The organism is Blautia sp. MB18-30 (genome assembly GCF_023669475.1).
Classification (GTDB): Bacteria; Bacillota; Clostridia; order Lachnospirales; family Lachnospiraceae; genus Blautia_A; species Blautia_A fusiformis.
Genome location: NZ_JAMOYY010000014.1, coordinates 1 through 91,346 on the forward strand (window position 1 = coordinate 1; position 91,346 = coordinate 91,346).

108 protein-coding genes, 2 tRNA genes and 2 pseudogenes are annotated in these 91,346 nt (G+C 42.4%); 95 read left to right on the top strand and 17 right to left on the bottom strand.

Translation table 11 applies throughout. The features are described 5' to 3' along the window. Window positions 1-200 precede the first annotated feature (200 nt). The 3 genes from NCY57_RS08145 to NCY57_RS08155 all read left to right on the top strand — a co-directional run bounded on the left by NCY57_RS08145 (window position 201) and on the right by NCY57_RS08155 (window position 2,812). Complete coding sequence (locus NCY57_RS08145; RefSeq protein WP_059086380.1) at window positions 201-956, top strand: fibronectin type III domain-containing protein; 756 nt, start codon at window positions 201-203, stop codon at window positions 954-956. Between the two features lie 209 nt (window positions 957-1,165). Beyond that, window positions 1,166-1,969 carry a leucine-rich repeat domain-containing protein gene (locus NCY57_RS08150; protein ID WP_059086379.1) on the top strand — a complete coding sequence of 268 codons (804 nt, stop codon included), beginning with the start codon at window positions 1,166-1,168 and terminating at the stop codon, window positions 1,967-1,969. A 216-nt stretch (window positions 1,970-2,185) separates the two neighbouring features. Further along, window positions 2,186-2,812: a hypothetical protein gene (locus NCY57_RS08155; RefSeq protein ID WP_059086378.1), complete on the top strand. Its 627-nt coding sequence runs from the start codon at window positions 2,186-2,188 to the stop codon at window positions 2,810-2,812. 118 nt (window positions 2,813-2,930) lie between these two features. On the opposite strand, the pseudogene NCY57_RS08160 reads toward NCY57_RS08155, so the two are convergent. After that, a pseudogene (locus tag NCY57_RS08160) lies at window positions 2,931-3,317 on the bottom strand (ATP-binding protein); the annotation flags it as partial. A 583-nt stretch (window positions 3,318-3,900) separates the two neighbouring features. Here NCY57_RS08160 and NCY57_RS08165 point away from each other — a divergent pair. The 23 genes from NCY57_RS08165 to NCY57_RS08275 all read left to right on the top strand — a co-directional run bounded on the left by NCY57_RS08165 (window position 3,901) and on the right by NCY57_RS08275 (window position 27,989). Next, a complete protein-coding gene (locus NCY57_RS08165) occupies window positions 3,901-5,214 on the top strand; it encodes a hypothetical protein (RefSeq protein ID WP_059086376.1) in 1,314 nt (437 codons plus the stop codon). A 35-nt stretch (window positions 5,215-5,249) separates the two neighbouring features. Then, window positions 5,250-6,611, top strand: coding sequence for a hypothetical protein (locus NCY57_RS08170; protein ID WP_059086375.1), 1,362 nt, complete (start codon window positions 5,250-5,252; stop codon window positions 6,609-6,611). Window position 6,612: 1 nt separating this feature from the next. Next, window positions 6,613-6,969: a hypothetical protein gene (locus NCY57_RS08175; RefSeq protein ID WP_059086374.1), complete on the top strand. Its 357-nt coding sequence runs from the start codon at window positions 6,613-6,615 to the stop codon at window positions 6,967-6,969. A gap of 15 nt (window positions 6,970-6,984) precedes the next feature. Further along, window positions 6,985-8,586 (top strand): WG repeat-containing protein, encoded by a 1,602-nt coding sequence (locus NCY57_RS08180; RefSeq protein WP_059086373.1) that lies wholly within the window; start codon window positions 6,985-6,987, stop codon window positions 8,584-8,586. 351 nt (window positions 8,587-8,937) lie between these two features. Next, window positions 8,938-10,287 carry a phosphopyruvate hydratase gene (gene eno, locus NCY57_RS08185; protein WP_022426540.1) on the top strand — a complete coding sequence of 450 codons (1,350 nt, stop codon included), beginning with the start codon at window positions 8,938-8,940 and terminating at the stop codon, window positions 10,285-10,287. Window positions 10,288-10,357: 70 nt separating this feature from the next. Continuing rightward, window positions 10,358-10,591, top strand: a complete 234-nt coding sequence (gene secG, locus NCY57_RS08190; RefSeq protein ID WP_021652956.1) for a preprotein translocase subunit SecG — start codon at window positions 10,358-10,360, stop codon at window positions 10,589-10,591. A 155-nt stretch (window positions 10,592-10,746) separates the two neighbouring features. After that, entirely contained in the window at window positions 10,747-13,038 is a 2,292-nt protein-coding gene (gene rnr / locus NCY57_RS08195) for a ribonuclease R (protein WP_173722712.1), read from the top strand. Window positions 13,039-13,049: 11 nt separating this feature from the next. Then, window positions 13,050-13,520 (top strand): SsrA-binding protein SmpB, encoded by a 471-nt coding sequence (gene smpB / locus NCY57_RS08200; RefSeq protein WP_021652954.1) that lies wholly within the window; start codon window positions 13,050-13,052, stop codon window positions 13,518-13,520. Between the two features lie 54 nt (window positions 13,521-13,574). Next, window positions 13,575-14,066 carry an acyl-CoA thioesterase gene (locus tag NCY57_RS08205; protein WP_021652953.1) on the top strand — a complete coding sequence of 164 codons (492 nt, stop codon included), beginning with the start codon at window positions 13,575-13,577 and terminating at the stop codon, window positions 14,064-14,066. A 150-nt stretch (window positions 14,067-14,216) separates the two neighbouring features. Continuing rightward, entirely contained in the window at window positions 14,217-15,245 is a 1,029-nt protein-coding gene (locus NCY57_RS08210) for a hypothetical protein (RefSeq protein WP_250789600.1), read from the top strand. A gap of 14 nt (window positions 15,246-15,259) precedes the next feature. After that, window positions 15,260-15,955 (top strand): UMP kinase, encoded by a 696-nt coding sequence (gene pyrH, locus NCY57_RS08215; protein ID WP_021976283.1) that lies wholly within the window; start codon window positions 15,260-15,262, stop codon window positions 15,953-15,955. 43 nt (window positions 15,956-15,998) lie between these two features. Further along, complete coding sequence (frr, locus tag NCY57_RS08220; RefSeq protein WP_015526785.1) at window positions 15,999-16,550, top strand: ribosome recycling factor; 552 nt, start codon at window positions 15,999-16,001, stop codon at window positions 16,548-16,550. A 66-nt stretch (window positions 16,551-16,616) separates the two neighbouring features. Next, complete coding sequence (locus NCY57_RS08225; RefSeq protein ID WP_250789601.1) at window positions 16,617-17,324, top strand: isoprenyl transferase; 708 nt, start codon at window positions 16,617-16,619, stop codon at window positions 17,322-17,324. Window positions 17,325-17,327: 3 nt separating this feature from the next. Beyond that, the gene (locus NCY57_RS08230; protein ID WP_148448899.1) at window positions 17,328-18,122 is read left to right on the top strand and encodes a phosphatidate cytidylyltransferase; all 795 of its coding nucleotides are present in this window, start codon (window positions 17,328-17,330) and stop codon (window positions 18,120-18,122) included. Window positions 18,123-18,133: 11 nt separating this feature from the next. After that, on the top strand, window positions 18,134-19,276 hold the full coding sequence (dxr, locus tag NCY57_RS08235; protein ID WP_250789602.1) for a 1-deoxy-D-xylulose-5-phosphate reductoisomerase: 1,143 nt from the start codon (window positions 18,134-18,136) through the stop codon (window positions 19,274-19,276). Window positions 19,277-19,286: 10 nt separating this feature from the next. Beyond that, window positions 19,287-20,564, top strand: a complete 1,278-nt coding sequence (gene rseP / locus NCY57_RS08240; protein WP_288162033.1) for an RIP metalloprotease RseP — start codon at window positions 19,287-19,289, stop codon at window positions 20,562-20,564. A 241-nt stretch (window positions 20,565-20,805) separates the two neighbouring features. Next, window positions 20,806-21,795 carry a LacI family DNA-binding transcriptional regulator gene (locus NCY57_RS08245; RefSeq protein ID WP_021652946.1) on the top strand — a complete coding sequence of 330 codons (990 nt, stop codon included), beginning with the start codon at window positions 20,806-20,808 and terminating at the stop codon, window positions 21,793-21,795. Window position 21,796: 1 nt separating this feature from the next. Beyond that, on the top strand, window positions 21,797-22,636 hold the full coding sequence (locus tag NCY57_RS08250) for a carbohydrate ABC transporter permease (RefSeq protein ID WP_021652945.1): 840 nt from the start codon (window positions 21,797-21,799) through the stop codon (window positions 22,634-22,636). Window positions 22,637-22,676: 40 nt separating this feature from the next. Further along, window positions 22,677-23,939: an ABC transporter substrate-binding protein gene (locus NCY57_RS08255; RefSeq protein ID WP_173733691.1), complete on the top strand. Its 1,263-nt coding sequence runs from the start codon at window positions 22,677-22,679 to the stop codon at window positions 23,937-23,939. Window positions 23,940-24,029: 90 nt separating this feature from the next. Beyond that, complete coding sequence (locus tag NCY57_RS08260) at window positions 24,030-24,902, top strand: carbohydrate ABC transporter permease (protein ID WP_110103627.1); 873 nt, start codon at window positions 24,030-24,032, stop codon at window positions 24,900-24,902. Between the two features lie 26 nt (window positions 24,903-24,928). Next, on the top strand, window positions 24,929-26,296 hold the full coding sequence (locus NCY57_RS08265; protein WP_173733692.1) for a family 4 glycosyl hydrolase: 1,368 nt from the start codon (window positions 24,929-24,931) through the stop codon (window positions 26,294-26,296). 1 nt (window position 26,297) lies between these two features. Further along, the gene (locus NCY57_RS08270) at window positions 26,298-27,209 is read left to right on the top strand and encodes a carbohydrate kinase family protein (protein ID WP_021652941.1); all 912 of its coding nucleotides are present in this window, start codon (window positions 26,298-26,300) and stop codon (window positions 27,207-27,209) included. Between the two features lie 138 nt (window positions 27,210-27,347). Further along, a complete protein-coding gene (locus NCY57_RS08275; RefSeq protein WP_330605146.1) occupies window positions 27,348-27,989 on the top strand; it encodes a carboxypeptidase-like regulatory domain-containing protein in 642 nt (213 codons plus the stop codon). 21 nt (window positions 27,990-28,010) lie between these two features. Here the strand turns inward: NCY57_RS08275 and NCY57_RS08280 are convergent, their stop codons facing one another. From NCY57_RS08280 to NCY57_RS08315, 8 genes are all read right to left on the bottom strand, one after another. Beyond that, the gene (locus tag NCY57_RS08280; RefSeq protein ID WP_250789603.1) at window positions 28,011-29,630 is read right to left on the bottom strand and encodes a recombinase family protein; all 1,620 of its coding nucleotides are present in this window, start codon (window positions 29,628-29,630) and stop codon (window positions 28,011-28,013) included. A 137-nt stretch (window positions 29,631-29,767) separates the two neighbouring features. Further along, window positions 29,768-29,992, bottom strand: coding sequence for a hypothetical protein (locus tag NCY57_RS08285; RefSeq protein WP_173739674.1), 225 nt, complete (start codon window positions 29,990-29,992; stop codon window positions 29,768-29,770). Continuing rightward, on the bottom strand, window positions 29,976-30,446 hold the full coding sequence (locus NCY57_RS08290; RefSeq protein ID WP_173739675.1) for a helix-turn-helix domain-containing protein: 471 nt from the start codon (window positions 30,444-30,446) through the stop codon (window positions 29,976-29,978). Before NCY57_RS08290 ends, NCY57_RS08285 begins: the two co-directional genes overlap by 17 nt. Beyond that, on the bottom strand, window positions 30,447-30,854 hold the full coding sequence (locus NCY57_RS08295) for a hypothetical protein (protein WP_173739676.1): 408 nt from the start codon (window positions 30,852-30,854) through the stop codon (window positions 30,447-30,449). A gap of 91 nt (window positions 30,855-30,945) precedes the next feature. Then, window positions 30,946-31,413 carry an ImmA/IrrE family metallo-endopeptidase gene (locus NCY57_RS08300; RefSeq protein WP_173739677.1) on the bottom strand — a complete coding sequence of 156 codons (468 nt, stop codon included), beginning with the start codon at window positions 31,411-31,413 and terminating at the stop codon, window positions 30,946-30,948. Window positions 31,414-31,432: 19 nt separating this feature from the next. Next, window positions 31,433-31,732: a DUF2442 domain-containing protein gene (locus tag NCY57_RS08305; protein WP_173739678.1), complete on the bottom strand. Its 300-nt coding sequence runs from the start codon at window positions 31,730-31,732 to the stop codon at window positions 31,433-31,435. A 13-nt stretch (window positions 31,733-31,745) separates the two neighbouring features. Continuing rightward, on the bottom strand, window positions 31,746-32,012 hold the full coding sequence (locus NCY57_RS08310) for a DUF4160 domain-containing protein (RefSeq protein ID WP_173739679.1): 267 nt from the start codon (window positions 32,010-32,012) through the stop codon (window positions 31,746-31,748). A 15-nt stretch (window positions 32,013-32,027) separates the two neighbouring features. Further along, window positions 32,028-32,516 (bottom strand): helix-turn-helix domain-containing protein, encoded by a 489-nt coding sequence (locus tag NCY57_RS08315; RefSeq protein ID WP_173739680.1) that lies wholly within the window; start codon window positions 32,514-32,516, stop codon window positions 32,028-32,030. A 144-nt stretch (window positions 32,517-32,660) separates the two neighbouring features. Between NCY57_RS08315 and NCY57_RS08320 the strand changes: the two genes are divergently transcribed. Both NCY57_RS08320 and NCY57_RS08325 read left to right on the top strand, forming a co-directional pair. Further along, window positions 32,661-32,855: a helix-turn-helix transcriptional regulator gene (locus NCY57_RS08320; protein ID WP_173739681.1), complete on the top strand. Its 195-nt coding sequence runs from the start codon at window positions 32,661-32,663 to the stop codon at window positions 32,853-32,855. A 347-nt stretch (window positions 32,856-33,202) separates the two neighbouring features. After that, on the top strand, window positions 33,203-33,433 hold the full coding sequence (locus NCY57_RS08325; protein ID WP_173739682.1) for a hypothetical protein: 231 nt from the start codon (window positions 33,203-33,205) through the stop codon (window positions 33,431-33,433). Here the strand turns inward: NCY57_RS08325 and NCY57_RS08330 are convergent. Beyond that, window positions 33,400-33,831: a hypothetical protein gene (locus NCY57_RS08330; protein ID WP_173739683.1), complete on the bottom strand. Its 432-nt coding sequence runs from the start codon at window positions 33,829-33,831 to the stop codon at window positions 33,400-33,402. The two genes, NCY57_RS08325 and NCY57_RS08330, sit on opposite strands and share 34 nt — an antisense overlap. A gap of 145 nt (window positions 33,832-33,976) precedes the next feature. Between NCY57_RS08330 and NCY57_RS08335 the strand changes: the two genes are divergently transcribed. Both NCY57_RS08335 and NCY57_RS08340 read left to right on the top strand, forming a co-directional pair. After that, the gene (locus NCY57_RS08335) at window positions 33,977-34,156 is read left to right on the top strand and encodes a hypothetical protein (protein WP_173739684.1); all 180 of its coding nucleotides are present in this window, start codon (window positions 33,977-33,979) and stop codon (window positions 34,154-34,156) included. Between the two features lie 207 nt (window positions 34,157-34,363). Continuing rightward, complete coding sequence (locus NCY57_RS08340; RefSeq protein ID WP_173739685.1) at window positions 34,364-34,540, top strand: hypothetical protein; 177 nt, start codon at window positions 34,364-34,366, stop codon at window positions 34,538-34,540. Here the strand turns inward: NCY57_RS08340 and NCY57_RS08345 are convergent. Further along, window positions 34,535-34,918 (bottom strand): DUF2513 domain-containing protein, encoded by a 384-nt coding sequence (locus NCY57_RS08345; RefSeq protein ID WP_144092863.1) that lies wholly within the window; start codon window positions 34,916-34,918, stop codon window positions 34,535-34,537. The two genes, NCY57_RS08340 and NCY57_RS08345, sit on opposite strands and share 6 nt — an antisense overlap. Window positions 34,919-35,028: 110 nt before the next feature. Between NCY57_RS08345 and NCY57_RS08350 the strand changes: the two genes are divergently transcribed. Beyond that, the gene (locus NCY57_RS08350; protein WP_173739686.1) at window positions 35,029-35,358 is read left to right on the top strand and encodes a hypothetical protein; all 330 of its coding nucleotides are present in this window, start codon (window positions 35,029-35,031) and stop codon (window positions 35,356-35,358) included. Here NCY57_RS08350 and NCY57_RS08355 read toward each other — a convergent pair. Continuing rightward, complete coding sequence (locus NCY57_RS08355) at window positions 35,344-35,529, bottom strand: hypothetical protein (protein ID WP_173739687.1); 186 nt, start codon at window positions 35,527-35,529, stop codon at window positions 35,344-35,346. The two genes, NCY57_RS08350 and NCY57_RS08355, sit on opposite strands and share 15 nt — an antisense overlap. Before the next feature lie 126 nt (window positions 35,530-35,655). Between NCY57_RS08355 and NCY57_RS08360 the strand changes: the two genes are divergently transcribed. Then, complete coding sequence (locus NCY57_RS08360) at window positions 35,656-35,853, top strand: hypothetical protein (RefSeq protein ID WP_092070855.1); 198 nt, start codon at window positions 35,656-35,658, stop codon at window positions 35,851-35,853. On the opposite strand, the gene NCY57_RS08365 is transcribed toward NCY57_RS08360, so the two are convergent. Continuing rightward, window positions 35,843-35,992: a hypothetical protein gene (locus NCY57_RS08365; protein WP_173739688.1), complete on the bottom strand. Its 150-nt coding sequence runs from the start codon at window positions 35,990-35,992 to the stop codon at window positions 35,843-35,845. The genes NCY57_RS08360 and NCY57_RS08365 overlap by 11 nt on opposite strands. Before the next feature lie 162 nt (window positions 35,993-36,154). Here NCY57_RS08365 and NCY57_RS08370 point away from each other — a divergent pair, with 162 nt between their 5' ends. The 54 genes and pseudogenes from NCY57_RS08370 to NCY57_RS08635 all read left to right on the top strand — a co-directional run bounded on the left by NCY57_RS08370 (window position 36,155) and on the right by NCY57_RS08635 (window position 76,043). Next, window positions 36,155-36,310 (top strand): hypothetical protein, encoded by a 156-nt coding sequence (locus NCY57_RS08370; RefSeq protein WP_173739689.1) that lies wholly within the window; start codon window positions 36,155-36,157, stop codon window positions 36,308-36,310. Between the two features lie 15 nt (window positions 36,311-36,325). After that, a complete protein-coding gene (locus tag NCY57_RS08375) occupies window positions 36,326-36,532 on the top strand; it encodes a hypothetical protein (RefSeq protein ID WP_118625593.1) in 207 nt (68 codons plus the stop codon). A gap of 48 nt (window positions 36,533-36,580) precedes the next feature. Further along, window positions 36,581-36,799: a hypothetical protein gene (locus tag NCY57_RS08380; protein ID WP_173739690.1), complete on the top strand. Its 219-nt coding sequence runs from the start codon at window positions 36,581-36,583 to the stop codon at window positions 36,797-36,799. A gap of 110 nt (window positions 36,800-36,909) precedes the next feature. Further along, window positions 36,910-37,761, top strand: coding sequence for a rolling circle replication-associated protein (locus NCY57_RS08385; protein ID WP_173739691.1), 852 nt, complete (start codon window positions 36,910-36,912; stop codon window positions 37,759-37,761). 1 nt (window position 37,762) lies between these two features. Continuing rightward, on the top strand, window positions 37,763-38,275 hold the full coding sequence (locus tag NCY57_RS08390; RefSeq protein ID WP_173739692.1) for a hypothetical protein: 513 nt from the start codon (window positions 37,763-37,765) through the stop codon (window positions 38,273-38,275). Window positions 38,276-38,325: 50 nt separating this feature from the next. Continuing rightward, window positions 38,326-38,730, top strand: coding sequence for a hypothetical protein (locus NCY57_RS08395; RefSeq protein ID WP_173739693.1), 405 nt, complete (start codon window positions 38,326-38,328; stop codon window positions 38,728-38,730). Window positions 38,731-38,740: 10 nt separating this feature from the next. Then, window positions 38,741-39,523, top strand: a complete 783-nt coding sequence (locus NCY57_RS08400; protein WP_119239948.1) for a ParA family protein — start codon at window positions 38,741-38,743, stop codon at window positions 39,521-39,523. Beyond that, a complete protein-coding gene (locus tag NCY57_RS08405; RefSeq protein WP_173739694.1) occupies window positions 39,510-41,195 on the top strand; it encodes a ParB/RepB/Spo0J family partition protein in 1,686 nt (561 codons plus the stop codon). Before NCY57_RS08400 ends, NCY57_RS08405 begins: the two co-directional genes overlap by 14 nt. Window positions 41,196-41,295: 100 nt before the next feature. Continuing rightward, window positions 41,296-41,697: a hypothetical protein gene (locus NCY57_RS08410; RefSeq protein WP_173739695.1), complete on the top strand. Its 402-nt coding sequence runs from the start codon at window positions 41,296-41,298 to the stop codon at window positions 41,695-41,697. Further along, entirely contained in the window at window positions 41,672-41,941 is a 270-nt protein-coding gene (locus tag NCY57_RS08415; protein ID WP_173739696.1) for a hypothetical protein, read from the top strand. The genes NCY57_RS08410 and NCY57_RS08415 overlap by 26 nt, the downstream gene beginning before the upstream one ends. Before the next feature lie 222 nt (window positions 41,942-42,163). Next, window positions 42,164-42,499 (top strand): hypothetical protein, encoded by a 336-nt coding sequence (locus tag NCY57_RS08420; protein ID WP_173739697.1) that lies wholly within the window; start codon window positions 42,164-42,166, stop codon window positions 42,497-42,499. A 255-nt stretch (window positions 42,500-42,754) separates the two neighbouring features. Beyond that, the gene (locus NCY57_RS08425) at window positions 42,755-43,009 is read left to right on the top strand and encodes an alanine racemase (protein ID WP_173739698.1); all 255 of its coding nucleotides are present in this window, start codon (window positions 42,755-42,757) and stop codon (window positions 43,007-43,009) included. Then, window positions 42,993-43,289, top strand: a complete 297-nt coding sequence (locus NCY57_RS08430) for a hypothetical protein (protein WP_173739699.1) — start codon at window positions 42,993-42,995, stop codon at window positions 43,287-43,289. Before NCY57_RS08425 ends, NCY57_RS08430 begins: the two co-directional genes overlap by 17 nt. Further along, complete coding sequence (locus NCY57_RS08435) at window positions 43,286-43,474, top strand: hypothetical protein (protein ID WP_092070821.1); 189 nt, start codon at window positions 43,286-43,288, stop codon at window positions 43,472-43,474. Before NCY57_RS08430 ends, NCY57_RS08435 begins: the two co-directional genes overlap by 4 nt. 2 nt (window positions 43,475-43,476) lie before the next feature. Next, window positions 43,477-43,662, top strand: a complete 186-nt coding sequence (locus NCY57_RS08440) for a hypothetical protein (protein WP_173739700.1) — start codon at window positions 43,477-43,479, stop codon at window positions 43,660-43,662. Beyond that, entirely contained in the window at window positions 43,652-44,575 is a 924-nt protein-coding gene (locus tag NCY57_RS08445) for an SPFH domain-containing protein (protein ID WP_173739701.1), read from the top strand. The genes NCY57_RS08440 and NCY57_RS08445 overlap by 11 nt, the downstream gene beginning before the upstream one ends. Window positions 44,576-44,642: 67 nt before the next feature. Continuing rightward, window positions 44,643-45,059, top strand: coding sequence for a hypothetical protein (locus NCY57_RS08450; RefSeq protein WP_092070814.1), 417 nt, complete (start codon window positions 44,643-44,645; stop codon window positions 45,057-45,059). 106 nt (window positions 45,060-45,165) lie between these two features. Continuing rightward, window positions 45,166-45,252: transfer RNA gene (locus NCY57_RS08455), tRNA-OTHER, on the top strand. A gap of 182 nt (window positions 45,253-45,434) precedes the next feature. Further along, entirely contained in the window at window positions 45,435-45,746 is a 312-nt protein-coding gene (locus NCY57_RS08460) for a helix-turn-helix domain-containing protein (RefSeq protein WP_242872579.1), read from the top strand. 15 nt (window positions 45,747-45,761) lie between these two features. Next, the gene (locus NCY57_RS08465; protein WP_092070811.1) at window positions 45,762-46,316 is read left to right on the top strand and encodes an ImmA/IrrE family metallo-endopeptidase; all 555 of its coding nucleotides are present in this window, start codon (window positions 45,762-45,764) and stop codon (window positions 46,314-46,316) included. A 190-nt stretch (window positions 46,317-46,506) separates the two neighbouring features. Beyond that, the gene (locus NCY57_RS16800) at window positions 46,507-46,635 is read left to right on the top strand and encodes a hypothetical protein (protein WP_255363765.1); all 129 of its coding nucleotides are present in this window, start codon (window positions 46,507-46,509) and stop codon (window positions 46,633-46,635) included. 215 nt (window positions 46,636-46,850) lie between these two features. Next, window positions 46,851-47,084, top strand: coding sequence for a hypothetical protein (locus NCY57_RS08470; protein ID WP_092070808.1), 234 nt, complete (start codon window positions 46,851-46,853; stop codon window positions 47,082-47,084). A gap of 220 nt (window positions 47,085-47,304) precedes the next feature. Continuing rightward, complete coding sequence (gene terS / locus NCY57_RS08475; RefSeq protein WP_092070805.1) at window positions 47,305-48,078, top strand: phage terminase small subunit; 774 nt, start codon at window positions 47,305-47,307, stop codon at window positions 48,076-48,078. A 34-nt stretch (window positions 48,079-48,112) separates the two neighbouring features. Then, window positions 48,113-49,699: a PBSX family phage terminase large subunit gene (locus NCY57_RS08480; protein ID WP_420314163.1), complete on the top strand. Its 1,587-nt coding sequence runs from the start codon at window positions 48,113-48,115 to the stop codon at window positions 49,697-49,699. 348 nt (window positions 49,700-50,047) lie between these two features. Continuing rightward, the gene (locus NCY57_RS08485; RefSeq protein WP_173739703.1) at window positions 50,048-50,275 is read left to right on the top strand and encodes a hypothetical protein; all 228 of its coding nucleotides are present in this window, start codon (window positions 50,048-50,050) and stop codon (window positions 50,273-50,275) included. Next, on the top strand, window positions 50,275-50,892 hold the full coding sequence (locus NCY57_RS08490) for an HNH endonuclease signature motif containing protein (protein WP_173739704.1): 618 nt from the start codon (window positions 50,275-50,277) through the stop codon (window positions 50,890-50,892). Before NCY57_RS08485 ends, NCY57_RS08490 begins: the two co-directional genes overlap by 1 nt. A 141-nt stretch (window positions 50,893-51,033) precedes the next feature. Then, window positions 51,034-52,455, top strand: coding sequence for a phage portal protein (locus tag NCY57_RS08495; RefSeq protein WP_250789604.1), 1,422 nt, complete (start codon window positions 51,034-51,036; stop codon window positions 52,453-52,455). Next, a complete protein-coding gene (locus NCY57_RS08500; protein WP_173739706.1) occupies window positions 52,448-54,013 on the top strand; it encodes a minor capsid protein in 1,566 nt (521 codons plus the stop codon). Before NCY57_RS08495 ends, NCY57_RS08500 begins: the two co-directional genes overlap by 8 nt. A 7-nt stretch (window positions 54,014-54,020) precedes the next feature. Continuing rightward, complete coding sequence (locus NCY57_RS08505; RefSeq protein ID WP_227588774.1) at window positions 54,021-54,278, top strand: hypothetical protein; 258 nt, start codon at window positions 54,021-54,023, stop codon at window positions 54,276-54,278. Between the two features lie 64 nt (window positions 54,279-54,342). Beyond that, window positions 54,343-54,840 (top strand): DUF2829 domain-containing protein, encoded by a 498-nt coding sequence (locus tag NCY57_RS08510; RefSeq protein WP_092070789.1) that lies wholly within the window; start codon window positions 54,343-54,345, stop codon window positions 54,838-54,840. A 3-nt stretch (window positions 54,841-54,843) separates the two neighbouring features. Next, window positions 54,844-55,107 carry a DUF6275 family protein gene (locus tag NCY57_RS08515; protein WP_092070786.1) on the top strand — a complete coding sequence of 88 codons (264 nt, stop codon included), beginning with the start codon at window positions 54,844-54,846 and terminating at the stop codon, window positions 55,105-55,107. Window positions 55,108-55,140: 33 nt separating this feature from the next. Further along, a complete protein-coding gene (locus tag NCY57_RS08520) occupies window positions 55,141-55,305 on the top strand; it encodes a hypothetical protein (RefSeq protein ID WP_173739707.1) in 165 nt (54 codons plus the stop codon). Between the two features lie 142 nt (window positions 55,306-55,447). Next, entirely contained in the window at window positions 55,448-56,080 is a 633-nt protein-coding gene (locus NCY57_RS08525; RefSeq protein WP_092070783.1) for a DUF4355 domain-containing protein, read from the top strand. A 17-nt stretch (window positions 56,081-56,097) separates the two neighbouring features. Further along, window positions 56,098-57,030 carry a hypothetical protein gene (locus NCY57_RS08530; RefSeq protein ID WP_092070780.1) on the top strand — a complete coding sequence of 311 codons (933 nt, stop codon included), beginning with the start codon at window positions 56,098-56,100 and terminating at the stop codon, window positions 57,028-57,030. Continuing rightward, complete coding sequence (locus NCY57_RS08535) at window positions 57,027-57,266, top strand: Rho termination factor N-terminal domain-containing protein (protein WP_092070777.1); 240 nt, start codon at window positions 57,027-57,029, stop codon at window positions 57,264-57,266. The genes NCY57_RS08530 and NCY57_RS08535 overlap by 4 nt, the downstream gene beginning before the upstream one ends. Window positions 57,267-57,270: 4 nt before the next feature. Beyond that, window positions 57,271-57,600, top strand: a complete 330-nt coding sequence (locus tag NCY57_RS08540) for a phage head-tail connector protein (RefSeq protein WP_092070774.1) — start codon at window positions 57,271-57,273, stop codon at window positions 57,598-57,600. Beyond that, window positions 57,575-57,949, top strand: a complete 375-nt coding sequence (locus NCY57_RS08545; RefSeq protein ID WP_092070772.1) for a hypothetical protein — start codon at window positions 57,575-57,577, stop codon at window positions 57,947-57,949. The genes NCY57_RS08540 and NCY57_RS08545 overlap by 26 nt, the downstream gene beginning before the upstream one ends. Then, the gene (locus NCY57_RS08550; RefSeq protein WP_092070770.1) at window positions 57,946-58,455 is read left to right on the top strand and encodes an HK97-gp10 family putative phage morphogenesis protein; all 510 of its coding nucleotides are present in this window, start codon (window positions 57,946-57,948) and stop codon (window positions 58,453-58,455) included. Before NCY57_RS08545 ends, NCY57_RS08550 begins: the two co-directional genes overlap by 4 nt. After that, window positions 58,452-58,820, top strand: a complete 369-nt coding sequence (locus NCY57_RS08555; RefSeq protein ID WP_092070768.1) for a hypothetical protein — start codon at window positions 58,452-58,454, stop codon at window positions 58,818-58,820. Before NCY57_RS08550 ends, NCY57_RS08555 begins: the two co-directional genes overlap by 4 nt. 12 nt (window positions 58,821-58,832) lie before the next feature. Beyond that, entirely contained in the window at window positions 58,833-59,255 is a 423-nt protein-coding gene (locus NCY57_RS08560) for a phage tail protein (RefSeq protein ID WP_092070766.1), read from the top strand. A gap of 13 nt (window positions 59,256-59,268) precedes the next feature. Continuing rightward, window positions 59,269-59,718 carry a DUF6096 family protein gene (locus NCY57_RS08565; protein ID WP_092070764.1) on the top strand — a complete coding sequence of 150 codons (450 nt, stop codon included), beginning with the start codon at window positions 59,269-59,271 and terminating at the stop codon, window positions 59,716-59,718. Beyond that, window positions 59,718-60,080 carry a hypothetical protein gene (locus tag NCY57_RS08570; protein ID WP_092070763.1) on the top strand — a complete coding sequence of 121 codons (363 nt, stop codon included), beginning with the start codon at window positions 59,718-59,720 and terminating at the stop codon, window positions 60,078-60,080. The genes NCY57_RS08565 and NCY57_RS08570 overlap by 1 nt, the downstream gene beginning before the upstream one ends. A 30-nt stretch (window positions 60,081-60,110) precedes the next feature. Continuing rightward, window positions 60,111-63,671 carry a hypothetical protein gene (locus tag NCY57_RS08575; RefSeq protein WP_173739708.1) on the top strand — a complete coding sequence of 1,187 codons (3,561 nt, stop codon included), beginning with the start codon at window positions 60,111-60,113 and terminating at the stop codon, window positions 63,669-63,671. A gap of 12 nt (window positions 63,672-63,683) precedes the next feature. Further along, window positions 63,684-64,049, top strand: a complete 366-nt coding sequence (locus NCY57_RS08580; protein WP_092070759.1) for a hypothetical protein — start codon at window positions 63,684-63,686, stop codon at window positions 64,047-64,049. 13 nt (window positions 64,050-64,062) lie between these two features. Beyond that, on the top strand, window positions 64,063-64,455 hold the full coding sequence (locus tag NCY57_RS08585) for a hypothetical protein (RefSeq protein WP_092070757.1): 393 nt from the start codon (window positions 64,063-64,065) through the stop codon (window positions 64,453-64,455). Between the two features lie 12 nt (window positions 64,456-64,467). Beyond that, window positions 64,468-69,354 carry a collagen-like triple helix repeat-containing protein gene (locus NCY57_RS08590; RefSeq protein ID WP_250789605.1) on the top strand — a complete coding sequence of 1,629 codons (4,887 nt, stop codon included), beginning with the start codon at window positions 64,468-64,470 and terminating at the stop codon, window positions 69,352-69,354. A 16-nt stretch (window positions 69,355-69,370) separates the two neighbouring features. Continuing rightward, window positions 69,371-69,670 (top strand): hypothetical protein, encoded by a 300-nt coding sequence (locus tag NCY57_RS08595; protein WP_092070750.1) that lies wholly within the window; start codon window positions 69,371-69,373, stop codon window positions 69,668-69,670. Between the two features lie 109 nt (window positions 69,671-69,779). Beyond that, entirely contained in the window at window positions 69,780-70,082 is a 303-nt protein-coding gene (locus NCY57_RS08600; RefSeq protein WP_092070745.1) for a hypothetical protein, read from the top strand. A 2-nt stretch (window positions 70,083-70,084) separates the two neighbouring features. Next, on the top strand, window positions 70,085-70,417 hold the full coding sequence (locus NCY57_RS08605) for a ribonuclease (RefSeq protein WP_092070742.1): 333 nt from the start codon (window positions 70,085-70,087) through the stop codon (window positions 70,415-70,417). 21 nt (window positions 70,418-70,438) lie between these two features. Next, window positions 70,439-71,872, top strand: coding sequence for an N-acetylmuramoyl-L-alanine amidase (locus NCY57_RS16935; RefSeq protein ID WP_092070739.1), 1,434 nt, complete (start codon window positions 70,439-70,441; stop codon window positions 71,870-71,872). A gap of 65 nt (window positions 71,873-71,937) precedes the next feature. Further along, window positions 71,938-72,582: pseudogene (locus tag NCY57_RS08620) on the top strand (peptidoglycan-binding protein); the annotation flags it as partial. Window positions 72,583-72,804: 222 nt separating this feature from the next. Further along, a complete protein-coding gene (locus tag NCY57_RS08625; protein WP_015526780.1) occupies window positions 72,805-73,863 on the top strand; it encodes an FUSC family protein in 1,059 nt (352 codons plus the stop codon). Between the two features lie 84 nt (window positions 73,864-73,947). Beyond that, window positions 73,948-75,216 (top strand): M18 family aminopeptidase, encoded by a 1,269-nt coding sequence (locus tag NCY57_RS08630; protein ID WP_173739709.1) that lies wholly within the window; start codon window positions 73,948-73,950, stop codon window positions 75,214-75,216. Window positions 75,217-75,233: 17 nt separating this feature from the next. Further along, window positions 75,234-76,043 carry a Cof-type HAD-IIB family hydrolase gene (locus NCY57_RS08635; protein WP_250789606.1) on the top strand — a complete coding sequence of 270 codons (810 nt, stop codon included), beginning with the start codon at window positions 75,234-75,236 and terminating at the stop codon, window positions 76,041-76,043. Between the two features lie 182 nt (window positions 76,044-76,225). On the opposite strand, the gene NCY57_RS08640 is transcribed toward NCY57_RS08635, so the two are convergent. Continuing rightward, window positions 76,226-77,170: an AEC family transporter gene (locus NCY57_RS08640; protein ID WP_118609079.1), complete on the bottom strand. Its 945-nt coding sequence runs from the start codon at window positions 77,168-77,170 to the stop codon at window positions 76,226-76,228. A gap of 153 nt (window positions 77,171-77,323) precedes the next feature. On the opposite strand from NCY57_RS08640, the gene NCY57_RS08645 reads away from it, so the two are divergent. The 3 genes from NCY57_RS08645 (at window position 77,324) to ilvC (ending at window position 80,142) form a co-directional block, all read left to right on the top strand. Then, a complete protein-coding gene (locus tag NCY57_RS08645) occupies window positions 77,324-78,364 on the top strand; it encodes a tyrosine-protein phosphatase (protein WP_015526775.1) in 1,041 nt (346 codons plus the stop codon). 164 nt (window positions 78,365-78,528) lie between these two features. Next, a complete protein-coding gene (ilvN, locus tag NCY57_RS08650; protein WP_173739710.1) occupies window positions 78,529-79,026 on the top strand; it encodes an acetolactate synthase small subunit in 498 nt (165 codons plus the stop codon). Between the two features lie 96 nt (window positions 79,027-79,122). Then, on the top strand, window positions 79,123-80,142 hold the full coding sequence (ilvC, locus tag NCY57_RS08655; protein ID WP_015526773.1) for a ketol-acid reductoisomerase: 1,020 nt from the start codon (window positions 79,123-79,125) through the stop codon (window positions 80,140-80,142). Window positions 80,143-80,305: 163 nt separating this feature from the next. Here the strand turns inward: ilvC and NCY57_RS08660 are convergent, their stop codons facing one another. The 3 genes from NCY57_RS08660 to NCY57_RS08670 all read right to left on the bottom strand — a co-directional run bounded on the left by NCY57_RS08660 (window position 80,306) and on the right by NCY57_RS08670 (window position 81,937). Continuing rightward, window positions 80,306-81,202: a LysR family transcriptional regulator gene (locus NCY57_RS08660; RefSeq protein WP_173739711.1), complete on the bottom strand. Its 897-nt coding sequence runs from the start codon at window positions 81,200-81,202 to the stop codon at window positions 80,306-80,308. An 86-nt stretch (window positions 81,203-81,288) separates the two neighbouring features. Beyond that, a tRNA-Pro gene (locus NCY57_RS08665) sits at window positions 81,289-81,362 on the bottom strand. Window positions 81,363-81,496: 134 nt separating this feature from the next. After that, entirely contained in the window at window positions 81,497-81,937 is a 441-nt protein-coding gene (locus NCY57_RS08670) for a hypothetical protein (RefSeq protein WP_021652930.1), read from the bottom strand. 796 nt (window positions 81,938-82,733) lie between these two features. Between NCY57_RS08670 and NCY57_RS08675 the strand changes: the two genes are divergently transcribed. The 6 genes from NCY57_RS08675 to NCY57_RS08700 all read left to right on the top strand — a co-directional run bounded on the left by NCY57_RS08675 (window position 82,734) and on the right by NCY57_RS08700 (window position 91,276). Next, the gene (locus NCY57_RS08675) at window positions 82,734-83,939 is read left to right on the top strand and encodes a zinc ribbon domain-containing protein (protein WP_173739712.1); all 1,206 of its coding nucleotides are present in this window, start codon (window positions 82,734-82,736) and stop codon (window positions 83,937-83,939) included. A 209-nt stretch (window positions 83,940-84,148) separates the two neighbouring features. Beyond that, complete coding sequence (locus NCY57_RS08680) at window positions 84,149-87,226, top strand: fucose pyrophosphorylase domain-containing protein (protein WP_173739713.1); 3,078 nt, start codon at window positions 84,149-84,151, stop codon at window positions 87,224-87,226. A gap of 64 nt (window positions 87,227-87,290) precedes the next feature. Beyond that, a complete protein-coding gene (locus NCY57_RS08685; protein ID WP_173739714.1) occupies window positions 87,291-88,571 on the top strand; it encodes a glycosyltransferase family 4 protein in 1,281 nt (426 codons plus the stop codon). A gap of 15 nt (window positions 88,572-88,586) precedes the next feature. After that, complete coding sequence (locus NCY57_RS08690; RefSeq protein WP_173739715.1) at window positions 88,587-89,171, top strand: acyltransferase; 585 nt, start codon at window positions 88,587-88,589, stop codon at window positions 89,169-89,171. After that, window positions 89,168-90,271 (top strand): glycosyltransferase family 4 protein, encoded by a 1,104-nt coding sequence (locus NCY57_RS08695; protein ID WP_173739716.1) that lies wholly within the window; start codon window positions 89,168-89,170, stop codon window positions 90,269-90,271. The genes NCY57_RS08690 and NCY57_RS08695 overlap by 4 nt, the downstream gene beginning before the upstream one ends. Before the next feature lie 6 nt (window positions 90,272-90,277). After that, complete coding sequence (locus tag NCY57_RS08700) at window positions 90,278-91,276, top strand: Stealth CR1 domain-containing protein (protein WP_173733700.1); 999 nt, start codon at window positions 90,278-90,280, stop codon at window positions 91,274-91,276. Window positions 91,277-91,346: the final 70 nt, after the last annotated feature.

Sequence of the window (91,346 nt, forward strand, 5' to 3'; positions counted from 1 at the left end):
ATTATGTACTTTACTATGTCTGTTTATGCAAATGACTAAAAAAAAGAAAAAAGTATGGTAAAATTAAAGTTACAAAAATTTAGGGGAGGGGAATGAGAAAATGGATAAAATAAAAAGATGTTTGCAATGTGGAAGAGGTGTCTCAGATTCTGTGGACAATGTGGTAAGAGAGTAAATTGAGAAAAGGAAGGAGCGATTTTATGTATTCAAGGATGAAAAGAAAATGTAGTTTTATTGTACTAGTAGTAATGGTAGTTAGTCTGCTTATGGTTTCTGGAACGCCGGTACATGCTGACAGTTACAGCTGGATGGAGAGTGCAAAGAAGGTAAAAATCAATAGTACGATCAAAGGAGTGGCACGGAATAATCAGCCCCCGACTCTCATGGATCCATGGGATAGCTATGAAGAGTACTTTTATTTTAAGGCCCCGGTAAAAATGAATATCACTATTACAGTAACTATGAAAGGAACCCAAGGTGTTTCAATGTCGTTATATAATAGCAGAGGAAATTATATGAGGGATAGTAACGATTGGTTATATAACAGATCTAAAAATCAGAATAGTACAATTCTGCGGAGTACTTGTAATGCAGGAGAATATTATATTCGTCTAACGGAACTTTATAATTCTAATTCAGAAAAACATCCGTATTCATTAACAGTCCAGGGAAAACTTTTAAATTCTGCAAAGATAACTAAAATACGAAAAGTTTCTTCCACAAAAGCTAAAATAATATGGAAAAATCTTGGAAATGTTACGGGATATGAGTTATTTAGAAAGAATTATGGAGGCAGTTATAAGAAGGTTGCAACAATAACGAGAAGGAGAAATTATTACATAGATAAAGGATTGAAACGCAGAAAGAACTATTATTATATTGTTCGTGCTTACAAAACAATTGATGGTAAAAAGGTATACAGTAATAATTCTGCAGTAACAAGGATTAAAATGTAGATACTTTAACCGAATCAAGTAAGCTCACTGTTTCAATTGCGAAAATAAATAAGCAGTGGGCGGAGACTTGCTTGTATCAGGAGGAGGGCAGGCTCCTTCTGATAAACTGCGAGGCAGTTATCCGGTTATGAACAAGTAGCGAAGCGGATTGCGAATATCCGTTTGACTAGAAATGAGAGAGAAAATATAAGAAAAATCAAGAGCTTTTGTTGGATGTTTTTTTACTTTCAATAGTTATTTCAACAAATAAGACAGAAGCAGCAGTACAGGATACTAATGAAGGTACATTGAATGTTCAATGGGAAGATGAAAACTTTGGTGAGTCAATTTGCAATGCTTTGAAAAAAGAAGAAGTCACATATGCAGATATTGAAGGAATAACAGGCATCAGTATCGATTCGCAGTATGTAGTGAAGTTGGATTGGAAAGATAAGACAGAAGAATACGTTTACAATTCAGGGAATGATATGTGTGAAATACTTGCATTGCAGGAATTTTCTACATTAGAGGATTTAAAGAAATTTCCTTATCTTCGTGAATTATGTCTGAATGAATGCATAGTTGATGATAATACTGCATTAGGAGAATTGACTAAATTAGAAAACCTGAAGTTGGATGGATATTCCATAGATTCCCTTGATCGTTTGAAAAATCTGACTGCATTAAAAAGTCTGATCATTCAGGGTGCGGAGTTCGAAGATTTACAGGCATTAAAAGAACTGACTAATATGGAAGAACTAAGGCTGCCTAATAATAATATCAAAAACATCGATGCTTTGGAGAAAATGACAAACCTGGAAGAACTCATATTATACGGGAATCAAATAAAGAATATATCTGCACTCAGAAAACTCTGCAAACTTAGGGTGTTAAAACTGGAAGGGAATCTGATAGAAGACGTAGAACCATTAATGAATTTAAAAAATCTTGAGAAATTAAGCTTAGGGGATAATCCAGTTAAAAATGTACAACTTCTTGAAAATCTTACGGGAACGGATATAGATTTGGAGTGAATGTAGAAAAAGAAGGAGATTATGTGGATTTGAGTACAGATAAAACACCACACTATGGAGTTGTAACAAGAGTAATTGATTCGAATAGTTTTGAAACCATAGAGTGTAATATATTTGGAGCTCCTTGCAAAATTATTGCAATGACACGCCGGAAATCCGATGAGAGAGGTATAGTTCGTTCTACGAAAACAAGATGATGATTAAGGGAGGGATATGATGAGAAAGATTAAAAAGTATTTTATTATAATATTACTAAGTATATTCACTTTAACAACTGTAGAAACTTCATCACTGAATTTTAGTGCATATATCGTTCAGGCAAAGGTTTCTTCTTCGACGAAGAGAAAAGCTCAAGAGGCATATCGAAAATTTCTGACGCAAAGGAGATACAGATATTTTACATTATGGGATATTGATAAAGATGGCTTGAAAGAACTTCTTGTTACCGATGGAAGAGAGCGAGTTGGAAATTCACCGATCAAAGCATATGCATATACTTATACACGGGGAAAACTGAGATATGCAGGTGAGATTGGGAGTCCTATGTCAGGAATAAGCTATAATTGTATAACAAAGCGTTTGCATGCATCTTGGGGTGGATGTGGAAATGTTGAATATTGGTATTATACCTTGACAAAGAATAAAAAAGTAAAACAGGTAATATGCGGTGCGTATGTAAATGGAGTAAAAAATGGAAATGTACAATACAAATGTTTATATAACAAGAAAAAAATTTCATTAAAAAAATGGAAACAGATAACAGATAAATGGATTAAACAAACAAGCACTTTGAAATATTATAGAAATACTACAAGTAACAGAAAAAAACATATGAAAATGTAAAAGTAATAATCACAGTAAAATAGGGAAGAGGTGCAAATTACGCTCAAACGGAATGCCAGTTCCGCTACTGCGGAACGGCTATTCCATTTTTAACGGTACGAAGTACCGCTAGATGATATCATTCTGTTTCACGCATATTTATACCGTTCATCTCCAGACGATATGTATGATGTTTATCTGTGATTCGTGTAAGGCACGCATCAGCGTAGGTATTATCAGCAAACATATCAAACCATGTACTGACTGGAAACTGTGAGATGACTACAGTTGATTTTCTTCTATCCCTGGTGTCAAGGATTTCAAAAAGATCCCGGCATTTATCAAGATTGAGATCCATAAGGCCAAAATCATCGATCACAAGAAGATCCAGCTTGGTCAGCTTATTCAGGTAATCCAGATTTGTGGATTTGATACGTGCCTGTTCCATTTCGCTCATAAGAGTGTTCACTTTTATATACTTTACACTCTTAGACTGCTTCATTGCAGTTACACAAAAAGTATTGATTGAAACAATCTCAAACCCTCAGCAGAACTGGGGAGACTCGTGGACACAAGGAGCGATAAATGTAGTATCAAATTAGAATGTGGGTCTAGCAAACCACATAAAAGACAACGGAGGTATCCATGGATAATCAAAGTTTAGCACATAGTAGGTATAATTGTACGTACCATATAAGAAGTGATGCCTTTATTGTTAGTAGAAGCAATACAGGCAACTACAAAAGTCTTGTGGATATCAATGCCACAGCAGATTTTGTACACGATTTTTAAAGTCATAGGGATTCCTTTCGGAACCGTGAGGTTCAGAGAATTATAGGGAGTAACGGCATTGACTGAACGCCTAAGCCATAAACGAGATTGTTTATACAAAGATAAGATTACGTGTTCAAAGTCACACTTATTTGTGCTTGAAAAGGCGGACTACACATATAAAAATACGGTCATCCGGCAAGCCGGACAGCCCACTCACCTCCCCGTGATTTACAGTATACCGAGATCCCTATAAGAAGAATTATAAAGAAAAAAACTCAGGAAAACATTTTCATAACGTTTTTTGTCTGAGTGAAGCGAAAGGAATGGATATAAATATGAAAAGAATAGTACAAATATGTTTGATAATGACAGGAATTTTTTTGGGAGTTTTTAATGTTTATGGATCTTCGACGTATCAGATTCTAAAAGATCAACAAATCGAATTTACGGATATTCTGGTAGAGGGAGATAGTTTAGTTCTGGTAAGAAATGAAAAAAATGGTTTTTCATCAGAAGGAATATATTTAGGTGTGTATAACTGTGTTGAGAGAATGTGGACTGTAGAATATCAGGCCTATGATGAATATTTGAAATCATCCTATTATGCAGGAGATGGAATATTCGCTTTGTCGGATGGAGAGACCACTACGTTATTAAATACTAAGACGCAGAAATTTTTGAAATTGGATATAAATGTTAATTTTAATGATCTTCATTTTTATAATGGATGTGCGGTGAGCGGAGCCAGAGAATCCTATGGAGATCAATTGTATGGAATTTATGAAATCGACGAAGATGGAAATTACCAAAATACCGGTATTACTGATTTTATTACCGAGGATAAAATATTGAGCCCGGATGATTTTGAGTTTGTATATGCGGATGGAAAGCAGGTTGTTTATATTTATGATGGGGAAGAGTTTTATATATATGATGTTGTTGCTGCAGAAGTTTACGACATTTACCATCCGGATTATGCTGATAAGTTCTGGCATGGGTGGACTGATACATTAAAAGTAAGTATATGTGGAGAAAAATATCTCGTTCTTTTAAATATGGAAGGTACTGATGGACAAAATTATTATGCGGTTATGGATTTTTATGGAAGTATGATTACGGAGGCAACGAAATGCGATTTGGCAATAGCAACGGAAAAAGGAAACATTGTAGTAAAAAATGGTAATGAATTAAATGAGATTGAGCTTGCTAAATTGGAGACACCAGAAAAACAGTCGTTAAATTTGATGCCTTTATTGGAAACAAACTGTTCTTGGAGAAATGAGCAAACGGCTGGAATGGATATTCAGGGAAATACTTATGGAAATGCAATAGAGTATTCTTTTGTCACTGATCCGTTTGGTACAGAAGAATACAGTACGTGCGATGCGTGGTATTTAGGGGAAAATTATTCAAGACTTACGGGAACCTGGTATTTTCCTGCAGATCAGATTCAAGATGGATTTGCACATATAAGATTAATAGGCGATGGAAATGTAATATATGATAATTCAGAGTTAAATGCAGATAATTGTCGGATCGATTTTGATATAGATGTAAGCGGAATCAGAGAGCTTAGTTTTGAATATAACGGGATTTGTGATATGACGGATATTTTGTTTGGCATGTCTGATGCTAAATTATGTAGTTGAGAGATTTTTAAATAAATGATAAAGGGGAAGAGAAAATGACAAAAGTTAAAAGGTGTTCACAATGTGGAAAAGAAGTGTCTCAAGGTGGTTCGTTTTGTCCGTTCTGTGGAAACATTATAAATGAGAATGTGAAGAGTGAAAGTAGAGAATCAGCTATATATGGGTTAGATGATGATACTCAAAAGAAATATCAAACTGATATAAATAAAAAATTACAAAAACAAAAACATCTGGAATATCAAAAAGAAAATTTATTAAAAAAGAAAAAGAGTTTGGGACTGAAAATTGATAATTACAGCAAGATTATACAAAAAGAGATTCCGAGTTGTGAACGAAATAAAACGGCACCGAATATGCCAGTTATAAAAATTGAGAATTCTAAAATGGACGTCAAATGGTATATAGCAGCATGTATTGCTGTTTTGGAATTTATTTCAGGATTCATGCCATGGGTGAGTTTATATTATGCGGATCTGTTTCAAGGTCAAACAATAAGTTGCGCAGGTATTTTTGATCTATTGAACGATATTTCAAAATTTGAAGATTGGACGAACTCAACACCAGAAGTGTTAAGAGTATTTGTATTTATTATTATGTTTGGTTTTGTAATGCTGTTTATTAATGGCTATTTTATAGCACAGGTCTTACAAAAAAGGGAATCTGAGGTAAGTGGAACGATAGCAGGTATCAGCGGAATTGTAGTATCAGTGGCTATCTTATTGTATAAAATTAGTATGGAAGAAGATGACTGGAGATGGATTTCAATTAATACGCAGGTTGGCGTTTGGCTGATGTTGCTTGCAGGAATCGCTTTGATTTGTGTGATTGTATTTTATAAAAGTGATACAGAAGCAGAGACAAAGAATAAATCAAACTTCGAATTTGAAGTGATGAATTATGATCCAGTTCTGCCGGTTCGAATGAAAACTCTTAAAATCAGAAAAGAAAATGATAAATTAATACTTGAATTGACGTATGCGGAATTTGAATGGGCAGGTATTGAGGAATTTATAGTAGATATTCAGTTAGTAAGATACGATGGCACTGTTAATACGTTTGTCCAAAATGCACTATTTGAGAAAAAAGGACAAAATTTCGCAAGATTCCAATTGCAGGATGCGGGATATGATCTGGATGGCATTGCAAGTGCAAGAGTAAACATTTTAGTTTATAACATATATAAAAGTCAGAAGAAACATGTGGAAAAAGGAAGTGGCTTTTCAGCATACAGTGATTATTCTGTTGATGAACTGCGTAGTGCAAGATTCGCGAATTCGAATATGGTGATGTGTATGGAAAAAAATATCGGGAAAAACCATCAGTGCTGCTGTGGACAGGTGTATTCCAATAAAAATAATAAATGCCCGCTTTGCGGAAAGGAAAGAAGGGATAAGTAGTATGAATGATACAGAATATAGAGAAAGATGCAGAGAGTTAGAAAAAAATATACATATGTTAGAATCTGAAGTCAATGTATTAAACAATGAATGTGAAAAGTTGTTGGATTTAAAAGAAAAGAGTCGAAATAGTCTGCAGATGTCTTCTTGTGGGAATAATCCGATATTTGTGGAAAAAGCACAAGTTAATATGGAGAAAGAAATTCCAACAATAGGTAAATCTCAAGACAAAAAAACAGAAGATAAATCTGAAATTTCACAAGACAAAAAAACGCAGATAAATCAATTCTGCCCGTATTGTGGAGCAGTAGTAAAAGGAATGCAATTCTGTGGACAATGTGGAAAAAGAGTAAACTGAGATAGAGAGGTGCGTATGAAGAAATGTCCGAAGTGTGGGAAAGAAAATATAGATGAGGCAAGATTTTGTACATGGTGCAGAGCAGAGTTGCCGGTGATATCAGAGAAAAAGAAAAATGATCTGGGAAGAATAATAGCAATCGTAATACTTATATCAGTTATTTGTGCATGTCTGGCCGGAGTATTTATGCTTTTTAAAGATAAAAACTCTGGGAAAGATCAAGGTGAAGCAATAGCACAGAAAGAAGAAAATAGACAAGTGGATAAAGACATATCTGCTGAAAAGAAGAGTTCTGGTGTATATGTGGCTCCTTTTATGAATAATGAAGGAAAGTGGGGCTATATAAACACAGATGGAGATGTAGTTATTGAATGTAAATATGATTCAGCATATGAATTTGATCAGGATGGATATGCGGTAGTTGGAATGCAGACAGATTCAGATGCAAGTGAATATTATACGATTTATGGATTGGTAAATACAGAGGGAGAAGAGATTATTCCTTTAGACTATAGCTATATTAACAGTTCAATTGGTTCTACTTGTGATAATTATGGATATAGAACTATAACCAGACTTCCGTATCCATTTGATTATGATGAGCAATATTCAGGAGTTATGGATAAGAATGGAAACATTATGATGTCTCCAGAGTATAGCAGTATATATAATATAGGTGATTCTGGATATTTTATTGCTTGTGAGTCTGAAACGGGAATGTATGGAATTATAGATGAAAATTACGAGTGGATTTGTGAAGCAGAATATTCAGATATTTATAAAGTGTGGGAGGATTCTACTGATAATTTAGTGAAAGTAAATGGAGAGTATCTGCTGATAGCAGAGTATGATTTTCAGGAAGGGCATGGTGCTGAGATTATAAATGAATATGGAGAAACTATTGTGCCAATGGAATATTATGATATAAATTCACAATGTGGAATGAATCGTTTAGTTGTTGAAAATTCTGAAGGATATTATGGCGCTATAGATTTGGAAGGTAATCTGGAAGTACCATGTCAATATGATGAATTAGGGAATTTTTCGTATGATAATGAGACCTATGCAATGAAAGATAATGCTGTTTTTATAGTAGACATTTATGGAAATGAGCGTTTTCTTACAAATGCAGATGAGTGTTGGCAGATGGATTCAAATCTTTATGAAGTAGGGATTAATGAGAACTGGAATGTTATTGATTCAAATGGTGAATATCTGTTTTCAGAAACTCATGATAATCATGAAGTAAATGAGAAGTATATTGCTGGCAATAACGAAGAGAAAAAACATGGTATGTTGATCTTAAAGTCAGGCGAGGTAGTTAACACAGAATATCAGAAATATATGCTTTCATATACAGTGCCGGATATAGTGGGAGTTTATGATGGGGCAAATTACGGAATGCTTGGTTCGAATGGAGAATTAATAGTCCCATGTAGCTATGATAGTTGTGAAATATCTGAAGATGGTGCATATATTACTGCTGACAGACAGAAGGATGAGTATGGAAATTATACAGAATGTACTTTGTTTGATAGCAATGGTAATAAAATAGAAACTTTTGATACGGGAATTTATAATGTAGGTGTTTTTCGGAAAATTTCAAACGCTGCATAAGTGAGTTAATAGAAATAAGAGAAGAAGTTTGAAACAAATAAGTAGAGGACAGCCAAAGAATAAAGGGCATGACAAATAAACCATCGTAAGAGGTGGTTTTGAAAAGTAAATATGGACACAACAACCTAAGTCAGTACCACCAGCAAAGCTGGTGGTACTGACTTTGTCCTGTGCTTTTTTATAGTAAGCATTTACCGTATACGTAAATTAGTGTAATATCCTCGTCCTTATCAACAGAACACGTATAGACCCAACCCTTTTCGGACAAGCTACCCTCATAAACATAAGAAAAAAATCAGAAAGTGCAGGAGATCATAAACAGTATTATTATTTTCAAGGAGGGAAAAACTTATGCTACGTTATCTGCCTGTTCGAAAAGTTCATGCAAGACAGGTCCTTGATTCCAGGGGGAATCCTACGGTGGAAGCGGAAGTGACTGTGGGTGAAGGAATCGTGGGGATTAACGGATACACAGGAAGAGCCATGGTGCCGTCCGGAGCATCCACAGGTAAATTTGAGGCTGTGGAGCTGCGGGACGGAAACCGGGAGGAATATCTGGGCCAGAGTGTGAAAAAAGCAGTGGAAAATATCAATACACGTCTGGCAGATGCCATTATCGGAGAGAATGCCCTGAACCAGGCATGGATCGATCATCTTCTGATCGAAACCGACGGAACGGAGAACAAAAGCAGCGCAGGAGCCAATGCCACGCTGGCAGTATCTCTGGCAGCAGCCCGTGCAGCAGCCGGGGCCCTTCGGCTTCCTCTTTATCAGTATCTGGGCGGCTGTCATACCCTGCAGCTCCCTGTGCCGATGATGAATATTTTAAACGGGGGAAAGCATGCGGACAATACGGTAGATCTTCAGGAGTTTATGATCATGCCAACAGGAGCTTGCTGTCTGGAAAAGGGTATCCGCATGTGTGCGGAAGTCTACCAGCACTTAAAGCTTCTTCTCCGGGAAAAAGGACTCTCCACAGCGGTTGGAGATGAAGGCGGCTTTGCTCCGGATCTTTCTGATTCGGAGGAAGTGCTTACCCTGATCGTTCATGCCATAGAAAAAGCAGGATATAAGCCAGGAGAGGAGATCACTATTGCCATTGATGCAGCCTCCAGCGAGCTTTATGATGAGGAAAAGGGTGTGTATTTTTTCCCTGGGGAGAGCCGCATGAAAGGAGAAAAGATCTACCGGGATGCCGGTGAGATGACAGAGTATTATGAAAAACTGGTGGAAAAATTTCCCATTGTTTCCATTGAAGACGGTCTCTGGGAGGATGACTGGGAAGGCTGGAAATATCTGACGGAACACCTGGGAAAAAAGATCCAGCTGGTAGGCGACGATCTGTTTGTCACCAATATCAAACGGCTGCACTGTGGCATCGGACTTGATGTTGCCAATGCTATCCTTATTAAAGTAAACCAGATCGGAACTCTCACGGAAACTCTGGATGCGGTGGAGATGGCTCAGCATGCCGGGTATCGTGCAGTGATCTCTCACAGATCCGGGGAAACAGAGGATTCCTTTATCGCAGATCTGGCAGTTGCCTGTGGGGCAGGACAGATCAAAACAGGCGCACCCTGCCGTTCGGACCGGAACGCCAAGTATAACCAGCTTCTGCGGATCCACGAACAGCTCGGAGCTCTTGGAAGATATAAAGATCCTTTTGCAAAAAAATCTCAGAAAAAGCCCTGCATAAAATAAACGGAAAATGGTTGAAATCCCGGTTTAGCTATGGTAAAATAACCTCTAGTTGATTAGGAGGTGTAACCGCGTGAACATTTTGAAGATTATTCTGACTGTAATTTATGCAATAGATTGTATCGCTCTGACTGTTGTCGTACTGATGCAGGAGGGCAAGCAGCAGGGTCTTGGCTCTATCGCCGGAGTAGCTGATACTTACTGGGGTAAGAATAAGGGCCGTTCCATGGAAGGTGGTCTTGTAAGAGGTACCATTATCATGGGAGTTATTTTCTTTGTACTGTCAATCGTACTGAACATTATCTGATCTGCCAGGGGCAGAACAGAAGTTGGTAACACTCTTGCTGCGTTAGCATGCAGAAGAAACTCGGATGGGGACTTCTTTTGTTAATCAGCAGGAGTGTTTTTGCGTTGATACAGGGGCACGGGTGAGCCTTCCTCCGGAATGATAACAGGGTAAAAATGAAATATAAATATGAAACAGGAGAAAATGTGAAAAGATCGAAAAATTTTGAAAAAAGAAAAAAGTTTATAATGGAGCTTCTGGGAGATCCGCTGTATAAGCCCATGCGCCTGCGTGAGATCGCATCTCTTCTTCAGCTGGATAAGAGTGAGAAAAAAGAGCTTTTTGACGTGCTGGACGAGCTTTGCGCCCAGGGCAAGGCTGAAGTAGATAATAAAGGAAGATACAGCAAGGTTTCCGGCAAGCGCAGAGACAGACGAAAGAATAAAGAAGCTCTGAAGGCAGAAAAGCCGGAGCGTGGCCGTAAGGGAAGAGAATGCAGAGAGAAGAATCATGAGGAATATCGTTTCTCCGAGAAGGACGGAACCATCATGGAGGGAACTTTTATTGGCCATTACAAGGGCTTTGGCTTTGTGGAAGTGGAGGGTCAGGAACAGGATATTTTTATTCCGGAAAATGACACGGGAAGCGCCATGCATCAGGATAAGGTGCAGATCCTTGTACGGAACGGACATAAAGAGGGAAAACGTCAGGAAGGCGTTGTGCTGAAGGTTCTGGAAAGGGGAATGCCTTCGATCGTGGGAACATACCAGAGCAGCCGTGATTATGGCTTTGTGATCAGTGATAACCCCAAATTTTCCAAAGATATCTTTATTTCCAGAAAAAACTCCATGGGAGCAAAGGACGGAGACAAGGTAGTTGCAGAGATCACAGATTACGGCTCCAGAAACCGGAAGCCGGAAGGAAAGATCACGGAGGTGCTGGGAAACTTACGTTCACCTGGAACAGATATCCTTGCTATTGTGAAGAGCTTTAACATACCAAGTGTATTTCCTGACAAAGTACTTCGTCAGGCTGACCGTGTGCCGGATCATGTACAGGAAGCGGATCTGGATGGAAGACTGGATCTCAGAAATCTTGTTACAGTTACCATTGACGGTGAGGATGCAAAGGATCTGGATGATGCCATTTCCCTGACAAAGGAGGATGGAATCTACCATCTGGGTGTGCACATCGCAGACGTGAGCAACTATGTTCAGGGCGGCAGTGCCCTTGACAGAGAGGCACTGAAGCGCGGAACCTCCGTCTATCTTGCAGACCGTGTCATTCCCATGCTCCCGGAGCGGCTTTCCAACGGTATCTGTTCTCTGAACCAGGGACAGGACCGTCTGACCTTAAGCTGTCTGATGGATGTTAATGAAAAAGGAAAGGTGATTTCCCATAAGATTGCAGAAACCGTGATCCGTGTAGATGAGCGTATGTGTTACACAGATGTGAAAAATATTCTGGAGGATACCGACGAGGTGGCGAAGAAACGCTATGAAGCTCTGATCCCCATGTTTTTCCTGATGAAAGAGCTTTCCGGGATCCTGCGCAGCCGCCGTCATACAAGAGGTTCCATTGATTTTGATTTTCCGGAGAGTAAGATCATCCTGAATGCGGCAGGAAGAGCTATTGATGTGCAGCCCTATGAGGCCAATGTGGCAACCAGGATCATTGAGGATTTTATGCTTCTTGCCAATGAAACTGTGGCACAGGAATACTGCACCGGAGATTATCCCTTTGTATACAGAACGCATGAAAATCCAGATCCGGAAAAGATTGAAAGTCTTCTGATGCTTCTTCATAATGAAGGAGTCAACATACAGAAATCCGGACAGGAGATCACGCCTGGTGAGATCCAGGAGATCCTGGAAAGTATTGAGGGAATGCCCAATGAGGCACAGATCAGCCGCCTGACCTTGCGTACCATGAAACAGGCAAAATATACTACGGAATGCAGCGGACATTTCGGACTTGCAGCGAAGTATTACTGCCACTTTACTTCTCCGATCCGAAGATATCCGGATCTTCAGATCCACAGGATCATCCATGACCGTCTGAGAGGCAGACTGGTAAGGGAAGGACGTACCGAGCATTACAAGGAGATCCTGGATGAAGTAGCACGCCAGTCCAGTGTGTGCGAACGGCGTGCAGACGAAGCAGAAAGAGAATCCGATAAGCTGAAGAAAGCAGAGTATATGTCCTATCATCTCGGAGAGGAGTATGAGGGGATCATCTCCGGCGTTACAGGATGGGGACTTTATGTGGAGCTTCCGAATACCGTGGAAGGACTGATCCATATCAATACATTACGAGATGACTATTATGTATTTGACCAGGATGCATATGAACTGCGGGGAGACATGACAGGAAAGATCTTCCGTCTTGGGCAGAAGGTCCGTGTCCGTGTGGCAGATGCGGATAAAATGCTGAAAACCGTGGATTTTGTCCTGGCTGAGGAAGACTGAGGGAGCGCGAAATGGCAAAAAAAACAGGAATGAAACTGATCGCAAATAATAAAAAGGCTTTTCATGATTATTTTATCGAGGATACTTATGAGGCCGGGATCGCACTTGCAGGAACCGAGGTGAAATCCTTACGTTCCGGTAAATGCAGCATCAAGGAGGCCTTTGTCCGTGTGGAAAACGGAGAAGTTTATGTATATGGAATGCATATCACTCCTTATGAGAAAGGAAACATTTTTAACAAAGATCCTCTTCGTGTGCGTAAGCTTTTGCTGCATCGCTACGAGATCAATAAGATCGAAGCTAAATTAAAGGAAAAAGGATTGACTTTGGTACCACTGAAGGTTTATTTCAAGGACAGCCTGGTAAAAATAGAGATTGGCATGGCACGTGGTAAAAAGCTTTATGACAAGCGCCAGGATATTGCAAAGAAGGATCAGAGAAGAGAAGCGGAGCGAGACTTTAAAGTAAAAAATCTTTATTGATCGGCTGGTTTCAACTGAAAAAGTAAAAGTATGATAAAATGCGGGGAATGAGAAATGACAGAGGTACAGGAAAGACGTAAAAAAACGGTAGAAGCATCGATGACGGAGCAGGTTCATCTGATCATGCAGCAGCATCTGAACGGAGGCGGAAGACTTTTTGGCGGAGCACTGATGCAGTGGCTGGATGAGGTTGCCGGAGTGGTAGCTATGCGTCATGCGGAGACATATCGGGTGGTAACTGCGGCAGTGGACAATCTTCAGTTCAAGCATGCGATCTATGAGGGAGAGATCGTAGTACTTAAGGGATATGTGACTTATGTGGGAAGAACTTCCATGGAGGTCGAGATCGATACGTATGTGGAACAGCCGGATGGCATGCGTCATACTGTAAACCGGGCATTTTTTGTGATGGTGGCTGTAGATGAAGACCAGAAACCGATCCAGGTGCCGGAACTGATCATTACCACAGAAGCGGAAAAAGCCCGGAATGAAGCTGCGAAAATGCGCCGTGATATGCGCAGACAGCGAAGGGAAAACGGGTTCTGACCTCAGCTGTTCCAATTTTTGACATAGTTTAAAATATCTAAAGATTCTGTGAAATTCAGAACGGTCAGGTTGACAAGAAAGTGATACTCTGTAATAATAGAAAAGGAAAACCTGACAGCGAATAGGACCATTTTATATGGAGGAGATATAATGAAAAAACGTTATTTGATTCTTGCCGGAATTCTTGCAGCGAGCATGCTTGCAGCCGGTTGCGGAAAGAAGAACTCTGTGGCACCGGAGCAGAAGGTGGAGGCAACGGCAACCCCGACGGTAACGGAAGCTGCGAAAACGGATGTGGTGGAGATGCAGACCTCTACGGATGAAACAGCAAATATCAAGAACGTAATGGGAACCAAGAGTGAGACCACTACCAGTATTGTATTTACCAATAAGATGAATTCCACGATTTCTGCAATTTATGTCCGTCCTACCAGAGATGATGGCGATGACAGTGATGAGACCTGGGGAAGCGATCTTGTAAATGGTAAATTCACACTGGCTTCCAACGACAAGGTTGTTTATTATATGGAGAAGAGCCAGAAGGACGATAACGGAGATACAGCAACAAGCTTTGATGTAAGGATCACATTTACTGACGAAGAGCAGAATGAATGTTTCTTCCGCCAGCTGCCGCTTCTGACGATCTCACAGCTGAGCCTGTGCATGGATGGTGAGGGTGAAGACGGAATCCCATATGCTACATATCTGGCGAGCGGAAGCACTAAGGAGGTGTCTACCCTGAAGGATGTAAAGGCAAGGCTTGGCATTGAGGATGACAGTGAAAGTGACAGTGACAGTACAGATTCTTCAGACAGTACGGCTGTGACTCCGACTCCGGAGAGTTCTGATGATAATGGAGACAGTACAGACAGCAGTTCGTCCGGCAGTTCGGACTCCACATCCACACCGGATCCAACATCTGCACCAGCTTCCTCTGATTCTTCCGATGCACCGGATCCTACGGAAGCACCATCCGGCGAGGATGATCCGGCATCTGTAGCAGCAAGATATATCGGTCAGTCCATGTCTGAGCTTGAGAATGCATGCGGCAGCCCAAATGGCAGTGATTATGAGGACGAGCCGGAGTCCGGTAAGACAGGTTATTATTATTATGATACGTTTACGGTATCCACAACTTTTGACAATGACGGCAATGAAGTTGTATCCGGCGTATGGTAAAGGAGAATAAACATATGAAAAGAGTGTTACTGAAATTAAGCGGAGAGGCTCTTGCAGGAGAGCAGAAGAGAGGCTTTGATGAAGCAACTGTTACAGAGGTTGCCAAACAGATCAAGACGATCGTGGATGAAGGACTTCAGGTTGGTATCGTGATCGGAGGTGGAAACTTCTGGAGAGGACGTACCAGCGGAGCCATGGACAGAAGCAAGGCGGATCAGATCGGCATGCTTGCTACTATCATGAACTGTATCTATGTGTCTGACATCTGCAGATATGTGGGACTTAAGACAGAGGTGTTTACCCCGTTTGTATGTGGTGCATTTACCACACTTTATTCCAAGGATGCTGTAGAAGAGAGCTTCGCAGAAGGAAAGGTTGTATTCTTTGCAGGTGGTACCGGCCATCCGTATTTCTCTACAGATACAGCTACTGTACTTCGTGCTGTTGAGATCGGCGCAGATGCCATTCTTCTTGCCAAGGCTGTTGACGGAATCTATGACAGTGATCCGAAGGTAAATCCGGATGCCAAGAAGTATGATGAGATTTCCATCGATGAAGTAGTTGCAAAGAAGCTGGCAGCTATGGATCTTACCGCTTCCATCATGTGTATGGAGCAGAAGATGCCGATGCTGGTATTCGGTCTTGATGAAAAGGACAGCATCGTCAATACCGTACATGGCAAGTTCTCCGGAACAAAGGTAACCGTGTGATCAAAAGGGAATAATAAAAAAACCATACAGGGAGATATGTGAAATGGATGAGAGAATTCAGGTATACGAAACAAAAATGGGAAAAACACTGAATGCTTTGGAGAGTGAGCTGACAACCATCAGAGCCGGCCGTGCAAACCCGCATATTCTTGACAAACTTACCGTAGATTATTATGGAGCACCGACTCCGCTCCAGCAGGTTGCAAACATTTCTGTACCGGAGGCACGTATGATCCAGATCCAGCCGTGGGAATCCAGCATGATCAAAGCGATCGAGAAAGCGATCCTTTGCTCTGATCTGGGATTAAACCCGAGCAACGATGGAAAAATGATCCGTCTTGTTTTCCCGGAGCTTACCGAGGAACGTCGTAAAGAGCTGGTGAAGGACGTTAAGAAAAAAGGCGAGGGTGCCAAGGTTGCAGTAAGAAATATCCGTCGTGATGCCAACGATGCATTTAAGAAACTTGCAAAACAGGATGTTTCTGAGGATGAGATCAAAGAGCTTGAGGATCAGATCCAGAAACTTACAGATAAGTACATCAAGGAAGTTGACAAGGCGATCGAGAACAAGTCTAAAGAGATTCTGACTGTATAATTGTAAGAAATACGAGGATAGAGAGGGCTTCTTTGAAGAAGCTCTCTTTCTGTATGGAGGAGATTTATGAACGTACCAAATCATATCGCGATCATTCTGGACGGAAACGGACGTTGGGCAAAGGAACGAGGAATGCCGAGAACCTACGGACATGTAAAGGGATGCGCCAATCTTGAAAACATTTGTTATGATATCAAAGACCTTGGGGTGAAATATCTTACGGTTTACGCTTTTTCCACAGAAAACTGGAAACGCTCCAGAGAAGAAGTGGAAGCACTGATGAAACTGTTCCGCGGTTATCTTAAGAAATGTATCAAGATTTCCAAGAAAAATAATATGAAGATGAAAGTCATCGGAGATGTTACTGCCTTTGCACCGGATATCCAGCAGAGTGTCCGGGAACTGGAGGAATATTCCAAAGATTTTGACGGTATTTATTTTCAGCTGGCATTAAATTACGGAAGCCGTGATGAGATCCGCCGTGGAATGCAGAGGATGGCACAGGATGTAAAAGACGGAAAGGTTAAGCCGGATGGCATTACAGAAGATACGATTGAGAGCTATCTGGATACTGCAGGTGTACCGGATCCGGATCTTTTGATCCGCACAAGCGGTGAGCAGCGGCTTTCCAATTTCCTGCTTTGGCAGCTTGCCTATTCCGAGTTTTATTTTACACCGGTTGCGTGGCCGGATTTCAATAAAGAAGAGCTGATCAAAGCCATCGAGAAATATAATCAGAGAGACAGACGTTACGGTGGCGTCAAGGAGGAGTAGATCATGTTTAAGACAAGACTGATAAGTGGTATCATCCTTGTCATCATTGCCCTGGCAACCATTATTTCCGGCAGCTGGATCCTGTTTTTTACACTTCTGGTTGTTTCACTGATCGGAATGAGAGAGCTTTACAAGGTAATGAAGGTAAGTGATGAGCACATTACTGTGCTGGAACTTGTGGGATATCTTGGAGCAGTGCTTTATTATATTGCTATGAAATTTGATTTTGGAAGTTATGGAACAATGGCGATCATCATCAGTATGATCCTGATTCTGTTTGTCTATGTATTCGGTTATCCGAAATACCGTGCGGAACAAGTGATGGCAGCATTTTTTGGAGTGATATATGTTGCGGTGATGCTTTCCTTTATCTATCTTACCAGAAGCCTCCCGGACGGAAAATTCCTGGTATGGCTGATCTTCTTATGCTCCTGGGGCTGTGATACCTGCGCTTACTGTGTGGGAATGCTCATCGGCAAACATAAGATGGCGCCGGTTTTAAGCCCGAAGAAATCCATCGAGGGAGCTGTAGGCGGCGTTGTGGGAGCGGCACTTCTTGGAGTGATCTATGCAGCGGCCACACAGGGAAAAATGGCGGAGTATGCCCTGATTTGTGCAGTTGGAGCCCTGATCTCCATGGTAGGTGATCTGGCAGCATCTGCGATCAAGAGAAATCAGAACATTAAGGACTATGGTAAGCTGATCCCGGGCCACGGAGGAATTCTGGACCGTTTTGACAGCGTGATTATCACAGCTCCTGTTATTTACTATCTTGCAAAAACGATTCTTGGAATTTAGGAGATATTGAAATGAAGAATATTGCAATCTTAGGTTCTACCGGTTCCATCGGAACTCAGACACTGGATGTGGCAAGAAAAAATGAAGATCTTCGTGTTGTTGCGGTCAGTGCGGGAAAAAGTGTGGAGAAACTGGAAGAACAGATCCGGGAGTTTCATCCACTTCTGGCTGCAGTCTGGGATGAAAAGGCAGCCCGGGACCTGAAAACACGTATTGCGGATACGGACACAAAGGTAGTCAGCGGAATGGAAGGACTTCTGGAACTTGCGTCCATGCCGGAATCCGATATCCTTGTCACTGCGATCGTGGGAATGATCGGGATTCGCCCTACCATGGAGGGAATCCGTGCCGGAAAGGACATCGCCCTAGCGAATAAGGAAACCCTTGTCACAGCCGGTCATCTGATCATGCCAATGGCAAAGGAATACGGCGTATCCATCCTCCCGGTTGACAGTGAACACAGTGCCATTTTCCAGGCTATCCATGGAGAAGAAAACGAAGAGATCCATAAACTTCTGATCACGGCATCCGGCGGACCATTCCGCGGACGTACCACAGAAGAACTTCGAAATGTTACGGTTGCGGATACTCTGAAACATCCAAACTGGGTAATGGGACGGAAGATCACCGTAGATTCCGCGACCCTGGTAAACAAAGGTCTGGAAGTTATAGAGGCCAAGTGGCTGTTTGACATGGACCTGGATCATATTCAGGTGGTGGTACAGCCACAAAGTATCATTCATTCCATGGTGGAATTTAAAGACGGCGCGATCATGGCACAGCTTGGAACTCCGGATATGAGACTTCCGATCCAGTACGCTCTGTACTATCCACACAGACGTTATCTGGATGGAGACCGTCTTGATTTCACGAAACTTCGTGAGATCACATTTGAGGTTCCGGATATGGAGACATTCCGCGGACTTCCTATGGCAATCCAGGCATCCCGGGAAGGGGGAAGTATGCCGACTGTCTTTAATGCGGCCAATGAGCTTGCAGTAAAGAAATTCCTGGAAGAAAAGATTGGCTTTCTGGATATTTATGAGATTATTGCACAGTCTATGGAAAGACATAAAAAAATCGCACATCCGGATCTGGATGAGATCCTTTCTGTAGAGCAGGATACTTATCAGTGGATCGAAAGCAGGTGGTAAATTGAGATTTGTGATTGCTGTAATTATTTTCAGTGTTGTGATACTGATCCATGAGCTGGGACATTTTCTTCTGGCAAAAAAGAACCATATCGAGGTATTGGAATTTTCTCTTGGTATGGGACCCAGGATCATAAGTACGGTAAAGGGCGGCACACGTTATTCCGTGAAACTGTTTCCTCTTGGAGGTTCCTGCGCCATGGCCGGAGAGGATGCGGAAGATGACAGTCCGGGAACCTTTAATTCGGCTCCTGTGTGGGGCAGGATCGCAGTGGTTGCTGCAGGTCCGGTATTTAATTTTCTGCTGGCATTTGTTTTGTCTGTGATCATTGTAGGCTGTATGGGCTATGATCCGGCAACCGTATTAGAAGTAACCCAAAATTCTGCTGCGGAAAAGGCCGGATTGAAAAAGGGCGATGTGATCACGGAATATCAGGGCTACCATATTGATCTGGGGAAAGATCTTTATGTATATTCGTATCTCAACGAACTGAAAGAGGGAGATACCATCCGGCTGAAAGTAAAACGTGATGGAAAGGAACAGGAGATTTCCTATAAACCAGATGTAAATGTGCGGTATCTTCTTGGCTTTAACCGTTCCGATGTAAATTCCATGACAGTGGAATCACTGATCAAGGGAATGCCACTGGAAGAGGCAGGTCTGGAAGCCGGCGATGTGATCACGAAGATCAATGGTGTGGAGGTCCCGGATGGAAATGCATATGAAAAATACATCGAGGAGCATCCGTTATCCAAGGAACCTGTGACGATCACCTATGAGCGTAACGGACTGGAATATGAGGCAGAGATAACACCAAGGGAATACAGAACACCGGTTTCCGGTTTCGGATATAACACATACAGTGAAAAGACTTCCGGCTTTAATGTTCTGAAATATGGTGCTGTGGAAGTGAAATACATGATCCGTACTACGATCTTAAGCCTGAAAGAGCTTGTGACCGGTCACCTTGGAATGAAAGACTTAAGTGGTCCTGTGGGTATTGCGGATGCCATTGGCGACACTTACGAACAGTCCAAGAGTGAGGGAACGCTGATGATCTGGATGAATTTGTTGAATATGGCAGTTCTTCTTTCTGCAAACCTGGGAGTGATGAACCTTCTTCCTCTTCCTGCGCTGGATGGAGGAAGGCTGGTATTTCTGGTGGCAGAAGCGATCCGGAGAAAACCGGTAAACCGTCAGGTAGAAGGCATGATCCATTTTGCAGGGCTGATGCTTTTGATGGCGTTGATGGTTATCGTTATGTATAATGATATTCTGAAGATATTCTGATGAGGATTATGAAGTAAAGATATATAAAAGATGGAATGGTCAGGAAGATGTCCGGATTGTTCCATCTTTTTTTAATGAAACATATGAAACCAAGATGAAACACATGAAACAAGATTGACATTCTATTTGTAACTTTGTACAATCAAAAATGTAGATAGCGATATTAAATCGTGCAAAATACTAAAAGAAATAAGGAATAAATCTCAAATAATAAGAAAAAATCACATAAGGAGATGAGACAATGGCAGGTACAATCAGAAAGGTTGCACAAATGGCACATGTGTCTCCAGCAACTGTTTCAAGATATTTTTCAGGACAGAATGTAGTGAGTGATGAATTATCCAGAAGAATTGAGGAGGCAGCTAATACGGTTGGTTATGTGCCAAATCATCCAACACGTAAGTCAGATGGTGTGATCGTAGTTCTGATTCCTAATCTGGAATTTGGATATTTCAGTGAATCCATAAAGGAGATTATCCGGCAGATGCCAAAATACAAATGTAGAGTGATATTTCTTCCTACATTTCCGGGAGATGATAGTTATAAGAGTATCCTGAAGGAATTGTATGTGATGGGAGTTATTTATCTGGAGGAGGAGATTGACCGTGAGGTGATACGATATATCCGGGCAAAGAATATCAAAGTGGTTATGCTGGGAGGCGCAGCTTTTGACAGCAGATGCGATATGGTACACATTAACGATATGATGGCTGCTTACGAGGGAATGAAATATCTTCTTGAAATGGGACACAGGGAGATACTGATTCTGACTGATCTTTCTACAAGCATCAGTTCAGGATTCCAGCGGTTAGTTGGCTGTAAGAAGGCAATGGAGGAATATGGACTTATGTTCAGTGATGACATGGCAGAATACGGTCAGCTTACCTTCGAAAAAGGCTATCGATCTATGAACAGTGCATTGCGAAAGAAAAAGAAGTTCACTGCAGTGTTTGCTTTTTCCGATGAGACTGCGGTAGGAGCAATTACAGCGCTAAATGAACATGGTTTGAAGGTTCCGGAAGATGTATCCGTTTTGGGATTTGATGGATTAAGTATATCAGAGCGGGTGGTTCCTAAACTTACTACGATTTATCAGCCACTGGATAAGATGGTGGAATGGACTCTTGAGATTTTGTGTAACAAAAGTAGAAACAGAGAAGAAAATATAGAGTATACACTACCCTATAAATTATTGGAAAGAGGAACTGTACTCAGAAGGGAGGAAATATAAAATGGGGGGGAAGAGCTTTAAAGATATTCTTTGGAAAATATTTAGATTTGTTTTCCTGGGATTTATGGCACTGATTTCAGTAGGACCATTAGTATGGATCGTGATGTCATCCTTTAAATCCAATAAGGAGATCCTATCATCTGCATTTGCACTGCCTACATCATTAAGCTTTAATGGGTATAAGGCTGCATTGGATTTGGCTCCAATTTTTAAGTTTTATGGAAACAGTGTTGTGATTTCTTTCACAAGTACCCTGCTAAATATCCTGATTGTTTCCATGGCTGCCTATGTGTTGGCCAGATATACGTTTAAGGGAAGTACCTTTATCACATTGCTTTTATCTGCGTCTCTTCTTGTACCTACTTCAGCACTTCTGATGCCAATCTATAAGATCATGATGGGAATCGGAATGTTTGATACAAGGTCAGGGCTTGTACTTGTGTATGCGGCACTGGGACTTCCTACTTCACTTTTCGTATTCAAAAGCTATTTTCAGGGCATCCCCAAGGAACTGGAAGAAGCTGCCTATATTGACGGAGCCGGGTTTTATCGGACATTCTTTGTAATTGTATTTCCATTGGCTAAATCAGGACTTGCAACAGGGGCAATTTTACAGTTCCTGACGTCATGGAATGAGTTCATGTTCGGACTCGTTCTTACCAAAAGCACAGAAGTAAGGACCCTTCCTCTTGCTCTGAATTATTTTACATCTCAGTTTTCGTTTAACTATACAGCGATGTTTGCGGCATTGACTATGGTAATTCTACCAAGTATCGTAATCTATGTATTGCTGCAGGAACAGGTTACTACCAGTATGGTAGCAGGATCTGTCAAAGGTTGAAGATGAAAATTTATAAATTATATAAAAGGAGGCAATTAATATGAAAACAAAAAAGGTGATGGCCACAGTATTGTCAGCAGTGACAGCATTATCCATGGCAGGAGGCATGACCACAACAGTAAAAGCGGATGATGTGACAGAAATCACATTTCCTACATCCTGGGTTGGTGTCAGTGTTAATACAGAATGGTTCCAGGATCGTCTGGAAGCTTTTAATGAGGAGTACGGTGACAGTATCAAGGTCAATGTGGAAGAAATCGCAGGTGATCAGAACTATGTGGATAAGCTGAAAGTTCTGTATTCTTCCAATTCTCTTCCGGATACATTCAGTACAGGTGGATATAATCTGATTGATTCAATGAAGGATCAACTTGTCGACCTTACTGATTATGTAGATGATGACTGGAAAAAACTTGCAACTGATGCATGCTGGGATGTAAACTCCCGCGATGGTAAGATTTATGGAATTCCTTATACCAGACAGGTAATAGGATACTTCTACAACAAAGATCTCTTTGCTCAGGCAGGAATTGAGAAACCGGCAAAGACATGGGACGAGTTCTTTGAGCAGTGTGACAAGCTTCTGGATGCAGGCATTACACCGCTTTCCATGGATACTGCAGATTCCGGTTGGGTAACTTCACTGATGCTTGGTGCTATGATTGGTGAGAGCGATGAGGGAGAACAGTTTATGAATACCATGCTCCCGACAGATTATAATACAAAAGAATTTATCGATGCAGCAACCAGGATTCAGACCATGTTTCAGAAATATACAACTCCGGATGCAGTTGGTGGAAAATATGAGAATGCTGCAAGCAACTTCTTTATGGGACAGACAGCTATCATTGCAAATGGTCCTTGGATGATTAGCGATTTCTATGATACTTCTATGGTTGAAGATGGATTTGCAGATAAAGTCGGTACTGCAATGTATCCTGGTGATGTTATGTATAACAGTGGAAAAATTGGCTTTAATGTTGCTTCCAAGGATGAGAAAACACTGGATGCAACTCTTACATTTGTAAAATTCCTCACAAATGAGGAGAGCCAGCTTAAAATGCTTGAAATTACAGGCGATATTCCGGCTATGGAGGGTCTTACATCTGATAATGTAAAGCCACTTGTAAATGAAGTCATCGCAAACGGCGATAAAGCAGCGCACAGTATTAATGATTTCCAGAGCCTTTGGTATGCAAATGTAGTGGATGAGATCAGTATTCAGTATCCGCTTCTTGCGCAGGGTGAAATTACTCCGGAAGAGTTCGCACAGGCTCTTACAGACGCTGCACAGAAAAACTGATAATTATATGATTTCCGCGGCTTCGGCAGGACATACCTTCTTCTGAAGTCGCCGGAGGCTAAGAACAGACTGAAACAGGAGAGATGAGAAATGAAAGTTAAAAAATGGAAACTGGCAAGCTTTCTTTTGCCGTGTCTGCTCCTTTTTGCATTGATTTACCTGGCTCCGATGTGTATGGTGTTTGGAAGTTCATTTTTTGAATGGAAAGCAGGCGGTGTATTTAAATTTATTGGACTGGATAATTATATCAATGCTTTCCGGAACGACGCACGAATGCTTACAGCACTGAAGAATACGGGAATCTGGGTTGTGCTTCAGTCTGTTGTGCATGTGATGCTAGGAACTGTGATCGCGTTTATGCTTTCAAAAAGAAAAAAAGGTTGGAAAGTCCTCAGAACTATCTATATGATCCCGAATGTGGTATCTGCAGCGGCACTGGCTGTTATTTTCCTGAATGTATTTAATGCGCAGTATGGTATTATCAATTCTTTTGTAAAAACAGTAACCGGGAAACCATTTATGAAAAACTGGTTCTTTGATCAGAACAGTGCCTTTATCACAGTTACATGGAGCTGGCTTCTGTATACAGGAATGATCATCATTCTTGTGCTTGCAGGTGTTCTGTCCATTCCCGAGGATGTTGTGGAAGCGGCCAAGATCGATGGTGCTACAGACATGCAGATCAATATGAAGATTCGTCTCCCACTGATCCGTACTATTATTGGAACCTGTGAGATTCTGGCGGCAACCAGTATGCTGAGAGAATTTGAACTCATTTATCTGACAACCAACGGAGGGCCGGGAGATACAACACTGAATCTTCCACTATACCTGTACAAAACATCTATGACAGATAATAATTATGGTTATGCCAACATGATGGGAGTAATTCTTATTATTGCAGGGGTAATTGTAGTAAGTGCCATTAATCGGTTGTTTAAGATGAATGAGGCAGACTACTAAAAAGACAGAAAGAGGAGGAATTACAGATGAAAATAGCAGTAATCGGCGGTGGTGGAGTACGTTCCATGTTTTTGGCAAAAAGCCTTGCTCAGAGCAGTTTGGAATTGGGGATCAACCAAGTGATTTTTATGGATAATGATCCAAAGAAGCTTAATATCTATGGTAAAATGGCACAGCAGGTTGCAAAACGTCTGCAGCCAGACTTGCAGCTGGAACTTACCGGCGACCCTGTAGAAGCCATTAAAGATGCAGATTATATCATAACAACGATTCGTGTTGGAGAGGATGATATGCGTATCCAGGATGAACGAGTAGCTCTGAATCTGGGGGTTCTGGGGCAGGAAACTACCGGTGCGGCAGGGTTTTCTTTTGCTATGCGTTCTGTGCCGGCTCTGGTAAAATATTGTGAGCTTGCAAAAAAATACGCTTCTCCGGATGTAAAGATCTTTAACTTTACCAACCCAGCGGGAGTAGTATCTCAGACTCTGCGTGATATGGGATATGATTTTACCTATGGTATCTGCGATGCTCCAAGTAGTCTTCTCCATTCCTTTGCAAAAATGTATAAGGTTCCGCAAAATTCTGTGACGGGAGACTGCTATGGATTGAATCATCTTTCTTTTTTTGACAGTATTAAGCTGGATGGAAAAGAGATTTTGCCGGAGCTTTTAAAAGATGAAAGATTGTATACGGATACAGATATGCGTTTCTTTAAAAAAGATCTGGTAGAGCATATGGGATGTATTCTTAATGAATATTTGTATTATTTTTATTACAGAGAAGAAGCAGTTCAGCATATTTTGGATGCGGGTATCACCAGGGGAGAAGTGATCCGTGATGTGAATATCCATATGACGGAGGAACTGTCACACATGGATGTCGAAAATGATTTTGAAAACTGCCTGAAGGTTTATGATAAGTGGTATGGCAAACGTGAAGATGCTTATATGGCAAATGAGACCGGCGTATCCAGAGCAAAAGAACCCTATCATTTTGATATTTATGCAAAGGATGATGGAGGCTATGCAGGTGTTGCCCTGAAATATATCCGTTCCAAATTAAGTGGAAAAGACAGTGAGATGATCCTTTGTGTACCGAATAACGGAGCAATTCCGGGACTCCTTAATACAGACATTGTGGAAGTTACATGTGATCTTAAAGATGGTGAGATGATTCCGCATAAAGTCCCAAATCCCGGGGAATTGCAGATGGAACTTATTCGCAGGGTGAAGATTTACGAAAGGCTGGCTTCTGAAGCAATCCGTACAAGAAGCATTAGTAAAGCAATTGACTGCCTTATGGTGCATCCTCTTGTCAATTCCTACTCACTGGCCAAGAAACTGGTGGAAACATATTTAGCCACAAATAAAGACTATATGGAGGAATGGAACTGATATGAGTTTTGTAGGTGGCGTAGGCTATTCCAATATTGATCTGATCTATTCTGGTCTTGATAGACTGCCTGATAAGGGAGAGGAGATTTTCGCCAGAGGATTTTCCATGCAGTTTGGTGGTGGGATTCCGGCTACCATGATCAATCTTTCAAGGCTTGGAGTTGAGTCCAGAATTATTACTTTTGCAGGGCATGATCTTTTTTCGGAATTTGTGAAAAAAACACTGAATAGCTATCCGGTAAAAACTGTGAATCTTTATAAAGGAAACAAGATGCCGGTGGTGCTGTCTTCCACCTTGCTATATTGTGGTGACAGAAGTTTTATTTCATATACAGACGGAATGGATCTTAATGATGCTGTTATGGATGAAGTTTATGAAAATCTGAAAGGTGCATATGTGGTAGATATGCATGTTGGATTTTTAGATGTGTATAAAAGACTGAAAAAAGATGGTTGTATCCAGATTTTTGATACGGGATGGGAAGATGATCTGACATTGGAAAAATACAAGGATTATCTGGAAATTGCAGATTATTATATTCCCAACCAGAAAGAGGCCATGAAGATTACAGGAACGTCCAGTGTGGAAGAGGCTGCTGACATTCTGTCGGAATTTTTTTCTGACGTGACGATCAAAATGGACAAGGAAGGGTGCCTGCTTAAAAATAAGGATGGAATAAAAATCATATCTTCTGTACAAAATGTAAAAGCTATTGATGCAACAGGAGCAGGAGATGCATTTATGAGTGGCTTTATTTATGGACTTTATCATCATTATCCAATTGAACAGTGCATTAAGTTTGGAAATGTAACAGGAAGTGCGTGTGTTCAGGGAATGGGCTGTATCAGCAATTTTGTCAATGAAGAACAGCTCTTGGAAATTGCGGGAACGCTAGAAGTCAGAGAACTTTGAAGAGGTGGAAAAAATTTATAATCTGTAACTGAAAAAGGTGTCTCTTATTTGTATATCAGGTAAGAGACATTTTTTTTATGCAAACATATACTAGCAGAGAACCAGTGTGCTTTCAGGCACAAAAAGGAGCCTCTGTTTATGAAAAATCATTCTTATATTTCCATGCAGCAGGATATGCCGGATCAGGGACAGCTGCAGGTGACGGTGCTGGACAGTGCCAGTAACCGTCCGGTGGAAAATGCTACAGTGCGGATCTCGTACACAGGAGTCCCGGATAATGTGATCGAAGAAATCCGTACGGATTCCTCCGGAAAAACGCCCATGCTGGAGCTAGCAGCTCCTCCACTGGAATACAGCATGAAACCGGTGGAGCAGCAGCCTTATGCAGAATATACAGTTCGGATCAGTGCAGAAGGTTTTACACCAAAAGAAGTTGCCGGGACAGAAGTTCTTCCCCATTCCATTGCCAGGCAGGGAGCATCCCTTAGCAGACAGCAGGGTAGTGGAGAGGACTATCAGCGGATCGTCATCGGACCCCATACGCTTTTTGGGGAATATCCTCCCAAAAATCCGGAAGCAGAGATCAAGCCGATAAATGAAACCGGCGAGATCGTATTAAACAAAGTGGTGATCCCGGAGTATATCGTAGTCCACGACGGGCCAATAGGGGATACCTCTGCACAGGATTATTATGTAAGATATAAGGATTATATCAAAAACGTGGCCAGCAGTGAGATCTACGCAACTTGGCCGGAGGACACGATACGTGCCAATGTGTAGGTACATAAAGGCTACCCACACTTACTTTTGCTGGATTTTCGGATAAATATCTAAAGTAAAAGAGATGTCATCGCCATTTTTCCATGTATTTTTTGCGTTTTTAGTATAAACAGCCTTTTCTATCAATTCACGGAGAAATCGGTTCTTTGTAGAGGTATCCCACGTCCAGTAATTTGCGAGAAGATCCTCGCACTTGGGAATAAAAGAGGAACGTTGAAACTGAAGTTCCTGTTCATGTTCAATTTCTTGCTTCAGAGAAAGAATTACTGCATCGCAGGCAGACAGCTCGGCAGCAGTAGCACGGGAGCGTTCAAGAAATTCTTCCGTGGAGTAAATTCCCTGTTCAAGAAGATCGTACTGCCTTTGTTTCCTTTTCTTTAAAATATCAATTTCTTTTAATTTTCCTTGAATCATTTTTTCTCTTTCAGAAATAGAAAGAGAATACTCCTGATCGGAAACACTGTTATTTAGTCTGTAGCCATCTACAAGCTCTTGGATTCCGTCAAGAAGAGCTTTTTCAACAAGAGGAAGCTTGCTGCTTATATTGCTACAAGAACTGTATGGGCACCGGATCAGATCACCCTGTCTTCCGTTAGGGGATTTACGAGTCATAACATGATCACATTTTCCACAACGAACAATACCGGCAAGAGGGTTACGAAGAACATGCAAAGAGTTAAGCGGCCGTGCAGGATTTTTGTTTACGATATCTTGAGCTTGCTGAAAGAGTTCCCTTGATACAATAGCAGGATGCCTGCCTTTGACAAGAATATAATCCTGAGCGAAAGGACGGGAGATAGTTATTTGCCCATCCTTTATATGCTTTACTGCTTTCCGACTGTTCCATCGTATCATTCCTTCATATACTGGATTTCTGAGAATTGCCTGCACACGAGAAATGGTCCATAGGCCACCATCCATGGTCTTGACTCCGGAATCATTTAATTTACGGCAGATCTTAGCCATTCCAATTCGTTCGCCGGATACTCCATGGACATATAAATTGAATATAAGTTTGACAATCTCTGCCTGGTCAGGAACAGGCTGCAGTGTCCATCCTTTTTCACCAACAAGTTTTACACGGGAATATCCATAAGGCGGCTTACTGCCGCAATATTTTCCTTCTTTTGCGGAAGATTCGCGACCCGCAGTGAGACGGCGGCGAATGGTCTTGTATTCACGCCGGGACATAAAAAGTCCGAATTCAAAATACTCTTCGTCGTATTCGTTGTTTGGATCGTAAGTTTTAAGTGGAGTAATGATTAATGTGTTGGAGTATTGGAAAGATCTGGCAACAACACCCTGGTCAATGGTATCACCTCTGGCCAGACGTTCCACTTCAACAACAAGGACGCCATCCCACATACCGGATTCAACTTCACGAAGAAGTTGTTGCATAACAGGCCTTGCAGAAATCGTCTCACCGGAAACGATCTCTTTATAGATTGCCCCTACATTATAGCTACGCTTTTTTGCAAGATCCAACAGGATCCGCTCGTGTCGGGCGAGAGTTTCACCTTCGCCCCTGGCCTCGGCTTCCCGATCAGCACGGGACTTACGCAGGTAGATACATACATTTAAAAGTTCCATAATATCACCTCGGTTTAAAATATATAAAATGGGTACAAAAATAACGACCACACAAATGTTCTGATTGTGCAGCCGCTCCGAAGATGATACAATATTTTTGTGAAATGAGGTATCTCTTCGGAGATCCATCACCGTCCCGGTATTGGCGTACTGGGGCGGTTTTTATTTGCTTCATTTGAAAGAAATATTTAAGAATCAGAATCATTATCTGACGGATCTTGAAATTCAAGTATGGCATTAGCTAATGTAAGAGCACATTCTTTATCTAGGATAATGCTTGCAATTTCATTGGTTTGTACAGTTGGTTCAGAACCGGGAATGTTTTCAATGGGCTCTTCCTGACGTAATTTGATAACATAATTTCCTTTTTGGGTATTGTAAGCACAATAAAAAGAATCAACGAACTGTAGCATAATGATATACCTCCTGTTTTTGAATTGTTTGAATAATGTTTCGATTTGAATTAGTTGAAATATAGCTTTTGGAAGAATAAGAAGGAGCATCTGCTTGGTAACAAACAGTTTTAGTAAAAGTAGCAGGCGTTGTGTAATCCAGACTTTTACTTTGGAGTTTTAAAGAAGCATTACAAAACGAGATATTTACATCCAAATTTAAAGTAGATGCAATTTCAGCTACTTTCTTAAGTGAAAAGTTACAGTTACCACGTTCCCAGCGAGATACTAAAGCCTGAGATACGTTTATGTGTTTGGCAAACTCAGCCTGCGTCATGTGTAATTTTAAACGTTCCTTGACAATTGCGGATGAAATTTGAGACATAAGTTTTGTTGAAATAATGTCTTCGGGCGTAATAGAATCAGCAAACAATGACAAAAGAACGCTTAAATCATTGCTTTTTTCTTTATCCATTTATTTCCCCTCCTTAAAGTAATTGAGACGTTCTTGTAATGTAGGTATCTTTTGAGAATAGTCAGTTGCTTTCTTTCCAGCACGTTCATTGAATGCTGATAATAAAAAGGATTTCCCGTTATTATCAATATAAACAAGAAAACGGATATTAAATTGCTGTCTCTGCAAATGGATAGAAAAGAAATCATGACCATCTCCCTGTAGTCTTTCGTGGCTATCTATACTTGCAATCGCCAAGCCATAACAGGAAAGATAATCTAATTGCCTAATGAGAATATCAAAAAATTGTTTTTCCTTACCTTTTAAATCTTTCTGAAGAAGAGCTGTGAGTTCTTTAAAAAACAAAGGGTGGATTGCAAAATTTCCCAAATACTCTTCCAGAAGTTTTAGTGCTTCATCCTTATTCATTTACACCTCTATAATATTACATATATGTAATAAAATCAAATAAAATACATTTTTTTCACAAATTATTTACAAAGTACAAAAGACACCCCTATTATAAAAGATCAATTCTCATCACAGCTAACTGTGGAATAAAATAGATCATATAATTATCCAAAGCGATATACTGCCCGTATTTGGAACGATAGCAGTCAATCACTTCAATGAGATAATCCTTCGGCACATCCAGATACTCAGCCATTTCATGAAGATTTCGGCAGCGGGCTTCATAGGATTTGATGATCCCGATCAGGCCAACCCGGAGGTTATAGCCGTAAAGTCTGGCACGGTATTCCTGCTTCTGGTTCATCACATCAGTTGACTGTTCCAGGATATTGCCAGTAGTGGTGTAGTGGTGACCAAGTTCTTCAGCCAGCACACAGGACTTTTCAGCCTGAGTGTCAATACTTTTTCGAATAGCAATGCGATTGCCACGGATCAGACCATCATGTTTTTGAAGTGGACGTTCTTTTACCGTAAGACCGGCCTGATCGGCAGTAGTTAAAAGTTGTTCGTAGGTCAAATAAATCAGTCCTTTTAATTCAAATTACGGATTTTAAAGACGGATACGCATAACTATGCTCGTACATATACTCAGGAGCACAGTCAATATCTTCGTCCATCCAGGTGACAACTCCATCTACGATTTTGCAGTCTTTGAATATTTTTTCATCAGTTAATGGAGCGAAAGCGGGGCCGTTTAATACTGAAGCATCAAAAAGTCTCTGCTCACCAGTTGAAAAAGTGAGAAGCATCATCATATCATCCAATGGCTTTACTGCAATAATCTGTACATTTTCCGGGCGTTCACTAGCGTAAACAATTCCATTTGAAATAAACATAAAGAATTCCTCCTTACTGTAAAGGCTTAATCTTATCAAAGTGTTCGCCTCTGACAGCTTTGTTCCAAGCTGCATAAGCTTCATCTTCGTGCAGAGCAAGCCAACCGACCAGCATTTTAAACTGTTTTTGCGGAAGCGATCCAGCAAGCAGTTCACCGTCAATACCAACAGAAGCTTTGTATTCACCGTAAGTAACATGGACATGCGGCTTATTATGCTGGACAGTGTCATTAAATAACATTTTAATAACCATCCCCTCAAATCTACTTAATTCTGGCATTTGCATTTCCCCTTTCTATTCCCATTGAGAATCATCGTTCATAATATCCAGATCATGCTGAACACCTTCAGGAGTTTGTTCTACATCTGTTCTGACGTGAGCAGCGAGAAGATCTTCCTCCATCTGTTGGGTGGAGAGAAGGTTCTTTGAATATGTGAAAACTTTTCTCTGGTTGTGTGGCGTAAGCTGTTCACATACTTCAATGATTTCCTTGCATTGAGTAGAATACACTGGTGTTTGGGGTGAATCTATATCATTTTCAATAAGCTGTACAGATTGTTTCCCATCCAACATTTTTAATAAAGCATCAAGTTCTATTCCCATACCAGAAGCAACTTTTGCCATAGAAGGTAGTGTTGGAGAAATTGGACGATTGTTTCTCGGATTAATATTGTTTTCAAGCATAGAAATATACCCTTTACTGAGAGAACAAGCACTTGCAAATTCTCCTATTGTAATGTTATTTCGTTCACGATAATTTTTTATAATATCACCTAATGTCATTGCTTCACCTCGTTTTGTTTAGTATATTGTACAACATGTTGAAAAAACAGTCAATAAAAATGTTCAACATACTTGACAGGTTATGTTGTAGGTGCTATTATACAAACAGTTCAACATGGTGAACAGAAAGGAGATGATTAATAAATGGGTTACAAGATAAGAGAATGTAGGAAAGAAAAAAAGATGTCACAATGTGAACTAGCGGAAAAAAGTGGAGTATCACGGACAGTTATCTCTGGGTTGGAGTGTGGATCAATTACAACAACTACAACAGATACTCTTTTAAAGATAGCAAGAGCTCTCAATAAAAAAGTAGCAGATATTTTTTTTGAAACATAGTTCAACATGTTGAAAAGCCAAAAATAAACACAGATATAGAAAAGAAGGTGAAGGGAGATAGAAGAAAAGGTGACTGTATCAAAGAAAGTGTGGATATCATTACTTTCAACCATGCTGACATTAGCTACTTTTTCAGCGTGCTGGTGGCTTCATAAAATGTTTTTTCTTATTTTAGTTTGTACATTTTACTCTACAAAGAAGCTTATCGGTGAAGTAATTGGAAACATAAAGTTTGAAGATGAGAAAGCTGATTAGCATTTTATGAAAGATATTACAACAGTATTACAGGAAAGAAGAGTTACAGGACAACCATTGAGGCCCGCAAGGCCGGATAGGAGGGGATTGAGATGCAACAAATAACAGAGAACTCATTAAATGTTTGCGCAAATGGAATTACAAGCGAGGAAATAAGTGAAATTCGAAATTGTATTAGAAGGATTGCCAGGAGAAGAGAGTTAGAAGGAAAGAAAGAACTTAACTGGAGACTGGAACTCAATTCCAGAAAATATGTGCCCCGCAAGAAACGGGACACAAAAGAGAAAATTTATTTAACGGAAACAACACCTTTGAGAAAATGAGCAAGTTTGGCTTGAAGATTACGAAATTCAACAGCATCTTTTTTCATTTCGCGTTTTTCTTCAGAAGTATATGAATCATTCGTGGATTCTTGTTTAATGAATTGAAGTGTATTTGATAAAGCGTTTTCAAGGAGACCAAGCTCTTTGTAGGTGAAAAGCAGAGTACCACACAAATCATCGACCGAATGGCGGTTTGTAGTACTGTCTGGAAGATTATCTAGATCAATAGATTCAATTTCTTCGTAATCAACCGTCTCGAATTCATCAAGGGCATCAAAATGTAATGATTCTGGGAATTCATCATCTGCTGAGAGTTCAGTAATATCAACAAATGAGTAGCCGTCCTGCTTTATTTCAGCTAAACGAGAAAGAAGACTGGAAATATTATAAGTTGCCATAGAAATACCTCTTTTCTTTTTTTATTAGTGTACCAGCATGGATAATTAAAGAATAGAAGGAGAATGAGTAAAAGTCAATATGAAATAATGTTAGAAACAGTGAAAAAGTCAGAAGGGTGTCGAGGCCGGATAGGAGGTGAGAGAGGTGATAGTGATTATGGCATCCGTAATTGTATCAGCAATCACAGCCAAAATAGTAGCCACCTACTATTTCAAGAAAGTAGATGGCTATGTAAAAGAAATGTGTGAAATGACAATTAAAAGCAATGAAAATACGTTGGTTACTTTACGCAGACTTCAAAAAAATTCTTCCCAAGAGGAGTGAAAAAACCAAGATATTTATGAATAGTTGATCTTTTTGAAGCGTAAGAGCGAATAGCTTTTGAAGAAAAAGTCTTATAGTAATCGGTTTCCTCAAACGGAGTATAAACTGACTTATCTGAAAAAGAAGAGCTATGTCTGTAATAACAGAATAAGAGAAGAACAAGCAAAAGTCAACAATCAGAAAGAACCAGCTTAGGAGGTGAGAGAGGTGATAACAGCAGTTTTTGTTATATCAACAGCGATATGCGCCGTAGGGTGGCTGACTCGAAGCATTTCTTGTGCAGCACTTATCTATTATATCGAAAAAAGCGGATACAAACTTCCGGATAATCAGGATCTGGAAGAATGCACCCACTTCGCAGCAAAAAAGCTTTTTAAATTATAAGTTCAGTTTTTTTAAGACGAGGGATGTTATGACGCTATTTGCTACATTGGATATTACATCCAAAGACATGGAACCGATGGTTGTAAAAACAGGTTTTAATTTTTGATCCCATACGGTTTCTGACCGGATTTTTTCAAGAAACTCATGTCCTTGAAAAGTCATATCATAAACTCGAAATGTAATCAACTGGCCAGTAGGTGATCGTTCGTATTGAGCGTTGATATAGCCACCCTCAAACAATTTAATGAGGGTATACAAAACTTGTTCACGATCATGTGATGATATAGAGTTTTGAAATTCATCAGCTTTGTACGCACCCATATGAAATGTTTCAAGTTCAAGTAAAACATCACGTATACAGTCAGGTGTTAATTGCATGATATTTTCTCCTTTTTGAGATACTCGGGCATGCCAGTGCCCTGTAAGAAAAGAATAGGAGAGAAACAGTAGAAAGTCAATATTTATGTCAGACCAAGAGGAGAATTAGGATGGAAAACATAAGAAAACCACAAATATTAATTCAGACAGATGGAATTACAAACACAAAAATTTTCATTGACGGAAAAGAGCTTCCGGGAGTTGCAGGAGTGAGATTTTCACAGAGTTACAAAGAAAACAAAGGACTTCCTGTGTTACAGATCGAACTGAAAGCAACGAATGTTACGTTAGATGCAAAAATGCTCCCTGCATTGCCGGAACCATATAAAGGACAATACATATCAATCAGTAGACTGCTTGCATCGGGTGTAATTCCTAAAGATAAAATGGTAGAGCTTTGCAGGGAGAATGGAATAGAACTGGTTTTAGATACTCCTTAATTCATCTGGAGCAGAAGCGAGAATAGGACATTCGTCTTTACACGGAGATGAACAAGGGAGTTCGCTAATGCCTTTTTCCCATACATTAGTGTTGAAGACATATGTGGCTGATACCTTGATGTCCTTATTTGCTTTTGGACAAAAACCAGTTACAGAATACTTTCTTTCCATAAAGATCCTCCTTTCTTTGATACTCGGCATGGCAGTGCCTGTATTTACAGGATAGGAGCATACAGCTCGACAGTCAATGAAAGACGTTCGACAATTTGCTTAAATTTTTATAAAGAGGTGGAAAAAATGAACAGATTTGATCTCTTAAAACAGACAAATACAGATCTTGCAGCTCGCATAATTATAGAATTTGGAAAAAGATTCCACGATAATCCAGAAGCTTTAGTAGAACATCTGGAAAGCAAGATAACAGAAGAAGACCTGCGCCGGATTAATGATGCAGGTCGTAAGGAAGGGTTAAGACCGATCGTCTTTATCCCGTAGGCAATAGTAACAGCCATTTCCGTTTGGGCATCCCATCAATTTTGCATTCTGCTGTTTCATTATCCAAGTCGTGAATTTCGCCGGTATTGATATTAAGCAGAAAACGTTTGCCATTAAACGGTGTCTGAGATCTTCGCATAATCAACCCTCCTTCCATATGTACTCGGGTGTGTCAGCACCCTGTATATACAGAATAGGAGCGTACTGTTGAAAACACAAGAAAAAGCGTTCGACAAAGTAGTAAAAATTCTATAAACACAACAAATACAATCTTCATACGATAAAACAGGAGGTGAACCAGATGGCAGTTATCAAAGAAATCAAAAACGGATCCGGAGGAGTAATCCGGATCCACGACGACTACTGCAAGAACAACACTCCGGAAGACAACCAGAAGATCATAGATAACGTATCCCGGATAGTGAATGATTATTACATAAGAAAATCAGTGGGGTAGAGGAGACGAATAAAGATGCAGAAGAACTTAATCATCAGCCTGATTACAGGCCAGCTCGTAGCATTACTTCCACTCTGGGACTGGGGCGATAAGCTCACGTTCCTGACAGGAAGTATATGCATAACGATCGTGGCCATGATCACAATCACATGGCTGGAGGATAAAACCAGAACAATAAAAAGAGCCCTCACATCTGCAAATGTAAAGGGCTTACGAAATTAAAGACAACTTCAGTATATCAAATTCACAGGAGAAATCAAGAGGTAAAAAATGATTAAAGTAAAAACAACAGATGAATGCGCACAAACAACGTTCGAAGGGGACAGCCATCTCCTTCTGAATGAGCTGACAGTTGCCGTTGCAGCTCTTATGCAGATCATTATTGAAGATTGTGATGCGACAGCCGAGGAAGCTGAGCGGGAAATAAAGAAAAGCTGCATGATCGGTATCTGTTTCACAGAACACCGATTAAAACACAAAACGAAATAAAAAAAGGCTCAGGCGGTGCAACACCTGAGCCAGGACCATCCGGTCCCTGGAGTAAAATAGTTTACATAAATATAACACCAGGGAGCCGGAAAGTCAAGCATCCGGCGGTTATGTACCGCTATATTTTTAACCTTTTTTTGAGGGGACAAGATCCCCTTGCAGGCTTGATTAAACGTATTAGAGATGAGACGAGGGACACTTTTATGAAGTGTGGGTATATAAGGCAGACCTGGGACTGTGGGAACACCAGAGAAGTAGAAGAAAAACATACAGGAAGATATGGTGCCAGGGGACAGAAACGCCAGAAAAGACGGAAAGCTACCCCGGAAGAAATTGCAAAGCAAAATCAATGGAAAAGGGAAAGGGATGTTCGCAGGCTGATCAAGTGGAATTTCGGAATAGGAGATTACTGGTTCACGCTGACGTACAAGAAAGGCTCACGGCCACCCTGGAAACAGATGCAGAAAGATATGTCAAAATTCATTCGAAAGCTTCGGGACAAGTATAAAAAATATGGATGGGAACTGAAGTATATATACCGGTTAGAAATCGGGAAGAATGGAGGACCCCATGTACATATTTTAATCAATCGGAAGTCAAACGATGAAACAGACACAGGCCTGCTGGTAGAAACACTCTGGGAACATGGCCATGCACAGACAAAAAGGGTGTATGACGTTGATTCTGGAGAACTAGCACAGTACATAACCAAGCCGCTGCAGGATCATGAGCCGGAAGATCTGAAACGGTATCACCCGTCCAGGAATCTAATCCGCAAAGATCCAGAAAAAGAAGAGATAAACAGAAGAAGCTTGCTGGACAAGCATGGAAGGCCGCGAGATCCGAAGCCACCAAAAGGCTGGGCGATCGTGCCAAACTCAGTAAAATGCGGAAAAAACAAGATAACAGGATACGCATACCGGCATTACATATTAATCAAAACAGAGAAGAGAAGGGAATAACATGCAGCAAGTAAATGTTTTTATTGAGACAAGCAGCCGGTTTCGCGGAAATGTGGAAAGAAAATGCGGATATGTGCTGTCGACTCAGCTCCGGACAGGGAAAGAGACAAGGGAGCATTTTGGAAGGGTAACTGGAACATATCATCAGGCCATATTGCTTACCATGGTGGATGCATTGAATCACATGACGAGAACCTGTGACGTGTGCTTTTACATAAGCGATCTGTATGTTACAAGTCGCCTGGGAAAGATCACGGAAATGGCCGGATCCGGCTGGCTGGACACAAAAGGAAAGCCGATCGCGAACAGAGAGGAATGGCGCAGACTGTTTAAAGCTATAAATCAGCTTCCGGATCCACACAAAATCTCTGCAAAAACAGAGAAACACAGTTATTCCGCATGGCTGCGAGAGGAGATGAAGCACCGTGAATGTGGAAGAATACTGGGGCAAGGGCTGGAGCCTGCGCCCGGAGCACGACAAATCAACAATGGAATGTCTGGGTACCATTACTAGATCCGGTATCCAGTTTACATACTATAAAGACGAAAAAGGAGGAATATGGTTTGATGATGAACCGATCGGAGGAAAACCAGAATGGATGCAGAGAGCAGACAAGGAACGAAGACGAAGGCATAGACGGCATTCTTGAGGAATTAATGGCACATGTCTGCGATGAATTGTGCAGGTTTCGAGAAGAAATGCAGGGAGATTTGATGGACAGGATATGCGGACGTTGCGGATTACAACAGTATACTGACAGAATCCGGGAGGAATATGAGAAGATCAATAACTTTGATAAGAGCCAGACCGGTCAGCTTATGAACAGATATCGTAAGATCACACTCTGCAAAGACTGCAGGTACAGAGCTAAAGGAAAGTCAGGATATCACTATTGTAGAACAGGGTTTGGCCTTCCAGTTGTACCGTTGAGAGAAAATGATGGATGCAGCAGGGGAGAGGAAAGATAAGGAGGATATCATGAGAACAATAGCAATCATCAATTTAAAGGGCGGTGTGGCCAAGACCACATCAAGCATTAACATCGCATACATACTGATGCGGAAAGGATACAAGGTGCTTCTGGTTGATAATGACAAGCAGGGGGACTGTTCACGTGGAATGAACCGCCGTACCCAGGATGGGGAAGGGATTGACCGGATCATGGTAGACCGGCATCCGGATATGGAAAAGCTGATCAACAAGACTGACTATCTGCACCTGGATATCATCACAGCAAACCTCGGTCTCCTGACTGCAAACATGGAAGTGACCATGGACCGTGTACGCCCACAGCAGAACCGGCTGAGAAAGGCACTGCAGCAGGTAGCCGATAATTACGATTTCTGCGTGATCGATAATGCTCCGGATATCAATGTGTCGGTGATAAACGCCCTTACTGCCGCAGACGATGTCCTGATCCCGGTGGAAGTAGACGATAACACGCTGGAAGGAATGAACGAACTTCTGGATCAGATCGATGATGTAAAAGAAGAATTGAATCCGGATCTGAAGAACGTGCGCTGCTTTATAACAAAATACCAGAAATTCAACCAGGCGCACCTGCAGGGCGCAGAGATCATCGAAGAACAGTACCCGATCATGAGAACGAAGATACGCTTTTCTGGCGTAGTAGCAAGAAGCACATTTGTGCGCATGCCTGTAGCCCTGCACAGTCCCAGATCAGCGGCAGCAGAAGACTATGAAACCCTTGTGAATGAGTACCTGGATATGATTGGAGATGAAGACGATGGCGAAATTTGACCTGAAAGGCCTTCTCAATGACAGATCAGTCCCGGACCGGCAGCAGGACCAGAAGATTGTATACCGGAATCCAAAAGATCTGATCCCGTCAGAAGAAAACTTCTACAACACAGAAAAGCTTGAGCGGCTAAAACAGTCGATCAAGCTCCTGGGGATCCTCCAGCCGCTCCTGATCGAAAACCGGGACGGGAAAGACTATGTAATAGCAGGTCATTGCCGCCGGAAGTGCTGCATTGACCTGATCAACGAAGGAAACGAGAAATTCAGCCGGATTCCTTGTGTATACAAGACCTCATCTGAACTGGAACAGGATGCAGGCCAGGAAGACGATATTGTGCGCCAGATCATGATCATACAGGCTAACTGTTACCGCGACAAATCCGACTGGGAAAAAATGACGGAATTTCTGAAGATGGAAAGCCTGGTAAAGGAACTTAGAAAAAAGGTTTCGATGCAAGGCAAAACAAGAGACATTTTAAGAGAAGTAAGTAAAATATCTGGCAGTCAGCAGGAAAGGTATCATTCTATAAATGCAAATCTTTGTGAACAGCTTATGTCAGAGTTCAAGGAAGATAGAATTAAGATTTCAGTAGCTCACGAAGCATCAAAGCTTAATAAAGATTACCAGAAACAGGCCTGCGAGTTGTATGCAGAAACGGGAATTTTGACATTGAATGATATCAAAGAGCTGAGCCGGCAACAGGAAGCCGAGAAAGGTATTCCAGGCCAGATGAGCATAGAAACAGCAACAGGCCAGAACCGGCCGCCAGAGAATGAGGTTCCGATTACACCAGAACTGCAGATAGAGCGCTTTTTCGAAGCCTTGAACAGAGGAGACAAAGAATATGTTCTTACGTGCAATGTAAATGCAACAACATATTTGCTTGAAACCAGGTATCAGAATGTCAGAATCAGGAACGGTAATTTTAATTATCAAGCAAATTCAACCGGAATCATGTTTAACTCCGGAAGCCACATGGAATGTGCCTTTACCTGGAATGAACTGGCCCACGAACTGATAAAACGGTTCGGGAAGAAACGGAAGCCCGTCAAGATAGTATCTATAGATGCGCCCGAGAAGCCGAAAAAGAAAGATAACGAAATGTCTGGTCCAGCAAAATGTATCACCGGAAAGAGCAAATCAGGAATATGTGGGGCAGCAGCTTATTGCGACACAGAATACAAATGCTGCGCTCAGTGTCCGGATGATTGTAACAGCCGTTGTGGATGGCTGGAAGAACGCTGCCAGCCGGCAGCAGAAACGCCGGACGAAAAGCAGCACGATTTTGTTGAAGATACCAAAATCGCAGACCATCCCGGTGAAGTCACCGCATTGCCGATTATGAAGAACAATGACCAGAGAAAAGAATGGTTGAGAAATTACAAAGTCTGGGGTCTTTGGTACGAAGATAAAAATATAGGTGTTAAGTACTACAAGTACGATTTTAAAAACGGTGCACGTCTGATCGTTGAAGAATATGAACCGGATCCACGCAATCAGAACAGTTGGTGGGTATCAAATTTGACGGAATCGCACTATATGCACCTTGTTGGAGGCCCGGAGCCAGAGCATAAGAACAACATACCGAAATGGACATATCATACACGATACAACAAATTTCCAAATTCAGAATCAGAGTTAGTTGAATTCTTGAAGGAATTACAGAAATAAGGGTGTTTTCGAAAATTCGATTAACATATATAACTTGCCGCATGAGCCTGTCAGAAATGCGGCAGGGGAAAGGAGGGTGTCCGATTCGGACACATAAAAAATGTTATTTCCAAAGACAAAAGCAAAAACAAAGAAAAAGAGGATGCGCCATCCGGCCAGCATCTTACACGATAAAAACAGCAGGACCTGTTATCTCTGCGTAACACTCCACGACAACTGGAACGAACACAGGATCCTGGATGAGCACCATATATTCGGAGGGCCGAACCGGAAGAACTCCGAGGAATATGGCCTGAAAGTATACTTGTGTCATGACCATCACATCTACGGTCCGGAAGCAGTGCACAACAACGCCCGGATCCGCCACGAATTACAGCGGACAGCACAGAAACTATTTGAAAAGCAGCACAGTCACAAAGAATTTATGGAGATATTCGGCCGGAACTATCTGGATCCGGTAGAGATAGGGGAAAACAGTGAGAAAGAGAATGAACCTGTATAAGGTGGTAGATCAGAATGGAAAGCAAGTATTTGAAGACCTGCTGATAGCCAGACAGGTCACAGAAAAGACTGGCTGCACAAAGAACAACGTAGCCCAGGCGGCAGCCAATTTTGCTCTTGTGAACAAGAAATACCGGATTATTCCGGAGGATATCAAACTGAGTAAGACTTTAGATGTTGAACTCCTGGCAGAATGGGACAGGTACCGGAAGTGGATGCTGAGGGCAGCAGGGAGGGGAGAATGAATAGGAGGCAGAAAAAGAAACTGTTTAACAGAAAATGTGGATACCGGCTTGTAAAGCTCCCACGCAACTTCCAGACGTGGGTATTCCAATATTACACCGGTATCGGAGCAGTAACATACAAACGCATTTGCACAGAGAAGATCCCAGACAGAGCGAAATATCTGATAAACACCAGAAACGTAGAGAATTTCAATCAGGTCATGAGAAAGAGATGGAATAAAAATGGCAATCAAAAGAACTGTAGAAACAGACGTATACTGTGATATCTGTGGAGAATGGATTACAGGTTGGAAATCTAATGACACAGGAGTCAGCAGAACTTGGGCAGCAGTATTTGCGAGAGAGAAAGGCTGTACAGTTGGAAAAAAGGTTGTTTGCAGAAACTGCAGAATCAAGAAAAGAATCCAGATATGCAGCATACAGCGCAAGATCGGAAGCGCGGGAAGAGACAGCAATGGAATGTGCCTGGGGTTCGGAAACAAAACATCAGATGAACCGTTGGAAAAATGTAAACGGTGCTTTGCATGCACATCCTATGAACAGAAGGAGACGTTATGAAAAAAAGTTGGTCAGAATTGACAGAAGCTGAGATTAACAGAAACAAAAGAAACACTTGTGAGAAATGCCTATATTTTTCTAGGGACGGAAGTACAACCACGGCCGGATCCAGACACTGTGAATATTTGCTAATCACAGGTCACCGGAGGGGATGCAGTCCTCTGGAATGCAAGAAGAAAGGTATCTTCAAAGCAAGGCCAACCGGACGGAGAAGAATAAACAGAGCATTCACAACTTCATAAAGGAGAAAAAAAGATGGGTAAATTAAGAATGGAACCAAGAAAAATAACAGATAGAGGTGGTTGGTTGTGCATGCCCCTAGTCAAGAACGTGCCGGAAGGAAAAGAAGGTTGGGAAAAGGTACATTGTTCCGTATGCGGAGAACTTTGTTGGAAAAGACCAGAGGACGCTGGCGTGATCTATCACAGTAAACTTGATGGAGCGTGTTGTACGTTATGTGCATTAAAAAAAGGATCAGAGATTGGAGAAAATTATGGAAAAGGGATATGAGATTACCCCAGAGTTGGCTTTGGCAGCATATAACACGTTGATCCAGTTCTGCAGAAGCCAGCCGGCCAGTGAAGATGGAACCTGCAGTAACTGCATTCTGTACCAGCACTGCCCTGGTGCATCAGATCTTCTTCCAGAAAACTGGAAAGAGATACACTATCCACACCTGGAAGGAAACACACTGCATTACATAAAAGCCGGTAAGGTCAAGCAGATTGTATTTGCCAGACGGGAAGATGCAGAGGAAAGGCTTGCGGAAATGAAAGAAGGTGTGAAATGAGTTATAAGAACAACGAAGGATATCCAGATCCGACAGCTGGAAAGGCAGTCCGGTCAGCGGGGAGGATGCCGACGCACATCTATAATGCCTTTTGCGTTCTGAACAATACAGCAGGTCTGCTGGGATTAGAGATTACAGGACTGAGGGATAAAAAAACAGGTCGTGAATGGCCACAGAGGAGGTGAGAATGATGTGGGTAATATTTCTTGGTTCCGGTATGGTGTTCGGAATCGCAGCCCTGGTGCTGGCCTGGATTGGAAGCAGAGTGATCCTGTCGATCAGGCGGCAGCAGAAGAAATTCGAGATTGAAGATGAAACATACAACAAAGTAAAAGAAGCTATCAAAGAAAAGGAGAACAAAAATGAAAAGTAAGATTATTATCGGAATCGTGGCAGCAGTAGCAGTTCTTGGTGGAGGATACACAGTATCAAGAATGGATCTTATCGGCACAGGCAAAGTCGGCATTGTTTATAACTATAAAGACGGAGTACAGGACACAGTACTCACCCCCGGAATGCATTTTATTGCACCGATGAACAAAGTAAAGGAATTTAGTACCAGTAACGAGATCCTCGTTCTCACAAAGGACAAAAGGGACGGCAGTAAAGAGGATGATTCTTTTAAAGTGGCCACATCAGACGATGCTAGTATTGCAGTATCTTTCCAGATGAGTTACCGGTATGATCCGGACACAGCGATTGATACATACAAGCGTTTTAAAGGAATGGACGGAGAGGATATCATCGAAAACCGTGTAAAAACTGTCCTGAAATCAAAGATTTCCGAAATTACGACAGATTATTCAATGATGGATATCTATTCCGGGAACAGATCCGCACTGAACAATGCCATCACGGAATATCTTAACAAGGATTTCCATAAAAAGTACGGTGTTGAAGTTCTGGACGCTTCCATCGTGGATGTGCATCCGGATAAAAAGCTGAAACAGGCCATTGATAATCGTGTTACTGCCCTGCAGGAAAAACAGCAGGCGCAGGCAGAGCAGGAAAAAGTAAAAGTCCAGAAGGAAACAGAGAAGCTCCAGGCAGAAGCGGACGCTCAGATCGAACTGACCAAGGCAGAGGCAGACGCAAAGAAAACTAAGGTTAAAGCAGCAGCTGAAGCAGAAAACACAAAAACCAAGGCAAAAGCACAGGCAGAGGCTAATAAAGAACTTAGTGCATCCATCACGGACGAGCTGATCAAGATGAAGGAGGCAGAAGCTCACTACAAAAATGGCTGGGTTACAGTCCAGGGAGCGGATGCCGTGATCGCGGATAAATAAAAGAAATGCAGAGAAAGCCGGGAGCATAAGCGTTCCCGGCTAAAAGCATCGAAAGGGGAGGATACCAGTGGGCGAGATCAAGATCACCAGGAAGCTTCTGGATAACTACAGAAAGTTAAAGAGGGAAATACCGGTCCTCAGCATGGAACTGGCTGAAATGAAACAGGGGGAGGCTGGTCTTGGAAACAGTACGATATTTGACTACACCACCGGCTTTGCGCGACCACAGAGTGTAGTTGGATTCGACCAAGCACGATATGACCGGAGAAAGCACACATACGATCATAAAATGGCACAGGCGGCAGCAGTGGAACGATGGATCCAGAGCATTGAAGATGGCCAGACAAGATATGTGTTCAAGGCATTTTACCAGCAGGGAATGACCTGGGAGAAGATAGCAGAAAAGACAGGATATTCCCAGAGCCCGGATTATCCAAGGCTCTATATCAGAGATACATATTTGAAAAAATGTGAGATTAAGTAAAAAATATCGTTTATATCGGAAATATCGTTATAGAATACAATAGAAGCCAAAGGCATAAAGGCCGGCGGCTTTCAGATATTGACTGACAGGGCCGACCACCCTGTAATGGAACGTAGCTTAGTGGCAGAGCAACTGTGTAACCAGAAATTGACTGATGAAGTCGATGGCGATGGTTCGAATCCATCCGTTCCGATCAGGTGTACACACCTGCATATATAATATTCCAATCATCACAAGAAAGCATCTGGCAGCGGGTGCTTTTTTTATATAAAAAATGACAATAAATGCGACGAAAAATATAATAACTTGACAAAGTGATAATTGAATGATATAGTATGGATGTAGCAATCGATTGCTAATAAGGAGGAAGACAAAATGGCAAGGGGCATAGCAGAGCGTATGGCAGAAATAATTTCTGACCGTAAAATGACGCAAAAGGATCTGGCATTTTTATCAGGAGTGACAGAATCTGCCATTTCCCATTACTTAAAGGGAGATCGCATACCGAGAGGCGCCACTCTGATTAAAATTGCGAAAGCACTTGATACATCAACGGATTATTTATTGGGCCAAGATAATACAGGTGGCTTACAGAAAGAGTTTGATGATGCACGAGTGATTTTAGCACGAAATGCTTCAAAAATGAGTAAAGAGCAAAAAATGGAACTTATCAATCTTTTAATGTAACAAGCAGGAGAACATATGCGTCTGGAAGATGAGCAGTATGAAGAGATTAAGAGGACAGTGATAGATACCTTTTCTGTGTATGGAATCAGATGCATTCCAATTAGTGCATTTGAAATGGCTACAAAAATGGGAATCAAAGTTATTCCGTACTCGGCATTGAGTGAGGAAAAGAGAAGTGCAGCAATGCGTGAAAGTAAAGATGGATTTTCAATAGGCAGTTCTCGTAGCCAAGAGTGGATGATTTTTTATAACGATGCTTGCGAAAGTTATGGAAGAATCAATCAGACCATAATGCACGAAATTGGTCATTACGCAATGGGCCATATCAAAGATGGAGAAGAGGAAGAATCGGAGGCAAAATTTTTTGCTAAATATGCACTTGCGCCGCCGCCGTTGATTCATACTTTCATAGAACATATCACTCCAGATTCGATAAGAAACGTTTTTGATCTAAGTAATCAGGCAGCGAAAAATGCTTATTGGTATTATCGAAGTTGGCTGTATAATAGCGGAAGTTATTATACAGATTACGAAAAGAAAATACTTGAGTTATTTAAGGCTGAATGTTAAGTAAAGGTGTATAAGTCAAAAGGCTTTATACATAAACAAAAAACCAAGCACCCATTTATATGGAGATGCTTGGCTCTTGCGAAAAATGTAAATGCAGTTGTTCAACTGGTTACAATTCTCTCTCGACAATTGAATTGTAACACTGTATTTATCCTTTTGCAAGAGTTACTTGCGAAAGGAGGGGATATTCATGTGGATTTTTAGAACGTGGATTACCAGGAAAGATGGCACGAAAGATTATGCCAAGGATCATGGTAAAAAAGCCTTTAGATTCTGGGTAGGTCCTGGACCGGAACCAGATAAAAAGAAGAATCAGTAGTATTTTAATTAAAGAGGCGTATTTACCAGTTGGACGCTTCTACCCAAAAGAAAGGCATAGGTAGAAGAATATGGCTAAGACAAAATCCAGTGTTAGAGGAACTCAGAATAAAAAGATCGTGGTTGTAAAACCATATACACGAAGTGATGGTGTAAAAGTCAGAGAACATAGACGATCAACACCAAATTAGATATTATGTGATAGGAGATAGGTTTATGAATTTAAAAGAACAGATTTTAAAGGATTTAAATGAGATGGACGGAAGCGCAGTTGATAACAAATATAATAATATATATGGGAAATACAAAATTGCAGTAGCCGAATTGCAAAAAGATGGACTCATTGTTGGCGCAACGGTTTTTTATTACAAAAATACACAAGAACCGGAAGTTGTTTCTTTAAAAACAGCTGAATTGACGCAAAAAGGAAAAGCGTTGTTAAGTGTGTAAAGACGATGCATACAAAAAGGCACCCTACGGGGTGCTTTTCTAATGCAATTTTTCCTACAGCGTGCACGGCACCAGCACATACATACCTTACGCATGGATTCACTGTATGTAAGTGTTTGCGCACCTCCTTTCGGCGTGGCAGCAATCGGCTGTCACTATGGTGCCGGCAGGACTGTAATTTACAAATATAAAAAACGAAACGAATGAGAGGTGGTGAGGCTTGCCAAGAGCACCAGATCAGAGAATTGAAGAGGCCAGAAAGATATATGCTTCTGGAGCGAAATTAATTGAAGTTTCTCAGAAGCTCGGAATCCCGGAGGGGACAATCCGAAGCTGGAAAAATAGATATAAATGGGATGATGCAACGTTGCAAAAGAATAAACGCAACGTTGCGAAAAAGAAGGGCGGACAGCCCGGAAATAAAAATGCGGAGGGGCATGGAGGAACCGGTCCGCCGGGAAATAAGAATGCAGTCAGGACAGGAGAGTTTGAAACTCTCTTTTTTGATACCCTGGAACCGGAAGAAAGAACATTGGCAGAGATGATCCAGCCGAACAAAGAGCAGCTGCTTCTCAGAGAAATCCAGCTTCTTGCAGTCAGAGAACGCCGGATGCTGAAAAGAATCCAGTCTCTCCGTGAACTGGAGGTTCAGACCGGATCTGAAGAAGATTCGGTACCATGCGGAATGTCTGTAACGGAATATGCTTCCGGTATTGAAAAAGGAAAACAAACAGAACTTCGAAAGTACGAAGGCATTCTTGGCCAGATCCAGGCTATAGAGGATGCTCTGACTAGAGTGCAGGCCCGGCAGCAGAAAGCAATCGAGATGCTGCATAAGTTTGGTTATGACGATGCAAAACTGGAACTTGCAACCATGCAGCTTGAATTTGAGATGCTGAAGCAGGATAACCAGGCAGAAGAGACTACCGATGATGGTTTCCTGGAGGCAATGAATGCAACAGCGCAGGATGTCTGGGGTGACGAGAATGTATGAAAAACTCAAAACTCTGAAAGATAAGCTGCAGAAGATGAAAACCAACAGAGCCAACAGGCAGATAGGCCAGACGTTTCATTTTTCTCCGTTCTCAAGAAAACAGAAACAGGTCCTGACCTGGTGGTGCAAAGAATCCCCGGTTCACGATATGGATGGAGTTATTGCCGATGGAGCAATCCGATCAGGAAAAACAATCAGCATGTCTTTATCATTCGTTATGTGGGCCATGAGTACCTTCACTGGCCAGAACTTTGCCATGTGCGGAAAGACCATAGGATCCTTCCGGAGAAATGTTCTGTTCTGGCTGAAACTGATGCTCCGGTCAAGAGGATATTCCATCACGGATCACAGGGCAGACAACCTTCTGACCATCCGAAAAGACGGAAAAGAAAATTACTTTTACATATTCGGCGGCAAGGATGAAAGATCTCAGGATCTTATCCAGGGAATCACTTTAGCCGGCGTGTTCTTTGATGAAGTTGCCCTGATGCCGGAATCTTTTGTGAACCAGGCAACAGGCCGATGCTCTGTAAAAGGTTCAAAGTTCTGGTTTAACTGCAACCCGGATGGCCCGTATCACTGGTTCAAACAGAACTGGATAGATAAATCTACCGGATATCTGGGAAAAAAAGAAACTGCCCGGAGGATGCAGCAGGCGGCCGCGGAGGGGAAAGATCCTGGTCTGAAAGATATTCTGTATCTCCACTTCACTATGGACGATAACCTGTCCCTGGATGAAGAGATCAAAGCCAGATACAGGAGCATGTACGTTGGAGTATTCTTTAAACGTTATATCATGGGGCTTTGGGCGGCAGCAGAGGGAATCATTTACGACATGTTCGACGAGAACAAACATGTCCAGGATATCAGAGATTTCTATCAGCTGCTGATCAACGGGAACAGGTATGTTTCCTGCGATTATGGTACACAGAACGCAACGGTATTCCTGCTGTGGAATAAAGGAACCAACGGGAAATGGTACTGCATCCGGGAGTATTACTATTCCGGAAGAGACAAAGGTAAACAGAAAACAGATTCAGAATATGCAGACGACCTGAAAGAGTGGCTGGATGGAACCAGGATCAAAGCGATCATCGTGGATCCATCGGCTGCTTCTTTTATTGCAGAACTCCGGAAACGGGGATATAAGGTCCTGAAAGCCAACAATGATGTTCTGGATGGAATCCGGCTGGTTGGAATGTTTCTGAACCTGGAGAAGATTGTCTTTGCTTCTTCCTGTAAAGAAACCATAAAAGAATTTGCTTCTTACATCTGGGATGAGAAAGCCCTGGAAAGAGGAGAAGACAAACCGGTGAAACAATTCGATCATTGTCTCACAGGAGATACATTGATAGATACGGTAAAAGGAAAGATTCCAATAGAAAAATTAGTTGGAAAGAAAGGAAAGGTGTACTGCTATGATGTAAAACGAAGAAAGAGAGCAATATCTACATTTTACAATGTACGAAAGACAAGAAAAAATGCAGATATTTATAAACTTACGTTGGAAGATGGGAACAGTATAAAAATGACAGCAGATCATCTTGTGTATACGCAAAGAGGTTGGGTTGCGTTAAAGCATCTTAAAGCAACGGATAAGATTTTGAAAGTTACTGCTTGACTTGTTGCATGTAACATGTTAATATTGTTACATGCAACAAGGAGGTGGGATAAGTAGAAGCGAAAAGCAGAGCTGAGTATTTCAAAGAGCGCAGAGAAAAATTTAAAGCGTTTCATGTTGAGATAGAAAAAGAAAAAATGATGCGTTTTGAAGAAAAACTTAAAGAAAAGAACACCACAAAAAAAGAATGGCTTGATGAAAAAATCAGCGAAGAATTAAAAAAATAAGGAATTCCGCCCCGACCAAAGATTGGAATTCCTTATAGCAAGTAGAAGTTTCCTTCTGTAAATATTATAATGCAGATGGAAGCTTCTTTCAAGAACCAAAATTTGAAAGGAGTTTTTGTTTATGAGCCAGATTGAAAAATTATACAGAGAGTGGTCAGAAGAACAAATAAATAGCGAGGAATTGACAGCTATTTATAGAAGAATAGAAAAAAAATTGAGAGGAAAACTGAGTTTTCAGAAATTCAATGAAATAGATGAACTAATTATGGACTGCGTTATTGCAGAACGAATTGAAGCATTTAAAGGTGGTTTTCAGCAAGCAACTGCCATCTGGAAGGAGTGTTGTTGATGCCCGAAAAATTTCAATTCTTTGACGGAAAAAGATTTACACGTGATGGTAAAACTGGATACTATTTATGTGCCACAGCGGACGAGGGAAAGAGAAAACGGATGCATGTGTATGTTTGGGAATATTTCAATGGTCCAGTACCAAAAGGATACCATATTCATCACATGGATGGAGATAAAAGTAATAATAATATCAAAAACCTTCAATTGTTGTTGGCTACGGAACATGAGCAACTACATGGTTCGATGCTGACAGATGAGCAGAGAGATCGGGCACGAAAAAATATAGAAAAAGCATCTATCAAAGCGAAGGAGTGGCACAGTAGTAAAGCTGGCCATGAATGGCACAAAATGCATTATGAAAAAATGAAAGAGAAACTATATCAAGTACATAAATTCAATTGCCTTATGTGCGGAAAAGAATTTCAGTCACCACAGACTAAATCAAAATTTTGTTGCAATAATTGCAAGAGTGCATACAGAAGAAAAATAGGCGTTGATAATATTACGAAAATTTGTAGTTTTTGCGGAGAGGAATATATTGCAAATAAATACAATAAAACAAAATTCTGTCCAATTTGTAGGAATAAAAAATATAGAAAAAATAGGCAAAGCTGACGTTTATAATATGGAAGTTAAGAACCACCACAACTTTAGTGTTTGTGGTGGTTTTATTGTGCACAATTGTTGTGACGCTGTGAGGTACCTATGCAGCACCATAATCGGCAGAAAAGCAGCACGTTTCCGAGAGATAAGGAGGTGAGAAAAATATACACATTTACAATACCGAGAGAAAGCTTTGACGAGTTAAACCCAGACAAACAGATACTCCGCCAGCTGATCAGCAAACACATCAGTAAGGTGGACCGGCTGAAGAAGAATATGTCCTACTATGAAGGAAAGCACAAGATCCTGGATGAAACCAAACGGGAAAACCGCCTGGTGTGCAATCATGCAAAAGACATCTCTGATACAGCCAGCAGCTATTTCATCGGCAATCCGGTGACGTACAAATCAGAGGGAGACATCAAGGTCCTCACAGACGCACTGGAGGTGGCCGGAGCGGATGAGACAGACGGGGATAACGGCCTGGAGGCATCCATCTACGGCCTGGCCTATGAATATGTCTATGTGAAGGAAAACGAGAATAATCTGCAGACCAAGAACCTGTCTGCGGAGAATACCTTCATGGTAAAAGACGACAGCATAGAGGAAAACGAACTCTTTGCTGTCTATTATTATATCCGGAAAGATGATTCTGAGAAGCTTCCGGACCACTATATGGCCACAGTAGTGACCACAAACTATAAGTACGAGCTGGACATTGAGAACAGCAATACGATCCAGGCAACTACAGAGCCGGCGGTGCCCCATTATCTTGGTGAGATCCCGATCATTGAATACCTGAACAATAAACTGGCCATCGGAGATTTTGAACTGCAGATCCCACTGATCGATGCATACAATGCGCTGATGAGCGATCGTGTGACCGATAAGGAGCAGTTTATTGATGCGATCCTGGCCATCTATGGAACATTGCTGACCGATGAGGACGAACCGAACACTGAGGATGGAGACGAGAGCATCCGAAAGGCCAAAGCCCGTCTTAAAAAGTACAAGGTTCTTGAGATGCCGGACACAGCCAAAGCAGAATATCTGACCAGGACTTTTGATGAAAGCGGTGTGGAGATTCTTAAGAAAGCCATTGAGCAGGATATCCATAAGTTTTCCCACATTCCCTGTATGTCAGATGAAAGCTTCGGAGGGAACGTCAGTGGTGTGGCTATGGAATTTAAGCTCCTGGGCATGGAAAACATCACAAAGATTAAGACCAGATATTATAAAAAAGGTCTGAGAAAACGAGTTCGGATATTCTGTAACTATCTGGCTTTGCATGGGATCAGCATCGATCCATCCGGGATCACGATGACGTTTACCAGAGCATTGCCGAAAAATCTCCTAGAGATATCCCAGATCGTGGCAAATCTGTGGGGAAAGGTAAGCCGTAAGACCTTGCTTTCCCAGGTCCCGTTTGTGGATGATGTGGATGAGGAACTGAAAGCCCTGGAAACAGAGGAAGAAGAGAATCTGAAGCGGCAGCAGGAAGTTTTTGGCCTGCAGGACAATACCCCGCCGGAACAGAATCCTGATGATAAGAAAAAGGACAATGTAGATGAGTAGGAAATACTGGGAGCAGAGATCTGCCTGGGATATGTATCAGTTTATGGAGGATGCAGAAGAGACAGCAGATCTCATTGCCAGAGTATACCGGAAAGCCTCTCTCCAGCTGGAATATGCCGCAAGAGATATCTTTGAGAAGTTCATGACAAAATATGGTCTGTCAGAAACAGAAGCCTGGCAGATTATAAATTCCATACAGGATAAAAACTCCATTGATCAGCTGAAACAGGAACTCCAGAACAGGAAAAAGGACAGTGAGATTCTGAAACAACTGGAAGCTCCGGCGTACCGTGCAAGAATGGAACGCCTGCAGGATCTTATGACACAGGTAGATGCAGTGATGCAGCAGGTATATCAGCAGGAGAAGCAGTTCGATACCAGACTTCTGGAACAGCTTGGAGAAAAAGCCTATTATCATTCCATCTACAATATGCAGAAAGAAACCGGCCTGGCATTCAGTTTTTCTCATGTAAGCAGGAAACAGATCGACCAGGCTCTGCAGATGAAATGGTCCGGAAAACATTTTTCAGACCGTATCTGGCAGAACACACAGCAGCTTGCAGATTCCTTGAAGGATGAATTGCTGATCAGCCTCCTTACCGGCCGGACAGACCGGGAAACAGCGGAATCCATCCAGGCCCAGTGCGGAGGGGGAGCAAAGCAGGCCAGGCGATTGGTAAGAACAGAATCCTGTTACATGGCAGGAGAATTGACTGCACAGAGTTATATTGACTGCGGGATCAAGAATTATCGCTATGTGGCAGTGCTGGATCTTCGTACCAGTGAGATCTGTCGGGAACTGGATGGAAAGGTTTTTTCGGTGAAAGACCGGAAAGCCGGAGTGAACTATCCTCCCATGCATCCATATTGCCGCTCTACAACGATTTCTGTCATAGATGATAAAATCCTCAGGAACATGAAAAGAAGTGCTTACAACCCGGAAACAGGGCGTACAGAGATGGTTCCTGCGGATATGACCTATGAACAGTGGTATGAGAAATACGTCAAAGGAAATCTAAAAGCAGAAGCCCAGGAGAAAGCAGTCAAGAACGCTTCGTCAGACCGGAAGCAGTATGAGCGGTATCGGGAACTTCTTGGAAAAGACATGCCGAAACATTTTGCAGACTTCCAGGAAATGAAGTATAATGAACCTGAGAAGTGGGAACTGCTCAGGACTTATGCACGTTCTGTAGATAAAGGCACGATATCTCCGTTATCTGGATTCGAGAATTATCAGAAGATTTATGATGAAATCAATGAAAAAGTTGTTGGTATAAAGACTTCTGAGGGAACAGCAGTAACCAGACAGAGTAAACATTTCATGGACAGAGTAATCGGAACCATGAAAGATCCAAAAACGGGAAGATCACGATCAGGAGTTACCGTGGAAGGAATACGGGATGCGCTGGAGAATCCGGCGAAAGTATTTCCTACGAGAACGGATCCTGATTCAAGAAAAAGCCAGAAATATATTGGCAGACATGGAACAGTCTCATTAGATCCTGAGACGGGGATTCTGATTCAATGCAATCCAACAGATGCAGACTATGTAAGGTGAATAGCAAATGGAAATGCGAAGATTTGAACTAAAAAAAGAGCAGATCGAATTTCTTAAAGAAATGTATCCTGACAATGAGCTGGTTCAGAGAGTACTGAATTGTGAAAATAATGGAGTATTTGAAGTAGATGTGGATACCAAAATTGATTTTATGCTTTTTGTGGAAGATGAGTCGGTATATTGGATGGACGCAAATTATGAGCCATCAGCGAAAACATATATGCTTGAATCAATAAGGGATGATATTTATTATCAGACCAACTGATACCACCAGTCAGAAATGGCCGGTGGTCTTTTTATACCCATTTTTAAGAAAGAGAGGATCAGAAATGAAGTTTGAAGAAGCATTAAAGGCAATGAAAGCAGGAAGTAAAGCAAAATTACCGTCCTGGGGAGGATATTGGTATTGGAGTCCAGAGAAAGAAACAATCATCATGCACACAAAAGATGGACAGGAACTGGATATCCGGGAAACCCAGAGCGTTGTATATACGCTTCAGAATATTCTTTCTGATGAATGGATCATTGCAGATGAAGTAAACTGTCCGCAGTTGGGCGGAGAAGCAACATTTTCTTTCGGGGAAGCTATCAAGTACCTGAAAAGAGGGTCCAAAGTAGCTCGTAAAGGATGGAATGGTAAAAAACAGTACATTCAGCTTGCAACTGGGATTTCTTATAAGGCAGCAGATGGCGAAGTTGTAAACTGTGAGCACAATGCTATTGGCAACATGGCAGTGGCTTTTGTAGGAACATCTGGTGTGCAGATGGGATGGCTTGCATCTCAGGCAGATATGCTTGCGGAAGACTGGATTTTTGCGGAGGAGTAGAGAATGAAAAACGAAGAATTTTTAAGGCTTTGTAAGGCGAAAGTAGCTGAATATACAAACTCCCATATGGATAAGACCGATGGAAAGCAGATCACAGTACAGGATGTGTACGTGGTATGGAGTTGTAAGACATTACAGAACAGTAAAGCACTTCTGAGCACGACTGTGCCGGATGGAATGTATTATGAGCTGACATATAACGGAGATAAGCACGAGTTATACCTTGATGCTTATAAGAAGTTTCAGAACATGTGCTTTAAACTGTAATTGCGCCGGCGCAACGGAGGGGAGGTGAAGAGAATGAAAGTAAAATGCATCAAAAGATACAGCGACATCTGCTTGAAAGAAATCGTCGAGAAGGGAACTGTTCTGGAAGTAACAGAAAACAGAGGGGAACATCTGATCGGCGAGGGTGTTGCAGAGGCAGTAAGAGAAGCAAAGGCAGCAGCCAAAGGGAAGGAATAGGTAATCCAATTATCTCCCGGTGAGACGCAGGGTGAAGCGTCTTATTTTTTATGCCTTTTTCCGCTAGGCGTTAAAGAAGCAGATTCCAAAAACTGAATGGCCCGGGCGTGAGAACGAATAGGCTGGGCAGAAAGGAAAAGATATGAGAAACAGAGTATTCAAAGCAATGTGTAAAGTTCCAATGAACCTGCAGTTATTCGCAGAAGGCGGAGACGGTGCTGGGGCCGGTGAGGGCAATGGCGGCGGATCCGGAGAAGGTACGGGCGGCGAAGGAGATAATCCTCCATCTTTTGATGACTTCCTGAAAACAGGCAGTAATCAGGCAGAATTTGACAGACGTGTCCAGAAGGCAGTCAATACGGCAGTGACAAACGCACAGGAGAAGTGGCAGGCACTGACGGATGATAAGCTTTCCGAAGCTGAGAAGCTGGCCAAGATGACCAAGGAAGAAAAAGCGCAGTACATGCAGAATAAAAAAGAAAAGGAACTTTCCGACAGGGAGGCAGCAGTAACCAGAAGTGAGCTCATGGCAGAAGCAAAGAACAACCTGTCAGACGAAGGACTTCCGGTAGAGCTTGCAGAAGTACTGAATTATACAGATGCAGATGCCTGCAAGAAATCCATGGAAACCGTCAAAAAAGCGTTCCAGACTGCAGTTGAGAAAGCAGTCGATGAGAAGCTGAAAGGCGGCAAGCCTCCGAAAAAAGCACCAGAAACAAACACACAGGAAGCCCTTGAAAAGCAGGTATACAATGCGATGATGGGTATTTTTTAAAGGAGAGTGAATAAACAATGGCAATCAATACTTTAGCAACAGCAACCTTATTTATGACACAGCTTGATAAGATCGCTGTTCAGGAAGCAACCACCGGCTGGATGGATGCCAATGCCGGCCAGGTGATCTATAACGGTGGATCTGAAGTAAAGATCCCGAAAATGAGCGTTCAGGGAATGGGCGACTATGACCGTGAGGCTGGATACCAGCGCGGCTCCGTTACCCTGGAGTACGAGACCAGAAAAATGACACAGGACCGTGGCCGTCTCTTCCAGCTGGATCCGATGGATATCAACGAGGCAAACTTTATCCCGACTGCCGGTGCAGTTATGGGAGAGTTCCAGAGGACACAGGTAGTTCCGGAGATCGATGCGTACCGTATCAGCAAGCTGGCCACAGAAACACTTACTGCAGATAAAGCAGGAATGATCGGAGAATCTTATGTACCGGGAACTGCTTCTACATCTGCTCTGCGTAAGCTGAAAGAAGGGATCAAAGCGGTAAGAGAAAACTATAACGGAGCTCTTATCTGCCAGGCAACACCGGACTTTATTATGGAGCTGGAACTGGAACTTGCGGGCAAGATCACTGCAGTGACCTTCTCTAAAGGCGGAATTCAGACACAGGTTCCTTCTGTAGATGGTGTACCGCTGGTTTCCACACCTTCCAACCGTATGTACACAGCTATCAAGATCAATAACGGTAAAGATAGTGGCCAGGAAAAAGGCGGATATGAAAAAGGAACATCTGCAAAGAACCTGAACTTTTTCATCTGCCCTGTAACCACGCCAATCGCTGTCACAAAACAGGATATCATGCGTATCTTCGACCCGACAACAAACCAGAAATTGAACGCATGGCAGATGGATTACCGCCGTTTCCATGATATGTGGATTCTGGATAATAAACTGGATTCCATCTATCTGAGCATCCAGGAGGCGAAAGCATGAGGCTGATCCGTAAAAATGTAGAAAGAGAAGCGGAAGGATCTGCAGCAGAAAAGCTGATCAGTGATGGCTTCACACCGATGAAAAAAGCCACACCAGACACAGTACCGGAAGAGAAAATCGGTAAGGACATCGAGGATATGACAGTTGAAGAACTGAAAACTCTTGCAAAGGAGAAAGGACTGACCGGTGTCTCCTCCCTGGCAAAAGCGGACCTTCTGGCAATCCTGAAAGGGTGATACGATGGCATCAGCAGAAGATATCAAAAAGCTGAAGATCCTGACCGGAGAAAAGAATGAGGAACTTCTGTCTGTCCTTCTGGATGAAGCTGAAGCTTTCGTGCTGTCCTACACCAATCGCAAACAGTTAAGGACCGGGCTGGAAAAGGCAGTCCGGGATCTTGCTGTGATCGCTTTGAACCGGATGGGAACAGAGGGGGAAAAGTCCAGAAGTGAGGGTGGAGAGAGTTATACTTTTGAGGATGCGCCGAAACAGATCTACGACACGCTGAACCGGTATCGCCTGGCCAGAGTAGGAGGAAAGACTTATGAGGCTGAGAAGAAGCAGACTTGAGGAATTTTTCCATAAGAAAATGACGGTAAAGAAAGATAAAGAAGGCAGTACCAGCGAGGAATATGGTGCTGCCTCTTCTGTTACCGGAGAAAGCTGGCCGGCATCTGGAGAAGTACAGGTTGAGCAGTACGGCCAGAAACTGAATTATATCCGGAATATCCGGATACAGGGAAACTATAAGATCCAGACGGATGGAAAAAGCCGGCTGCATTATATCCTGGAAGATGGAACGGATATAGAGGAACGGGACGGGATTTGTCTATATGTGGCAGCAGATCAGCTTCCAGACTATCGGATCATATCCATCAAACCATATCGTTTCCTTACCATAGAGGTGGAAAAGATATGAGTGTAAATGGATTTGATGAAGTGGAGAAAGCTTTGCAGGAGGTGTCCGAGTTGGACACCCGGCAGGCAGTTGGAGAAGCGATCCAGTTTGTACGGTCAGCAGCAGTTGAGAATTGCCATGCAGATACCGGAGAACTCCGGCAGAGCATTTTTGCGGAAACCACAGAGGAAGAAAACTCTGTCACAGGGATCTGCTGGACAGACAAAGCTTATGCTCCGTACATAGAGTTCGGAACCGGACCGAAAGGCCAGGAGAAACATGCCGGCATCTCTCCGGAAGTAACTCCGGTCTATACTCAACAGCCATGGTGGATCCATGAAAGCCAGATAGACAGAAGAGTGGCTGAAAAGTACCGTTGGCCATATATGGACACGCCGGATGGAAGATTCTATAGATGCAGCGGAAATCCGGCCTATCCGTTCCTGTATCCGGCTATGAAGGATAACGAAGAACAGATCTTAAAGGTGCTGGGCGGAAGCCTTGCGTCAGATTTGGAGGATATATGAAGAATGTAAAAGATCAGGTGTACGCGGCACTGTGCACGGTGTCCGAAAATGTTTCAGATGCTTATCCCCGTTCCTGGGCGGAGGGCTCAACGCTCCAGTATACCGAAGAGCAGAACGATGTATACGAAGCCAGCTCCGATGCTGAAGGAATGAGAGAGGATAAAGCCCTTGTAAGATACCGGATCGATATCTGGAACAATCACAGCACTTCAGAAGCAGCTCTGCAGGTAGATGAAGCGATGAAAGTGACAGGCCTGAAACGGATCGCATGTGCAGATGTGCCGGATCCGTCAGGGATGAAGCATAAACAGATGCGCTACGAAGGGATCATTGATATGGATTCTGACAGCGTGTATTGGAGATAAGGAGGAATAGCGATGTTAGCAAATGGAGCAACATTAGGTTACAGAAAACACACAGCTGGAGAAAACTCTGCAGCTTACACAGATCTTCCAGGACTGAAAGAGATCCCGGAAGTCGGAGTGGAACTGGATAAGGAGGAAAACACCTGCCTTACAGATCCGCACAAGATGTACGAGGAAGGCATTGGAGACCTTCCGGATATGAAGTACAAATGGAAGTACGACAACAGTAAAGCCGGAAGCCCGTACAGGCTTATGAGAGATGCAGCAGACAAAAAAGAGATCTGGGATTTCCAGGAAAAAACAAAAGATGGAACAGTTACCGAGTTTACTGCACAGTTTTCCGTAAAACGTACAGGCGGTGGAGTAAATGGTGTGATCGAGTTTGAGGTGACCATGGCCGTACAGTCTGAGATCAAACAGACAGATCCGGCGTAAGGAGGAATAAAAGATGATGAATTTTGAAGGCATTCAGGATCTGGGCGGAGCTTCTGCCCAGAATGAGACACAGGCTCCAGAGGAAAAAGTAGTCAATCTGGAGGAACAGAAGAAAAAGAGACAGCCCTTTGCTTATTGGAATGTAGGCGGCAGGAGCTTCAAGATGAAACTGAAAGCTTCCGGAATCGGACGCCTGGAAAATAAGTACAGACAGAATCTCATGAATATGATCGATGATATTCCGCCGCTTTCCGTGATGCTGACGATCATCCAGGAAGCAATGTCACCGTGGGAGCATGGGATTGATTATCAGGATGTGCAGAAGCTGTATGACGCATGGATCGATGAAGGGAACAGTCAGCTGGAACTCTATCAGAAGATTTTGATCCCGCTCATGGTGGTATCGGGTTTTTTACCGGAGAAAACAGCGGTATCCCTTCTGGAGGAAATCGAGAACGCCTGATGTCAGAACAGCTCTCGGAGCTGTATCCGGTAGCTCTTGAGATGGGGATCCTGGCGGAAACATTCTGGAACCTTTCTGTAAATGAGATATTCGATACTTTGGCAAATATAAGAAGGCGGTTGCTCAGAGAAGAAAAGCAGCGGATCATGGATAATTTCATCCAGGCCCAGGCCATAGCAGTAGATATCTCAGCGTTATTTGCTAAAGATGGCAAGATAGCCCATCCCTGGGATTATTATCCGGAACTGTTTGAAAAAGAACAGAAGGCATACGAAGAAGCAGAGGAAGCCCGCCAGTGGGAAGAGTACATGGAAAAAAGAAGGGCGTACAACGCCGAATGGAACTATAGACATAATCATTGATTTGTTGAGAAAAAGAGAGGAGGTGAGCCCATGGGAGACACACTTCATAAGATGCAGGTGATAATTGAAGCTACAACAGAACCATTGAAAAAAGGAATGGAAAACAGCCGGCGGGAAGTAAAGAAAAGCGTTGAAGAAATCCAGAAGGAAACTGAGAAAGTAAAGAATCCGTTCAAGGGAATGGAAAGCAAGGCGCTGCAGCCGGTAAGGAATACTCTGAATAAGATCAGGGAAATGCTCAGCAGGAATCCTGTGAAAAATTTCCAGATCAAGGCAGGCATCAAAGTTCCAACGGAAGAGTATGCAGAATTGCAGAAAAATTTATCAAAAGCACAGCAATCATTGGAAAAACTACAAGAAAAACAGCACAAATTTGAAAACACGGGTAAATCTAAAGAGAACCAGCAATGGAAAAGCCTTGTAGTTGATATTACTCGAGCTGAAAAAAAACTCAGTGAATACAAAGATGCTGCAGCCAAAATGGAAACGTCAGGAACTGCTTTTAAACAAACCCCTACAGACGAATATCGTGAAATCAGAAATTCTGTTAAAAGTTTAAACGAAGAAATAGAAAAATATGAAAAAAAAGGTGAAAAGCTTGAGGCGATGGGCGTTAAGAAAGAAAGCAAGCAATGGAGAAGCCTTATATACGATATTGAACAAGCTCGCGGGAAGCTGTTTGAGTATGAAGAAAAAATGAAATCGTTAGAAAAATCAGGAAAATCAACTCAGCAGGTGCCAACAGAAGAATATCAAAAAATACAAAAAGACATTTTGAAAGTAAATAAAGAACTTGATGCTTATCGCGAAAAAAAGAATAAGCTCCAAGCTTTGGGCGTATCAAAAGAAAGTCAGGAATGGAAAAGCCTTACATATGACATTGATCAAGCGAAAATAGCTGTAGAGGAGTATAAAACAAAGGCCAGACAGATGGAATCCTCAAATACAGATGTAAAGCGGCCGGTATCTCTTCCGAAACAGGCATTGAACTTTGGGACAGGAATTTTCAAAGGAATAGGAGCAACTGTTTCGAAGGGGTGGGGAGGCTTTACAAAGCTTCTGGGAGGTGTTGGAAACGTTGCATCTTCCTTCACCGGTGTGATCCGGAAATGCTCCGGTGCTTATGCTGCACTGATCCAGAAGTTCACATCCGGAATCCCGTTTCTTAACAGGACAAAATCTTCGTTCAATGGTCTGGGAACATCCGGACGAGGCTTGACAGGTATACTGAAGACGATCGGAATGACTGCAAAATTTATGTTTGCAAGTTTTGTGATCCGTGGAGCTGTAGATGGCGCAAAGCAGGGATTTCAGAACCTTGCACAGTACAGTGGAGAAACAAACAGAAGTCTTTCTCTGCTGATGTCTTCTCTGACACAGCTCAAAAATTCACTGGCCACAGCCTTTGCACCAATCCTGAATGTTGTAGCACCAATTCTGAACAGTTTCATTCAGACGGTTATCAACGTGGTAAATTCCATAGGCCAGCTGATGGGAGCCCTCACAGGCAAAACCACCATGGTCACGGCCAAAAAAGTCAATCAGGATTATGCTGCAAGTCTTAACAGTACCTCAACGGGTCTGAAGAATAATGCAAAGAACGCGGATACGGCATCAAAAGCGGCAAAACAATATCAGCGCACTCTTCTGGGATTCGACCAGATCAACAAGCTGAACGATGATTCAGACAGCTCCGGATCAGGAGGAACAGGAAGTGGAACGGATACATCACCGCTTGGTGGTGTTAATGATATGTTCCAGACAACGGCCATCAAGAGCCGTTTCAAAGATCTCGCAAAACTGATTAAAGATTCTTGGAAGTCCGGCGATTTTACAGAACTTGGTGCCATGGTCGGCAATAAGCTCAACGAAGCACTGGAACGTATTCCGTGGGGTAAAATCCAGAATACCTGTAACAAGATTGCAAAAAGCATTGCCACTTTTCTGAATGGCTTTATTGAAGCTGCGGATTGGAAATTAGTTGGTAATACATTCTCTAAGGGACTGAACACAGCCTTTGGATTTGTAGATACCTTTGCAAAGAATTTCCACTGGAACAGTCTTGGGAAAGCTATCGGAGATGGGATCAATGGTGCTCTTGAAGGCCTTGACTGGAATCTGATCAAAGGAACCGTACATGATACCGTCTTTGGTCTGGTAAGCACACTGAATACAGCGATTGCGACAACCAATTGGAGTGTAGTTGGAAAAACAGTTGGAGAGTGCTTTAACACACGACTGGAAGCACTTTATACCACGGTTCATAACTTTAACTGGAGAGGCTTGGGCACTGCACTGGCTGATCTTGTAACCAACACGGTCAAAACCATTGATACAGGAAAAATAGGACAGACCTTATCCGATGGGATAAAAGGCTTTTTTGATTTTGCAATCTCAGCGATTGAACACATGGATTGGTGGTCCATGGGGGACACCATCTATAACAAAGCAAAAGATCTGATGGTAAACATTGACTGGAGCGGAATTGCTGACAGAGTTTTTGAAACGATTGGAGCTGCATTTGGAGGTTTTGCCGCATTTATTGGCGGTATCTTTAAAAATGCAGTTGCAGATGCAAGGAAGTATATTATAAAGCATTTCACAGAAGCTGGAAAATTCACCTGGGAAGGCTTTAAAAATGGTGTTGTGCAGTCATTTAAAGATATAGGAACCTGGATCAAGGCACACATTTTTAAACCATTCATAAACGGATTCAAAAAAGCTTTCGGAATCCATTCACCATCAACAGTCATGCGTACGCAGGGCGGATATGTTATATCTGGCCTGTTCAATGGTATGAAAGCAGGATTGCCAGCTGTACTGTCTTGGATTGCTAAACTCCCAGGGCAGACAAAAGAGAGACTTGGAAATGCCAAAACATGGCTACGTGGGAAAGGAAATGCTGCGATCACCGGTCTGAAAAATGGCTGGGAAGCTGTAAGGGAATCAACATTCCTGAGCAGAGTAAAGAAAATCGGTTCTCAATCTTTCAACGCTATCGGAGATATCAAAAGCAAAGTAACGCCGAAAGGCAGGGATATCATAAGCGGAATGAGAACCGGCCTGAATAATAACTGGAGCTCTCTGTCTGGAATATTAAGTAATATACCAGGCAAGGTGGCAAACGCAATTCCAAGCTTATACACAGTTGGCCAGAATGTTATTCAGACTTTTGCAAATGGATTTTCAAGCATCCATATCCCTATGCCACATATCGGCTGGGATTGGGAAGGTGGATCTATAAAAATCGGTAACTTCAAATTTTCATTGCCACGTTTCAATCTGAGCTGGTACGCAAATGGCGGATTCCCTGGTATGGGAGAAATGTTCGTGGCAAGAGAGTCCGGACCGGAGCTTGTCGGAAGAATGGGAAACCATTCTGCGGTGGCAAACAATAATCAGATCATTGCCGGAATCCGGGCAGGTGTATTTGAAGCAGTTGTGAATGCTTTTGAAAGCATGCAGGGCAGAAATGATCGTGGACGGGAACTCCACATCTATCTGGAAGGCGATGCAAAGAAATTGTTTAAGGTGATCCGCCAGGAAGGAAACAACTATCAGAAACAGACCGGAAATCCGGTATTTGGATAAGGAGGCGGTAAAGTGACAGATGATATCATTATTGACGGAGTTACGATGCCGACTCCGGCCCTTTCGGGTTTGACAATAAAAAAGGAAAAAATCTGGTCAAATAATACAGGGCGTGTAGCGAATGGTGATATGGTAGGCGATCTTATTGCTATTAAATATACGTTGGAAATTACATGGCCCATGTTAAGCAGAGCGGATACTGCCAAGATTGATGCAGCAATCAGCCCTGCTTTCTTTAATGTGACATTTACGGATCCTGGAAGCAATTCCCGGATAACAAAGAGATGCTACTCAAACACACCATCCTATCCGGTATACAGTTATGTGGACGGTGTGAAAACATACAAAGGAGTAGGGGCGACACTGATCGGAAAATAAGGAGAACAGAACAATGAAAATGCAAAACAAAGAAATTGTAGACTTTTTAAATACTTGCGTATCTATGAAAAAAAAGAGCTTGCCAGTCCGTCTGGCGTATGCGATCAAGAAGAACGTGGTAGCAGTCCAGGAGGCTGCGTCAGCTTACACTGCGGAACGGGAAGAATTGATCCGCAGATACGCCAAGAAAGATGAAAATGGTGAGATCATGACGGAAGACGACTGCTATATCATGGAAGACAAAGAAAGATTTGGGAAGGATATGAGTGAACTTCTGAATATTGAGACCGAGGTGGAGATTCATACTGTTTCCATCTCAGTAGTCGAGAAATGTGACGAAGATCCGAAATATGATTCACTGACTATGGCTGAACTGGATGTCATTGATTTCATGTTGGCAGAGTAAGGAGGCAGTCCTGTGTATCAGTCAACAACTGCATTTGGAACCTTGGTACAGCAGGATTCCAGAACATTTAAATGTTTACTCACCTATGGAGAAACATCCATCACAACCGTACGAAGTATCAAATTCACCGGAGGTTCTGAAGGAGAAGACGATTTTTCTCTGGGTTCTACCATGTCACAGTACATAGAAGTGACAATTCCTGGCAAAGGACTGGTAGTTGAAGGAACAGAAATGCTCCTTCAGATTGGTATGGACGTGAACGGAAAAACAGAATATATCCCCATGGGATATTTTACAGCAGGAAAGCCCCAAAAAGCGGATGATCAGATCACGTTCACGGCTTACGACCGTATGATGAACACAGAGCGGACATTTTCCATGGATGGCACAACCACAAATACAGTGGCAGTACTAAAGCGGATTGCGGATATCACAGGTGTTCCTGTAGTGACATCCGGATTAACTGCGATATCCATAAAAGTGCCGAAAGGATATAGCTGCAGGGAAGTCCTTTCTTATGTGGCGCAGCTTCATGGCGCGTTTGCTGTTTGTAACCGTAGAGGTCAGATCGAGCTGCATACCTATGTGGATTCAGATTATAAGGTAAAGACGAGCCGGTACTGGGGAAATTTTGAACATAATGATTATGCTTTTGATGTTTCAAAATTTGTATGTTTTACGGGACAAGATAAAAATGGAAAAAGCATATCAATCTTTTCAGGATCCGGAGCGAGGTCCGTGTCTTTTTCCAATCCGTTCATGACACAAACAGTCCTCAATAATATCCTGGCATCTTTCAAAAATTTCTCCTATATGCCAGGTACATTGAAAATGATGGGAGATCCCCGACTGGATCCTTGGGATATCCTGACCGTAGCAGATCTGTCTGGAAACACATATAAGGTTCCTATCATGAAACTGGATTGGGAATACGATGGCGGTCTTACATATTCAGTTGAAGCTGTCGGCCTGTCAGAAGAAGAAACCAATGCAGATTATAAAGGCCCACAGACAAAAGAAATGGAACGGTATTACGCACAGTTGGTAATGATTGACAGAGCGATGATTAACAAACTGGATGTGGAGACTGCAAAAATCACGTATGCATCTATTAAGGAACTGGATGTAGTTAAAGAAAATGCTGAGGAAATTAATGCTAAAAAAGCAAATATCGATCTCGCAAATGTAAATAACGCTTGGATTGAAAAAGGCGTCCTAAAGGACGGGTCCATTGGCTCAGCAGCAATCCATGAAGGCGCTGTAACGAACGCTAAGATTGCTGATGCGACGATTGAAGCAGCGAAGATCAAGTCTATCAATGCAGATTCTATTGTAGCCGGTACGATTAAGACAGAGCGCCTTATCATCACCGGTCCGGATGGTCAGGACTCTATTGTCAAAGCAATCAACATCGCAAATGGCGTATCTGAGGCAGAAGTGAATGGTCAGAAGATCCAGGCCGCTTCTATAGATGTCGTTGACCTGTCTGCATTCCAGGCTAAGATTGCTCAGTTTGATATGAGTCAAAATGCCATCTATAGTGGCAAGCTGGCTATTAATGATCCAACAAGCGGTGTTTATATTTCCACCACCGGTCTTGGACTTGGCGACGGAGCTCTTACAAGTAAGAAAGAATCGCCAATTCAGATGTATGCTGATGGTGTATTTAAACTTAAAGGCAAAAATTCATCGTTGGAATTTAATCCAGTGACGGATATGTTGGACATCAATGTCAGCAATTTCCGGATTGGTTCAAAAGAAGCAGCCACAGTAGATAACACAATCAAATCAACACTCGAACAATTCTATTTATCCACATCCCCAACATCCTTAGTTGGTGGTTCATGGAGTAATAACCAGCCCGCATGGACAGAAGGCAAGTATATTTGGAGACGAAATTTCGTAACCTACGGAGATGATCGTACTGAATTCACGCCTTCTGAAAACGGAGTATGTATAACAGGTAATACCGGGGCTCAGGGTGCTCAGGGCGCTCGTGGTCCACAAGGTGCCGCCGGACCCAAAGGTGAAACTGGTGCTCAGGGACCGCAAGGTGACAAAGGAGCTACCGGACCACAGGGACCGACTGGACCACAGGGACCAACTGGACCTAAAGGAGAAACTGGGAGTATTGGTATAAGTGTAAGCAAATTTACGAGGTATTATATTCTTCAGTCTTCAGCGACAGCACCGTCCAAACCAAGTGATGGTAGCGCCATTGGATCTAATTGGAGTAAAACAGAACCATCATATACCTCTGGATCTACTAGTACATTATATTTCGTCGATCAGACTGTGATGTCAAACGGAACTATTAAATATTCCGACGTTTCAAAATCATCCAGCTATGAAGCTGCTAAAGAAGCTTGGAATAAGGCTAATAGTGCTAATAGTAAAATTGATAGCATAATGGTTGGCGGAAGGAATTTAGCCGAGGCAACTAATCAAGGGATTAAAAATTGGCAATGGAGTATGAAAACCGGCGGATACTCGAGACATGAAATTGTTGATAATAATGTTAGAACTTGCAAGATGGTAAGGGATTCGGTCGCTCAAAGCGGTTGGTCCGTAATAGAGTATACGGATATAGGTCGTAGCAAATGGAAACCTAACACTACTTACACTTTGTCCGTAGAAGTTAAATCCAATGTTGTCACCTATTTCTATCCCCAGTTTAGAGAGACTGACGGATCTGACCAGATTATTGCATCGGTGAATAGCATTAATGCAACAACAGTTATTAATAAATGGGCAAAGTTGATTTGGGTTGTTAAGTCGGTTGAGAATTTACCAACTGCAACTGATCAAAATACATATTTTACTTCCATGAACAGTGCTCCAGGAGTTTGGTATCAATTTAAAAATCTTAAACTTGAAGAAGGCAACATCGCAACAGACTGGACGCCAGCTCCTGAAGACTCCCTTGCATCAGTAGACGTGGAATATTATCTCTCTACATCACAAACATCCCTATCGGGCGGCTCCTGGTCCACCACAGCTCCGACATGGGTGAACGGTAAGTACATGTGGTCCAGGACTGTAAAAACCGATGGCGCTGGTAACAAAACATATTCACCAAGTCAAAATGGAGTTTGTATAGCTGGAGCAAAAGGTGATACTGGACCACGTGGTCCACAAGGTGCTACAGGCGCAACGGGGCCACAAGGCCCAACTGGACCTAAAGGAGATAAAGGTGCAACTGGCGCTCAAGGTCCTACAGGAGCGTCTGGCAAAGGAATTAAATCCACAGCTATAACATATCAATTATGTGCATCACAGACCACTGCACCGACGGGAACGTGGCTTGGATCACCGCCTGCTATAGATATTTTCAAACCATTTTTATGGACAAGAACTGTTACCACCTACACGGATAACACAACATCAACAGCATATAGCGTAAGTAATACGTCAAACAATGTAAGGATACATTCCGTGCCCGGTAACGGTAACACTAACCTGTACGTTAAATTCGCCACGTTGACAATAGTATCAAACTATATCAACACTCCTATGACATTCAAACTTGTTAGTAGGGGATGGGAAACGTCAAACGTTCAGATAATGTTCAAATCAATCAACAACCCCGACCCTGGATTGGATTGGTTCAGAGCTGACGGTACAGTGCCATTATGGATAAAGAAATCGGGCACATCAAAATGGGATTTATACATGCAAAAATGCGAACCGTGGGGCAGCTGTATTATTTATAATTTCGTTATGTCGGATAGACATGCTGACGTTACATGGACTACCGATCAAGTAGCAGCAATTCCGAATGGAGCTGTAAAAGTAGCTTTATTATCGGCTGATGCAAACGCAATATCTCGTATCTCCGCGGCCGAGACTGAAATCTCAAATAACAAAAAGCAGATTGCTCTTAAAGCATCTCAAACGGAGGTCACTAATCTCAAAGGTGCACTTGGCGACTTGAGTGTGTATACCAATAAAAAGACTACGATGGTCCAAGATATTACGGGCTGGCAATATACCTGGGATACCGTTATAAGCACCGATGCGGCTGAGATTGCTAGTCATAAAGACTACATTACTTTCGATAAAGGTAATATTATCCTTGGTGACTCCGCCAGTGCATCCAAACTTAAACTTACAAAAGATTCCATCCAGTTTAAAGGCACCAGCGACACCGCCATAAAACCAGATTCCGACGCAACTGCCTGGATCACAGGAAAGGTATTCCATATCAACTCCGGAGAGATTGAGAGCAGCTTGAAGTTTGGAAAAGTTTTAATGAAACCTACTAAAAATGGAATTCAAATCGGAAATAAGGCTGAATTTGGCGAACGAGTACGAATAGGATATCCATTAAGCAGTAATATGCAATATACTTATTCAGATTGCCCGCTTGTGGTTGGAAGTAATACAAATACTATTGGGGATTATCCCTGGTTCGCAGTTGATGATGGCTATGCATTTGTTAGAAACGGAATAATAACGCCAGGGGATTTTATTATTAAATTCGGCGAATATACACTGGATCGTCCCAACGGCGGTAAGTTTAGCGGTACATTAAGACCATATTACCGCGCTGACGACGTAATAAATATGGAGTTTTATGTAAATGGATATGTTACATCAAATAAACAGGAAGTCATATTTCATATTCCATTATCCCGACCAATTATGTCCACCCCAGTTTCGATATCAAGCATAAATGGGCTCACGATTCGGCAAAATGGAAAGTATATATATAACTCGACTGCTTCAAAACCTATAAAACCGGCATCGTATACAGCTGCGGTTATAGGAGGGCGTAACGGATTAAACGTTAGAGCTAAAATGGGAATTGATAGTAATGGTTTTACTGACACTGATATTAAGAACATTGTGAATAATGATACTTGCGCTATCATGGCAAGTATAAAAATCACATTTTAGCTAAAGGAGAATCAAAATGGCATTAAAAAAGAAGATAATCCAGGAGGATGGTGTGATTACTGAATACCACCGCATCCTGTATGTATCAAACACTGTAAACAGTCATTGCTCTGTTGCTGTGATTTCCTTGGCTTCCGAAGAGATCAGGAATAAACAGCTCGCGGGAGAAATTCAGCAGCCTTATCAGAAAATTGTCACCTATGAAACTGAGAAATTTAGCGATCTGAGTATCAAGGAAGCATATGAATATCTCAAAACCCTTCTGGAGTTCGAAGGAGCGGAAGATGTTTTCGAAGATAAGGATAACAGTGTTTGATTGAAAGGATAGAAAGGATTTATTTATGAAGATCAGAGCCGAGCCGTGACAGGCTCTTTTATTTTACAGAAAATTGCGCCGGCGCAATAGCCGGAGAAAGCGTGAATAATTGAAAGAAATACTCACACAAACATATCTTATCGCATTGCCGATTTTGCTTGGTTATATCGTTTGGCTTCTGAAAAATCAGAAGAAAGATCGAGACGCAAACAGTAAGGGAACTATGCTCTTGCTTCGCGTCCAGATGATTGAGTATCACTCAAAGTATACGAAGATGGGAGATATTCCGTCATACGCATATCAGAATTTCTGCGAAATGTACGAAGCTTACCACAGACTTGGCGGAAATGGCATGGTAACAAAAATGAAACAGGAAATTGAAGAACTGCATATCAAAAGAAAGGGAGAATGACTATGAATATTAACACTATCACACAGTATGTAACTTACGCCCTGGCCCTGATCGGAATCCTGGCATTTATCGTTTCAGCAATCGTGCAGGTGATCAAAGATCTTCCAGGTCTGAAGAACATTCAGACCAGTATTGTTGCCCTTGTAGCATCCCTGATTCTGTGCCCGGTAGCATTACTGATTCTGTGCACATATTATAAAGCTGCAATAACCTGGTATTACATTGTAGCATCTGTGATTGCAGCATTTATCGTGTATCTGGTTGCAACCGGAGGCTGGGAGAAAGTCAAGGAGATCTGGGAAAGAACAAAATATAAAAATTCAGAGGGTGAGTGATCACCCTCACAGGAGGAAAATATGATAAAGATCATGGGAACCCCACAGGCCAGCGTTGAACAGATGAAGGTTTACATCAAAAAAGTAAATCCACAGGTGTCCGATTCGGTCACAAAGATGATTCCTCTGTATATCACGGAAGGCACGGAAGAGGGCGTGCGTGGTGACATTGCTTTTGCCCAGTCCTGTTTGGAAACAGGAAACTTCACGTTTTCGGGATCAGCAGTAACACTTGATCAGAATAATTTCTGCGGATTAGGTGTGAACGTCACAGGAAAGAAAGGCTGCAGCTTTAAAACTGCGAAAGAAGGAATCAGGGCGCAGATCCAGCATCTGCAGGCTTACGCTTGTACAGACGGACTGAAACAGAAATGTATTGACCCGCGATATACATACGTATCAAGAGGCTGCGCTGAGTATGTTGAGCATCTCGGCATCCAGGAAAATCCCAAAGGACAGGGCTGGGCATCCGGAAAGAACTACGGACAGAAAATCATCAACATCCTGAACGGTATATTATCTATCAAGACATCAAAAACAGAAAAGGAGAGTAATACCATGAATATCAACACAAGCCTTATCAGTAACAACAATAGCTATGCAGGTCAGAAACCGGCATATATCGTAATTCACAACACGGATAACTATGCCAAGGGTGCAAATGCGAAAGCGCATGCAAAAGCACAGCATGATGGCAACTTTAAGGGATATTCTGCACATGTATATGTGGACGACACAGAAGCGTATCAGGCGCTTCCATACAACCGTGGAGCATGGCACGTGGGCGTCAACTACGGCGGTCGGCTGTTCGGTACTGTCAACAACAGAAATTCAGTAGGAATCGAGATGTGCGTTCAGGCGGGCTATAACTACGAGAAAGCTTTCCAGAATACAGTCCAGGTGTGCAAACAGCTTATGAAACAGCTGGGAATCCCGGCAGACAGAGTTGTGCAGCATTATGATGTATGTGCAAAGAACTGCCCGTCAGCAATCCGTGCAAAAGGTGACTGGAACCGGTTCAAGCAGCTGATCGGAGCTAAGACCGACACACCGACGGTAGATAAGTATTATCGCACAAGAAAGTCCTGGGCTGACAGCAAGAGCCAGATCGGAGCATACAAGAGCCTTGAGAATGCAAAGAAAGAGTGGAAACAGGGATACACCATCTATGACTGGAACGGAAAAGCAGTGTATCCGGTACAGACTTCAAAAAAGGCAGTAGTTCTGACGGGAAAGTTTGAGACCCAGCTTCCAATCATCCGGAAAGGGAATTCCGGCGTTGCAGTTTCTGTGCTGCAGTCTGTACTTGGTGTTACTGTGGATGGCCGTTTCGGAGACGATACAGAAACATCCCTGAAAGTTTTCCAGAAAAACACAGGCGTAAAGGTAAGTGGAACCTGTGGTATTGATTCCTGGAAAAAGGTGATCGAACATGTGAAGGCAAAGACAAAATAACTTCCTATTATAAAAAAGTCCGGCAGGTACCCACTGCCGGACGGATATTGTATCATCATTTATGTGCCAATGTTCTGGCAATCATGTCGTTTACTCTGAACAGAGTTTATACAGAGTGGTACCGGAATAAGGGTTATGATTTCACCATTACATCCTCCACAGCATACGACCACAAATGGATCCATGGCAGGAATATTTTTGAGAGTATAGACCGGATCGTGGATGAACTTTTTGAAAACTACCTTTCCAGACCGGATGTACGTCAGCCGATCCTGACCCAGTACTGTGACGGACACCAGGTGCAGTGCAGGAACCGGGGATGGATGACCCAGTGGGGAAGCAAAGCTCTGGGAGATCAGGGATATTCCGCCATTGAGATCCTGCGGAGCTTCTATGGAAACGATATGTATATCAATGTGGCGGAAGCAGTTTCCGGGATTCCCGCATCCTGGCCGGGATATGACCTGACTATCGGTGTTACCGGTGAAAAGGTGCAGCAGATCCAGGAACAGCTTAATGCCATAGCAAAAGCCTATCCTGCCATCCCGTCAGTGATCGTGGATGGTATTTATGGTCCGGCTACTGCTGCATCTGTAAAAAAATTCCAGAATATATTCGGACTTCCCGCATCTGGAGTGGTGGATTATCCAACCTGGTATAAGATACAGGACATTTATGTAGCAGTGACCAGGATAGCGGAGCTGCAGTAAATATAAAAATAATAAAAATGTTCCTGGCCATTTTCGGAGTGATCTGATCGGGGTTGAGGTGTAATGCGTGAACATGATTTCAGAAAAAATATTTGACGTTTCAGAATAAACCAAGTATAATGGCTGTTTGTATCTTTGAACGTAAATTGTAAAGAGATTGCGTTTATGAGCATGTGAAAAAAGCGAAATGAGAATGTCTGCTTTACAAAAGGAGTGATGAAAATGACATTTTATCAGGAACTGCAGTTAAGCTCAACCGGATCAAAACAGCTGATCAGAAATACCACAGACAAAAAGGAGAAAAGAAGGCATATTCTGATCTATAATTTTAAAGTGTATCTTGTCATGGCATTTTGTGTGGCGGTTGTGACATTGTACAGTAAGATAACCGGTAATGACAACAGTGTTGTAGGAGTAACCGTACTGCTGGCAGTGCTGGTTTTAAGGCAGGCGGATTTCGGGATCCGGACGTCCCACGGATTGTTGTCCATTGCCGGGATTTTCTGTATTCTGATCGCAGGACCGAGATTATCCAATATGGTTTCACCGGTACCGGCATTTTTTGTTAATGCGATAAGCATCCTGTTACTGATGATCCTGGGATGCCATAATGTAATTATGTATAACCATTCCACATTTGTTCTCGGATATCTGCTTCTGATGGGATATGACGTAACCGGAAAGGCGTATCTGCTTCGTGTAGAGGGGCTTTTGGCCGGAATGGTTCTCTGCATGGTAGTTTTTTATAAGAATCAGAAAAACCGCCCGTATCGCAGGACGTTTCTGGACCTGTTCCGGGAATTTGACCTGCATTCTGCAAGAGGCAGGTGGTATTTAAGACTGACGCTGATCGTTTCCAGCGCTATGCTGATCATGTCTCTTCTGGGACTCCCAAGAGCAATGTGGGCCGGAATTGCCTGTATGTCCGTGTGTCTGCCGTTTACCGCGGATTGCAGGGGAAGAGCCGGAAAAAGAGCTATGTTCAACATCGTTGGCTGTATTCTGTTTGCAGTGCTTTATCTGATACTTCCGGAATCTATGTATCCCTATATTGGAATGATCGGAGGAATCGGTGTGGGATATTCCGCAGGTTATGCGTGGCAGACTGCATTTAATACATTTGGAGCACTGTCCATTGCATCAGGACTGTTTGGAATGCCGGCAGCAGTGCTGCTCCGTATTGGAGCCAATGTATTTAGTTCAATTTATACTATGCTCGCAAATAAGCTTGGGGATAAGCTTGTGCAGCATATGTGGGTACGAAAGAGTGCAGAAATCTGAGATATTGCCCTGAAAAAAGTTTTGCCGTATAATGGGTAATAGCATAACAGCCTGGATATTACCGGGCCGACAGAGGAGAAGATCATGTACGAAGAAACAACAGAAAAATTGCTGGAATTTATCAGTAAAAGTCCTACAGCCTTTCAGGCGGCAGAGGAAACAAGAAGACGTTTTTTGGAGGAAGGCTTTACAGAATTGAAGGAAGAGGAGCGCTGGGAGCTGGAAAAGGGCGGAAAATATTTTGTCATGAGAAATCATTCCGCGATCATCGGATTTTCCATTCCTGTCAATGACTGCAGGAGATATCATATCATTGCAAGTCACAGTGACTCCCCGTCTTTTAAAATAAAAGAAAATCCGGAGATGTCTGTAAACGGAGCTTATGTGAAGCTGAATGTGGAGCGGTATGGAGGAATGATCCTTTCTACCTGGTTTGACCGTCCCCTTTCTGTGGCAGGACGCATGATCGTCCACAAAAACGGAAAAATTCTGGAAAAGCTTGTAGATATTGACAGAGATCTGGTCATGATCCCGAGCCTTGCGATCCATATGAACCGGGATATTAACGGAGGCTATCATTATAATGTCCAGAAGGATATGCTTCCATTGTACAGTGGCAGTGGCGAAAAAGGAAACTTCATGCGGATGCTGGCAGAAGAGGCAGAGATCCGTCCGGAGGATATCCTGGGCCATGATCTGTTTCTCTATAACCGGATGCCCGGAACGATCTGGGGATCCAGGAATGAATTTGTTTCCAGTCCAAGATTAGATGATCTGCAGTGTGCTTTCGCTTCAATGGAAGGCTTTCTCCAGGCAGATAAGAAGAAGGTCATTGCAGTCCACTGTGTACTGGATAATGAAGAAGTGGGAAGCACTACCAGGCAGGGAGCTGCATCCACATTTCTTAAAGATGTACTGTTTCGTATCAATCTGGCCCTTGGCGGAGATCAGGAAAGTTATCTGATGGCCCTTGCAGAGAGCTTTATGATCTCTGCGGACAATGCACATGCATTACATCCGAATTATACAGACAAGGCAGATCCTGTAAACCGTCCGGCGATGAATGGTGGAATTGTGATCAAATATAATGCCAATCAGAAATATTGTACCGATGGGATTTCCACAGCAATCTTCAAGGAACTCTGCAGAGAAGCAGATGTGCCATATCAGACATTTGTGAACCGTTCTGATATTGCCGGTGGTTCCACTCTGGGAAATATTTCCAATACCCAGGCAGCCATAAATACGGTCGATATCGGTCTGCCGCAGCTGGCGATGCATTCCGCTTATGAAACAGCCGGAGTGAAAGATACGGAAAGCCTGATCCGTGCGGCAAAGGTATTTTACAGGTGATATCGGAGGACAGGAAAATGAGCAGAAAAGCAGTATTTTTTGATGCGGACGGAACAGTCTGTGATATGAAAAAAGGAGTGTCGGACAGTGCCATAGAAGCCATCCGTGCGCTGGTAGATAACGGACATGAAGCGTGGCTCTGCACAGGAAGAAGTCGTGCGTTTGTATCCTGGTATCTGGAGCAGATCCCTTTTACGGGAATGATCAGTGCCTGCGGATCCACCATTGAGAAGGACGGGAAGAGACTTTTTAATAAAGAGATGACGCCGGAGGTTGCAAAGCTTTCTGTGGAGGTTCTCAGAAAATACGGACTGATCCCGGTAATGGAAGGCGCGGATTTTATGTATTATGACAAAGAGGAGTATACCGATGAAGTGAACTGGTATGCCAGTCTGATCACAGAATCCCTGGGCGATAAATGGAGGCCTATCCGTGGAAATGAGGATTGTATGCGGATCAATAAGATCAGTGCAAAAATGACGGAGGGATGTGATGCGGAGGCAGCGTTATCCATTTTATCAGAATACTATGATATCATCCGCCATGAAGGCAGCAGTTCGTTTGTGGGAAATACCATTGAACTGGTGCCAAAGGGCTTTAACAAGGCTGTTGGGATCGCAGCTGTGATCCGCCTGTTTGATATTCCGTGGGAGAATACCGTTGTTTTTGGAGACAGCAACAATGATCTTGCCATGTTTGAATACGCTGCAACAAAGGTTGCCATGGGAAATGCTTCTCCGAAGATTAAAGAACTGGCAGATTATGTTACGTCTGACATGTTCCACTACGGCATTCGGGATGGCTTGAAATATCTGAAGCTGATCTGAGAGAATGCTTCGTTTGTTTTGTAGGCTATGAGATTGTAAGAACAGAAACATCCACATCAGAAATGATAGCTTTATGTGAATATGCTTTTATAATAAAATGCTGTAAGAACCAGAAATCATAGTTCTTACAGCATTTTATGTTACAGATTTTTCCGGGTAGATAATATGCAGAAGCTGCAATATCAGATCAGTCCCAGACCTTTGCAGATAAACAGCCAGAGTGTCAGGGTAAAGGCACTGAATAATGTGGTAAGAAGCACGACTCCCGAAGAAAAAGAGCCCTCATGTCCCATGTTTTTTGCCATGACAAAGCAGGTAACGGTGCTGGCAGACCCCAGCATGATAATGATGGAAACCAGCTTGTCCTTTGTAAAACCGCAACGGATGGCAAGAGGAAGAAAAAGTGCTTCATAACCGACAAGTTTCATAAATGTACAGGCAACAGATGCTTTCAGCCGGGAAAAGGCTTTTCCGAAGTGCAGAGATCCGCCCATAGCCATGAGGCCAAGAGGCGTGGCGGTTTTTGCAAGATTGCCTGCCGTAGAGTCCAGGATCTTCGGAAATGGAAGACGAAGAAAGGACCAGAGTGTACCGGCTGCAATGCCGAGAATGATGGGATTGGTGACAATTCCCTTTAAAGTGCGCTTCAGAACGGTACCATCTATTTTTCCCTGACCTGGTTTAAAGACAGAGAGAACTACAACAGCCATTACATTGTAAAGAGGGACGCTGGCAATGATCATCAGTGGTGCCATACCTGCATTTCCGTAAAGGTTCTGGATAATGGCGATACCAAGGATCGCTGCGCTGCTGCGGTAGGATGCCTGGATAAACTCGCCCCGGATATCGGAAGGGTGGAGAAAACGGGACAGGAGCACGGAGATCATAATACTGAGCGATGTGATCGCAAAACAGAAAAGAATCATCTTGGGATCCCAGGCCTCATAGATATCGATTTTAGCGATGTCCTGAAACAGAAGCACAGGCAGGGGGATGACAAACACAAATTTGTTCATACGATTGACAAATGTTTCGTCAAACAGTCCGATCCTCCGGAAAAAATATCCCAGGAGCAGCGTAAGAAAGATGGGCACGGTAACATTCAGACAGAAAATAAGATTGTCCATAAAAGAAAGCCTCCCTGTGGTAAAATTTCTCTGTTTATTATATCTAAACTACGAAAATTGTCAAACGAGGTATACGGGACTGGAGATTTCTGGTATGATAAAAAGTGTTGCGAAGAAAGCAGCACAGGGGTTGAGAAGGAGAAAGGAAAGAAAATGAGATACGGAAAAATACGGATCGAAGATGGCTTTTTTGTGTTTACCAGACATATGATGCTCAACAGTCTTCCGTGTAAAGATATTCTCTGGGCGTACATGCGCCGTGAGGGAACCGATAAAACCGGTGAAAAGCAGCTGATCATCAATTATCTGGTGATCATAACCAGACGTCAGAAGCGTTATAAATTTGATATGACAGAGCAGGAGGTACAGGATTGCCTTCAGCTTCTTAAAGTACTGAATCCGGATCTTGCGGTTGGTTTTCCAAAAGGAAGCAGGCTTCCGCTTCAGAATCTTCCGAATACAAGAGATCTGGGTGCATTGATGACAGTAGACGGTTCGCATATTCTTCCCAGAAAGCTTTTGCGCAGCGGAGAAATCTATCATGCTTCTGCTGCAGACAACCGGATCCTTTCAGAAGAATATAATGTAAAAACAGTGATTGATTTCCGGTCAGCTGCAGAAGTAAAGAAAAAACCGGATGATATCATGGCAGGAGTGGAGTATTATCACATTCCAATCCGGGATGAGGACAGCAGCGGAAACAGCTTTTTTGAACATGTGATGTCCTGCTATGGTGATGTAGACCGGTATATGCAGGACTGGTACCGGAATTTCGTTACGGATGAGTATTCTCTGAAGCAGTATGCACGTTTTCTAGATGTCCTGCTTCATGTAAAGAATGGAGCTGTTGTTTTTCACAGTGCCACAGGAGAAGACCGGACAGGAGTCGGAACAGCACTTTTGCTCTTTGCTTTGGGTGTACCTAAGGAAACGATACGAAGGGATTATATGCGGTCGAATTCATGTCTGGAAGATGAACTGAAATATATGTGCAGGCTTTACCGGGCAGACCGGCCGGAAAACAGCCGGAAGCTTGCAGATCTGAAAGCCTTCTATCAGGTGAAGGAGTCTTATATCAATACAGTTTTTGATGTCATCGAAAAAGAAAACGGAGGAATTGAAAGATTCCTTCGGAAAAAACTCTATCTGACACCAAAGGCATCCGAGGAGCTTAAGAAAAAATATCTGATCTGAGGATAAAAACATTTCTTATCATCCTGAAGGAATTTTGCAGGAAATTTTGATTGACAAAATTTTCGAAGTTGTTATAATGGTAAGAAAGCAAGGGTTTATTAGATTAAAGCGTTAACTGACGAAGTCGGTTTTCTATACATAAAAGTGTTGAAAGCAGGTGTATTATGGAAAAGAGAATACTATCCATCCTTGTGGATAATACCTCCGGAGTCCTTAGCCGTGTGGCTGGTCTTTTCAGCCGCCGTGGATATAATATTGACAGCATTACCGCAGGAGTGACTGCAGATCAGAGATATTCCCGTATGACAGTTGTCTGTGAGGGAGATGATCAGATGCTCCAGCAGATCACCAAACAGCTGGCGAAGCAGGAAGATGTACGGGATGTTAAGGTCCTTGAACAGGACGACAGCGTTGCCCGTGAGCTGATGCTCGTCAAGGTTGCTGTGAAGCCGGAACAGAGACAGGGAGCTCTTTCTGTTGCAGATATCTTCCGTGCCAAGGTGGTGGATGTAAGTAAAGATTCTCTTATTATGGAGATGACCGGAAGCCAGAACAAGCTGAATGCGTTTGTGGAGCTGATGGCTGACTATGAGATCCTTGAGCTTGCAAGAACAGGAATCACAGGTCTGTCACGAGGCAGTGACGATGTCCGTTACCTGTAAAATTTTTACATATGTTTGCTAGGAGAGCAGCTACTCTCTTAACGATAAATAATTTTTATGAAGAAGATGTTGTAAACATCAGAGGAGGAAAGTAAAATGGCAAATAAGATTTTTTACCAGGAAGACTGTAATCTTGGATTATTAGATGGTAAGACAATTGCGATTATTGGATACGGAAGCCAGGGACATGCACATGCACTGAACCTTAAAGAGTCCGGATGTAATGTAATCATCGGTCTTTACAAAGGAAGCAAATCCTGGAAAAAAGCTGAGGAGCAGGGCTTCGAGGTATATACATCTGCTGAAGCAGCTAAGAAAGCAGATATCATCATGATCCTGATCAACGATGAGAAACAGGCTGCACTTTACAAGAACGATATCGAGCCGAACCTTGAGGAAGGCAACATGCTTATGTTCGCTCATGGCTTCAACATTCATTTCGGATGCATCAAACCACCAGCATATGTTGATGTTACAATGATCGCGCCGAAAGGACCTGGACACACAGTAAGAAGCGAGTATCAGGCTGGTAAAGGTGTTCCTTGTCTGATCGCTGTAGAGCAGGATGCTACAGGTAAAGCTCAGGATATCGCACTTGCATATGCACTTGGAATCGGCGGAGCAAGAGCTGGTGTTCTTGAGACAACATTCCGTACAGAGACAGAGACAGACCTCTTCGGTGAGCAGGCTGTACTTTGCGGTGGTGTTTGCGCACTTATGCAGGCTGGTTTCGAGACACTTGTTGAAGCTGGTTATGACCCAAGAAACGCATACTTCGAGTGTATCCATGAGATGAAACTGATCGTTGACCTGATCTATCAGTCAGGATTCGCCGGAATGAGATATTCTATCTCCAATACAGCTGAGTATGGCGATTATATCACAGGACCGAAGATCATCACAGAGGATACAAAGAAAGCAATGAAGAAAGTTCTTTCCGATATCCAGGATGGTACATTCGCAAAAGAGTTCTTACTCGACATGTCCGATGCAGGTGCACAGGTACACTTCAAGGCTATGAGAAAATTAGCTTCTGAGCATCAGTCTGAGAAAGTCGGCGAGGAGATCCGTAAACTCTACAGCTGGAACGGCGAGGATAAGCTTATTAATAACTAAGCAAAATTTATTGCAGGTGCAATAAATTTTGCGCTACTCGAACGAAGCGCAGCGAAGTTTGAGTCAAAAAAGTCACACACGTAATACAGTGGCAGGAAACTTTTTTGAAATTTAAAATTCCCATCTGGTCGCAATGATCAGATGGGAATTTTTTTACATTCCTTTATTTATCCGGATGCTCTGTTTCATCATCAAAAAATGGCGCGATCAAAGCCGAATCAGCATCTTTCTGTCTGCATACAAACCCGATCTCACGCAGCGGAAAAGAAAATCCTACCGGTACTTCCACCAGAGTTCCTTCTTCCAGCTCTTTTTTTACAAAATCACGGATCACACATGCAATCCCAAGACCAATTTCCGCAAACTGGATCAGAAGATCCATAGTTGTTACTTCCAGAATATGGCTTAATTCCACATGATGTTCTTTCAGCTGAGTGTTCACGGTCTGACGTGTAATATTGTCCTCATCCAGCATCATGAAAGTTGCTGCCTGGATCAGAGGTTCATCCGGATAGAGCTTTTTCTGATTTTCCAGATACTGCTGTGTACAGACAAAGGTATCCTGGATTTTCAAAAGAGGCTGAAAATAATATCCCCGAAGCTTCTGCGGCCGTCCGATGAGTCCCAGATCGATTTTTTCCTCATCCAGAAGCTGCAGCGTCTGATAAGTAGACTGGCAGGAAATTGTGATACGTACATGAGGAAAACGTGCAATATAGTTTTCCAGGTGGGAGAGCAGTACATATCTGGTAAGAGTAGAACTGGCGCCCAGACGCAGCTTTGGAATGTCCCGGGAACGGTTATGGCGAATGGAATTTTCTCCTTCATCCAGAAGTGAAAGAGCTTCTTTTACTTTTTCAAAAAGAAGCTCACCGTCCGGGGTCAGAGTGACACCCCGGGAACTGCGTTTAAAAAGAATGGTATCCAGATTCTGCTCCAGCTTCTGGATCGCCTTGCTGATAGCAGGCTGACTGATATAAAGGTCCCGGGAACTGTGGGAGATACTGCCGGTACGTGCTACCGTATAAAAAATATGATAAAGAGACAGATTATCCTGCATGCAAAACCTTCCTTTCGAAAAATAGTAAGGTAATAAAAAAATCCGAAGTCATCAGACCTCGGAAATCCTTGAATTTGTTAGAAATATCGGGGCAACAGGATTTGAACCTGCGACCTCACGGCCCCCAGCCGTGCGCGCTACCAAGCTACGCCATACCCCGCAACGCATATAACTATAACATAAACGAATTGTAAATGCAACCATTTTTTGAGGAGAAAGATGGTTGTATGGATGATAATAAAGAGTGTGATCCCTTGATACTTTCATAGGCTTCACACTCTTTACATGATATGATCAGGCTGTCTGTATTGTGTTACCTGGGTCAGGTAAAATACCTCTTCCCTGAAGTACAACGACAAGAGTTTCTGTTGTGTCCTGTAAATTCTTGATATCTTTTCGGATATCCCGTTCTGCAAGCTTAACATCCAGTGAAAGGTCGTCCAGGCGTTTTCTGTTGGTATCACATTTCAGATCGATCATTTCAAGTCTGTTTTCTACCCGGTTGAAGCGGGCATCTATTTCATCAAAACGAACATCCATAGCATCAAGACGAGCGTCGATACCGTCAAAACGAACATCCATAGCATCGAGACGAGCGTCAATACCGTCGAGACGAGTATCCACTGCATCCAGTCTGGCGTCGATACCATCTAATCGGTTATTTATATTGCCCAGCTGGACATTGATCGGATTTATCATACCGGCTAATAATTCCAAATCTTTCTGATCTAGCATATGCGCATCCTCCTATAAAAATTGTACCGCATATTTCTCTGTGCGGATATTGTATCATGTTTCGAGTGTGAAGTCTATGAAATTATCAAAGAACAAAATGGACGGGAACAATAAGTTCTTAACTAGTATAATATATATAATAAGAAAAAACAAGACATATTTTTATATCTTTAATAATAATAGAAAATGCAGGCGAACTACCTGAAGAATAAAAAAAGGAGGCCGGGAGTTGTGCGGACTCCCGGCAAAAAAGTATGAAAAAGAAAAAGATTGTTTAGCATTTGCTATCTACAGTTAATAATATAGTAAAAAAATGTGTGCATTGTGTGAAAGGAAAATGAAGAGAATGTGAAAACTGCCGCTTAATGTTAGATTAAGCGACAGGACCTGAAAAAACCTGTATATAAGGAAATTCGCCATTTTTCTGACCACAAAAGCTGACCACTTATGACCATGAATCTTATAACAAGAAGCCTAATATTTCCCGCAAAATACAGGTCCCTGGGACTATACATCTGACCACTTATCATGACCACTTTTATATATTGATATGTATTTTTCTTTCTCTGATATATAAAAAGCTGCATAAAACGGCACAAAAAACGACATAATTGGACAGCTATGGCAGTTTCAGATCGCTTGACAAGCATTAAAGCGGATGTTATCATTACATATGGTTCAAAATCTTGGATCAAACAACAGAATAATCCGAAAAAATTACTGTCGCTTAATCTAACATTAAGCGACAAGATAATAATATTGGATAAGTTATATAAATAAACGGAAGGAAGAGAACATGCCGTCCAATACAGGCTACAGCATAACAACCAGAAGACTCCGACTTTGCTGCGGACATCCGGAATGGCTCAGGAAAACCCAGGATTTCTATAATGAAATTGAAAGCTTTTATTATGATCTTCTGCTGGCCCATGAGGAACTGGGAGAACTAGGGAGTCAGAAAACGCTTCGGGCCCTGGAAGTCCTGACCATTATGGGAAGAGACAAGCAGGTTCCACAGAATCCCCTTCCCTGGGGAAAAGTCCCATTGTATTTCAGGCGGGCTGCGATAAACAGTGCCATAGCCGCAGCAAAGAGTCACATATCCAGGCAAAAGTCCATTCCGGGGAGGAAAGCAGAAAAGCTTCATTCAGCAGTTACCTATTATAAAGGAATGTACAGAGATTTTTCCCATAAGGAAATCACACTGAAGGTATGGACAGGAGAACAATGGAAATGGATGAGATGCAGACTGTATGGCAGAGAATTTCCCGCAGAAGCAGAGCTGATGTCACCCTCAGTAACCTTTGAGAAGAAATATCTCATGCTGCATGTTCCCGTGAAGGAATTTACAGCAGACACTGCAACAGTAAAGCAGCGTATCCAGGAAGGGCGGAAGATCTGTGCCATCCAGTTTACAAACGGAGATGTTTTTGCTGTGGGGACAGTATGTGACGGCACAGGGAAGGAAACAGGTGTGAAATTCTGGGGCGGCGGAAAAGAATATACGCATCGCTGCGATCAGATCAGGAAGAAAATCGAGAAAGCCCGGAAATCTCTCGGCGGGGAAAAACAGCCCGGAGAAAACAGGAAATACTGGATGCATCTGAAGCATCTGTCGGAGCATTATGCCCATGAGATTAGTTCTCAGATCATAGGCTTCTGCCTGGAAAAGCAGGTTTCGCTGATCGTCCTTCCAAAATACAAAAAAGAATACACAGACTATGTGATGATCGGATCAGGAAACTGGAGCACTATGCATCTAAGCTCCGGGATCAGGAGCAATCTGCCCTATAAAGCATGGAAAAACGGCATTCTGGTCATTGAAACCTATGCAAAAGGGATATCCGAAACCTGCTCTGTCTGCGGTGCGCCAGTTAAGACAGCAAACCGCAAAACAGATGAATATACCTGTGAGAACGGGCACAGAGGAAGCCGAAGCCTGAACAGTGCCAGAAACCTGAGCCATAAATGTATTCTTCAGTTTGGAAAACAAGTGGTATGACCACTGTTTTATAGAGCGAGAGCGCAACTCAGCTTCTGCTACAGGCAGATGCTGACAGGTTGAATACCGCCTGTCGTGTCTCCCTTATCATAAGGAAGAGTCGGCCAAGAATTTCCGCCAGAAGCTTCGGCACAGCCGAGACAGCGGATAAGAGTATTCGAAGTTATGTAAAAAAGAGAAAGTATGAAAAGCAAAGGATAAGGAAAGCAATGAACACAGAATACAGGAAACTGAAAAATCTTTTTCTGCGGCAAAGCTGCCAGGATGCATGGGAAGACTATGCACGAAGCATCCGCAAAGTAAATTTTCCCAGATGGGACTATGTGATCCTGACCTCATCAAATGAAGAACAGGCCAGATCCTTCCGCAGCCAGATCGCAGACAGATTGGAACAGGGCGTACTGCCGGGATGGACAAAATATTTCGTGCTCCCGGATCCGGAAGGCAAGAGAGTAGGCTCCGGCGGAGCAACTCTGAATGTACTCCGATTTCTTTCGGAGGAAGAAGGACTCCGGGGAGATTTCCATAACAAAAGAATCCTTGTGATCCATTCCGGCGGAGACAGCAAAAGAGTCCCACAGTATTCTGTGTGCGGAAAGCTTTTTTCACCTGTACCAAGAGAACTTCCGGATGGAAGAGGTTCTACACTGTTTGATGAATTTCTCATCAGCATGGCAGGTGTTCCGGCCAGGTTCAAAGAAGGAATGCTGGTACTTTCCGGAGATGTGCTCCTCCTTTTTAATCCTTTACAGATAGATGCCCAGTTCCGCGGAGCTGCGGCGATCTCCATGAAATCTCCGGTAGAAGTGGGAGTCGATCATGGAGTGTTTTTGAATGATGGAAGCGACCATGTAAAAATGTTCCTTCACAAACAGCCGGCAGAAACACTTCGCAGGCTGGGAGCCGTGAATGGACAAGACTGCGTGGATCTTGACACAGGCGCCGTACTTTTGGACGCCGAAATACTGGAAACACTTTTTAGTCTGATCGCTGATGCATCAGGAAAAAAAGCAGATCCGGATAAATACGAAAGCTTTGTAAATGAAAAAGCAAGAGTCAGCTTTTACGGAGATTTTCTGTATCCGCTGGCGGCAGATTCCACCTTTGAACAATATCAGAAAGAAAAACCGGAAGGCGAATTCTGCACAGAGCTTTTTACCTGCAGAGAAAAAATATGGAAGGCATTAAGTCCTTTTCAGATGAAGCTGATCTGTCTTTCTCCTGCAGAATTTATCCACTTTGGGACAACGAGAGAGCTGCGTGCTCTGATGACAGAAGAAGTAACCGATTATGAGTTCCTTGACTGGAAAAAACACGTATTCACCAATGACTTGAATTGCCAGGGAGCTTTGCATACAGCACTGATCGGGCCGGAAGCAGACATCGAGGAAGGAACCTATATTGAAGACACCTGCCTTGAGGGAAGAACCTATGTCGGAAAGGGCGCTGTAGTATCCGGACTCTCCCTGAAGGATGTACATATACCGGCGAACACAGTATTTCACGGTGTGAAGCTGAAGGACGAGATCACAGAGCTTTGCGGCGGTCAGACAGGACGATGTGTGATCCGTACATATGGAGTCATGGATAATCCGAAGAAAACGCTGGAAGAACGAGGAAGCTTTCTGCGGGGAAACCTGGCAGATTTTCTTTCCGCCAATGGACTGGAGCCGGAAGATATCTGGACCGGCGAAACCCACGCACTCTGGAATGCAAAACTGTATCCGGTCTGCAAAACATTCCAGGAAGCAGCACAGGCAGGAAACCTTCTTGTAAAAATGAGCGAAGGACTTGCTGAACCCCGGCAGATCGAGAGCTGGAAAAAACAGCCGAGACTGAGTCTGGAAGAATCCTTCCGGTATGGAAATACAGAAAATATCCTTTCCTGGAAAAAAGATCTGGAAGCAAGGATCCTGGTGGCAGTATTTCTGGGAGAGTTGAAAAAAGGCGGACATTATATTCCTGCACTTAAGATCTTTGGTGAAAAAGAAATCCAGGAACGACATTACCATCTGCTGATGAAAGAAGCTGAAAAAGCAGATTTTTCACAGAAAATACGGATCCTGTATGCAGTATCACGTTCCATGAAATTTACTAAAAAATGCTTTGACGGAAAAACATACGATGTGCTGGAGCAAGAGTGTTTTTCTCAGATCCAGAAAGAGATCGCATCTCAGACGCAGCTGACAGGAAACTGCGGCTATACGATCGCAAAAGAACAGGTAAAGGTAAATTTGCCGGTACGTGTGAACTGGGGCGGTGGCTGGTCAGACACACCGCCATACTGCAACGAACACGGAGGAACTGTTCTTAACGCAGCAATCCTGCTGAGAGGCTGTGAACCCATCGAGGTAGAGATCCGGAAGATACCGGAATTACATATTGAGCTGGCAAGCACAGACACAGGTGCTTACGGAACAGCAGAAAGTGCAGAAGAGATCCAGGACTGCCATAATCCATACGATCCTTTTGCCCTGCACAAGGCAGCCATTATCGCCTGCGGGATCCTTCCGTTGGAGGAAAAGGCAGACCTGAAAAAGGTCCTGGAAAAAATGGGCGGCGGATTCTACCTTTCCACCTGCGTCAAAGGTGTTCCCAAAGGCTCCGGCCTTGGAACAAGCAGTATCCTTGCAGGAGCCTGCGTCAAAGCTTTTGCAGAGTTTCTTGGAGAGAGCTGGGATGACAGCCAGATCTATGATACAGTCCTCAACCTGGAGCAGATCATGAGCACAGGCGGCGGCTGGCAGGATCAGGTTGGCGGACTGACACCCGGAATCAAATTTATCACATCAAGACCCGGAATCCGCCAGCAGCTGAAGGTAGAAAAGGTAGAGATCTCGGAAAAAACGAAACAGGAGCTTCAGGAACGATTCGCTCTGATCTATACAGGCCAGCGGCGCCTTGCCCGAAACCTTCTCAGAGAAGTCGTAGGAAATTACATCGGCGGCCGAAAAGAATCTCTGGAGGCGCTGGATGAGATGCAGAAAGTAGCAGCACTCATGAAATTCGCCCTGGAAAAAGAAGACATCGACGAATTCGCAAGCCTTCTCAACCAGCACTGGGAAATCTCCAAAAAGCTGGATGCCGGCTCAACCAACACCTGCATAGACCAGATCTTCAGTGTATGTGAAGACATGATCGACGGAAAATTCATCTCCGGAGCCGGAGGCGGCGGTTTCCTGCAGGTAATACTGAAGAAAGGCGTCACACAGGAGATGCTGCATCAGAGGTTGAGAGAGGTGTTCCAGGATTCCGGGGTGGATGTCTGGAATGTGGAGTTTGTGTGAAGATAAGTTTTGAAAAACTTCATTTCTTAATAAGGAATGAAGTAAATTTGGAGGAATATAGCAGATGAAGAAAGAGAGCGCAGGTAAGAAAAATCTTCTGATTTATGCTCATTACTATATTCCAGATACTGCGTCAACGGGGCAGATCCTCCGTGAACTGGCGGAGGGTATGCTGGATAAATTTAACATCACAGTCATTTGTGTAGTGCCCAGTTATTTAGGGACGATTGAAGATAAATACAAAACAAAGAAATATTATGAAGAAGAAATCAACGGCGTAAAAGTGCTGCGGATCCGAGTGCCGGAATTTAGCAAGACCAATAAGAAGAGCCGTGTAAAAAACATCGTTTCTTATTTCTTTGGAGCAATGGGAGCTACCTTTAAGGTTGGAAAGATGGATTATGTGTTCTCAATTTCTCAGCCCCCTATTCTCGGCGGTCTTCTTGGCGTTTGGGGCAAATGGATGAAACACGCCAAGTACATTTATAATATTCAGGACTTCAATCCAGAGCAGGTGCTGGCCGTTGGCTATACCAAGAGCAAGTTCGTTACGGACGTTATGATGTGGTTTGACAAGTTCAGCTGCAAGAGAAGTGACTTGATCATCACAGTTGGGCGGGATCTGGTCGAGACGGTAGAAGGCAGATTCAAGGGCAAGAAAGTCCCGAAGACTGTCATGATCAATAACTGGATCGATGAAAATGAAATCTATCCGCTGGAAGCAGGCAACGAGAGAGTAGTTGCTTTTAAGAAGAAGTACGGCCTAGATAGCAAGTTTGTCATCATGTACTCCGGCAATATCGGTTTGTACTATGACCTTGAGAACCTGATCAAAGTGGTTGAGAAGTTTGGTGCTGATACCAAGACGGCAGATGGCCGAGAGGTTGTCTTTGCCTTTGTCGGTGCTGGTTCTGTGTTGAAAACACTGGAAGACTATGTGACCGAGCATCATATGGAGAATGTAGTTTTTATCCCATATCAGGACAAGGCAGACTTGATTTACAGTCTGAATGCTGGAGATGTCCACTGGTGTGTGAATGCGAAAGGCATTAAAGGCGTGAGCTGCCCGTCAAAATATTACGGGTTGGCTTCTGCTGCAAAGCCAGTAATTGGAGTGTTGGAATCTGGATCTGAGATTCGCTGCATTATTGAGGACACAAAGGGTGGCCTGTGTTGCGAGCCGGGCGAGTATGACCAGGTGGAAGAAAACATCAGCTGGTTTATTGAGAATGCTGGAAGTGAAAAGCTGAAGGCCATGGGAGCCAGAAGTCGGGAAAACCTTGAAAAAAATCTGACAAGAAACGTAAGTGTACAGAAGTATGCAGAAGAAATTCTGAAGCTGTAAAGGAGGCGAGAGGGAATGAATAGTAACTGGTTCAAGCTGGTTATGAAGATGACGAAAATTGAATATGGAAAGAACCTCTTGCTGAAAGGCGTACCAATCATCTTCAACAAAGGTGGTGCCAAGCTGAAGATCGGTGAGAACACCACGATTAAGAGCAGCTTCCTCAGTAATCTGGTTGGACTTTACAGCCGGACAATCATCGTTACCCGTGCACCTGGTGCAGAGATTGAAATTGGAGATAATGTGGGAATTTCAGGTGCTACGATTTACGCCCGCAAGAAGATCACGATTGGTGAGAATACCTGCATTGGTGGTAACTGCAAGATTCTGGATAATGACTTCCATCCTATTGAAACAGAAACCAGAAACAAACTGCTCCGGGATGAAAATGGTGGTGACAGTGATCTGGTGCCAAGCAGAGAAATCAAGATCGGTAAGAACTGTTTCATCGGGTGCAACAGTATAATCCTGAAAGGCACAGTGCTGGGGGATGGCTGCGTTGTCGGTGCCGGTGCTGTGGTATGCGGAAAATTCGAAGATAACTGTGTGATTGCTGGTAATCCGGCGAGAGTTATTAAGAGGTTGGAGGGCAATAGATGATGAAGAAAATATGTTTTATTGCTCAGTTTCCTCCTCCAATGCATGGCTTATCCAAGGCAGTTGAGACTCTTTATAATTCAAATTTGAATTTTGAGATTGATTCGCAAGGGGAGTTTGAATTTGAAAAGGTGGATATTACCAATAACAAGAACTTTATTAAGAATCTCCTGAAGATAAGCCGTAGCAAGGCTGATTTGTTTTATTTTACAATCAGCCAAACGAAAGGCGGAAATCTTCGGGACTTGGTCATTTTTAAGCTGTTGGAATTGCAACACAAGAAATGTTTGATTCATCTCCATGGCGGATATTATCGTCAGTTAGTCGATAACGATATGGCTGGCTGGCAACGCAAAGCAAATTATAAGGCTATCAAGAAACTATCTGGTGCGATTGTTCTATCAAACTCTCTGAAGAAGATTTTTGAGGGGATGATTGATGATGACAGGATTTTTGTCGTAGAAAACTGCGTTGATGATCAGTATTTGCTCACAGACCAAGAAATCGAAGAAAAGCTGAAAGCATTAGAAAATGAAAAAGTTCTTCATGTCCTTTGGTTGAGCAACTTTATTAGAAGTAAGGGATATTCATTCGTTCTTGAAATGGCAAAAGCCGAAAAAGAGCGTGTAGACGCTGGTGGAGAGAAAAGATTCCATTTTGATTTTGCAGGCAAGTTCTTTGAAGACAGTGAAAAAGATTACTTTGAAAGCTATATAAAGGAAAATGGGATGGAAGAGTACGTTACATATCATGGAATTGTGGGTGGCGAACAGAAGAAAGAACTTCTAAAAAAATGCTACATTTTTGCATTGCCGACTAGATATCCCAATGAAGGGCAACCTATTAGTATTCTTGAGGCAATGGGAAATGGAATGTTCATTATCACAACAGATCACGCTGGTATTCCGGATATCGTGAAGGATGGCGTGAATGGGATTGTGATATTTAATGAACAAAATAAGAAAATGATTTATAAAGAAATGCTTTATATTTCTGTCACTGATTTAAAGGCAATTTGTAATAATAATCGTATAATATGTCAATCACATTTTAGTGAAAAGAACTATTTGGGAAAAATGAAAGAAATATATAATAAATGGTGAAATATTATGAGTGAAAAAGCGGATATTGATTTTGTTATATTATGGGTAGATGATCAGGATCCAATATGGATAGAGGACAAAAATAAATATAAAGGTCAACAAGGAAATCATACTAATAATGAAGTGCGTTATAGAGATTGGCAAAATTTGAAATATTGGTTTAGAGCTGTTGAAAAATATGCACCTTGGGTTAGGAAAATACATTTTGTAACATGTGGTCAGAAACCTGAATGGCTTAATATAAATCATCCTAAATTGAACTTAGTCGACCATAAAGATTATATAGATGAAAAATATTTGCCCACATTTAGTTCACATGTAATTGAGCTTAACTTACATAGGATACCAGATCTGACTGAAAAATTTGTTTATTTTAATGATGATATGTTTTTGAACGATTATGTTAAACCGGAGGATTTTTTTTCCGAAACTACACCTAAAGATTGTGCAGTGCTAAATACTATAAAAATGGACAGAGAAGGAATTCCACATATTATTGTTAATAATTTATGTGTGCTTTCGGATTATTTTGATTTTAAACTTCAATTTAAAAAAAATTTAACTAAATGGATTAATCCAAGATATGGGAAATATATGCTAAGAACATTATTCTTATTACCATGGAAAGAATTTGCAGGATTTTATGAATTACATACACCATATTCTTATTTAAAGGAAACATTTAGAGAAGTTTGGGAAAAAGAAGAAAAATATTTGGAAGAGGTGTGTGAACATAAATTCAGAGATGACAAAGATGTAAATCAATGGTTGATGAGATACTGGCAACTTGCGAATGGAAACTTTGTACCGCGTTCTCCCGATTTTGGAAAAATGTATATTATAAATGATGATACGACCTTAATATTAAAAGATATAGAAATGAATAAGCATAAAACTATTTGTATTAACGATTCAAGTAAAATTTCGAATTTTGAAAAAACTAAATCAGAAGTGTTGAGAGCATTTGAAAAAAAATTCCCCCAAAAATCAAATTACGAATTATAAAAAGAGAGAGAATAACATGTGTAAAATAAGTATAGTGACAGTTTGTTATAATGCTGAAAGAAGTATAAAG

Bases quoted from the DNA above. Each gene is read 5' to 3' on its own strand.
- NCY57_RS08145 (WP_059086380.1), top strand. From the start codon at position 201: ATGTATTCAAGGATGAAAAGAAAATGTAGTTTTATTGTACTAGTAGTA.
- NCY57_RS08155 (WP_059086378.1), top strand. From the start codon at position 2,186: ATGAGAAAGATTAAAAAGTATTTTATTATAATATTACTAAGTATATTC.
- NCY57_RS08165 (WP_059086376.1), top strand. From the start codon at position 3,901: ATGAAAAGAATAGTACAAATATGTTTGATAATGACAGGAATTTTTTTG.
- NCY57_RS08170 (WP_059086375.1), top strand. From the start codon at position 5,250: ATGACAAAAGTTAAAAGGTGTTCACAATGTGGAAAAGAAGTGTCTCAA.
- NCY57_RS08175 (WP_059086374.1), top strand. From the start codon at position 6,613: ATGAATGATACAGAATATAGAGAAAGATGCAGAGAGTTAGAAAAAAAT.
- NCY57_RS08180 (WP_059086373.1), top strand. From the start codon at position 6,985: ATGAAGAAATGTCCGAAGTGTGGGAAAGAAAATATAGATGAGGCAAGA.
- eno (WP_022426540.1), top strand. From the start codon at position 8,938: ATGCTACGTTATCTGCCTGTTCGAAAAGTTCATGCAAGACAGGTCCTT.
- rnr (WP_173722712.1), top strand. From the start codon at position 10,747: ATGAAATATAAATATGAAACAGGAGAAAATGTGAAAAGATCGAAAAAT.
- smpB (WP_021652954.1), top strand. From the start codon at position 13,050: ATGGCAAAAAAAACAGGAATGAAACTGATCGCAAATAATAAAAAGGCT.
- NCY57_RS08205 (WP_021652953.1), top strand. From the start codon at position 13,575: ATGACAGAGGTACAGGAAAGACGTAAAAAAACGGTAGAAGCATCGATG.
- NCY57_RS08210 (WP_250789600.1), top strand. From the start codon at position 14,217: ATGAAAAAACGTTATTTGATTCTTGCCGGAATTCTTGCAGCGAGCATG.
- pyrH (WP_021976283.1), top strand. From the start codon at position 15,260: ATGAAAAGAGTGTTACTGAAATTAAGCGGAGAGGCTCTTGCAGGAGAG.
- frr (WP_015526785.1), top strand. From the start codon at position 15,999: ATGGATGAGAGAATTCAGGTATACGAAACAAAAATGGGAAAAACACTG.
- NCY57_RS08225 (WP_250789601.1), top strand. From the start codon at position 16,617: ATGAACGTACCAAATCATATCGCGATCATTCTGGACGGAAACGGACGT.
- NCY57_RS08230 (WP_148448899.1), top strand. From the start codon at position 17,328: ATGTTTAAGACAAGACTGATAAGTGGTATCATCCTTGTCATCATTGCC.
- dxr (WP_250789602.1), top strand. From the start codon at position 18,134: ATGAAGAATATTGCAATCTTAGGTTCTACCGGTTCCATCGGAACTCAG.
- NCY57_RS08245 (WP_021652946.1), top strand. From the start codon at position 20,806: ATGGCAGGTACAATCAGAAAGGTTGCACAAATGGCACATGTGTCTCCA.
- NCY57_RS08250 (WP_021652945.1), top strand. From the start codon at position 21,797: ATGGGGGGGAAGAGCTTTAAAGATATTCTTTGGAAAATATTTAGATTT.
- NCY57_RS08255 (WP_173733691.1), top strand. From the start codon at position 22,677: ATGAAAACAAAAAAGGTGATGGCCACAGTATTGTCAGCAGTGACAGCA.
- NCY57_RS08260 (WP_110103627.1), top strand. From the start codon at position 24,030: ATGAAAGTTAAAAAATGGAAACTGGCAAGCTTTCTTTTGCCGTGTCTG.
- NCY57_RS08265 (WP_173733692.1), top strand. From the start codon at position 24,929: ATGAAAATAGCAGTAATCGGCGGTGGTGGAGTACGTTCCATGTTTTTG.
- NCY57_RS08270 (WP_021652941.1), top strand. From the start codon at position 26,298: ATGAGTTTTGTAGGTGGCGTAGGCTATTCCAATATTGATCTGATCTAT.
- NCY57_RS08275 (WP_330605146.1), top strand. From the start codon at position 27,348: ATGAAAAATCATTCTTATATTTCCATGCAGCAGGATATGCCGGATCAG.
- NCY57_RS08285 (WP_173739674.1), bottom strand. From the start codon at position 29,992: ATGCTACAGTTCGTTGATTCTTTTTATTGTGCTTACAATACCCAAAAA.
- NCY57_RS08290 (WP_173739675.1), bottom strand. From the start codon at position 30,446: ATGGATAAAGAAAAAAGCAATGATTTAAGCGTTCTTTTGTCATTGTTT.
- NCY57_RS08295 (WP_173739676.1), bottom strand. From the start codon at position 30,854: ATGAATAAGGATGAAGCACTAAAACTTCTGGAAGAGTATTTGGGAAAT.
- NCY57_RS08305 (WP_173739678.1), bottom strand. From the start codon at position 31,732: ATGTTTATTTCAAATGGAATTGTTTACGCTAGTGAACGCCCGGAAAAT.
- NCY57_RS08310 (WP_173739679.1), bottom strand. From the start codon at position 32,012: ATGCCAGAATTAAGTAGATTTGAGGGGATGGTTATTAAAATGTTATTT.
- NCY57_RS08315 (WP_173739680.1), bottom strand. From the start codon at position 32,516: ATGACATTAGGTGATATTATAAAAAATTATCGTGAACGAAATAACATT.
- NCY57_RS08320 (WP_173739681.1), top strand. From the start codon at position 32,661: ATGGGTTACAAGATAAGAGAATGTAGGAAAGAAAAAAAGATGTCACAA.
- NCY57_RS08325 (WP_173739682.1), top strand. From the start codon at position 33,203: ATGCAACAAATAACAGAGAACTCATTAAATGTTTGCGCAAATGGAATT.
- NCY57_RS08330 (WP_173739683.1), bottom strand. From the start codon at position 33,831: ATGGCAACTTATAATATTTCCAGTCTTCTTTCTCGTTTAGCTGAAATA.
- NCY57_RS08345 (WP_144092863.1), bottom strand. From the start codon at position 34,918: ATGCAATTAACACCTGACTGTATACGTGATGTTTTACTTGAACTTGAA.
- NCY57_RS08350 (WP_173739686.1), top strand. From the start codon at position 35,029: ATGGAAAACATAAGAAAACCACAAATATTAATTCAGACAGATGGAATT.
- NCY57_RS08355 (WP_173739687.1), bottom strand. From the start codon at position 35,529: ATGGAAAGAAAGTATTCTGTAACTGGTTTTTGTCCAAAAGCAAATAAG.
- NCY57_RS08360 (WP_092070855.1), top strand. From the start codon at position 35,656: ATGAACAGATTTGATCTCTTAAAACAGACAAATACAGATCTTGCAGCT.
- NCY57_RS08365 (WP_173739688.1), bottom strand. From the start codon at position 35,992: ATGCGAAGATCTCAGACACCGTTTAATGGCAAACGTTTTCTGCTTAAT.
- NCY57_RS08370 (WP_173739689.1), top strand. From the start codon at position 36,155: ATGGCAGTTATCAAAGAAATCAAAAACGGATCCGGAGGAGTAATCCGG.
- NCY57_RS08375 (WP_118625593.1), top strand. From the start codon at position 36,326: ATGCAGAAGAACTTAATCATCAGCCTGATTACAGGCCAGCTCGTAGCA.
- NCY57_RS08380 (WP_173739690.1), top strand. From the start codon at position 36,581: ATGATTAAAGTAAAAACAACAGATGAATGCGCACAAACAACGTTCGAA.
- NCY57_RS08385 (WP_173739691.1), top strand. From the start codon at position 36,910: ATGTACCGCTATATTTTTAACCTTTTTTTGAGGGGACAAGATCCCCTT.
- NCY57_RS08390 (WP_173739692.1), top strand. From the start codon at position 37,763: ATGCAGCAAGTAAATGTTTTTATTGAGACAAGCAGCCGGTTTCGCGGA.
- NCY57_RS08400 (WP_119239948.1), top strand. From the start codon at position 38,741: ATGAGAACAATAGCAATCATCAATTTAAAGGGCGGTGTGGCCAAGACC.
- NCY57_RS08405 (WP_173739694.1), top strand. From the start codon at position 39,510: ATGGCGAAATTTGACCTGAAAGGCCTTCTCAATGACAGATCAGTCCCG.
- NCY57_RS08410 (WP_173739695.1), top strand. From the start codon at position 41,296: ATGTTATTTCCAAAGACAAAAGCAAAAACAAAGAAAAAGAGGATGCGC.
- NCY57_RS08420 (WP_173739697.1), top strand. From the start codon at position 42,164: ATGGCAATCAAAAGAACTGTAGAAACAGACGTATACTGTGATATCTGT.
- NCY57_RS08425 (WP_173739698.1), top strand. From the start codon at position 42,755: ATGGGTAAATTAAGAATGGAACCAAGAAAAATAACAGATAGAGGTGGT.
- NCY57_RS08430 (WP_173739699.1), top strand. From the start codon at position 42,993: ATGGAAAAGGGATATGAGATTACCCCAGAGTTGGCTTTGGCAGCATAT.
- NCY57_RS08435 (WP_092070821.1), top strand. From the start codon at position 43,286: ATGAGTTATAAGAACAACGAAGGATATCCAGATCCGACAGCTGGAAAG.
- NCY57_RS08440 (WP_173739700.1), top strand. From the start codon at position 43,477: ATGATGTGGGTAATATTTCTTGGTTCCGGTATGGTGTTCGGAATCGCA.
- NCY57_RS08445 (WP_173739701.1), top strand. From the start codon at position 43,652: ATGAAAAGTAAGATTATTATCGGAATCGTGGCAGCAGTAGCAGTTCTT.
- NCY57_RS08460 (WP_242872579.1), top strand. From the start codon at position 45,435: ATGGCAAGGGGCATAGCAGAGCGTATGGCAGAAATAATTTCTGACCGT.
- NCY57_RS08465 (WP_092070811.1), top strand. From the start codon at position 45,762: ATGCGTCTGGAAGATGAGCAGTATGAAGAGATTAAGAGGACAGTGATA.
- NCY57_RS16800 (WP_255363765.1), top strand. From the start codon at position 46,507: ATGTGGATTTTTAGAACGTGGATTACCAGGAAAGATGGCACGAAAGAT.
- NCY57_RS08470 (WP_092070808.1), top strand. From the start codon at position 46,851: ATGAATTTAAAAGAACAGATTTTAAAGGATTTAAATGAGATGGACGGA.
- NCY57_RS08480 (WP_420314163.1), top strand. From the start codon at position 48,113: ATGAAAACCAACAGAGCCAACAGGCAGATAGGCCAGACGTTTCATTTT.
- NCY57_RS08485 (WP_173739703.1), top strand. From the start codon at position 50,048: ATGAGCCAGATTGAAAAATTATACAGAGAGTGGTCAGAAGAACAAATA.
- NCY57_RS08490 (WP_173739704.1), top strand. From the start codon at position 50,275: ATGCCCGAAAAATTTCAATTCTTTGACGGAAAAAGATTTACACGTGAT.
- NCY57_RS08500 (WP_173739706.1), top strand. From the start codon at position 52,448: ATGAGTAGGAAATACTGGGAGCAGAGATCTGCCTGGGATATGTATCAG.
- NCY57_RS08505 (WP_227588774.1), top strand. From the start codon at position 54,021: ATGGAAATGCGAAGATTTGAACTAAAAAAAGAGCAGATCGAATTTCTT.
- NCY57_RS08510 (WP_092070789.1), top strand. From the start codon at position 54,343: ATGAAGTTTGAAGAAGCATTAAAGGCAATGAAAGCAGGAAGTAAAGCA.
- NCY57_RS08515 (WP_092070786.1), top strand. From the start codon at position 54,844: ATGAAAAACGAAGAATTTTTAAGGCTTTGTAAGGCGAAAGTAGCTGAA.
- NCY57_RS08520 (WP_173739707.1), top strand. From the start codon at position 55,141: ATGAAAGTAAAATGCATCAAAAGATACAGCGACATCTGCTTGAAAGAA.
- NCY57_RS08525 (WP_092070783.1), top strand. From the start codon at position 55,448: ATGAGAAACAGAGTATTCAAAGCAATGTGTAAAGTTCCAATGAACCTG.
- NCY57_RS08530 (WP_092070780.1), top strand. From the start codon at position 56,098: ATGGCAATCAATACTTTAGCAACAGCAACCTTATTTATGACACAGCTT.
- NCY57_RS08535 (WP_092070777.1), top strand. From the start codon at position 57,027: ATGAGGCTGATCCGTAAAAATGTAGAAAGAGAAGCGGAAGGATCTGCA.
- NCY57_RS08540 (WP_092070774.1), top strand. From the start codon at position 57,271: ATGGCATCAGCAGAAGATATCAAAAAGCTGAAGATCCTGACCGGAGAA.
- NCY57_RS08545 (WP_092070772.1), top strand. From the start codon at position 57,575: ATGAGGCTGAGAAGAAGCAGACTTGAGGAATTTTTCCATAAGAAAATG.
- NCY57_RS08550 (WP_092070770.1), top strand. From the start codon at position 57,946: ATGAGTGTAAATGGATTTGATGAAGTGGAGAAAGCTTTGCAGGAGGTG.
- NCY57_RS08555 (WP_092070768.1), top strand. From the start codon at position 58,452: ATGAAGAATGTAAAAGATCAGGTGTACGCGGCACTGTGCACGGTGTCC.
- NCY57_RS08560 (WP_092070766.1), top strand. From the start codon at position 58,833: ATGTTAGCAAATGGAGCAACATTAGGTTACAGAAAACACACAGCTGGA.
- NCY57_RS08565 (WP_092070764.1), top strand. From the start codon at position 59,269: ATGATGAATTTTGAAGGCATTCAGGATCTGGGCGGAGCTTCTGCCCAG.
- NCY57_RS08570 (WP_092070763.1), top strand. From the start codon at position 59,718: ATGTCAGAACAGCTCTCGGAGCTGTATCCGGTAGCTCTTGAGATGGGG.
- NCY57_RS08575 (WP_173739708.1), top strand. From the start codon at position 60,111: ATGGGAGACACACTTCATAAGATGCAGGTGATAATTGAAGCTACAACA.
- NCY57_RS08585 (WP_092070757.1), top strand. From the start codon at position 64,063: ATGAAAATGCAAAACAAAGAAATTGTAGACTTTTTAAATACTTGCGTA.
- NCY57_RS08595 (WP_092070750.1), top strand. From the start codon at position 69,371: ATGGCATTAAAAAAGAAGATAATCCAGGAGGATGGTGTGATTACTGAA.
- NCY57_RS08605 (WP_092070742.1), top strand. From the start codon at position 70,085: ATGAATATTAACACTATCACACAGTATGTAACTTACGCCCTGGCCCTG.
- NCY57_RS16935 (WP_092070739.1), top strand. From the start codon at position 70,439: ATGATAAAGATCATGGGAACCCCACAGGCCAGCGTTGAACAGATGAAG.
- NCY57_RS08625 (WP_015526780.1), top strand. From the start codon at position 72,805: ATGACATTTTATCAGGAACTGCAGTTAAGCTCAACCGGATCAAAACAG.
- NCY57_RS08630 (WP_173739709.1), top strand. From the start codon at position 73,948: ATGTACGAAGAAACAACAGAAAAATTGCTGGAATTTATCAGTAAAAGT.
- NCY57_RS08635 (WP_250789606.1), top strand. From the start codon at position 75,234: ATGAGCAGAAAAGCAGTATTTTTTGATGCGGACGGAACAGTCTGTGAT.
- NCY57_RS08640 (WP_118609079.1), bottom strand. From the start codon at position 77,170: ATGGACAATCTTATTTTCTGTCTGAATGTTACCGTGCCCATCTTTCTT.
- NCY57_RS08645 (WP_015526775.1), top strand. From the start codon at position 77,324: ATGAGATACGGAAAAATACGGATCGAAGATGGCTTTTTTGTGTTTACC.
- ilvN (WP_173739710.1), top strand. From the start codon at position 78,529: ATGGAAAAGAGAATACTATCCATCCTTGTGGATAATACCTCCGGAGTC.
- ilvC (WP_015526773.1), top strand. From the start codon at position 79,123: ATGGCAAATAAGATTTTTTACCAGGAAGACTGTAATCTTGGATTATTA.
- NCY57_RS08660 (WP_173739711.1), bottom strand. From the start codon at position 81,202: ATGCAGGATAATCTGTCTCTTTATCATATTTTTTATACGGTAGCACGT.
- NCY57_RS08670 (WP_021652930.1), bottom strand. From the start codon at position 81,937: ATGCTAGATCAGAAAGATTTGGAATTATTAGCCGGTATGATAAATCCG.
- NCY57_RS08675 (WP_173739712.1), top strand. From the start codon at position 82,734: ATGCCGTCCAATACAGGCTACAGCATAACAACCAGAAGACTCCGACTT.
- NCY57_RS08680 (WP_173739713.1), top strand. From the start codon at position 84,149: ATGAACACAGAATACAGGAAACTGAAAAATCTTTTTCTGCGGCAAAGC.
- NCY57_RS08685 (WP_173739714.1), top strand. From the start codon at position 87,291: ATGAAGAAAGAGAGCGCAGGTAAGAAAAATCTTCTGATTTATGCTCAT.
- NCY57_RS08690 (WP_173739715.1), top strand. From the start codon at position 88,587: ATGAATAGTAACTGGTTCAAGCTGGTTATGAAGATGACGAAAATTGAA.
- NCY57_RS08695 (WP_173739716.1), top strand. From the start codon at position 89,168: ATGATGAAGAAAATATGTTTTATTGCTCAGTTTCCTCCTCCAATGCAT.
- NCY57_RS08700 (WP_173733700.1), top strand. From the start codon at position 90,278: ATGAGTGAAAAAGCGGATATTGATTTTGTTATATTATGGGTAGATGAT.